The organism is Streptomyces sp. P9-A4, assembly GCF_036634195.1.
Classification (GTDB): domain Bacteria; phylum Actinomycetota; class Actinomycetes; order Streptomycetales; family Streptomycetaceae; genus Streptomyces.
In genome coordinates this window covers 1,738,250-1,852,906 of record NZ_JAZIFY010000001.1, presented here as the reverse complement: position 1 = coordinate 1,852,906, position 114,657 = coordinate 1,738,250, and the positions used below count along the sequence as shown (strand labels likewise).

Sequence of the window (114,657 nt, the reverse complement as noted above, 5' to 3'; positions counted from 1 at the left end):
GTCGTCGTCGTGCGTCAGCTCGTCGAGCAGCGGCAGCAGCAGCTCCCTGACCTGCGCGAGCGCCACCGCGCGCGTGCGGCCCCCGGTCGCCGAGCCGGTGTGCACCACCACGCCCTTCGCGCCGATCTCCCGGCCGCGCCGCAGCGAGTGCCGCATCGACTCCACCGACTTCTCGGCGGTGGCCTCGGTGTGGGAGCCGAAGTTGATCAGATACGGGGCGTGCACCCAGGCCGAGATCGACTCGGCCTCGCACTCGGCCCGGAACCGCTCGTCCTGGGCCGCACTGCCGGCCGGGGTCGCCCAGCCGCGCGGATTGGCGACGAAGACCTGCACGGTCTCCGCGCCCAGCTCACGGGCGTAACCGAGGCCGACGGTGGCGAGGCCACCCGCCACCGGGACGTGGCCGCCGACGGGATTGCGCATCAGTTCCTAAAGCCCCTTGATCGTGATCGTGACGGTGGAGCCCTCGGGCGCGGTGGAGCCGCCCTCCACGGACTGGCCCGAGACCGTGTCGCCGAGGTAGGGGAAGGACTTCTTGACCTCCACCTCGAAGCCCGCGTCCTCCAGCGCCGTACGCGCCTCGTCGGTCGAACTGTCGGTGACGTCCGGGACCGGGACCAGCTTCGGGCCCTTGGAGACGGTCAGGGTGATCGTGTCGCCCTCGGCGGCCCGGCTGCCCTCGGCGAGGGACTGGGCCGCGACGGCACCGGCGTCCTCGGGCGAGTTGACCCGCTCCGGGGCGACCCGGACGGTGAGCCCGGCCTCCTGGAGCGTCGCGGTGGCGGCCTCGACCGTCTCACCCGTCACGTCCGGCACATCGATCGGCGAGCCCTTGCTGACCACCAGGGCCACGGCCGAGTCGGGCGCGCGCTCGGTGCCGGGCTCCGGGTCGGAGCCGATCACGGAGCCCTGGTCGACGGTCTCGCTGAAGGAGCTGGTGATCACCCCGACGGCCAGGCCCTGCTGCTCAAGGGTGCGCCGGGCCTCGGCGAGCGGCTTGTTCCTGAGGTTGGGCACCTTCACGGTCTCCGGGCCCCGGGAGAGGGTCAGGGTGACCCTGCCGCTGCCCCGGAGGCGCTCGCCGGGGGCCGGGTCGACGGCCATGACGGTGCCGCGCTCGTACACCTCGCTGAACGCGCGCTTCGTCGTGCCGACCTCGAGGCCGGCATCGGTGATCCGCTTCGTCGCGACGGCCTCGGTCTGGCCGAGCACGGCGGGGACACGGGTGAACTGGCCGGAATTGATGTACCAGACACCGGTGCCCAGGCCGAGGGCGAGCAGTACGCCGACGACGAGGAGGAGTGGGCCGCGCGGCGGCCGGCGGCGACGGGCGGTCGCCGGGGGCGGCTCCGGCACCGGCATCCGGTTGGTGTGCAGCACTTCCTGGGCGTCCGCCTCGGCCGGTACGGCCCGGGCGATCACACTGGTCCGGTCCTCGGTGGTGCTCCGGTCCTCGGACCGCGCCTGCGGGGGTACGGCGTCCAGCTGGGCGTCGCCGAGCCGGGAGCGGGCCTCGCGGACCAGGCCGAGCAGGGCCACGGCGTCGTACGGGCGGACGTCGGGGTTGCGGGCGGTGGCCGCCGCGACCAGCTCGTCCAGCTCCAGGGCGAGCCCGGGGACGGTGGCGGAGGGGGCGGGCACATCCATGTGGAGGTGCTGGTAGAGCACCTGCGCGGGGGTGTCGCCGGAGTGCGGCTTGCCGCCGGTCAGCATCTCGTACAGGACGACGCCGCAGGCGTACACATCGGCGCGGGTGTCGGCGGTGCCGTGCTCGATCTGCTCCGGCGCCAGGTAGGAGACGGTCCCGAGGACCGAGCCGGTGGTGGCGGTCGCCGAGCCCACCGCCCGTACGAGACCGAAGTCGGCGACCTTCACCCGGCCGTCGTCCCCTATCAGGACGTTCTCCGGCTTCATGTCCCGGTGGACGAACCCGGCCCGGTGCGCGGCGCCGAGCGCGGCGAGCACCGGCTCCAGGATGTCCAGCGCGGCCCGGGGCGCGAGGGCCCCGCGCTCGCGCAGCACGTCCCGCAGCGTGCAGCCGGCGACGTACTCCATGGCCAGGTACACGTACGCGCCCTCGGCGCCCTGGTCGAAGACCCCGACCACATTGGGGTGGGAGAGCCGGGCGACGGACTTCGCCTCGCGGATGAACCGCTCGACGAAGGCGGCGTCGGTCGCGAGCGCCGGGTGCATCACCTTGAGCGCGAGGACGCGGTCGAGGCGGGTGTCGACGGCCCGGTAGACCGTGGCCATCCCGCCGACGGCGATGCGCGCGTCGACGCGGTAGCGGCCGTCGAGCAGCCGCCCGACGAGGGGGTCCTGAAGGGTCGTGTCCACGGCGTCGAGTCTACGAGCCGTGGACCCGGCCCCCGCGCGGATGCCCCGGTACTGCAGCGCAGCTGTGACGAGCGCCGCACCGGCACCGTACGGGCGCCGCAGCGGGGGCCGTACGGGCCCGGCGGGCCGGCGGCCCTCCGGATCAGAACGCCGGGCGTTCCGGGTCCAGGGCGGCGCGGCCCGCCACCGGCGAGGACGCCTCGGCGAAGTGGCGGCGGGGGATGCGGCCCGCCCGGTGGGCCAGCCGGCCCGCCTCGACCGCGTGCCGCATCGCCGCGGCCATCAGGACCGGCTCCTGTGCCCGGGTCACCGCCGAGGCCAGCATCACCGCCGCGCACCCCAGCTCCATCGCGAGCGCCGCGTCCGAGGCCGTGCCCGCGCCCGCGTCGAGGATCACCGGCACCCCGGCCCGCTCCGCGATCAGCTGGAAGTTGTGCGGGTTGCGGATGCCGAGGCCGGAGCCGATGGGGGAGCCGAGCGGCATGATCGCCGCGCACCCCGCGTCCTCCAGCTTGCGCGCGAGGACCGGGTCGTCATTGGTGTAGGGGAGCACGGTGAAACCGTCGTCGACCAGGGTCTCGGCGGCGGCGAGGAGTTCCTCCCCGTCGGGGAGGAGGGTCCGCTCGTCGGCGACGACCTCCAGCTTGATCCAGTCGGTGCCGAGCGCCTCCCGGGCCAGCCGGGCCGTGAGGACGGCCTCGCCCGCCGTGTAGCAGCCCGCCGTGTTCGGCAGGACCCGGATGCCGAGCCGGTCCAGGACGGAGAGGACCGAGCCCTGGACGGTCGGGTCCAGGCGCCGCATCGCGACCGTGGTCAGCTCCGTGCCGCTGGCGATCAGCGAGCGTTCGAGCACGTCGAGGCTGGGCGCCCCGCCGGTGCCCATGATCAGGCGGGACGAGAACTCCGTCCCCCCGAGGGCGAACACGTCGTCGGACATCACGCTCAGCCCCCCTGCACCGCGGTGAGGACCTCGACCCGGTCGCCCTCGCCGAGCGGCGTCGCCGCCCACTCGCCGCGCGGCACCACCGTCTCGTTGAGGGCGGCGGCGACCCCGGAGCGGGCCGTGGTCAGGGTGGCGACGAGGTCGTCGAGGGAGAGGGGGCCGGAGAGCACGCGGGCTTCCCCGTTCACGGACACGTTCATGCGGGCTGCTCCTGACGTACGGGAGGAGTGGAGGAGAAACGGCGGGGGGTGAAGGGGCGCGCCTCGTCGGGGAGGGCGCCCGTGGTGAGCACCTCGGCCATGACGTCGCCGGTGACGGGGGTGAGCAGCACCCCGTTGCGGTAGTGGCCGGTGGCCAGGTGCAGGCCGGGCAGGGCGGTGGGGCCGAGCAGCGGCGCGTTGTCGGGGGAGCCGGGGCGCAGGCCCGCCAGGGTCTCGGTGAGCGGCAGCTCGGTGATGCCGGGGACCAGCTCGTGGGCGTCGCGGAGCAGCTCGTACACCCCGCCGGCGGTGACCGTGGTGTCCCAGCCGAGTTCCTCGCTGGTGGCGCCGACGACCAGTTCGCCGTTCTCGCGGGGCACCAGATAGACGTGGCTGCCGCGGACGACGGCCCGGACGGTACGGGAGAGGAAGGGGGCGTACGGGGCGGGCACCCGCAGCCGCAGCACCTGGCCCTTCACCGGGCGGACCGGCGGAAGCACCTCGGGCGGCACGCCCGCGAGGCGCCCGCTCAGGCTGCCCGCGGCGAGCACGACCTGGTCGGCGGTCAGCTCCCGGCCGCCGTCGAGCACGACACCGCGCGCCCGGTCCCGTACCACCGTCAGGCTCCGCGCGAGGGCGCGGTGGAAGACCACCCCGGCGCGTTCGCAGGCGACGAGGAGTGCGGCGGCGAGCCGGCGCGGGTCGACCTGGTGGTCGCCGTCCACCCGCAGTCCGCCGCGCACCCCCGGGGCGAGCATCGGTTCGAGGCGGCGGCAGTCGCGGCCGCTGAGCCACTCCGAGGTGAGCCCGCAGCGGGTCTGGAGGGCGTGGAGTTCGCGCAGGTGGGCCCGGTCGTCGGCGTCGAGGGCGACGGCGAGGGTGCCGCAGGCGCGGTAGCCGACGTCGTGGCCGGTCGCCTCCCGGAGCTCGGCGACGAACGCCGGATACCGGGCGGCGGAGGCGAGGTTGAGCCCGAGCAGGGTCTCCTCGCCGTAGTGGAGTTCGGTGACGGCGGCGAGCATCCCGGCCGCGACCCGTGCGGCGCCGCCGCCGGGGCCGGGGTCGACGACGGCGGTGCGCAGCCCGCGCCGCGCGGCCCGCCAGGCCGTGACGAGGCCGATGACGCCGCCGCCGACGACGAGGACGTCGGACGGCCGGTCATCCGGCGCGCGGGCATCGGTCGCACGGGCATCGGACACATGGACATCTGGCGTGTGCGGTGCGTGGACCTCGGAAGAACGCATGGGCGTCCAGCCCCTCCCTTCGCCGGCATGACCCGGATCAGGTTCGTACGGTCGGAGGCCGTCCCAGCCTCCCTCTCAGCCCGGTGCGTCCGGGCTCCCGCGAGTGCTTTACGCCCGCCAGACTAACCGCAGGCCCGGTGCGGTCCCAGGCCCCACCCTTCCTGACGGTCCGTCAGATGCGTAAGGTGGTCGGGTGAGCGAGCAGAAGCAGCCCCAGCAGCATGTCGTGATCGTCGGCGCCGGGATGGCGGGCGTCCAGACCGCCGTCGCCCTGCGCGAACAGGGCTTCACCGGCCCCGTGACCCTCATCGGGGCCGAACCCCACCAGCCCTACGACCGGCCCCCGCTCTCCAAGGCCGTCCTCCTCGGCAAGGCCGAGGACTCCGCCTTCGACATCGACTTCGATGACCTCCGCGTCGACCTCCGCCTCGGCCTCGACGTCACCGGACTGCGCGCCGCCGACCACGAGATCGACACCGAGGCCGGGCCCGTCGGCTACGACACCCTGGTCGTCGCCACCGGCGCCCACCCCGTCACGCTGCCCGGCAGCGAGGGCGTCCCCGGGGTCCATCTGCTGCGCACCCTCGACGACGCCGTGCGCCTCGGACCCGTCCTGGAGCGCCGCCACGACGTCGTGGTGGTCGGCGCCGGATGGATCGGCGCCGAGTTCGCCACCGCCGCGCGCGCCGCCGGCTGCGCCGTCACCGTCGTCGAGGCCGCAGGCCGCCCCCTCGCGGGCGCCCTGCCCGCCGAGGTCACCGCCCCGATGGCCGAGTGGTACGGGGCGAACGGCGCCGAACTCCTCACCCACGCGCGCGTGGCCGCCGTCGAACCCGGCCGGGTCGTCCTCGACGACGGCCGCGAGCTGCCCGCCGACGCCGTCGTCGTCGGCATCGGCGCCCGCCCCGCCACCGGCTGGCTGGCCGGCTCCGGCATCGCCCTCGACCCGAGCGGCGCGGTCACCGCCGACGCGCGGCTGCGCACTTCCCTGCCCGATGTGTACGCCGTCGGCGACTGCGCCTCCTTCCCCTCCGCCCGCTACGGGGAACGGCTCCTGGTCCACCACTGGGACAACGCCCTCCAGGGCCCCCGCACGGTCGCCGAGGCGATCACCGGCGCCGGCGACGCCCCCTACGACCCCGTCCCGTACTTCTGGTCCGAGCAGTTCGGCCGCTTCGTCCAGTACGCCGGACACCACGCCCACGCGGACGAGCTGCTCTGGCGCGGGGACCCGGCGGACGAGGCCTGGTCCGTGCTCTGGCTGCGGGCCGGGGTGCCGGTCGCCCTGCTCGCCGTCGGCCGCCCGCGCGATCTGGCCCAGGGCCGCAAGCTCATCGAGACGGCCACCGCCGTCGATCCCGCCCGCGCGGCGGACCCCTCCGTACCCCTGAAGGCGGCCGTCCGGTAGGGCCCGACTACCGGCTGTCGGTCCGGGATGGCAGGCTTGTCCCGTGACCGAGATTGACGTAAAGATCGATGCGCTCGTCCCCGCCTGGCTCTACGTGCCCGACATCGCGGAGATGCTCGATGTCGAGGTGACGCGCGTGCGGCAGCTGATCAAGGAAGGTCAGCTCATCGCCGTGCGCCGCGGCGAGAACAACGCCCTGCAGATCCCCGCCGCCTTCATCCAGGGCGACAAGATCGTCAAGGGGCTCGTCGGGCTCCTGACCGTGCTGCGGGACGACGGCTTCACCGACGAGGAGATGCTGGAGTGGCTCTTCACTCCGGACGAGAGCCTGCCGGGCACGCCCGCGCAGGCGCTCAACGAGAACCGTGGCACGGAGGTGAAGCGCCGCGCCCAGGCGCTCGCCCTCTGACGCCCGCACGCACCGAAGACACCAGCAGCGGGTGTCGCGGCGACCGGCCCCGGACGGGCCGGCCGCCGCGGCACCGGCGACACCGACGGGGGGAACCCACCCATGCCCACGCCTCGTGAGCAGCTCGCCGACGCCCGGCTCTACCTCTGCACCGACGCCCGGAAGCGCCAGGGCGACCTGCCCGCCTTCCTCGACGCCGTGCTCTCCTCCGGCGTCGACATCGTGCAGCTCCGCGACAAGGGCATGGAGGCCGGCGAGGAGCTGGAGCACCTGGCCGTCCTCGCCGACGCCGCCCGCCGCCACGGCAAGCTCCTCGCGGTGAACGACCGGGCCGACGTCGCCCACGCCATCGGCTCCGACGTGCTCCACCTCGGGCAGGGCGACCTGCCCGTGCCCGCCGCCCGCGCGATCCTCGGCGAGGAGGTCCTGATCGGCCGCTCCTGCCACGCCGAGAGCGAGGCCGCCGCGGCCGCCGTCGAACCGGGCGTCGACTACTTCTGCACCGGGCCCTGCTGGCCCACCCCCACCAAGCCGGGGCGGTACGCGCCGGGGCTCGACCTCGTGCGGTACGCGGCCGGCCTGGCCCAGGACCGGCCCTGGTTCGCCATCGGCGGCATCGACGAGACCAACCTCGATCAGGTCCTGGACGCCGGAGCGCGCCGGATCGTGGTCGTCCGGGCGATCACCGAGGCCGACGACCCGGCCGCGGCGACGGCCGCGCTCGCCAAGCGGGTGCGGGAGCGCGCCGGAGCGTAGCGCCCGCGCGCGCGAAGGCGCACGGGCGGGAGCGGGTCCGTTCGGGAGGCCCTCGCCGAACGGCGATGTGTCCGAAAAGGTGTCCATCACTCGGACACCGATGACGCCGCTCGCCGGAGCCCGTCTAACCTGCCCGTATGGCCCTTGGTACCGCTTCCGTCCGCTCGGACCGCGCCCGCACGGTCCGCGAGATCCTCGCTTCCGGCGGCACGTCGTACTCCTTCGAGTTCTACGCGCCCCGGACCGAGAAGGGCGAGCAGGTCCTCTGGAACGCGATGCGCCGGGTCGAGGCCGTCGGGCCGAGCTTCGTCTCCGTGACCTACGGGGCGGGCGGCACCACCCGCCGCGGCACCGTGAAGGCGACCCAGAAGATCGCCTCCGACACCACGCTCACCCCGGTCGCCCACCTCACCGCCGTCGACCACTCGGTCGCCGAGCTGCGCAACGTCCTCGGCCAGTACGCCGACGCCGGCATCCGCAACATGCTCGCGCTCCGCGGCGACCCGGCGGGCGACCCGCTGGGCGAGTGGGTCGAGCACCCCGAGGGCGTGAAGTACGCCGCCGACCTGGTCCGGCTGATCAAGGAGTCCGGCGACTTCTGCGTGGGCGTCGCCGCCTTCCCCGAGATGCACCCCCGGTCCGCCGACTGGGACTCGGACATCCGGCACTTCGTGGACAAGTGCCGTGCGGGCGCCGACTACGCGATCACCCAGATGTTCTTCGACCCGGAGGCCTATCTGCGGCTCCGCGACAGCGTCGCCAAGGCGGGCTGCGAGACCCCGATCATCCCCGAGGTCATGCCCGTCGTGAACGTGAAGACCCTCGACCGGCTGCCCCAGTTGAGCAACGCCGCGTTCCCCCCGGACGTGAAAGACCGCATCCTCGCCGTCAAGGACGATCCCGCCGCTGTACGCTCCATCGGTATCGAGTTCGCGACGGAGTTCTGCGCGCGGCTGCTCTCCGAGGGTGTCCCCGGACTGCACTTCATCACGCTGAACAGCTCCACCGCGACGCTCGAGATCTACGAGAATCTCGGACTGCACCAGCAGTCGTGACCGGTCGTACCCGCCCCGACCCGCGGCGGTGACCGTGGAGAGGGGCGGCGGGGCATGGGGTGGACGGTCCTCTACATCGCGTTCGGCGTGGTTGCGCTGTGGTTGCTGGGGGAGGTGCTCCTCCAGTACAAGGCACGGCTGCGTTGGCGACTACTCGCCTTCACCGGTTTCCTCGGCGTGGTCCTCGGCGTGCTGCTGCCCTCGGTGGCGGTGATCGTCGCCGGGGCGGTCGCCTTCGCCGTCGGCCAGACCTATGTGACGCTCTCCTTCCGCCGCGGCTTCTCCACCGGCTGGGCGATCGGCGGCAGCCCGGGCGCCAGCCGCCGGCGGCGCTCGGGCGCTCCGGCGCAGGCCGGGCCCACCCTTGAGGTCACCGAGCTGTCCTACGAGGGCGAGGAGTCCCCGTTCCCCGGTCCGGGCGAACCGGTCGCCGCCGAGACCACCGCGGTCTACGAGCCCCTGCCGCTGCCCGAGGACACCGGCCAGTACGGGGTCTACGGCGGCGGGCACGACACGGGCCACGACGCCGGTCACGGTGCCGCCGCCCACAGCACCGGCTACACGACGGGGTACGCGACCCCGGGCCACGACCCGTACGCGCCGGCGTACGACCAGCAGCAGCCGGCCTACGGCTACGACACCGCGGGGCAGCAGCAGTACGCCGCCTACTCCGACCCGTACATCGGTCCGGGGACCGACGCCCAGCAGTACGGCACGTACTACGGCGACTCCTACGCCCCCTCGTACACCTACGACACGCCGCCCGGCGGGGTCTGGGTGCCGCAGCAGCGCGACACCGACCAGCCCGTCCAGCCGCAGCAGCCGCAGCAGCCCCAGCAGCAGGGTCCCGAGCAGTACGGCTGGGAGCCGCACCCGGACGACCAGCAGCAGTACCGGTACTGAGCGACCGTCGGGGGCCCACCGGCCCCCGACCCCACCCCGACGTCCGCCCCCCCGGCAGCCCCTACTGGGAGCCGCGGAAGTCCGTTCCCTCCACGATCAGTCCGGCCACCAGCGCGCCCGACATGCCCGCGTGGGCGAGACCGCCGCCCGGGTGCGACCAGCCGCCCGCGAACCAGAGCCCCGGCAGCGGCGAGCGGTTGTCGGCGGGCAGCAGCAGTCCCCGGGCCCCGGCCAGCGCCGGACCGGGCACCTCGGCCGCGCCGGTGTCCCGCCGTACGTCCTCAGGGGTGCGGACGTGCCGCCACAGCAGACGCTCCGCGAGACCCGGGACCGCGAGCCCGGCGGCCTCGACCATCCGGTCGGCGAAGGACTCCCAGTCCTGCCCGGGGGAGGTCCGCACGGTCGCCGTGACCGTCACCGACTCGTACGCACCGTCCGGGTGCAGCGCCGGGTCGTCCGGCCGAAGGACGGTCACCGTCGGCCGCCCGCCGTCCGCGTGCACGACCGCGCGGTGGACCGCGTCCGCCTCCCTGGGCCCGCGCAGGGCCAGACAGACCGTCACCCGGCCCGTCCGGACGGCCTGGTAGCGCGGCCGGTCGTCGCCGTGGCCCCACTCGACGACATGGTCCTGGTAGAGGGCGGGCACCGGGGCGCCCGAGACGACATGGTCGGCCTCGACCGTCTCCCCTCCGGCGAGCCGGACGCCCACGGCGCGGCCGTCCTTCTCCAGGACGTCCTCCACGGGCGAGTCGAAGACGAACTCGACCCGGCGCTTCCGGCACCGCTCGTACACCGCGTCGGCCAGCGCCCGCAGCCCCCCGCCCACGTACCAGCTGCCGAAGGTCTGCTCCATGTACGGCAGGACGGCGGCCGAGGCCGGGGCGGTGGCCGGGTCGAAGCCGTACGACCAGGCGTACGCGTCGAGCAGGGCGATGAGCCGCGGGTCGCGCAGCTCCCGCGCGCCGATCTGCGCGAGCGTGGTCGTCGGGCGGCGCAGCAGACCGGTCTTCAGAGCCGGGTAGGGGTCGGCGACCGGTGGCGCGGGGTCCTTCGGCTGCGGCTCCTCCAGGAGTGGGCGCCGGGTGCGGTCCCAGGCCTCGCGGGCCCGTGTCAGGAAGGCACCCCAGCGCTCGCCCGCGCCCGCGCCGAGCGCCGCGTCCAGGGCGGCGACCGTGCCGGCCCGGGAGGCGTTCGGCAGGTCCACGCGGGTGCCGTCGGCGAAGACGTGACGGGCCGCCGGGTCGACCTGCGTCAGTGTGACGCGGTCCTCCAGGGGCTCCTTGCCGGTCTTCACGAACAGATCCCGGTAGACGGCGGGCAGGTGCAGCAGCCCCGGGCCCGTGTCGAAGGCGAACCCGTCCCGCTCGAACCGGCCGACCGCGCCGCCGTACGTCGCGGTCCGCTCGTACACCGTCACCCGGTGGCCCGCGACGGCCAGCCGGGCCGCCGCCGACATGGCGCCGAGTCCCGCGCCGATCACCACAATCCGTGCCATGCCAGCGACCCTATCCGGCGTCTCCGACAGCCCCGGACGGGCCCGGGGCGCACGGCGGGATCAGAAGTGCTCCGAGCCGTCCCCGTCCCGGCTCCCGGCCGGCGGCCGGTCCCGGACGCGGGCCCCCACGTCCACGACCCGCCGCTCCTCGCGGCGCTGGGACCTGCGGCGCAGGAAGCGCCGGATCCGCTGGGCGAGGAAGACCAGTATCGCCAGACCGAGGGCGAGCAGGACGGCCGCGACGACCGCCGCCGCCACCGGGTGGAAGACCGCGAAGGTGACGATCGCCGCCACCCCGAGGTCCTCCGCCAGGCTCAGCGCGACATTGGAGAACGGTTCCGGCGAGGTGTTGACCGCCATCCTCGTCCCGGCCTTCACGAAGTGGCTGAGCAAGGCCGTCGAACCGCCGACCGCGCCCGCCGCCAGCTCCGGCAGCGAACCGTTCTGCCCGGCGAGCAGGGCCCCGACCACGGCGCCCGCGATCGGCCGGATCACGGTGTGGACGGAGTCCCATATCGAGTCGACGTACGGGATCTTGTCCGCCACCGCCTCGCAGAGGAACAGCACGCCGGCGACGACGAGGACATCGGTGCGCTGCAAGGACTCGGGCACCTCGTCGGTGAGCCCGGTCGCGCCGAAGACGCCGAACAGCAGGACCACCGCGTACGCGTTGATCCCGCTCGCCCAGCCGCTGGTGAACACCAGGGGGAGTACGGACACGTCGGCGATCGTAACCAGCACTGAGTATCCGTACCTAGGGGGCGAGATGAGTAGGTGCGCGGATGGGCGCGGCACCGCCCAGGCGGAAGAGTGGAGTCCACGGAAGGGGCGCGGCTCCGGGCACCGCGGACACGGGGCCGCGGAACCGGGGACCGCGCGCCTGCCGCTACGGGCACGGGGGTGCCACGGGGGAGTACGGAGACGTACGGCGCTGTACGGAGAAGGCCGGTGCGGCGGGGCTCGGGGGGATCGAGCCTCGTCGCACCGGCCTTCTCCGTGCGTGTCCCTCGTCGGCCCTGTCGGCCGGTACCGCTCGCTACCGGCCGCCCACCCGGCCGTGCAGCAGCCGGGAGAGCGCCGCGTGCACGTCGTCGAGCGAACGCTCGCTCTGGAAGGCCTGCCAGTCGAGCGCCGCCACGAGCACCATGCCGACCAGTGCCGCCGCCGTCAGCTGGACGTCGATCTCGTCGCTCAGCTCACCGGCCTCGACCCCGTCGCGCAGCACCCCCTCGACCACCGCGACGGCCTCCTCGCGGACCACCAGGAGCGTCGAGTTCCAGGCCCGGTTGGTGCGCCACAGCTCGGCCACGTACAGCTGGGTGAAGGCCGGGTAGCGGTCGATGAAGACGAGACCCGCCCGGATCATCGCGTCCAGCGCGTCGACCCGGCTCCCGCCGCGCTCGGCGGTCTCCTCGGCCGCCGAGCGCAGCGAGGCCGCGAGCAGCGACACCCCGTGGCGCAGCAACTCCTCGAACAGCTCGGTCTTGCTCTTGAAGTTGTAGTAGACCGTGCCCTTGGCCACGCCGGCCCGCTCGGCGATCTCGTCGACGGTCGTCGCGGAGAAGCCCTGCTCCGCGATGAGGGTGACCGCCGCTTCGTAGAGCTTCGCGCGCGTGGCCTGGCGTCGGGTGCTGCTGCTGTCCATGGGCTCGATTCTCACAGGTGCGGAGGGCGTCACCGGCCGCGTCTCACAGGGTCAGTTCGGGGTGGAGCCGGTCCAGCGTCCACACCTGCCGCCTGCGGGCGGAGACGGCGGTCAGGGCCAGGGCGCCCACCGTGAACGCGGTCAGGACCGCGCAGGCCTGCCAGACGGGCCCGATCCCGCCGCCCGTGATCAGCCGGCGCAGTGCCTCGACCACGTAGCTCATCGGCAGGAAGGGGTGGATCGCGTTGAAGAAGGCCGGGCTGGTCTGGACGGGGTACGTGCCGCCCGCCGAGGTCAGCTGGAGCATCAGCACGGCGAGCACCAGGATGCGGCCGGCCGCGCCGAAGCGGGCGTTGAGCCACTGGATGATCGCGGCGAAGCAGCAGGTGACCAGGGCGAGGAAGCCGACGGTCCCGGCGGCCCGGTCCATCTGGAGGCCGAGGCCCCAGTGCAGGACCGACATGAGCGCGCCGACCTGGAGGATGCCGAGCGCGGCCACCGGGAGCCAGCCCGCGAGGGCGATCCGCCAGGCGGAGCCGCCGGCGGCGAGGGCCCGCCGGTTCAGCGGCTGGATGATCATGTACGCGACCATCGCGCCGACCCAGAGGGAGAGCGGGATGAAGTACGGGGCGAAGCCGGTGCCGTAGTTCGGCGCCTTGTGCAGCGACTGGGAGGCCAGCTGTACCGGGTCGGCCATGACCTCCGTACGCCGGTCGCGGTCCTGCTGGTCGTAGTCGGGGATCTGGGCGACGCCGTCCTTCAGGCCGGCGGCGAGGCTTCCGGAGCCGTCGGCCAGCTTGAACAGGCCGCCGTCCAGGTCGCCCGCGCCCTTCTTCAGCTTGCCGACGCCGGTGTCGAGGTTCACGGAACCGGCCTTGGCGTCGGTGATGCCGGTGTGCAGCCGGTCCGCGCCCGCCGCGACCTTCTTCGCGCCCGTGTTGAGCTCGTTGATCTTCTTGACGGCTCCCTCCAGGTCCTCGTCGAGGTGCGGGGCGCGGGCGGCCAGGTCGTCGGCCTGCTTCTTGAGTGTGACGAGCCGGGCGTCCAGGGTCTTGAGGTCGGCGCTGTTGTCCTTGGCCAGCTGCTGGATGTCGTCGGCGATGACGGCCACGTCCCCGGCGCTGACCGTCGCCTCCTTGAGGACCCCGCACACCCTGGCGTCGGGCTCGGGATTGTCCACGCACTCCTCGCGGTGGAGCGTGGCCAGACCGGTGTCGGCCTTGTGCGCGGCGGTGCGGATCAGCGGGGCGCGCTTCACCAGGTCGGCCAGGTCGTGCCGGGCGGCCGTGGCGGAGTCGGAGACCAGTCGGGCGGTGTCGCGGATCGACCGGCCGTTGTCCGCGAGGTAGGGGCGGACCTTGTCGGCGGTGCCGTTCACCTTGTCGGCGAGGGCCTGGGTGCCGTCGGCGACCTTGCGGGAGCCGCTCTCCAGGTCCTTCGCGCCCTTGTCGAGCTTCTTCAGGCCAGCGGCGAGGTCGCCGCTGCCGGTCTTGGCGGTCGTGAGGCCGTCCGCCAGGTCCTTGGAGCCCTTCTTCGCCTGGTCCACGCCCTGCTTGAGGTCGCCCGCGCCCTTGGCCGCCTTGGCGGTCGCGTCGTGGATGCCGGAGAAGGAGATGAAGATCTTGTCGAGGAAGGTGCGGGAGGACTTCGTGGAGGCGGCGGTGCGCACCTCGGAGAAGACCGTCCGGGAGATCTGGCCGACGATGTAGTTGTTGGAGTCGTTGGTCCGCACCCGCAGGGCGCCGGTCTCGGGCGCGTCGCCGGAGCTGGAGGCGATGCGGGAGCTGAAGTCGCCGGGCATGGTCAGGGACAGGTAGTACGTGCCGTCCTCGACGCCCTTGCGCGCCTCGGCGTCGCTCACCCGGTGCCAGTCGAAGGTCCTGCTCTCCAGGAGCCCTTCGGTGATGTCGTCGCCGACGTTGATCGCCTTGCCGTCCGCGGTGGCGCCGCGGTCCTCGTTGACGAGGGCGACGGGGATCTTGTCGAGCCTGCCGTACGGGTCCCAGAACGAGTACAGGTACAGGGCGCCGTACAGCAGCGGCAGCAGCAGGATCGCGACGAGCGCGGCGCGCGGCAGCTTTCCCCTGCCGAAGCGCCTCAGCTCAAGCGCGGCCAGTTTCGGCGAGCGCATCGGCCGCCCCCTCCTCGGTCGTGTCTTCGGTGTCGTGCTCGGGGGCGCTCCCGGTCCTGGCGGCGGGCTCGGCCTCGGCCGTCTCGGGCGCGGGCTCGGTCGGCTCCGGCTCCGCCGCTCCGTCGAGGGTGGTGATCCGCAGGGCGTCCTCGGGGGCCTCGCTGCACACGGCGAGTACGGTCGTCCCGGCGGCGGCCAGGGAACGCAGCAGCTCCCACGCCGCTGCCCGGTCGGCGTCCGAGAGCTTCAGGTCCGTGTCGTCCACGGCGAGCAGCCGGGGCCGGCCGATCAGAGCCAGGGCGATCGAGAGCCGGAGCGCTTCGAGCCGCTCCAGGTCCCGTACGGAGGTCCGCTCGCCCTTCGGCAGGGCGGCCAGGTCGAGACCGGCGGCCGTCACGGCCTCCTCGATCCGGGACCGGGCCGTCGCCGCCCGCTCGGCCGGGCGCCGCAGCAGGGCCCGGAAGGAGCCGTCGAAACGGCGCTGGAGCAGGGCCCGCTCGCGCAGGTGCTCGGCGACCGTGAAGGCGGGGTCGAGCTCGCTGACGCCGGGGACCTGCCCGAGGGCGCTGATCCGGCGCACGGCCGCCATCTTCCGCGGCAGCGGCAGACCGCCGACCTCGGCGGTGCCCTCCTTGGCCTTCATCCGGCCGGTGAGCGCGAGCAGCAGACAGGTGCGGCCCGATCCCGACGGTCCCTCGATCGCCACCAGCGCACCCGGCTCGGCCCGGAAGGAGACCTTCCGGAAGGCCCAGCCGCGCGGCCCCTTCAGCCCGAACCCGTCCGCGACGACGGCGGCGCCGTGCGGCCGCTCCTCGGCTTCCGCTCCCACGGGTCCCACCCCCCGATTCCCCTTTTTGAACTGACTGGTCAGTGCAAAAGTTACCGCGTGCCGGGATTTCAGGCAAAACACCAGGTCAGCGCGATTGTCAGTGGGGCGGTGCACGATGAACACATACGGCCACAAGGCCGTCACGCGACGACAGGAGGACTCGTCATGGCAAGCCCTTCCGCAGCAGCCGCGCCCCGCCGCCACCCCGACGGCCGCCCCGCCCCCGCACGGTCCGGACCCGCGTCCGACATCCACCCCGTCCCGCGCCGCACCACCGCCCCGCCCGCCGCCCTCGACCTCCTCGCCAAGGCCCGCGCCGGACTGGTCGAGGCGACCGCCCTCGACCGCCCCCACGAGCGGTACGCCGCCGCGCACCTCGCCGCCCTCCGGGCCGCCGCCGCCGTCCTCGCCGCCCGCGCCAGACCCGAGACCCACCCCCGCCGCCGGCAGCGGATAAGGAGCGCCTGGGAACTCCTCGCCGAGCTGGCGCCCGAGCTGACCGAGTGGAGCGCCCTCTTCGCCGCCGGAGCCCAGCGCCGGGCCCGCGCCGAGGCCGGGATCGCGAGCGCCGCGACCCGGCGCGAGGCCGACGACCTGCTCAGGGACGCCGCGCTCTTCCTCCGCCTGGTCGAGCGGCTGCTCGCCCTCCGGCCGGTGCTGCCCCGCCAGCCCGGGACGGACGAGCCGGGAGGATGATCCGAAAGCGGGGGACCAGGCCATAGGGTGGGGAGCGTCCGTACCCGTCACCGAGGAGTCAACAGCCGTGCCGGACCCTTCCCCTGTCTTCGGTCGAGAGGCGACGTCGCGCCCGTCGCGCGCCTCCCTGCGCACCGCCGTCGTCTGGGACGTTCTCAAGGACGCCCTCGACCGCCGGGTCGAGGCCACCGGGAAGGACGGCCTCGACGTCCTCGACACGGGCGGCGGCTCCGGCAACTTCGCGGTGCCGGTCGCCCGCCTCGGCCACCGGGTCACCGTCGTCGACCCCAGCCCCAACGCGCTGTTCGCGCTGGAGCGCCGGGCCGCCGAGGCCGGGGTCGCCGACCTCGTCACCGGCGTCCAGGGGGACATCAGCGGTCTCTTCGACGTCGTCGGGCGCGAGAGCTTCGACATCGTGCTCTGCCACGGCGTCCTGGAATACGTCGACGACCCGGCCGAGGGCGTGCGGAACGCCGTGGCGGCGCTCCGGTCCGACGGCGCCCTCAGCCTGCTCGCCGCCGGCCTCGGCGGCGCCGTCCTGGCCCGCGCCCTCGCCGGCCACTTCACCGAGGCCCGGCACGCGCTCGGCGACCCGGCGGGCCGCTGGGGCGCCGGCGACCCGGTGCCCCGGCGCTTCACCGCCGAGCAGCTCACCGAGCTGGCCGACGAGGCCGGCCTGGAGGTCGGCGCGGTGCACGGCGTCCGGGTCTTCGCCGACCTGGTCCCCGGGGTCCTCGTCGACACCGAACCCGGTGCCGCCGAGGCCCTGCTCAAGCTGGAGGCGGCCGCTGCCGAGCTGCCCTCCTTCCACGCCATCGCCACCCAGTTGCACGTGCTGGGCGAGAAGCGGGCCTGACCGGGACGGTCACCCGTTCGGCGGTGCGGGCGGTGGTGCTCCATGGAGTACGCCACAGCCCGCCCGGTAAGGGGCTCCGCCCCGTATGATCGGGGGACAGCATCCGGCATGACGGACGAGGGGCTGGGGAATCAACGCCTCAGCAACCGATCCGCATGGCGGCCCGGATTGGCTATTCGGCATTGTGGGCGGGTTTCACGGGGGCGATTCCCTGCCTATCCTGAAAGGGCCGCAAACCGGTCGCCCCCGCGACCGACGACTAGGAGGACTCCGTGCCGCTCTCGGAGCACGAGCAGCGAATGCTCGAGCAGATGGAGCGAGCGCTGTACGCCGAAGATCCCAAGTTCGCGACAGCGCTCGAGGGAAGCGGACTGCGTACGTACACCCGGCGACGGGTCTACCAGGCAGTCGCCGGCTTCCTGGTGGGTATCGCGCTCCTCATGGCCGGAATGGTCGCACAGCAGATCTGGATCAGCGTGGTGGGGTTCCTCGTCATGCTGGGCTGCGCGGTCCTGGCCGTCACCGGTTGGCGCAAGTCGCCCAAGCCGGGTGAGCAGCAGGCCAGTGGTGGGGGAATGGCGGCCGGAGGCCGTCAGACCCGGCAGCGACGCTCCATGATGAACCGGATGGAAGAGCGGTGGCAGCGCCGCCGCGACGAGCAGGGCGGCGGCCACTGACGGCCCCCTGAGCGGAGGCCCCGCACCCCTCTGTACGACCGAGCCCCGTGGAGCCCGCGCCTCAGCGCGGACCCCACGGGGCTCGGTCGTTCCCGTGTCGTCGTGTCCGTGGTGCGTGGTGGGTGGTGCGTGGTGCGGGGGCTCGTGGCGACGAGCCCCCGCACCACCCCGCCGTCAGCCCGTCTCGCGTGACGCCCTGCGGAACGGGGCCGTCACCCGGGCCACCAGCTCCTGGCGGCGCAGCGCCCAGGCCGTCGTCGTCCGCGACCAGCGGTCCGCCGTCGACCAGCGCAGCCGGGCCGCCGAGCGGGGTGCGAGGAGTGCGCGGAGGCGGGCACGGCGGTCCGCCGCCGCGTGGAAGCCCGCCCGGATCCGGCCGGCCTCCTCCGCGAGGCCCGCGGCAGGTGCCGGACGCGGCGCGTACAGCACCTCCTCCACCGCCCGTGCCACCCGGTGCACCGCGGCCTCGGCCTCGCCGCCCAGCTCGCCCAGGCGGACGATCCGGGCCGCCGTCGTCCTCGGCGTCCGTGCCTCGTCCGGCTCGACCCCGTAGTCCCAGGCCGTGTCGTTGATCTCCTCCCAGACCGCGAGCGTCCGTGCCGCCGCCTCCTCGGGGCCGCGGGTTCCGGCCGGACCGAGCCGGCGGGCCCGCACCCGGGTCCGCCAGAGCAGCGGGAGGAAGGGGAGCGTGAGGACGACGAGGATCCCGAGCGTCACCAGGAACACCGTCAGCGGGTCCGGGCCCGAGCCGTCCGAGGCCGCACCACCCGCCGCCGCGTCCGGGCCGCAGTCGCCGAGGCGGCGCATCTGCGGCGTGCAGCTCTCCGAGGCGCTCGGCGCGGCGGACGGCTGCGCGGAGGCGCTCTGCTGGGGCTGCGAGGGACCGGTGGCCGTGCCCGAGGGCGTGTCGGCCCTGGTGTAGCCGGGGGTGGAACCCCGCGAGGGCGTCGGCTCGAACCGGGTCCACCCGGCGCCCTCGAAGTACAGCTCGGGCCAGGCGTGCGCGTCCCGGATGCCGACCGAGACCGATCCGTCGGTCTGCGTGGTGCCGGGCATGAAGCCCACCGCGACCCGCGCCGGGATACCGAGCGAGCGGGCCATCGCCGCCATCGAGAAGGAGAAGTGGACGCAGAAGCCCTCCTTGTCCTTCAGGAACCGGGAGATCGCCTGCACCCCGCTGCCCGACACCACGTCGACGTCGTAGCGGAAGCCGCCGTCCCTGGCGAACCAGTCCTGGAGCTTCACCGCCCGTTCGTAGTCGTTGCGGGCGCCCTTGGTGACGTTCAGGGCCGTGCTCTTCACGTCCTCCGGCAGCGAAGCGGGCACCTTGGTGTACTCGCGGCGCAGCTTGTCAGGGGCCGGCGGGGCCGCGGCCAGCTGCTCGGCGGTCGGCTGCACGTCGAGGCTGGTGACCTGGTAGCGGGCGCCGCGGGTGGTCTGCTTGTCGTCGCCGACGAGCATCCGCCCGGTCGGCTCGTACCGCCAGCGTCCCCCGATGTCGACCCGGGCGGCCGGGTACGGCATCGGCAGCCACTTCTGCTCGTACCCGTCGGAGGCGACGAAGTTGCTGGTCACCTCGGTGGCCCGGACGTCCTGGGCGAGTCCCTGCGGCCAGGGCAGCTGCTCGGGCACGTCCTCGATCGGGCGGACCGAGGACTTCCACGAGGTGCCGTCGAACTGGTCGAGGGCGACGAGCCGCAGATACATCCCGGAGTTCTCGCGGGCGTTGGTCCGGTAGCGCAGGACCTCCCGGTCCTCCGGCTGGCGCAGGTTGTCCTGGAGGGAGACCAGCGGGTTCACGGCCGAGATCGTGCCGCCCTTGCCGGTCCCGCCCGTCCCCTCGCCACCGCCGCCGCCGAGCAGACCGCCGGTGAAGCCGGGCAGCGCGAACGGCACGACCATCGCGACGCCCATGGCCACGGCGCCGATCCGGCGGCCGGTGCGGGCCGGCGCGAAGGCGCTGCCGCCGGTCGCGACGGCGGACCCGGAACGGCCGGAGCGCTGGGCCCCGCCGAAGACCCGCCCCCACGCCGAGAGCCGGTCGCGGCCCTCGGCGAGGAGCAGCAGCAGATAGCCGGAGGCCGCGAGGAGGAACCAGAGCCAGCCCGCGCCGCCGCCCGAGAGCCCGGCCGCGACCGAGTACAGGGCGAGCAGCGGAAGACCGGCCGGGGCCGCCCTGCGGAAGGTGACCGCGAGGGTGTCCACGAGGAGGCCGATCCCGACGACTCCGCCCACCAGCATCAGCCGGATGCCCTCGGTGTCCGGTGCGGGGATCGCGTACCGCCCGACGTCCTCGGCGCCCGCCCGGAACAGGTCGGCGGCGTGCGTGAAGACCTGCGGGCCGGGCAGGAACCAGAGGACCGCCTGCTCCCTGGCGAAGATCGCGGTCAGTACGAGCACCGTGACGAGGAGCTGGGCGAGCACCGTCAGCGGCCGGGCCAGCGGCGCCCGTCGGGCCAGCGTGCCCACCCCGCTCACCAGCGCGAGCACGAAGGCCGCCGTGAAGATCCAGGTGGCCGGCTTCACCAGTGGGAGCAGCGCTCCCGCGCCCATCAGGGTGGCGGCCCAGGCGGCCAGGGTCAGCCGTGCGCGCCCGCTCATGACCATCCTCCGTAGGTGTCGGCGGCGGACTCGGCCCGCATTCCGGCCGCCTGCTGCCACAGGTCGGCGAGCCGGGCGCCGGGCGGTACGGGCAGCGCCGTCCAGCCCGCCTCCCGCAGCTGCCGCACCCGGTCCTCGACGGCCCCGGCGACGGCGCCGCCGGTCAGCCAGGTACCGGAGTCCAGGACGAAGGCGACGGCCGCACCGGCGCGTCCGCGCATCCGGGCGGTCAGTGCCGCCTGTTCCTCGTCGAGGTCCCCGACGAAGGCGACGAGCAGCCCCTCGTCGCCGCCGCGCAGCGCGTCGGAGGCGCGGGAGAGACCGCCGCCCTCGGAGTGGTCGACCACCGCGAGGGTGTCCATCATCAGACCGGCCGACTCGGCCGAGTCCTGTGCCGGGGCGGCGAAGCCCTCGGACCCCTCGCCGGGAACCGTGCTGCCGGTGTCGGTGACCAGCCGCACGGCGTAGCCGCGCTCCAGCATGTGGACGAGGGCGGAGGCGGCGCCGGAGACCGCCCATTCGAAGGCGGAGTCGGGGCCGGAGCCCTGGTAGGCGACCCGGCGGGTGTCGAGGAGGACCGTGCAGCGGGCCCGCTGCGGCTGCTCCTCGCGGCGGACCATCAGCTCGCCGTAGCGGGCGGTGGAGCGCCAGTGCACCCGGCGCAGGTCGTCGCCGTGGCGGTAGGCGCGCGGGATGATGTCGTCGTCGCCCGCGAGGGCGAGCGAGCGCTGCTGTCCGTCGCCGTGCCCCAGGGACTCGCCGACGAGCTTCACCGGCGGCAGGGCCTCCGTCCTGGGCACGACGGTGAGGGTGTCGTACGCGCTGAAGGACCGGGTCAGCTCGCACATCCCGAAGGGGTCGTTCAGCCGCAGCTGGAGCGGTCCGAGCGGGAAGCGTCCGCGCAGGTCGGAGCGGACCCGGTAGGACACCTCGCGCCGCCCGCCCGCCTCGACCCGGTCGAGGACGAAGCGGGGGCGGGGCCCCAGCATGTACGGCACGTGGTCCTGGAGCATCAGGAGCCCGGTGGGCAGCTTGGAGACGTTCTCCATCCGCAGCTGCACCCGGGCCTCGGAGCCGGCCTCCACCCGCTGCGGGGTGAGCCGGCGGGAGGCCGCGACCCGGTAGCGGGTGCGGTGCAGCACGAGGACGCAGATCAGCGGCAGCGTGGCGAGCAGCAGCCCGACCCGCAGCAGATCGGCCTGGCCGAGGACGTACGCGCAGACGGCGGCGGCCACCCCGGCGGCGAGGAAGGAACGGCCGCGGGTGGTGAGACCGCCGAGGGCGGTCCGCAGACCGCCCCGGTCGTCCTCGTCGCCCCGCTGCCCGTCGGGCACGGCGGTGCCACCCATCACAGCCGCCGGGCGCCGGGCTGCTGGCCGTAGAGCGGTCCGGCGGGCGGGGTGGCGGCCGGGACGGGGATGCGCTGCAGGATGTCCTGGACGACCTGCTCGGCGGTGCGCCGGTTCAGCTGGGCCTGCGCCGTCGGCAGCAGCCGGTGGGCGAGGACGGGCGCGGCGAGGGCCTGGAGGTCGTCGGGCAGCACGTACTCGCGGCCGCTCAGCGCGGCGGAGGCCTTCGCGGCCCGCAGCAGGTGCAGCGTGGCCCGGGGGGAGGCGCCGAGCCGCAGGTCGGCGTGGGTGCGGGTGGCGGCGACGATGTCGACCGCGTACCGGCGTACGGAGTCGGCGACGTGCACCGCGCGCACCGCCTCGACCAGCTTCAGGATGTCGTGGGCGTGGGCGACCGGCTGGAGGTCGTCCAGCGGGGAGACCGAGCCGTGCACGTCGAGCATCCGGAGCTCGGCCTCGGCGCTCGGGTAGCCGATGGAGACCCGGGCCATGAAGCGGTCGCGCTGGGCCTCGGGCAGCGGGTAGGTGCCCTCCATCTCGACCGGGTTCTGCGTGGCGACCACCATGAACGGGCTGGGCAGCTCGTAGGTCTGGCCGTCGACGGTGACCTGGCGCTCCTCCATGGACTCCAGGAGCGCGGACTGCGTCTTCGGCGAGGCGCGGTTGATCTCGTCGCCGATCACGATCTGCGCGAAGATCGCGCCCGGCTTGAACTCGAAGTCCCTTCGCTGCTGGTCGAAGATCGACACGCCCGTGACGTCCGAGGGCAGCAGGTCGGGGGTGAACTGGATGCGGCGCACCGAGCAGTCGATGGACCGGGCCAGGGTCTTGGCGAGCATGGTCTTGCCGACGCCGGGGACATCCTCGATGAGGAGGTGTCCCTCGGCGAGCAGCACGGTCAGCGAAAGCCGTACGACCTCGGGCTTGCCCTCGATCACGCTCTCCACCGACCTGCGGACACGCTCCACGGTGGTGGTCAGATCAGTGAGGCTCGCTCGATCGTCATAGGTCGTCACCCGGCCCTCCTCGGCCTTCCGGAACAGGGACACCTGCCCCCGTGGGATCTCCGGGGGGTGTCACCCGAGCATTCTTGTTCGCGGGGCCGGGTCGTGTCACTCGCCCGCGGACAAGTGCGGAGGGAATGCCGGGGTTTGGGTGCTTACGCCGGGTCGGAAGACGGTTCGGCGGTCGACCCGGCGGACGGTGCGGCCACCGGCTCGGCCGACGGATCGATCTCGCGCAGGAGACCCGTCGTCACATCGAAGACGAAGCCCCGGACGTCGTCGGCGTGCAGCAGGAAGGGGGAGGTCCGCACCCGCTGCATCGACTGCCGGACGTCCTGGTCCACGTCACGGAAGGCCTCGACGGCCCAGGCCGGACGCTGCCCGACCTCGTCCTCCAGCTCGTGCCGGAAGTCCTCGGTCAGCGATTCCAGACCGCAGTTCGTGTGGTGCACCAGCATCACGCTGCGGGTGCCGAGGGCGCGCTGGCTGATGGTGAGCGAGCGGATGACGTCGTCGGTGACGACCCCGCCGGCGTTGCGGATGGTGTGGCAGTCGCCGAGCTCGAGGCCGAGGGCCGCGTGCAGGTCGAGACGGGCGTCCATGCAGGCGACGACGGCGACGCGCAGCACGGGCCGCGCGTCCATTCCGGGGTCGGTGAAATCGGCGGCGTAGTGCGCGTTCGCCCCGACGAGACGGTCGGTGACCGTGCCGCCGGTGCGTATGGCGTCGGCAGAGGAGTGCGCGGAGGTCGACATGGTTCCGACGTTAATGGTCACAGGCCTCGCAGGCCCGCTGTGAGAGCGGACAAAGAACCGCAATGAGCCTTGTTGTGAGCTAACCCACAGGCGCCGACGGTGTGGCCCCGAACGAGTGAGCAGTCCGGAATGTCCGGCCGGCCGGCCGGCGCCGTGCGACGCGCCAGCCGGTTGATTGACCGGCGCGTCCGGTGGACTAAAGTGACGCGAAGTTCACGGAGACAACGAGCGATTTCCGCGGTTTCTCCCCCGTGTGTGCGGCGGTACCTACGGCTCGGCCTCCTCCCGCTCGCCGGTCACCTCCGCGCCGGATCTGAGAGGGCGCATTGAGCAACGACCGACACGTCCCGGTCATGCTCCAGCGGTGCCTGGACATGCTGGCCCCCGCCCTGGAGCGCCCCGGCGCGGTCGTCGTCGACTGCACCCTGGGCCTCGGCGGCCACAGCGAGGCACTCCTGAAGCGGTTCCCCGAGGTGCGGCTCGTCGCCCTCGACCGCGACAAGGAGGCCCTGCGGCTCTCCGGCGAGCGGCTCGCCCCTTACGGAGAGCGCGCCACGCTCGTGCACGCCGTCTACGACGAGCTGCCCGAGGTCCTCGACCGGCTCGGCCTCCCCACCGTCGACGGCGTCCTCTTCGACCTCGGCGTCTCCTCGATGCAGCTGGACGAGGCCGACCGCGGCTTCGCCTACGCCCAGGACGCCCCGCTCGACATGCGCATGGACCAGACGACCGGCATCAGCGCCGCCGAGGTCCTCAACACCTACCCGCCCGGCGAGCTGGTCCGCATCCTCCGCGCGTACGGCGAGGAGAAGCAGGCCAAGCGGATCGTCTCCGCGGTCGTGCGCGAGCGCGACAAGGAGCCGTTCACCAACAGCGCCCGGCTCGTCGAGCTGATCCGTGACTCGCTGCCGCAGGCCGCCAAGCGCACCGGCGGCAACCCGGCCAAGCGCACCTTCCAGGCCCTGCGCATCGAGGTCAACCGCGAGCTCGACAGCGTCGAGAAGGCGATCCCGGCGGCGGTGGCGGCCATCGGCGTCGGCGGCCGGGTCGTCGTCCTCTCGTACCAGTCGCTGGAGGACCGCATCGTCAAGCAGGTCTTCGCGGCCGGCGCGGCCACCACCGCCCCGCCCGGACTGCCGGTCGTCCCCGAGAAGTACCAGCCCCGGCTGAAACTGCTCACCCGGGGCGCCGAGCTGCCCACCGAGGAGGAGGTCGCCGAGAACCGGCGCGCCGCCCCGGCCCGGCTCCGGGGCGCCGAACGCATCCGGGAGGACGTCCGGTGAGCACGGCGAAGGGGCCCCTCAAAGGGCGGGCCGCGCGGCTCGGACGGCTCATGCCCTCCGGGCCCAGCACGGCGGCCCGCACCCCCTTCGTCCTGCTCGTCGTGGTGCTGCTCGGTGGCGGCCTGATCACCCTGCTCCTGCTGAACTCGGCCCTCAACCAGGGCTCCTTCCAGCTGAACGAGCTCAAGAACAGGACCACCGAGCTGACCGACGAGGAGCAGGCGCTCCAGCGGGACGTCGACGACTACGCGGCGCCCGACGCCCTGGAGCGCCGGGCCCGCGAGCTGGGCATGGTGCCCGGCGGCAGCCCCGCCTTCCTCGGCCCCGACGGCAAGGTGCTCGGCAGGCCCTCGGAGGCGGTCGCCCCGGAGCCGAGCCCGACACCGAAGCCGATCACGAAGCCGGCCCCGACCGAGCCCCCGAAGCCACCGGCGAACACCGGCACCTCGGCGAACACCGGGACCTCCGCCGCCACCGGTCCGGGCCCCGGCGGCACCGGCCGACGGACAGAGCCCACAGCCGCCCGCCCCCGACCCTCCGGCAGGTGACCGAGCAGTGCCCACCAAGGAGCCCCCGCGCCGCCGCGTCCCCGGACCCGCCCGGCCCGCGCGCCCCCGGCCCGCGTCCGCCGGAGCCCGCCCGTCCCGCCCGGCACCCCGCCCGGCGGCCGCGAAGCGGACCCCGTCCAGGCCCCCGGCCCGGCAGCCCCGCACCATCCGCCTCGGCAGCCCCCGCCCCCGGCTGCGGCTGATCTCCTTCGGCCTGACCCTCGTCATGCTGGTCTTCGTGGTGCGGCTGCTCCAGGTCCAGGCCGTCGACGCCAGCGCGTACGCGGCCAAGGCCGACCGGTACCGCTTCCAGGAGTACACGCTCTCCGCCGAGCGCGGCGAGATCACCGACCGCAACGGCATCGCGCTCGCCGCCAGCGTCGACGCGTACGACATCACCGCCGACCCCAAGCTCTTCACGCCCGAGGAGTCCAAGCTCCCCGACGCGCCCGAACAGGCCGCCGCCCTCCTCGCCCCCCTGCTCGGCAAGGAGCCCGCGGAGCTGGCCAAGAAGCTCCGTACCCCCAAGTCCCGCTACACCCTGCTGGCCCGCAAGCAGACCCCCCAGGTCTGGAACCAGATCAGGGACCTCAAGCGGGTCTACGGGCAGAAGGCCCAGCGCTCCGACGGCGGCAACGGCGTCAACCTCCTCGGCGGGGTCCTCAGCGAGCCCAGCACCAAGCGCGTCTACCCGAACGGCGAGCTGGCCGCCGGGATACTGGGCTACGTCAACGCCGAGGGCAAGGGCGCAGGCGGCGTCGAGTCCATGCTCGACCCGGAGCTGGCCGGCCAGGACGGCAAGATCCGCTTCACCGAGTCCCGCGGCCGGCAGGTGCCCACAGCGGGCTCCCAGGGCACCCCCGCCGTCCCCGGCTCCGACATCGAGCTGACCATCGACCGGGACATCCAGTGGGCCGCCCAGCAGGCCATCACCGAGCAGGTGCAGAAGTCCAAGGCCGACCGCGGCTACGTCGTCGTGCAGAACACCCGGACCGGCGAGGTCCTCGCCATGGCCAACGCCCCCGGCTTCGACCCCAACGACCTCTCCGCCGCCAACGCCGCCGCCATGGGCAACGCCGCCCTCCAGGACGCCTACGAGCCCGGCTCCACCAGCAAGGTCATGTCCATGGCCGCCGTCCTGGAGGAGGGCAAGGCGGCCCCCGACACCCATGTCACCGTCCCCAACCGGCTCCACCGCGGCGACCGGCTCTTCAAGGACGACGTCGACCACAAGACCTGGTACCTGACCCTCAACGGCGTCCTCGCCAAGTCCAGCAACATCGGCACCATCCTCGCCACCGGCCAGCTCGGCGCCACCCAGGCCGAGTCCAACCGCGTCCTCCACAGCTATCTGCGCAAGTTCGGCATCGGCAGCCCCACCGGCCTGAACTACCCGGGCGAGACCCCCGGCATCCTGGCCAAGCCCCAGGACTGGTCCACCTCGCAGCAGTACACGATCCCCTTCGGCCAGGGCCTCTCCGTGAACGCCATGCAGGCCGCCTCCGTGTACTCGACCATCGCCAACGGAGGCGTACGCGTCGAGCCGACCCTCGTCCGCGGCACCAAGGGACCCGACGGGCGCTTCACCCCGGCGCCCAAGCCCGAGGAGTCACGCGTCGTCAGCGAGAAGACCGCCAAGACTCTCGCCCAGATGCTGGAGTCCGTCGTCGACGACCGGGAGGGCACCGGCAAGAAGGCCGCCATCCCCGGCTACCGCGTCGCCGGCAAGACCGGCACCGCCAACCGCGTCGACCCCGAACTCGGCCGCTACAAGGGCTACACCGCCTCCTTCGCCGGATTCGCCCCCGCCGACGACCCGGAGATCACCGTCTACTGCGCCATCCAGAACCCCACCAAGGGCAACTACTTCGGCGGACAGATCTGCGGCCCCATCTACAAGAAGGTCATGGAGTTCGCCCTCAAGACCCTCCACGTCGCCCCCACGGGCAGCACGCCCGCCCGACTGCCGGTCGAATTCGACCCCACCCCGTGACCCTCCGGGAGCACCAGTGACAACGATCACCCCCCATTCCGGGAACCGGAAATCGAACTCCGGCGAGGCCCCGGGCTCTTTTGGCCCCCCACAGGGTGCGCCCGGTACGCTCACCGCCGTGCCACACGCTGATCAGTACCGAACCGCCCCGCCCCGGCCGGAGCAGGCCCGCCCGACACCCCTGGGCGACCTGGCCGCACAGCTGGGGGTCGACGTCCCCGGCATCGCCCGGACCGCCGAGATCTCGGGGATCACCCACGACTCCCGGGCCGTGCGCCCCGGCGACGTCTACGCGGCCCTGCCCGGAGCCCGCCTGCACGGCGCCGACTTCGTGACCCAGGCCGCCGGACTCGGCGCCGCCGCGATCCTCACCGACCCGACGGGCGCCGAGCGTGCCGCCGCGACCGGCCTGCCGGTCCTGGCCGTCGAGGACCCGCGCGGCCGGATGGGCGAACTCGCCGCCGAGATCTACGGACGGCCCGGCGACGGCCTCCTCCAGATCGGCATCACCGGCACCTCCGGCAAGACCACCACCGCCTACCTCGTCGAGGGCGGACTGCGCGGCACCGGGCACAGCACCGGTCTCGTCGGCACCGTCGAGATGCGGATCGGCGACGAACGCATCAAGTCGGAGCGGACCACCCCCGAGGCCACCGACCTCCAGGCGCTCTTCGCCGTCATGCGCGAGCGGGGCGTCGACGCCGTCGCCATGGAGGTCTCCAGCCACGCCCTGGTCCTCGGCCGGGTCGACGGCTGCGTCTTCGACGTCGCCGTCTTCAACAACCTCAGCCCGGAGCACATGGAGTTCCACTCCGACATGGACGACTACTACCGGGCGAAGGCCGGGCTCTTCACGCCCGGGCGCAGCCGCCTGGGCGTGGTCAACCTCGACGACGCGTACGGCCGCAGGCTCGCCGGGGAGGCGACCGTCCCGGTCCTCACCTTCTCCGCCGAGGGCCGCGCCGACGCCGACTGGCGCGCCGAGGACCTCGTCCTCGGCTCCCACGACTCGACGTTCACCGCCGTCGGCCCCGGAGGCGAGCGGTTCCCCGCCACCGCCCCGCTGCCCGGCCCGTTCAACGTCGCCAACACCCTCGCCGCGATCGCCACCCTCGCCGCCGCGGGCCTCGACCCGAAGGCCGCCGCCGAGGGCGTAGCCGCGGTCCCCGGCGTCCCCGGCCGCCTGGAGCGGGTCGAGGCGGGCCAGCCGTACCTCGCCGTCGTCGACTACGCGCACAAGACGGACGCCGTCGAATCGGTGCTGCGCTCCCTGCGCGAGGTCACCGAGGGCAGGCTGCACGTGGTCATCGGCTGCGGCGGCGACCGGGACACCACCAAGCGCGGCCCGATGGGCGCCGCCGCCGCCCGGCTCGCCGACACCACCGTCCTGACCTCCGACAACCCCCGCTCCGAGGACCCGCTCAAGATCCTCAGCGCCATGCTCGCGGGCGCCGCCGAGGTACCGGCGGAGGAGCGCGGCGACGTCCTGGTCGAAGCCGACCGGGCCGCCGCCATCGCCGCCGCCGTCCGCCGCGCGCGGCCCGGCGACACCCTCCTGGTCGCCGGCAAGGGCCACGAGCAGGGCCAGGAGATCGCCGGGGTCGTACGGCCCTTCGACGACCGCGAGGTCCTGCGCGCGGTGATCCTCGAACAGAACGCCCCGGCCGCCCCGGCGGACGAAGGCGCCGAAGCCAGCCACCAGAACAGTCAGGGATGAAGCAGTGATCGCCCTCTCCCTCGCCGAGATCGCCGAAATCGTCGGCGGGCAGGCGCACGACATACCGGATCCGGCCGCCCGGATCACCGGGCCCGTCGTCATCGACTCCCGCGAGGTGCGGGCAGGCAGCCTCTTCGCGGCCTTCGCCGGTGAGCACGTCGACGGCCACGACTACGCGGAACGCGCGGTCGCCGCCGGTGCGACGGCCGTGCTCGCCGCCCGGCCCGTCGGCGTCCCCGCCCTCGTCGTCGACGACGTCCAGACCGCGCTGGGAGCCCTCGCCCGCGCGGTCGTCGAACGCCTCGGCACCGATGTCGTCGCCCTCACCGGTTCGGCCGGCAAGACCTCCACCAAGGACCTGATCGCCCAGGTCCTCGACCGCCACGCGCCCACCGTGTGGACGCCCGGTTCGCTCAACAACGAGATCGGCCTGCCGCTCACCGCGCTCCGCGCGAGCGACGAGACGCGGCACCTGGTCCTGGAGATGGGCGCCCGCGGCATCGGCCACATCCGCTACCTCACGGGGCTCACCCCGCCCCGTATCGGCCTCGTCCTCAACGTGGGCACCGCCCACATCGGCGAGTTCGGCGGCCGGGAGCAGATCGCCAAGGCCAAGGGCGAACTCGTCGAGTCGCTGCCCTCGGCCGAGGAGGGCGGTATCGCGGTCCTCAACATCGACGACCCGCTCGTCCGCGCGATGGCGAGCCGCACCAAGGCCCGCGTGACCTTCTTCGGCGAAGCGGACGAAGCGGCCGTACGGGCCGAGAACGTCCGCCTCACAGACGCCGGACAGCCTTCTTTCAGGCTTCACACACCCACCGGGTGCAGCGACGTGACCTTGCGCCTGTACGGTGAGCACCACGTGTCGAACGCGCTCGCAGCGGCCGCCGTCGCGCACGAGTTGGGCATGCCTGTCGAGGAGATCGCCACCGCGCTCTCCGAGGCCGGCACCCTGTCGCGCTGGCGCATGGAGGTCACCGAGCGTCCGGACGGCGTGACGATCGTCAACGACGCCTACAACGCGAACCCCGAGTCCATGCGAGCCGCCCTGCGCGCGCTCGCGGCCATGGGCAGGGCCGGACAGGCCCGCGGGGCCCGTACGTGGGCGGTGCTCGGGAAGATGGCCGAGCTCGGTGACGCATCGCTCGTCGAGCACGACGCGGTCGGACGGCTCGCCGTCCGGCTCAACGTCAGCAAGCTCGTCGCGGTCGGGGACAGGGAAGCGTCCTGGCTGCAACTGGGCGCATATAACGAGGGTTCGTGGGGTGAGGAGTCGGTGCACGTGTCCGACGCGCAGGCGGCTGTCGACCTGTTGCGCAGTGAGCTGCGCCCGGGGGACGTCGTCCTTGTGAAGGCTTCCAGGTCGGTCGGTCTCGAAAAGGTCGCCCTGGCTCTCCTCGACACCGAGGGCGAGGTCACCGGCCGATGAGGCAGATCCTCTTCGCGGGGGCCATAGGGCTCTTCCTGACCCTGATCGGCACCCCGCTGCTGATCAAGCTGCTCGCTCGCAAGGGATACGGGCAGTTCATCCGCGACGACGGCCCGCGCGGCCACGCCGGGAAGAAGGGCACGCCCACCATGGGCGGCATCTCCTTCATCCTGGCCACGCTCATCGCGTACGCCCTGGCCAAGGTCATCACCGGCGAGGACCCGACGTACTCGGGCGTCCTGGTGCTGTTCCTGATGGCCGGCATGGGCCTGGTCGGCTTCCTCGACGACTACATCAAGATCGTCAAGCAGCGTTCGCTCGGTCTGCGGGCCAAGGCGAAGATGGCCGGCCAGCTGATCGTCGGCATCGCCTTCGCCGTGCTCTCGCTGCAGTTCGCGGACCTCCGCGGGCTCACCCCGGCCTCCACGCGGCTCTCCTTCATCATGGACTTCGGCTGGTCCATCGGACCGGTGCTGTTCGTGGTCTGGGCGCTGTTCATGATCCTGGCCATGTCCAACGGCGTGAACCTGACGGACGGTCTGGACGGCCTGGCCACCGGCGCGTCGGTGATGGTCTTCGGCGCGTACACCTTCATCGGGCTCTGGCAGTTCCAGGAGTCGTGCGCGAACGCCATGACCCTGACCAACCCCAACGCCTGCTTCGAGGTACGCGATCCGCTCGACCTCGCGGTCGTCGCCTCCGCGCTGATGGGCTCCTGCTTCGGCTTCCTCTGGTGGAACACCTCGCCGGCCAAGATCTTCATGGGTGACACCGGCTCGCTCGCCCTCGGCGGCGCCCTCGCCGGCCTCGCCATCTGCTCCCGTACGGAGTTCCTGATGGCGCTGCTCGGCGGCCTGTTCGTGCTGATCACGATGTCCGTGGTCATCCAGGTCGGTTCGTTCAAGATGACCGGCAAGCGCGTCTTCCGGATGGCGCCACTCCAGCACCACTTCGAACTCAAGGGGTGGTCCGAGGTCCTGGTCGTCGTCCGGTTCTGGATCATCCAGGGCATGTGCGTGATCGTGGGCCTGGGCCTCTTCTACGCGGGATGGGCAGCAGAGAAGTGACAGAACAGCTCGACTGGAACGGCAAGAAGGTCACCGTCGCGGGGCTCGGGGTGTCCGGCATCCCGGCCGCCCGCGCCCTGCACGGGCTCGGCGCCCTCGTGACCGTCGTCAACGACGGCGACGACGAGCGCTCCCGGGCCCAGGCGGCGGAGCTGGAGGCGGAGGGCATCACCGTCCGCCTCGGCGACGGGGCGACCCTGCCGTCCGGCACCGAGCTGATCGTCACCACCCCCGGCTGGCGCCCCGACAAGCCGCTCTTCACGGCCGCCGCCGAGGCGGGCGTGGAGATCTGGGGCGACGTCGAGCTGGCCTGGCGCCTGAGGGGCCCGGACGCGGCCCCCTGGCTCGCGGTCACCGGCACCAACGGCAAGACCACGACCGTCCGGATGCTCGCCTCGATCCTGGAGGCCGCCGGGCTGCGCACCGCAGCCGTCGGCAACATCGGGGTCTCCCTCCTCGACGCCGTCCTCGGCGAGGCCGAGTACGACGTGCTCGCCGTGGAACTCTCCAGCTACCAGCTGCACTGGGCGCCCTCGGTCCGGGTCCACTCGGCCGCCGTGCTCAACCTGGCGCCCGACCACCTCGACTGGCACGGCTCCATGGAGGCGTACGCCGCCGACAAGGGCCGCGTCTACGAGGGCAACCGGGTCGCCTGCGTCTACAACGTCGCGGACAAGGTGACCGAGGACCTGGTGCGCGAGGCCGACGTCGAGGAGGGCTGCCGTGCCATCGGCTTCACCCTCGGCACCCCCGGCCCCTCCCAGCTCGGCGTCGTCGAGGGCATCCTCGTCGACCGCGCCTTCGTCGAGAACCGGCAGAAGAACGCCCAGGAGCTGGCCGAGGTCACGGACGTCCAGCCGCCGGCCCCGCACAACATCGCCAACGCGCTCGCCGCCGCCGCCCTCGCCCGCGCCTTCGGCGTCGACGCCAAGGCCGTACGCGACGGGCTGAAGGCCTTCCGGCCCGACCCGCACCGCATCGAACTGGTCGAGGAGACCGGGGGAGTCGCGTACGTCGACGACTCCAAGGCCACCAACACCCACGCCGCCGAAGCCTCGTTGGCCGCCTACGACCCGATCGTCTGGATCGCCGGCGGCCTCGCCAAGGGCGCCACCTTCGACGAACTCGTCCAGAAGTCGGCGAAGCGCCTGCGCGGGGCCGTCCTGATCGGCGCCGACCGCGCGCTGATCCGCGAAGCCCTCGCGCGACACGCCCCGGAAGTCCCGGTGGTGGACCTCGACCGGACCGACACTGGGGCGATGTCCGAGGCGGTCCGCGAGGCGGCCCGGCTCGCCCGCCCGGGGGACACGGTCCTCCTCGCCCCGGCCTGCGCCTCGATGGACATGTTCACCAACTACAACAAGCGGGGCGAGGCCTTCGCGGACGCGGTCCGCGCCCTCGCCGCCACCGGGGACGCCTGACCCGACCAGCGGGAGGGTCCGGCCGGACCGGGCACGACCAGAGGGGGCAGCGACCAATGCCGAGCAAGATCGCCGGGACACGCCGGCCTTCCGCCGTACGCGGCGGAGGGCGGGCCCCCGCGACCCCGCGGCGGGTACGCGGCGGAGGCGTACGACGCCTCTACGAGCGCGGCCGGAAGGCCTGGGACCGTCCCCTCACGGCGTATTACGTGATCATCGGCGCGGGCATGCTCATCACCACGCTCGGCCTCGTGATGGTCTACTCCGCCTCGATGATCACGGCGCTCACCTACGACCTGGTGCCCTCCTACTTCTTCCGGAAGCAGTTCTTCGCCGCCCTGCTCGGCACCGGACTCCTCCTGGTCGCCTCCCGGATGCCGGTCAAGCTGCACCGGGCGCTCGCCTACCCGATCCTGGTCGGCGCCGTCTTCCTGATGGTGCTCGTGCAGATCCCCGGGATAGGGCACGCGGTCAACGGCAACCAGAACTGGATCTCCCTCGGCGGCCCCTTCCAGCTCCAGCCCAGCGAGTTCGGCAAGCTGGCGCTGATCCTGTGGGGGGCCGACCTGCTCGCCCGCAAGCACGACATGCGGCTGCTGACCCAGTGGAAGCACATGCTGGTGCCGCTGGTCCCCGGCGCCTTCATGCTGCTCGGACTGATCATGCTCGGCGGCGACATGGGCACCTCGATCATCCTCGCCGCCATCCTCTTCGGCCTCCTGTGGACCGCGGGAGCGCCCACCCGGCTCTTCGTCGGGGTGCTCACGGTGGCCGGCGCGATCGGCTTCCTGCTGATCAGGACGAGCGCGAACCGGATGAAGCGCTTCGACTGCATCGGCGCGACCGATCCCGGCGGCGAGGGGGCCCCCTGCCTCCAGGCCGCGCACGGAATCTATGCTCTGGCCTCGGGTGGATGGTTCGGTTCCGGACTCGGTGCGAGTGTCGAGAAATGGGGCCAACTGCCCGAAGCGCACACCGACTTCATCTTCGCGGTCACCGGTGAGGAACTGGGTCTCGCGGGGACGCTGTCGGTACTCGCCCTGTTCGCGGCTCTAGGCTATGCGGGTATCCGCGTGGCCGGAGGCACGGAGGACCCCTTCGTGAGGTTCGCCGCGGGAGGTGTGACCACGTGGATCACGGCCCAGGCCGTGATCAACATCGGTGCGGTGCTCGGTCTGCTGCCGATCGCCGGGGTCCCGCTCCCGCTGTTCTCCTACGGAGGGTCGGCCCTGCTGCCGACCATGTTCGCCGTCGGGCTCCTCATCGCCTTCGCGCGACAGGAACCCGCCGCGAAAGCGGCGCTGGCCATGCGCCGCCCCGGCTGGGGCAAGCGGGCCGGGACGAGATGGAAGTCGATGCGACGGCGCGTCAAGAAGCGCCCGTCCGGAGAGCGGTGAATTTCGGTGCATGTCGTACTCGCCGGCGGGGGGACCGCCGGCCACATCGAGCCCGCGCTGGCCCTCGCGGACGCCCTGCGCAGGCAGGACCCCAGCGTGGGGATCACGGCGCTCGGCACGGAGAAGGGTCTGGAGACCCGGCTCGTGCCCGAGCGGGGCTACGAGCTGGCCCTCATCCCCGCCGTACCGCTGCCCCGCAAGCCCACCCCCGAGCTGATCACCGTCCCCGGGCGGCTGCGCGGCACGATCAAGGCCGCAGAGCAGGTCCTGGAGCGCACCAAGGCCGACTGCGTGGTGGGCTTCGGCGGTTATGTGGCGCTGCCCGGCTATCTCGCGGCCAAGCGCCTCGGGGTGCCGATCGTGGTCCACGAGGCCAACGCCCGGCCGGGCCTGGCCAACAAGATCGGTTCGCGGTACGCGGCCGGGGTCGCCGTCGCCACCCCGGACAGCAAGCTCCGCAACTCCCGCTACATCGGCATCCCGCTGCGGCACACCATCGCGACCCTCGACCGGGCGCGGGTGCGGCCCGAGGCGCGCGCCGCCTTCGGCCTCGACCCCAACCTGCCGACGCTGCTGGTCTCCGGCGGCTCGCAGGGCGCCCGGCGGCTCAACGAGGTCGTCCAGCAGATCGCCCCGGTGCTTCAGCGCTCCGGCATCCAGATCCTGCACGCGGTCGGCCCGAAGAACGAAATGCCGCGCGTCGACAACATGCCCGGAATGCCGCCCTACGTGCCGGTACCGTACGTGGACCGGATGGATCTCGCGTACGCCGCGGCCGACATGATGCTCTGCCGCGCGGGCGCGATGACCGTCGCCGAGCTCTCCGCCGTCGGGCTGCCCGCCGCCTACGTCCCGCTGCCCATCGGCAACGGCGAACAGCGGCTCAACGCCCAGCCGGTGGTCAAGGCCGGCGGCGGACTCCTCGTCGACGACGCGGAGCTGACGCCGCAGTGGGTGCAGGGCAACGTCCTGCCCGTACTGGCCGATCCGCACCGGTTGTACGAGATGTCCCGCGCCGCCGCCGAGTTCGGCCGCAGGGACGCCGACGACCTGCTCGTCGGCATGGTGTACGAGGCGATCGCCGCCCGCCGACAGGCGTAGCGCGGCGGCTGAGGGCAGGAGGCGCCACGTGGCAGCCGGACCGACGACCGCCGAGAAGAGCGGCACGAGCAGGTCGAAGGGGTCGTCGGACGGTCCGTCGCGCACGGGCACCCGGAATCGCAGGTTCCGGGTGCCCGGCACCCGAACGCTCCTCATCGCCTTCGGCGTTCTCGTACTCGCGGCCGGCGGGATCTGGGCGCTCTACGGTTCGTCCTGGTTCCGTGTGGAAAATGTGAAGACTTACGGCGCGGAGGTGCTGACCCCGGCCGAGGTCGAGGCGGTCGCCGCCGTGCCCGTGGGCGCCCCGCTCGTCACCGTCGACACCGAGGCCATCGAGGCCCGGCTCCGGGAGGGGTTCCCGCGCGTCGAGTCGGTGGACGTGGTGCGGTCGTGGCCGCACGGAATCGGGCTGAAAGTGACGGAACGACAGCCCGTGCTCGTCATTGAAAAGGGCGGAAAGTTCACCGAAGTGGACGTGACGGGCATGCGGTTCGCCACCGTCGCCGCCGCGCCCAAGGGTGTGCCCCGGCTCGTCCTCGACACCGCCGCCTCGCCGAGCCTGCGCCGCTTCGGCGCGGACCGGCTGCTCCGGGAGGCGGTGCGCGTCAGGGGTGAACTCCCGGCGGAAATCGCCCGGGACACTCGTGTCGTGCGCGTCACCTCGTACGACTCCGTCACTCTGGAGCTGAGCAGGGAGCGCACCGTCTACTGGGGCAGCGGCGAACACGGTCCGGTCAAGGCCCGGGTTCTCACCGCTCTCCTGAAGGCCACTCCCAAAGCGGGACACTTCGACGTAAGTGCCCCCACGGCGCCTGCCTCGTCCGGGAGTTGACGGACATCGGCGCCGGTCAGCACCCTGGTTGGCCAGCGCTACGGGTGATCACATAGGGTGAAAAGAAAAACGGGAGGTTCGGCGTGTTCGTTGAACGTGCGCCACTTGTCGACTTAGTGTCCTGTTCGGAAGAGTCCAGCGAACAGAGACACTGGTAACCCTAAACTTCAACGTTAGGGTTTGGGTCGGCGTTTCGGACCGTCCCAATCGGCATCCGTCGGAGCGGTGCGACCAACCGCGCAGCGACGACAAGTAACTCGAGGCGAGAGGCCTTCGACGTGGCAGCACCGCAGAACTACCTCGCAGTCATCAAGGTCATCGGTGTCGGCGGCGGTGGTGTCAATGCCATCAACCGAATGATCGAGGTCGGTCTCAAGGGCGTCGAGTTCATCGCGATCAACACCGACGCGCAAGCGCTGTTGATGAGCGACGCCGACGTCAAGCTCGACGTCGGCCGTGAACTCACCCGCGGCCTCGGGGCCGGGGCCAACCCGGCCGTCGGTCGCAAGGCGGCAGAGGACCACCGTGAGGAGATCGAGGAGGTCCTCAAGGGGGCCGACATGGTCTTCGTCACCGCAGGCGAAGGCGGCGGCACCGGCACCGGCGGCGCACCCGTCGTCGCCAACATCGCGCGCTCGCTCGGCGCCCTGACGATCGGTGTGGTCACCCGGCCGTTCACCTTCGAAGGACGTCGTCGCGCCAACCAGGCGGAGGACGGCATCGCCGAACTCCGCGAAGAGGTCGACACCCTCATCGTCATCCCCAACGACCGGCTGCTGTCGATCTCGGACCGTCAGGTCTCCGTGCTCGACGCCTTCAAGTCGGCCGACCAGGTGCTGCTGAGCGGCGTCCAGGGCATCACCGACCTCATCACCACCCCGGGTCTGATCAACCTCGACTTCGCCGACGTCAAGTCGGTCATGTCCGAGGCCGGTTCGGCCCTCATGGGCATCGGCTCCGCCCGCGGCGACGACCGCGCCGTGGCCGCCGCGGAGATGGCGATCTCCTCGCCGCTCCTGGAGGCGTCCATCGACGGCGCCCGCGGTGTGCTGCTCTCCATCTCCGGCGGCAGCGACCTCGGTCTCTTCGAGATCAACGAGGCCGCGCAGCTCGTCAGCGAGGCGGCCCACCCCGAGGCCAACATCATCTTCGGCGCCGTCATCGACGACGCCCTCGGCGACGAGGTCCGGGTCACCGTCATCGCGGCGGGCTTCGACGGCGGCCAGCCGCCGGCCCGCCGGGACAACATCATCGGCTCGGTCTCCGCCAAGCGCGAGGAGCCTGCCCCGGCGCCCCGCCACGTCGAGACCTCCCGCCCGCTGGGCGGCCTCGGCACCGTCGCCCCGCGCGACGAGCCGGTCAAGGTCCCGGTCGAGCCGTCCCCGGCCGTCAACGAGACCCCGCTGTCGCCCGCGCCCCCGGTCGTCCCGCCGGCCCGTCCGTACGCGGACTCCCAGGCCGAGGAGCTGGACGTCCCGGACTTCCTGAAGTGATAGGACAGCGCTTCGACGCGAACGGCGCGCACTTCGCCTTCACCGACCGGTGGGGCGGGGTGAGCGCCGTTCCGTACGAGGAGCTCAACCTCGGCGGCGCGGTGGGCGACGCCCCCGAGGCCGTCCGCGCCAACCGGTCGCTCGCCGCCGGAGCCCTCGGGCTCGATCAGGCGCGGGTGGTCTGGATGAACCAGGTGCACGGCGCGGACGTCGTGGAGGTCGAAGGCCCCTGGGAGGGTACGGAGATCCCCGCGGTGGACGCGCTCGTCACCACCCGGCGCGGCCTCGGCCTCGCCGTCCTCACCGCGGACTGCGTCCCGGTCCTCCTCGCGGACCCCGTCGCCGGGGTCGCCGCCGCCGCCCACGCAGGGCGGCCCGGGATGGTGGCGGGAGTCGTTCCCGCCGCCGTCGAGGCCATGATCGGGCTCGGCGCCGACCCCGCCCGTATCGTCGCCCGCACCGGCCCCGCCGTCTGCGGGCGCTGCTACGAGGTGCCGGAGGCGATGCGGGCCGAGGTCGCGGAGACCGAGCCCGCCGCCCGGGCCGAGACGAGTTGGGGCACCCCCGCCGTCGATGTCGTCGCCGGAGTGCACGCCCAGCTCGAACGGCTCGGCGTCACCGACCGGCAGGCCAGTACGGTCTGCACCCGGGAATCCGGCGACCACTTCTCGTACCGCCGCGATCGCACCACGGGGCGACTCGCGGGATATGTCTGGTTGGACGCCGTGTCCACCCCGGGGGCACTCCCCGGAACCCCGGCAGGAAAGAACAGATGACGGACCGCACGTCGGAACTCGCCGAGAACCTGGCCCTGGTGGAGGCGCGCATCGCCGCGGCCTGCACCGCCGCCGGGCGCCCGCGGGAAGAGGTGACGCTCGTCGTGGTCACCAAGACCTACCCCGCGAGCGACGTCAGAATCCTCCACGGGCTCGGCGTTCGGCATGTCGCCGAGAACCGGGACCAGGACGCCGCCCCCAAGGCCGCGGCCTGTGCCGACCTCGATCTGACCTGGCACTTCGTCGGCCAGTTGCAGACCAACAAGGTCAGATCCGTGGTGGGTTATGCCGGTGTGGTGCAGTCCGTCGACCGTTTGAAGCTCGTTTCCTCGCTCTCCGCCGCCGCGGAGAAGGAGGGCCGCGAGCTCGGCTGTCTCCTCCAGGTCGCGCTCGACGCCGAGTCCGGTGAGCGGGGCGCCCGCGGCGGTGTCGCGCCGGACGGGATCGAGGAGTTGGCGGCGGCGGTGGACGCCGCCCCCGGGCTGCGGCTCGGCGGTCTGATGACCGTCGCCCCGCTGGCCGGCCCGTACGCCGGACGGCAACGGGCGGCCTTCGACCGGCTGATGGATTTGTCGACTGCCCTGCGCGCGAACCGCCCGGCTGCCACCATGGTGTCGGCAGGGATGAGTGCGGACCTCGAAGAGGCCGTGGCGGCCGGGGCGACACACGTACGCGTCGGTACGGCGGTACTCGGTGTCCGCCCGAAGCTCGGGTAACGTCGCGAAGCAAGTCGGACCACAGCAGAAAATATGGTCATTCCGCAGAACGGCGGGACGACCCGTGGATCGCGGGCACTCGGTGACGCTGCAAGGCCACTAGGGCGATCCACCACAGAGCGGAGGAATCGGAGAATGGCCGGCGCGATGCGCAAGATGGCGGTCTACCTCGGCCTCGTGGAGGACGATGGGTACGACGGCCGGGGCTTCGACCCCGACGACGACTTCGAACCCGAGCTGGAGCCGGAGCCCGAGCGCGACCGGCGCCACACCCCTCCGCGGCAGATGGAGCGCGAGGAGCCGGTACGAGTGGTGCAGCCCCCTGCCCCCCGGGAGCCGATCGCCCATTCCGTCCCGGTACTCGCCGAAAGCGGACGTCCGGCCCGAATTGCCCCCGTGGCATCCATCACACCCGAACGCCCGAGCCTGGAGAAGAACGCACCGGTGATCATGCCCAAGGTCGTGTCCGAGCGGGAGCCCTACCGCATCACCACGCTGCACCCGCGGACCTACAACGAGGCCCGTACCATCGGGGAACACTTCCGTGAGGGCACTCCGGTGATCATGAATCTCACGGAGATGGACGACACGGACGCGAAGCGACTTGTCGACTTTGCCGCCGGACTCGTCTTCGGGCTCCATGGCAGCATTGAGCGCGTGACGCAGAAGGTGTTCCTGTTGTCGCCTGCTAACGTCGATGTCACGGCGGAGGACAAGGCCCGGATCGCAGAGGGCGGATTCTTCAACCAGAGCTGAGAACACGAGAACCGGACGGACCGGTCGCGAGGCGGCCGGGCAAGTGAGAGCACGAAGGCCAGGGGAGAGGGAAACGCGGGATGGGCGTCGCACTACAGGTGGTCTACATCGTGCTGATGTGCTTCCTCGTCCTCCTGATCGTCCGGCTTGTCATGGACTACGTCTTCCAGTTCGCCCGTTCATGGCAACCCGGTAAGGCGATGGTGGTCGTCCTTGAGGCCACTTACACTGTCACCGATCCACCGCTCAAGCTTCTGCGGCGACTCATCCCGCCGCTGCGTCTCGGGGGCGTGGCACTCGACCTGTCCTTCTTCGTTCTGATGATCATCGTCTACATCCTGATCTCCATCGTGAGCAGCTTCGCGAGGTGAATGTGGACGATACGGTCTTGCCGACTGCCGACGACTACGTAGAGGTGAAGAAGAGATGCCGCTGACCCCCGAGGACGTGCGGAACAAGCAGTTCACGACCGTCCGCCTTCGAGAAGGTTATGACGAGGACGAGGTCGATGCCTTCCTCGACGAGGTCGAGGCCGAGCTGACCCGCCTGCTCCGCGAGAACGAGGACCTGCGCGCCAAGCTGGCCGCCGCGACGCGTGCCGCCGCGCAGAACCAGCAGCAGCAGCAACAGCAGGGCATGCGCAAGCCCCCGGAGCAGCAGGACCGTCCCGTCGGACCCGGCGCCCCCGTGCCCGCCGCCATATCCGGACCGCCGGTCCAGCAGCAGCCGCCGCAGATGGGCCCGCCGCAGCTGCCGTCCGGTGCCCCCGCGCTTCCCCCCGGTCCGATGCAGGGCGGTCCGATGCAGGGCGGCCCCATGCAGGGCGGCCCCATGGGTCCCGGTCCGATGCAGGGCGGCCCCATGCAGGGCGGCCCCATGGGTCCCGGTCCGATGCAGGGCGGCCCCATGGGGCACCCGCAGCAGCAGCAGCAGATGCAGCCGCAGATGCAGCAGCAGCAGCCGCAGCAGGGCCCCGGTGGCGACAGCGCCGCCCGTGTCCTCTCGCTGGCCCAGCAGACCGCCGACCAGGCGATCGCCGAGGCCCGCTCCGAGGCCAACAAGATCGTCGGCGAGGCGCGCTCCCGCGCCGAGGGCCTGGAGCGGGACGCCCGCGCCAAGGCGGACGCTCTTGAGCGGGACGCGCAGGAGAAGCACCGCGTCGCCATGGGCTCCCTGGAGTCCGCGCGCGCCACGCTGGAGCGCAAGGTCGAGGACCTGCGCGGCTTCGAGCGCGAGTACCGTACGCGCCTGAAGTCGTACCTCGAGTCGCAGCTGCGTCAGCTGGAGACCCAGGCCGACGACTCGCTGGCGCCGCCGCGCACCCCGGCGGCGGCCTCCCTGCCGCCGGCCCCGTCGATGGCCTCGGCGGGCGCGGGCGCGCCGTCCTACGGCAACAACGGCTCGATGGGCGGTGGGCCGTCCATGGGCGGCGCACCCTCCTACGGCGGTCAGCAGCAGATGTCTCCGGCGATGACCCAGCCGATGGCTCCGGTCCGTCCGCAGGCACCGCAGCCGATGCAGCAGGCGCCCGCGCCGATGCGCGGCTTCCTCATCGACGAGGACGACAACTGACGGCGCGTGGTCGCGCGATGAGCGCGTAGCCGTCGGCAGGCTGCAAGGGCCGGGCCCCGGGAGACCGGGGCCCGGCCCTTTGCCGTACCCGGGCGCGGGGACCGGGCTGGGTGGGGTGCGGGGAAGCCTGCGGCGGGCCTTCCCCCACCCCGCCCCTTCCCGAAACCGGGGCTCCGCCCCGGGCCCCCGTGGTGCGGCGGCTTCGCGCCGCAGCGTGGCCCGCCCCGCCGCCCCCGTCAGGGTTTCGGGAAGGGGTGGCGGTGGGGGAACAGAAAGGCCCGGCCCCAACAGGGGCCGGGCCTTGTGCTGTTGGTCAGGCCTTGCGGAGGCGGAACGTCAGGTTCAGGGACTCGTCCGTGAACGGCGTGCCGTACGTCGTGTCCGCCTCGCCCTCGGCGTGGTCCGTGGCCAGGACCTCGTCCGCGATCAGAGCCGCGTGGGCCGTCAGGGCCTCCGTCGTCTCCGGGGACGTGGAGGACCAGCGCAGCGCGATCCGGTCCGCCACGTCCAGGCCGCTGTTCTTGCGGGCCTCCTGGATGAGCCGGATCGCGTCACGGGCCAGGCCCGCCTTCCGCAGCTCCGGAGTGATCTCCAGGTCCAGCGCGACCGTCGCACCCGCGTCGGAGGCCACCGACCAGCCCTCACGGGGGGTTTCCGTGATGATGATCTCCTCGGGGGTGACGGTGATCGTCTCGCCGTTCACCTCGAGGGCCGCCTCGCCGGAGCGCAGCGCCAGCGACAGCGCCGCCGCGTCCGCCACCGCCACCGCCTTCGCCACGTCCTGCACGCCCTTGCCGAAACGCTTGCCCAGCGCGCGGAAGTTCGCCTTCGCCGTGGTGTCGACGAGCGAGCCGCCGACCTCCGAGAGGGACGCGAGGGAGCTGACGTTCAGCTCCTCCGTGATCTGGGCCCGGAGCTCCGGCGACAGGGCCGCGAAGCCCGCCGCCGCGACCAGCGCCCGCGAGAGCGGCTGACGGGTCTTCACACCCGACTCCGCCCGCGTCGCCCGGCCCAGCTCCACCAGGCGGCGGACCAGGAGCATCTGCTCGGAGAGGGTGCCGTCGATCAGGGTGGCGTCCGCCTCCGGCCAGGTGGCCAGGTGCACCGACTCCGGGGCGTCCGGCGTCACCGGCACCACCAGGTCCTGCCAGACCCGCTCCGTGATGAAGGGGGTCAGCGGCGCCATCAGGCGGGTGACCGTCTCGATCACGTCGTGGAGGGTGCGGAGCGCGGCCGCGTCGCCCTGCCAGAAGCGGCGGCGCGAGCGGCGCACGTACCAGTTGGAGAGGTCGTCGACGAAGGCCGAGATCAGCTTGCCGGCGCGCTGGGTGTCGTACGAGTCCATCGCCTCGGTCGTCTCGACGACCAGCGCGTTCAGCTCGGACAGCAGCCACTGGTCGAGCACCGTGCGGTCGGCCGGCGCCGGGTCCGCGGCCGAGGGCGCCCAGCCGGACGTACGGGCGTACAGCGCCTGGAAGGCCACCGTGTTCCAGTACGTCAGGAGCGTCTTGCGGACGACCTCCTGGATCGTGCCGTGGCCCACCCGGCGCGCCGCCCACGGCGAGCCGCCGGCCGCCATGAACCAGCGGACCGCGTCGGCGCCGTGCTGGTCCATCAGCGGGACCGGCGCGAGGGTGTTCCCCAGGTGCTTGGACATCTTGCGGCCGTCCTCGGCGAGGATGTGGCCCAGGCAGACCACGTTCTCGTAGGAGGACTTGTCGAAGACGAGGGTGCCGATGGCCATCAGCGTGTAGAACCAGCCGCGCGTCTGGTCGATGGCCTCGGAGATGAACTGCGCCGGGTACCGCGACTCGAACAGTTCCTTGTTCTCGTGCGGGTAGCCGTACTGCGCGAACGGCATCGAACCCGAGTCGTACCAGGCGTCGATGACCTCGGGCACGCGCGTCGCGGTCTTCCCGCAGCCCTCGGCCGGGCACCCGAACGTCACCGCGTCGATGAACGGACGGTGCGGGTCCAGGTCCGACTGGTCCGTGCCGGTCAGCTCGGTCAGCTCCGCGCGCGAGCCCACGCACGTCAGGTGGTCGTCCTCGCAGCGCCAGATCGGCAGCGGGGTGCCCCAGTAGCGGTTGCGGGAGAGCGCCCAGTCGACGTTGTTCGTCAGCCAGTCACCGAAGCGGCCGTGCTTGACCGAGTCCGGGAACCAGTTCGTCTTCTCGTTCTCTTCGAGCATGCGGTCCTTGACCGCGGTCGTACGGATGTACCAGGACGGCTGCGCGTAGTACAGCAGCGCCGTGTGGCAGCGCCAGCAGTGCGGGTAGCTGTGCTCGTACGCGATGTGCCGGAAGAGCAGCCCACGCGCGTCCAGGTCCGCGGTGAGCGCCTCGTCGGCCTTCTTGAAGAAGACGCCGCCGACCAGCGGCACGTCCTCCTCGAAGGTGCCGTCGGGGCGGACCGGGTTCACGACCGGCAGGCCGTACGCCTTGCAGACCTTGAGGTCGTCCTCACCGAAGGCGGGGGACTGGTGGACCAGACCCGTGCCGTCCTCGGTCGTCACGTACTCGGCGTTGACCACGTAGTGGGCCTCGTCCGGGAACTCGATCAGCTCGAAGGGGCGCTGATAGGTCCAGCGCTCCATCTCCGCGCCGGTGAAGGACTCGCCCGTGGTGACCCAGCCCTCGCCGAGCGCCTTCTCGAGCAGCGGCTGGGCGACGACGACGCGCTCGTCGCCGTCGGTGGCGACCACGTAGGTGACCTCGGGGTGGGCGGCGACGGCCGTGTTGGACACCAGGGTCCACGGGGTCGTCGTCCAGACCAGGAGCGCCGCCTTGCCGGCCAGCGGGCCGGAGGTCAGCGGGAAGCGGACGTACACCGAGGGGTCGACGACCGTCTCGTAGCCCTGGGCCAGCTCGTGGTCGGAGAGGCCGGTGCCGCAGCGCGGGCACCAGGGGGCGACGCGGTGGTCCTGGACGAGCAGGTCCTTGTCGAAGATCTGCTTCAGCGACCACCAGACCGACTCGATGTACGAGGGGTCCATCGTCCGGTACGCGTCGTCCAGGTCGACCCAGTAGCCCATGCGGGTCGTCAGCTCGGTGAACGCGTCGGTGTGCCGGGTCACCGACTCACGGCACTTGTCGTTGAACTCGGCGATGCCGTACGCCTCGATGTCCTTCTTGCCGGAGAAGCCCAGCTCCTTCTCGACGGCGAGCTCGACCGGCAGGCCGTGGCAGTCCCAGCCGGCCTTGCGGGCCACGTGGTAGCCGCGCATGGTCCGGAAGCGGGGGAAGACGTCCTTGAAGACGCGGGCCTCGATGTGGTGCGCGCCCGGCATGCCGTTGGCGGTGGGCGGGCCCTCGTAGAACACCCACTCGGGGCGTCCCTCGGACTGCTCGAGGCTCTTGGCGAAGATCTTGTTCTCCTGCCAGAGATCGAGCACGGCGTGCTCCATCGCGGGCAGGTCGACCTGGGCGGGCACCTGGCGGTACTGCGGCGGTGTCATCGAGTTCCTCCGGCGGACTGTCGTCGTTCCGTCGGAGGGACGAGAGCGCTGCTCCCGCGGTACCACCCTCCTTGGCCCGGGGCGCATCCGCCCTGAGCCCCCTCATTGGGGTCGCGACGCCGGGTCTAGTCACCGCGCTGTCCTGCGGCTTTCTTCCGACGGCTCCGGGGTGATGCTTCACATCGGGCTCGCCCCCGGGCTCTCACCGTCCCCGGGTCGCTCATGGCTGCGTACGACGCTACTCGTCCCCATCCAAGCCTTTCGCTCAGCCCAGTGTACGGGCCCGGGGGCGGGGCGGCCGACCGGTTTTCCCGTGACCCGAATGGCCATACGGGGCGGGCCGGACTTGGGGTGCGGCCATGTGGGGGAGGGCGGGGACGGATTACCCGGCGGGGAGCTGGGAACAACGGAGGCAGGCCTGCCCCGAGGGGTGCGGGGGGCGGGTGGGAACGGCGGCGAGCCCCGTTGCCGCGGGCCTTGGGCCGATTTATCGTCCCAGCACGATTCGCGAGCAAGATCACAAAATGTGAAGGGGCCGCGACATGGTGGCGAAGAAGACCGCCGCGAGGAAGACGACCGCCGCGAAGGAGACCGCCGGCAAGGAGCCGGCCGCGAAGAAGACCGCGGCGAAGAAGGCCGTCGCCAGGAAGACCGCCGCGAAGAAGGCGGTCGCCGGGGAACCGGTCGTCGACGGGGCGGTCACCGAGGGGACGGCTGCCCCCGGGGCCGCCGGCGCCGGGGCGCCCGCCGGGAAGACCGTGGCCAGGAAGGCGGCCGCCAGGAAGGCGCCCGCCAAGAAGCAGACAGGAGCCAGGACGGTGGCAGCGAAGAAGACCGCGGGTGGCGTCACGACCGCCGGGGACGGGGCCGCCGTGCCCACGGCCCGTACCGGCGAGCTCGCGGTGCGGCCCGGCGAGGACCCGTGGACCCCCGCGGAGGTCACCGAGGCCCGCAACGAGCTCCAGTCCGAGGTGCTGCGGCTGCGCAGCGAGCTGGCGCACTCCCAGGAGGAGCTGACCGGCCTCATGCGGGACTCGGGCGACGGCGCCGGCGACGACCAGGCCGACACCGGCACCAAGAACATCACCCGGGAACACGAGCTGGCCCTCGCCGCCAACGCCCGGGAGATGCTGGAGCAGTCCGAGCATGCCCTCGAACGGCTCGACGCGGGCACCTACGGCCTCTGCGAGGTGTGCGGGAAGCCGATCGGCAAGGCGCGGATGCAGGCCTTCCCCCGGGCCACGCTCTGCGTCGAGGACAAGCAGCGCCAGGAGCGGCGCGGCTGACGGTCTCGGCTGCCGGTCCCGTACGCCTGTGCCGTACCCTCGGTGCACGGTCAGGCATCGAGGTCGAGGGACTCACTCACGTGGCAGAGGCGGAGCGCATCATCGGTACGCCGGATTCAGCAGGGGCCGACGAGCCGGCCGCCTCCGACGAGACGGTGGCCGCCGAGGGAACGGGCGCGCCGGACGCGAAGGCGACGCCCGGCGGGCCGACCGCGTCCGAGGCGACGGCCACGTCCGAGGGGACGCCCGCCTCCGGCGAGCCGGCCTCTGCCGACGGGACGGCCGCCTCCGAGGAGAGGCCGAAGGGCCGGCGCCGGATCGTCGCGCTCTTCGTCGTGGCCGTCCTTGCCTACCTGCTCGACCTGGGCAGCAAGATGCTGGTCGTCGCCAAGCTGGAGGGCCGCGAGCCGATCCGGGTCGTCGGCGACCTGCTGCGCTTCGACGCCATCCGGAACCCCGGTGCCGCGTTCGGCATGGGCGAGGCCTTCACGATCATCTTCACCTGCATCGCCACCGCCGTGATCGTCGTGATCATCCGGCTGGCCAGGAAGCTCTACAGCCTGCCCTGGGCCATCGCCCTCGGCCTGCTGCTCGGCGGCGCGCTCGGCAACCTCACGGACCGGATCTTCCGCTCGCCGGGCGTCTTCGAGGGCGCGGTGGTCGACTTCATCGCCCCCGCGCACTTCGCCGTCTTCAACCTCGCCGACTCGGCGATCGTGTGCGGCGGCATCCTCATCGTGATCCTGTCGTTCCGGGGTCTGGACCCCGACGGCACGATCCACAAGGACTGATCGCGAACCGTGCGGAAGACAGAGAGTCTTCCGCACAAGGCATACTCGACGGGTGAGTACGAGTCCCGAGATCCGCACGCTGCCCGTTCCCGATGGCCTGGAGGGCGAGCGCGTCGACGCCGCCATCGCCCGTATGTTCGGGTTCTCCCGTACGAAGGCGGCCGAACTGGCCGCCGCAGGGAAGGTCCAGGTCGACGGCTCCGTCGTCGGCAAGTCCGAGCGGGTCAGCGGCGGCGCGTGGCTCGAGGTCGAGATGCCGGGCGCCGCGGCGCCCGTCCAGATCGTCGCCGAGCCCGTCGAGGGCATGGAGATCGTCCATGACGACGACGACATCGTCGTGATCATGAAGCCGGTCGGCGTCGCCGCGCACCCCAGCCCCGGCTGGACCGGCACCACGGTCATCGGCGGCCTCGCCGCCGCCGGGTACCGCATCTCCACCTCCGGCGCCGCCGAGCGCCAGGGCATCGTGCACCGCCTCGACGTCGGCACCTCCGGTCTGATGGTGGTCGCCAAGTCCGAGTACGCGTACACCTCGCTCAAGCGCCAGTTCAAGGAGCGCGTGGTCGACAAGCGCTACCACGCGCTGGTCCAGGGCCACCCGGACCCGATGAGCGGCACCATCGACGCCCCCATCGGCCGGCACCCGAACCACGACTACAAGTGGGCGGTCACCGCCGACGGCAAGGCCTCCGTCACGCACTACGACCTCATCGAGGCGTACCGCTCGGCCTCGCTGCTCGACATCAAGCTGGAGACGGGCCGCACCCACCAGATCCGGGTGCACATGTCCGCCCACCGCCATCCCTGCGTCGGCGACCTCACCTACGGCGCCGACCCGACGCTCGCCAAGCGCCTCGGCCTGACCCGGCAGTGGCTGCACGCGGTCCGGCTCGGCTTCGAGCACCCCGGTGACGGCTCCTGGGTCGAGTTCGCCAGCACCTACCCCGAGGACCTGCAGAAGGCCCTGGACCGGATCGCGTCGGAGAGCCGGTGAGCAGCGCGTACGGCGTCCGCGAGGCCGCCGGCGCCGAGGACCGGGAGGCGTGCTTCGCGGTGCGCCACGAGGTCTTCGTCGAGGAGCAGGGCGTGCCGCGGGAGCTGGAGTACGACCCGTACGACGAGACCGCGGTGCATGTCCTCGCGGTCCGCGAGGACGGGCTGCCGCTGGGCACCGGCCGGCTCCTGTTCGGGGCGGACGCGGTCGGGAAGACCGGCGCCGACGCCTCCGTCGGCTCGCTCGGGCGGCTCGCCGTCTCCAAGGCCGCCCGTGGTCTCGGTGTCGGCGCGGCGCTGGTGCGGGGCATCGAGGACGTGGCGCGCGAGCGTGGTCTGACCGCCGTCGACCTGCACGCGCAGACCCACGCGCTGGGCTTCTACGAGCGGCTGGGCTACGAGGCGTACGGCCCCGAGTTCCCGGACGCCGGCATGCCGCACCGGGCGATGCGAAGGGCTCTCTAGCCGGAGGCCCGGCCGGGCGCCGTCGCCGTCCTCCGGTACCGATCGGGGGGCAGTCGCGGTGAAAACGGACATACGTGGCAGGGTGTGGCCGTGGATCAATTGGCCCTGTTGTTCTTGCTGCTCCTCGGCGCCCTGCTCACCGTGCCCCTCGGTGACCGGCTGGGACTGCCCGCGCCCGTCCTGATGACCCTCGTCGGGATCGTGCTGGCCTTCCTGCCCTTCGTACCGAACGTCGAGGTCCCGCCGGAGTTCATCCTCCCGCTGGTACTGCCCCCGCTGCTCTACGCCTCCGTGCAACGCACCTCGTGGCGGCAGTTCGCGGCCAACAGGCGGCCCATCTTCCTGCTGGCGGTCGCCCTCGTCTTCGTCACCACGGCCGCCGTCGGCGCGGTCGCGCACGCGATGGTGCCCGGTCTCCCGCTGGCCGCCGCCGTCGCGCTGGGCGCCCTGGTCGCGCCGCCGGACCCGGTGGCGGCGACCGCCGTGGCCGGCTCGCTCGGGCTGCCCCGCCGGCTGGTGTCGATCCTGGAGGGCGAGGGCCTCTTCAACGACGTCACCGCGATCGTGCTCTACCACGTGGCGATCGCCGCCGTCGTCAGCGGCTCCTTCTCCTGGCCGGAGGCGCTCGGTGAGTTCGTGCTCTCCGCCGTGGTCGCCGTGATCGTCGGCCTGACGCTCGGCTGGCTCTCCAACAAGCTCATCGGACTCCTGGGCGACGTCACCCTCCAGACCGGCCTGACGCTGCTCGTGCCCTTCGTGAGCTACGTCCTCGCCGAGGAACTGCACGGCTCCGGAGTCCTCGCGGTCCTGGTCACCGCCCTCTTCCTGGCCGAGCACGCGGCCGACGCCGACGACGTCATGGGCCGGCTCGCCGGACAGACCTTCTGGCAGATCGTCGACACCCTCGTCACCGGGATCGCCTTCGGGCTCATCGGCCTGGAACTGATCCATGTCTTCGGGGTGGCCGAGGGACGGGGCTGGGTGATGCTCGGCTGGGGCGCCGCGGTGGTCGGGGTGGTCGTCGGCGTCCGGCTGCTGTGGCTGCTGCCCGCCACCTGGCTGGCGAAGCGGCTGCACACGCTCCGGGACATCGACGAGGAGATCCCGACCAGCTGGCGGGAGACCATCGTCATGTGGTGGGCGGGGATGCGCGGGGTGGCCTCGGTGGCGCTGGCGCTCGCCGTGCCGCTCACCACCGACGACGGCAAGCCCTTCCCCGGCCGCGACGAGATCGTCTTCATCGCCTTCTGCGTGATCATCACCACCCTGGTCTTCCAGGGGCTCACCCTGCCCTGGCTGGTCCGGCGGCTCGGGGTGCGGGCCGACGCGGACGCCGAGCGGGTCTTCGAACGGGATCTCGCGATCCGCGCCGCCAAGGCCGCGAGGCGCAGGCTCAAGGAGATCGAGGAGGTGGAGGAGCTGCCGGAGGAGGTCCAGGAGCGGCTTCTGCGCGGGGCGTACGACATCGGGGCCAGGATCAGCCCCGACATGGTCGACGAGGAGCGGAAGGCCGCGTTCGTGGAGCGGTCGAAGCGGTTCAAGTCGGTGCAGCGGATCCAGCGGGAGCTGATGTCGGCCGCCCGGCACGAGGTGCTGGCGGCGCGCAACGAGCCGGGCGCCGACCCGGAGGTGGTCGACCGGGTGCTGCGACAGCTGGACGTGCGCAGCATGCGGTGAGGTCCTGGCGGGCCGGAGGCGGGTGGCAGGATGGGACGCATGGACATCATGCTCTTCCACTCGGCCTACGGGCTGACCCCTTCCGTAGAGGCGGCCGCCGAGCGCCTCAGGGCCGCCGGGCACCAGGTCTGGACGCCGGACCTCTACGACGGGCGGACGGTCGGGACCGTCGAGGAGGGCGTGGCGCTCCGGGACGAGATCGGCAAGGACGAGCTGCTGAAGCGGGCGGTCCTGGCCGCCGCGCCCTACTCGGAGCGGGGCATGGTCTACATGGGCCTCTCCCTCGGGGCCTCGATCGCGCAGACCCTGGCGCTGGGGGACGAGAAGGCGCGCGGGCTGCTGCTGTTCCACGGCACCTCGGACCTCGCGGAGTCCGCGTCGGTGGACGAGCTGCCGGTGCAGCTGCACGTGGCCGAGCCGGACCCCTTCGAGACGGACGACTGGCTGTCCTCCTGGTACCTCCAGATGCGCAAGGCCGGGGCGGACGTGGAGATCTACCGCTACCGGGGCGCCGGGCACGTGTACACGGACCCGGAGCTGCCCGACTGGGACGAGGAGGCGGCGGAGCGGACCTGGTCGGTGGCGCTGTCCTTCCTCGACAGTCTGTAGGACGCGCGAAAAGGCCGTGGCCCCCGGGGGGACTCCCCCCGGGGGCCACGGCCGTGTTCAGGTGGTTCAGGCGCGGTACGCGGTCCAGAAGTCGTTCATCCGGGTCACCTGGCCCGAGGTGAACTGGTACATGCAGGAGTCGTACGTGTAGTCCATGAAGTTGTGGATCGGGTCCACGCCGGCCTTGTTGGTGCAGGAGTCACGGCCGGTCGGGCACTCGTACGCGGGGCTCTTCTCGGCCGGGGTGTCGGCGACCGAGTCGCCGCTGCCGCTGCAGCCGCCCTGGAAGGTGTGGTAGAGGCCCATCCAGTGGCCGACCTCGTGGGTGGCGGTGTCGCCCTCGTTGTAGTTGGCCGCGGAGCCGCCCGGGAGGGAGGCGTCGAGGATGACGACGCCGTCCATGGACGGGCTGGAGGCGTACGAGGACGGGAAGGTCGCCCAGCCGAGGAGGCCGCCGCCGAGGTTGGCGGTGTAGACGTTCAGCGCGCCCGCGCCGCCCTTGCGGAGGGTCTGCTTCATCTGCTTCTCGGCGGTGGAGCCGGAGCCGAGGTTGTACCAGGTGGCGTTGTCCGTGTAGTCCGTACCGGCCAGCGAGAACTGGAAGTTGGTGTTCACGTTGCCGGTGCCCTGGCCGCCGTAGGCGGCGTTGAGGACCGCCATCTGGTTGTTGATCGCCGTGGCGGAGAGCTTGCCCGTGGTCCCGGAGTGGACGACGTGGAAGTAGACCGGGATGGTCGCCCCGGCGGCCACCCCGGCGGTGCCGGTGGAACGGGCCGCGGAGAGCTTCTTCTTGAAGTCCTCGTCCATGGACTTGGCCTTGGCGGCCGAGAGCTCGTTCGGCTCGGCGGCGTGGCTGTCGGCGCCGCGCGCCTTGCGGGCGCCGGAGAGGGCGCCGGCGTCGTCCGCGCACTTCTCGGCGGAGGCGCCCGCAAGGGCGGTGCCGCCGATGGCCGCGGGGGCGGAGAGGGGAGCCAGGGCCAGGGTTCCGGCCATGACGGCGGTGCCGAGCATACGACGTGACATACGGGGGGATATACGGACAAGAGCACGCACGGTGACTCCTCGCGGGGGGTGGTGGGGAGGAACTTCCTCCGCCACGCCGGGGAGATTACGCGTCCATGTCAGATCCTGTTGAGGAGTGATCAGGCCCAATCATTCATGGGGCATTTCGGGGCATCGGGAAGAAAAACTGGTGTCGTTCCCGGAGTTTGAGACGCCGACGTAACAGTCGGGGCGACGGAGGCGGGTGGTGTGTCCGGATTCGATCTCCGGAACCCGCCACCCGCCGTAGCCATGTGATCTTCCGTTAACAGAAGGGATCATGGCTGAAAACCATCGCTGTCGGACCGTCAGGGGAACCTCAGCGAACGGGCTGGTACACCCGCTCGACACGCTGCGTTCCGTTGAGCGTCCGGCAGGAGCGCGCCCAGGCGGTCGGGGTCTGTCTTGTACTTCCCGTGCCGGGTGCGGTAGTCGGCGAGCGAGACGATCTCGTGGCGCGGTTCGTGCGGCCGGACGGTGTACTTCGCCGCCGGGTAGACGCCGGAGCCGTACTCGTAGAGGTAGTCGCCGAGATGGAGGATCGCGTCCAGGTCGGCGCGGGCGGCGAGACGGCGGAGCCCGAAGCGAAGCGGAACCAGTAGGCGGTGGCCGGGCGCAGGCCCCCGCACGTCCGCCTTCACGGTGTGGCCGGACGCGGCGCTCGCCGTGGTGGTGCCGGAGGCCGCGAGCCTGGTGAAGGCGCGGTCCTCGGCGAGCTCCCAGCCGGCCTGGGCGTCCGGGCGGAGGCCGGAGCCGGGCACGGCCTCGGGGGTGGGGGTGACGCGCGTCCAGAGCAGGACGCCGTCGGGGTGGGGGTCCCCCATGAAACGACTGGTCACGGCCAGTCGGATTGCTGACGAGTACGGTCGATCGGCAGGCGAACACCGGAAGTTCTCCCGATCGTCGCCCCCCGGACGCGACAACCCGCCACGGCCCTGAGCCGTCCACCGGGAAGGGGACGGCTCAGGGGCCGGCGGTGGTCGTCAGGCCTTCAGCGCGGCGGCGATCGCCGTACTGAACTCGGCCGCCGTCAGCGGCGGGTTGTCGCTGCCCGCGGCCGTCACCGGCTTGCCGTCCATCTTCAGGGTCGGCGTGCCCCGCACCCCGCTGTCGTCGAAGGCCTTCGACATCTTCATCGCCCAGGCGTCGAAGGTGCCGCCCTCGACGTTCTTCTTGAACTCGGCGTTGCCCTTCAGCGCCGGCACCGAGTCCGCCACCTTCAGGAGGTAGGAGTCCTTGGCGAACTTGTCGTCGTTCTCCTCGGGGTGGAACTCCGTCGAGTAGAGCGCCGACTTGTACTTCAGGAAGGCCTCGGGGCTCACGTTCAGGGCCGCGCCCAGCGCCGACAGGGCGTTCTTCGAGCCCTCGCCCGCGGTGGGGTCGTCGATGAACGTGGCACCCACGTACTTGATCTTGTACTTGCCGTCCGCGACGTCCTTCTCGACCGTCGCGCCCACGCCCTGCTCGAAGGTCGCGCAGACCGGGCAGCGCGAGTCCTCGTACAGCTCCAGGGTCTTCTTCGCGGACTCCTTGCCGATGACGACCGTCGTGCCGTCCGTGCCCGTGGTGTTCTTCGGGGCGGTCACCGACTTCGCGTCCGCCGCCGCCTCCCAGGCGGAGGGCTTGTTGGACTGGACGACCGCGTAGCCGATGCCGCCGGCGGCGGCCAGCACGGCCACGGCCGAGATGCCGACGACCAGCTGCCGGCGCGCCCGGTCCTTCTTCGCCTGCCGCTCGCGCTCGGCGCGCAGCCGCTCGCGGGCGGCGGCCTTGTTGTTCTGGCTGTTGCGTGCGCTCATGATCGTGATCTCCGTGAAAGGTGAGGAAAGAGAGGGGACTGTGTGCCTGGAACGGGCGTGCGCTCAGACGAGAGCGACGCCCGGGCACGGCGGTCCCCGCCGTCCCACGGAGTGGGTGAGGAGCCGGGTGAGGGAGGGCCGGGGCCGCCCCACGGGCCGTCCGGACCGGCGGGGCGCCGGACCGGCGGTACGGAAGAGGGCCGCCACCAGCAGCAGCGGCCGGAACGCGAAGGCCGCGACCGCGCCGAGCAGCCGGGCGAGCGCCCGCTCCCCGCCGCGCAGCCAGAGCGCCGCCGCGAGGCCGACACCCAGGTGGGCCGCGAGCAGCAGCCACGGCAGGGCGGGGTCGGGGGAGTCGAGCAGGGCGACGGCGCCGCCCTCGGGGGCCGCCACACCGGGCAGCGGGGTGCCGACGGCGCCGCCGCAGAACACCTCCACGCCCACCGAGCGCAGCGAACCGGCGACCGGGCCGCCGGCGGGGCCGTAACAGACCGCCTGGCCGCTGGTGAACAGCGTGTCGGCGGCCAGTTCCAGCGGGACCAGGAGCCCGGCGATCGGGCCGAAGCCGCGCTCGCGGCCGGCCAGCGCGTACGCCGCGGCGAAGACGCCGACCGCGACCGGGACGACCGTCCCGAGCGGCAGCGGCACGCGCGAGAGCAGCACGTGGGACGCCACGGACAGCGTCACGACCACTGCCGTGAAGAACGCCGCCCGCAGCGTCCTCAGCTGCGTCTCTGCCATGTCCATCGTCGTGGAGTGTCCCATGCGGGCCCGTAAGACGTCCTTAAAGGCAGTCTGTGAACGGTCCCCGCTTCCCCTACAGGCCCGGAATCCGGCCGTTGCGGAAGAGGTCCACGAAGATCTGGTGGTCGGCCCGGGCCCGCGCCCCGTAGGAGTGCGCGAAGTCCACGAGGAGGTCCGCGAAGCCCTCCTCGTCGGCGGCGATGGCCGCGTCGATGGCCCGCTCCGTCGAGAACGGCACCAGCGAGTGGCCGCTGGACTCGTCCGCCGCCGCGTGCATCGTGGCCGTCGCCCGGCCCAGGTCGGCGACCGTGGCCGCGATGTCCTGGGGGTCGTCGATGTCCGACCAGTCCAGGTCCACGGCGTACGGCGAGACCTCCGCGACCAGCTGCCCGGCGCCGTCCAGCTCCGTCCAGCCCAGCCACGGATCGGCGTGCGCCTGGAGCGCCCGCTGCGAGATCACCGTGCGGTGGCCCTCGTGCTCGAAGTACCCCCGCACCGCCGCGTCCGTCACATGGCGGGAGACGGCCGGGGTCTGCGCCTGCTTGAGGTAGATCACGACGTCGTTCTCCAGGGCGTCGCTGTTGCCCTCGAGGAGGATGTTGTACGAGGGGAGGCCGGCCGAGCCGATGCCGATGCCGCGCCGGCCGACGACGTCCTTGACCCGGTAGGAGTCGGGGCGGGTCAGGCTGGACTCCGGGAGGGTCTCCAGATAGCCGTCGAAGGCCGCGAGGACCTTGTAGCGGGTGGCCGCGTCCAGCTCGATCGCGCCGCCGCCCGCCGAGAAGCGGCGCTCGAAGTCGCGGATCTCCGTCATGGAGTCGAGCAGCCCGAAGCGGGTCATGGCGCGGGCGTCGCGCAGCGCGTCGAGCAGCGCGCCCTCGGCCGTGTCCAGGGTGAACGGCGGCAGCTCGTCGTTCTTGGCGCCGGTCGCCAGGGCGTGGATCCGCTCCCGGTAGGAGGCGGCGTAGATCCGGACCAGGTGGGTGATCTGCTCGTCGCTGAGCGCCTTGGTGTAGCCGATGAGCGCGAGGGAGGCGGACAGCCGCTTCAGGTCCCAGGTGAAGGGGCCCACGTACGCCTCGTCGAAGTCGTTGACGTTGAAGATCAGGCGTCCGTTGGCGTCCATGTACGTGCCGAAGTTCTCGGCGTGCAGATCGCCGTGGATCCAGACCCGGCCGGTGCGCTCGTCCAGGTAGGGGCCGCCGCGGGCCTCCCGCTCCAGGTCCGCGTAGAAGAGGCAGGCGGTGCCCCGGTAGAAGGCGAAGGCGGAGCCGGCCATCTTGCGGAACTTGACCCGGAAGGCCGCCGGGTCGGCGGCGAGGAGCGCGCCGAAGGCGGTGTCGAAGACGGTGAGGATGTGCTCACCGCGCTCGGCTGCGGTGGGCTGCGGGACCGACATCGAGGGTGCCTCCTGGTGCAAGACTGCTCATGACAAATGGGACAGGTGTTCCCGGTCTCCCAACGCTCGACCGTACCGGCGAGTGCCCGCGCGCTGTCAGTCGGCCGACGTAGACTTCCACGCTGTCCCCCCAGAAATTCAGCCGGAGGCCTCCCCCGTGACCAAGCCGCCCTTCACGCACCTCCACGTCCACACCCAGTACTCGCTGCTGGACGGTGCCGCGCGGCTCAAGGACATGTTCAACGCGTGCAACGAGATGGGCATGACCCATATCGCCATGTCCGACCACGGCAACCTGCACGGGGCGTACGACTTCTTCCACACCGCGAAGAAGGCCGGTGTGACGCCGATCATCGGCATCGAGGCGTACGTCGCCCCGGAGTCCCGGCGCAACAAGCGGAAGATCCAGTGGGGCCAGCCGCACCAGAAGCGGGACGACGTCTCCGGTTCCGGCGGTTACACCCACAAGACGATCTGGGCGGCCAACGCCACCGGACTCCACAACCTCTTCAAGCTGTCCTCCGACGCGTACGCCGAGGGCTGGCTGCAGAAGTGGCCCCGGATGGACAAGGAGACCATCTCGAAGTGGTCGGAGGGGCTCATCGCCTCCACCGGCTGCCCCTCCGGCGAGCTGCAGACCCGGCTCCGCCTCGGCCAGTTCGACGAGGCCCTGAAATCCGCCTCCGAGTACCAGGACATCTTCGGCAAGGACCGGTACTTCCTGGAGCTGATGGACCACGGCATCGAGATCGAGCGCCGGGTCCGCGACGGACTCCTGGAGATCGGCAAGAAGCTCGGCATCCCGCCGCTGGTCACCAACGACTCGCACTACACGTACGCGCACGAGTCGACCGCGCACGACGCCCTGCTCTGCATCCAGACCGGCAAGAACCTCTCCGACCCGGACCGCTTCCGCTTCGACGGCACCGGCTACTACCTCAAGTCCACGGACGAGATGTACGCCATCGACTCCTCGGACGCCTGGCAGGAGGGCTGCCGCAACACCCTCCTGGTCGCGGAGCAGATCAGCACGGACGGCATGTTCGTCGAGAAGAACCTCATGCCGAAGTTCGACATCCCGGAGGGGTACACCGACACGACCTGGTTCCGCGAGGAGACCATGCGGGGCATGCACCGCCGCTTCCCCGGGGGCATCCCCGAGGACCGCATGAAGCAGGTCGAGTACGAGATGGACACCATCATCTCGATGGGCTTCCCCGGCTACTTCCTCGTCGTCGCCGACTTCATCATGTGGGCGAAGAAGCAGGGCATCGCCGTGGGCCCCGGCCGAGGCTCCGCGGCCGGCTCGATCGTCGCGTACGCCATGGGCATCACCGACCTCGACCCGATCCCGCACGGACTGATCTTCGAGCGCTTCCTCAACCCCGAGCGCGTCTCGATGCCGGATGTCGACATCGACTTCGACGAGCGCCGGCGCGTCGAGGTGATCCGGTACGTGACGGAGAAGTACGGCTCCGACAAGGTCGCCATGATCGGCACCTACGGCAAGATCAAGGCGAAGAACGCCATCAAGGACTCCGCGCGCGTCCTCGGCTACCCCTACGCCATGGGCGACCGGCTCACCAAGGCCATGCCCGCCGACGTCCTCGGCAAGGGCATCGACCTCAACGGCATCACCGACCCCTCGCACCCCCGCTACGGCGAGGCCGGCGAGATCCGCGCGATGTACGAGAACGAGCCGGACGTCAAGAAGGTCATCGACACCGCCCGCGGCGTCGAGGGCCTGGTCCGCCAGATGGGCGTGCACGCGGCCGGCGTCATCATGTCCAGCGAGCCCATCGTCGACCACGCGCCGATCTGGGTGCGGCACACGGACGGTGTGACCATCACGCAGTGGGACTACCCCCAGTGCGAGTCGCTCGGCCTGATCAAGATGGACTTCCTGGGCCTCAGGAACCTCACGATCATGGACGACGCCGTCAAGATGGTGAAGGCCAACAAGGGCGTCGAGCTCGACCTGCTGGCCCTCCCGCTGGACGACCCCAAGACGTACGAACTGCTCTGCCGTGGTGACACGCTCGGTGTCTTCCAGTTCGACGGCGGCCCCATGCGCTCGCTGCTGCGGCTGATGAAGCCCGACAACTTCGAAGACATCTCCGCCGTCTCGGCCCTGTACCGGCCGGGCCCGATGGGCATGAACTCGCACACGAACTACGCCCTGCGCAAGAACAAGCAGCAGGAGATCACCCCGATCCACCCCGAGCTGGAGAAGCCGCTCGAAGAGGTGCTCGCGGTCACCTACGGCCTGATCGTGTACCAGGAGCAGGTGCAGAAGGCCGCCCAGATCATCGCCGGGTACTCGCTCGGCGAGGCCGACATCCTGCGCCGAGTGATGGGCAAGAAGAAGCCCGAGGAGCTGGCGAAGAACTTCGTCATCTTCCAGGAGGGCGCGAAGAGGAACGGCTACAGCGACGAGGCGATCCAGGCGCTCTGGGACGTCCTGGTCCCCTTCGCCGGCTACGCCTTCAACAAGGCGCACTCCGCCGCGTACGGCCTGGTCTCCTACTGGACCGCGTACCTCAAGGCGAACTACCCCGCCGAGTACATGGCCGGTCTGCTCACCTCGGTCAAGGACGACAAGGACAAGTCCGCCGTCTACCTCAACGAGTGCCGCCGCATGGGCATCAAGGTGCTCCCGCCGAACGTGAACGAGTCCGAGTCGAACTTCGCCGCCCAGGGCGACGACGTGATCCTCTTCGGCCTCTCCGCCGTGCGGAACGTCGGCACCAACGTCGTCGAGTCGATCATCAAGTCGCGCAAGGCGAAGGGGAAGTACGGCACCTTCCCCGACTTCCTCGACAAGGTCGAGGCCGTCGTCTGCAACAAGCGGACCGTCGAGTCGCTGATCAAGGCCGGCGCCTTCGACGAGATGGGCCACACCCGCAAGGGCATGGTCGCCCACCACGAACCGATGATCGACAACGTGGTGGCGGTCAAGCGCAAGGAGGCCGAGGGGCAGTTCGACCTCTTCGGCGGCATGGGCGAGGAGACGAGCGACGAGCCCGGCTTCGGCCTGGACGTCGAGTTCTCCGACGTCGAGTGGGAGAAGTCGTACCTGCTCGCCCAGGAGCGCGAGATGCTCGGCCTCTACGTCTCCGACCACCCGCTCTTCGGCATCGAGCACGTCCTCTCCGACAAGACGGACGCGGCGATCTCCCAGCTCACCGGCGGCGAGCACTCCGACGGCGCGGTCGTCACCATCGGCGGCATCATCTCCGGCCTCCAGCGCAAGATGACCAAGCAGGGCAACGCCTGGGCGATCGCCACCGTCGAGGACCTGGCCGGTTCCATCGAGTGCATGTTCTTCCCGGCCACGTACCAGCTGGTCTCCACCCAGCTCGTCGAGGACACCGTCGTCTTCGTCAAGGGACGGCTCGACAAGCGCGAGGACATCCCCCGTCTGGTCGCCATGGAGCTGATGGTCCCCGACCTGTCGAACGCCGGGACCAACGCACCCGTGATCCTCACCATCCCCACCGTGAAGGTCACCCCGCCGATGGTCACCCGGCTCGGCGAGATCCTGGGCCACCACAAGGGCAACACCGAGGTGCGGATCAAGCTCCAGGGCCCCCGGAAGACCACCGTGCTCCGGCTCGACCGGCACCGGGTGCAGGCCGACCCGGCGCTCTTCGGCGACCTGAAGGTGCTGCTCGGCCCGTCCTGCCTGGCGGGCTGACCGGCAGAGTCTCCCGTACGCGCAAGGGGCGCGCCCGTCGTCACGGGCGCGCCCCTTTGCCGTACTCGGGATCCGTCAGTTGTGGCCGAAGCGCTTCTGACGGCCCTTGCGCGCCATGTCACCAGGCGTGACCTGGCTGGCGCGCTGTTCGGCCTGGGATTCCATCGCCGACTGCTGCGCCTGCTGGGCGCCGCGCTCGGCCGGCGACTGCTGCTGCTGCTTCTGGCTGCGGTTCTGATTGCGGTTCTTGGCCATGGGGATGCCTCCTCAAAGGGACCTAGGGGCCAGGGCCGCTGTCAGACTCACATACCGTACGAACCGCCGCATGTTGGATCATTACGGAGCGTAAGGGTCCTCCGGACGTGACATCCGCCACGCCGATGATCCAGTTCCGGCCGTCGAGCCCCCGCCCTTCGGGCAGACTCGAAGGAAATCCGAAGCAACTTCCGATCCCGAGGTTCCCGAAAGAGGGTGGAACACGTGGACCGCTGCGTCGTCCTGGTGGACGCCGGCTACCTGCTGGGCGCCGCCGCCAGTCTTCTCGCCGGGGAACCGGCCCGCTCACGGATCACCGTCGATCACGCCGGGCTCATCCAGCAGCTGCGCCAGCGCGCCGAGGCGGAGACCGCGCTGCCCCTGCTGCGGATCTACTGGTTCGACGGCGCGCCCGACCGGGTGCCCCAGCCCGAGCACCGCAGACTGCGGGTGATGCCCCGGGTCACCGTGCGGCTCGGCGCCCTGACGAGGAGCGACGGACGCTGGGCCCAGAAGGGCGTCGACGCGGCCATGCACACCGAGCTGACCGAGCTGGCCAGGAACCGGGCCTGCTCCGACATCGTGCTGGTCACCGGCGACGGCGACCTGCTGCCCGGTCTGATGTCGGCCAAGGAGCACGGCGTCGCCGTCCACCTCTGGGCCGTCCAGGCCGCCGACGGCGACTACAACCAGTCCGAGGACCTGGTCGCCGAGGCCGACGAGCGGCGGGTCCTCGACCGGGCCTGGATCACCCGCGCCGTTCGCGCCAAGGACCTCAGCGGCCTCTGCTCGCCCGCGCCGGCCCCTCGCCCCGAGATCGCCGCCATCCTCTCGGCGCCGCTCCCGGAAGCCGCCCTCGCCGCCTCCGCCGAACGGGCCGCCGAGGCCGCCGCCTCGGCGGAGGGCTCCACCGCCGACGGAGACCACGTCCACGGCAACGGCCACGTCCACCCCAACGGCCACCTCCGCGCCGACGAGCACGTCCACGGCGGCCCCCACGTCCACAACGGCGCCGGCCACGTCCGGGACGACGAGCACACCCACGGCGACGGCGGCCCCGTCCCGGCCCCCGGCAAGGGCGTCCCCACCCCCAAGGACCTCGCGGGCCTGCGCGGCCCCGGAAGCCCCGGGAGCGCCTCCGTCCCGCAGGGCGCGAGCGCGCTCCGCTGGTCCTCCGACCGGGGCTGGGTCGAGCGCCCGGCCGCCCCCCTCGGCGAACCGGCCGAGACCGCCTCCCTGCCCACCCTCGCCGCCCTCACCAGCGCCGAGCAGCGCTGGGCGGACCGCGAGGAGGACATCACCACCGTCGGCGGTGACCCGTTCGAGGTCGGACAGGTGTTCGCCCGCCGGTGGATGGAGCGGCTCCCCGAGCAGACCCACGTCCAGAAGCTGTCCACCCTCTACCCCCGCATCCCGCACCGCATCGACGGCGAACTCCTCCGCTACGCGGCACGGTTCGGCCTCCTCGCCCACAAGGACGACCAGATCGACGAGCACGACCGGTACGCGATCCGGGCCGGATTCTGGCGCGAGATCGACGTCCGCGCCGCCGCCGAACGCGCCCCCGCGCCCGGAGCGGGCCCGGCGACCCCGTAGGCTCTTCCCCCGTGAGTACGGTGTGCGTGGTGCGGGATCTGGTCAAGACGTACCCCGCCACGCGCGGCGGGCGCGGTGCGCCCGCGACACCCGAGGTGCGGGCCACCGACGGGATCGACCTCGACGTGCGCGGCGGCGAGATCTTCGGTCTGCTCGGACCCAACGGAGCCGGCAAGTCCACCCTCGTCCGCCAGCTCACCGGCCTCATGCGCCCCGACTCCGGCACCGTCCGCCTCCTCGGCCACGACCTCGTCCGCCACCCCGAACGGGCCGCCCGGCTCCTCGCCTACCTCGGCCAGGAGTCCACCGCCCTCGACGAGCTGACCGTCTCCCTCGCCGCCGAGACCACCGGACGGCTGCGCGGCCTCACCGCCGCCGACGCCCGCGCCGGGCGCGACGCCGTCCTGGACGAGCTGGGCCTCGGCCCGCTCGCCTCCCGGCCCCTCAAGAAGCTCTCCGGCGGACAGCGGCGACTCGCCTGCTTCGCCGCCGCGCTCGTCGGCCACCGCCCCGTCCTCGTCCTCGACGAACCCACCACCGGTATGGACCCCGTCGCCCGCCGCGCCGTCTGGGCGGCCGTCGACCGGCGGCGCGCCGAGCACGGCGCCACCGTGCTGCTCGTCACCCACAACGTCATCGAGGCCGAGACCGTCCTCGACCGGGTCGCCGTCCTCGACCGCGGCCGGGTCATCGCCTGCGACACCCCCACCGGACTCAAGGAACGCGTCGCGGGCGAGGTCCGCGTCGAGCTGGTCTGGCGCGAGTCCGCCCCGCTCCACCTCCCCGAGGTCGCCGCCCTGCGCGGACTCGCCCAGGAGACCGGCCGGCGCTGGATCCTCCGCCTCGCCCCCGACGCGGCCCGCGCCGCCGTCGCCACCGTCACCGGCGGCGCCGCCTTCGCCGCACTCGACGACTTCACCCTGGCCACCCCCAGCCTGGAGGACGTGTACCTCGCGCTGGGCGGCGCGGCCGAGGGACTGGTGAAGGCGTGACCCGCCACGACCCGCCCGTGACCGTCAGGAGCTGTACGCAGTGAGCACCGTGCCCGCCGAGGTCCTGCCGACCGGCGCGCCCACCGTCCAGTCCCGCGCCGACGAGGACGCCGCCGCGCCCCTCGCCCCGCGCGCCCGGCTGCTGCCGGCCCTGGCCGCCGTCTACCGGGCGCAGCTCTCCCGCGCCCGGGTCGCCCGCATCCCGCTGCTCTTCGTCGCCACCTTCCAGTCCGTCGGGATCATGGTCCTGATGCGCGGGGTCGTCGACGGCGGGTCCGAGGCGCGGGCCGTCGTGGCCGGCTCCACCGTCCTCGTCGTCGCCTTCGTCGCCCTCAACCTGCTCGCGCAGTACTTCGGGCAGCTGCGGGCGACCGGCGGCCTCGACCACTACGCCACGCTGCCCGTACCGCCCGCCGCCGTCGTGCTCGGCGCGGCAGGCGCGTACGCCTCCTTCACCGTGCCCGGCACCGCCGTCACCGCCGTCATCGGCTCCGTGCTCTTCGGGCTGCCGCTCGGCAACCTGTGGATCCTCGCCGCCGTCGTCCCGCTCGCCGGAGCGGCCCTGGCCGGCCTCGGCGCGGCCCTCGGCCTCCTCGCGCCCCGCCAGGAACTCGCCACCCTCCTCGGCCAGCTCGGCATGTCGGCCGCGCTGCTCCTCGGCGTGCTCCCGGCCGAGCGGCTGCCCGAGCCCATCGGCTGGGCCCGGGACCTGCTGCCGTCGACGTACGGCGTGGAGGCCCTGGCCCGCACCTTCGCCCCCCACCCCGACTGGGCCGCCGTCGTCCTCGACCTCGGTGTGTGCGCGGCGGTCGGCGTGGTCTCCCTGGCGGTCGCCACCGGGGCCTACCGGCGGGCCGCCGTCCGCTGAGGCGGGCCACAGGGACACCTGGCACGATGGCGGGGTGACCGCACCCCTGACTCCGCCTCACCAGCCGACACCGCACGATTCCGACGGGGCCCCGCCGCCCCCGCCGCCGCACGGCCCGGCCGGCGACCCGATCACGGCGGCCGAGGTCCTGCAGGGTGTCCTGGTGACCGTCGTCTCGGCCCTCGCGGGCGCGCTGCTCGGAGTGCTCTGGCTGAACCTGGCCCCCCGCGTCCTGCTCGTCTCGGACGGCAGGGGCGTCTACCTCAGCAACTCGGAGGGAGAGGCGGCCATCGGCGCCGACGGAACGTTCGTCCTGCTCGCCCTGGCCTTCGGGGCGGTCGCCGCGATCGTCGTCTTCCTGCTGCGCCGCAAGGGCGGCGTCCCGCTGGTACTCGGGCTCGCGATCGGCGGCGTCCTCGGCTCACTCCTCGCCTGGGGCCTCGGCGTCTACTTCGGGCCGACCGGCGATGTCGTCGCCCATGCCAAGGCGGTCGGGCCCAATGTCGCCTTCGAGGCGCCTCTCGAACTGAACCTGGCGGCAGCCGCCATGCTGGCCTGGCCGCTCGCCGCGATGATCGTGCACCTGGCGCTCACGGCCGTCTTCGGCCCGCGCGACCCGGAACCGGACCCCTGGGACCAGCCGAAGCCGTACACCCAGGGCCCGAGCCCCAGCTGACGGACCCGGCCCGCACCTCGGCCGCGCCGGACGTCAGACGCGGCCGATGGGGGCCACGACCGCCGAGGTGAGGGCGGCCAGGTCGGCGGGGGAGAGCTCCACCTCCAGGCCGCGCCGCCCCGCCGATACACAGATGGACGCGTGGTCCGAGGCCGAGGCGTCCAGGACCGTACGGAGCCGCTTGCGCTGCCCGAGCGGGGAGATGCCGCCCCGGACGTACCCCGTGGTGCGCTCCGCCGCCGCCGGGTCGGCCATCGCCGCCCGCTTGCCGCCGACCGCAGAGGCCAGCGCCTTCAGGTCCAGCTGGCCCGCGACCGGGACCACCGCGACGGTCAGCTCGCCGTCGACGTCCGCGACCAGCGTCTTGAAGACGCGGTCGGGGGAGACGCCCAGGGCCTCCGCCGCCTCCTCGCCGTACGACGGGGAGGCCGGGTCGTGCTCGTACGCGTGCAGGGTGAACGGAGTGCCGGCCGCGGTCAGGGCCACCGTCGCCGGGGTGCCGCCGCTGTTCTTCTTCTGCTTCTTCGCCACGCGCGCTCTTCCTCGGGATCCCGAGGGGACCGGGCTCGGTCCCCCGGCTCAGTTCGGGTACGTCGGGGCCTGCGTCAGGTCCACCACCGGCAGCGACGGCAGATGCCGGATGACCGCCGTCTCCGCGCGCAGCAGCGCCAGCTCCTCGCGCAGCCGGGTCGCCGTGTCCGGGGCCTGGAGCAGCCGCTGCTTCGACGGGATGTCCAGCACGGCCGCCGCCGCGACCAGGTACGACACCACCGAGGGGTCGTCCGGCAGCTCGCTCGTCGTCAGCGAACGCTCCCGAGCCCCCGCCAGCCGCTTCTGGTAGCTGCGGAAGGCCCGCAGCACCCCCTCGGAGAGGGTGCCGGCCTCCTCGCCCTGCTCCTCCGGGATCTCCTCGACCTCGCCGGCCAGGAACGGCCCGCTCGCGTCGACCGACAGCAGCTTCACCCGGGTCGTGCCGGTGGCCATCACCTCGAAGCTGCCGTCCGCGCGCTCCCTGATCGACGCCGCGTCGGCGATGCAGCCGACCCGGTGGAAGGCCTGGGCGGGGTCGGGGCCGAAGCCCGCGGCCGGCCCCTTCTCCGGCAGCGCCGTCTGGTCGGGCATGCCAGGGGCGGTCGGCGCGACCTCGCGGCCGTCGCGGATGGCGACCACGGCGAAGCGGCGGGGCTCCGAGTCGTCGATCGTGAGCAGCTCGCGCATCATGGCGCGATAACGCTCCTCGAAGACGTTCAGCGGCAGCACGAGGCCGGGGAACAGCACCGTGTTGAGCGGGAACAGAGGCAGGCGAGCGGTGGTCACAGCGGTCAAGACTAATGGCCGCCGGGCGCTCCCCGTCCTGCCCGTCCACCTCCGGCGCCCCGGAACGGCCCGCGGCGGGCCGCGCCGCCCCCGGCCCGGTCCCGCGCGGCGAGGAAGCTCCGCAGCGGATCCTCCCGTACGGCCTCCGGTCCGGCGCCCGGAGCGAGGCCCCCGGAGCCCCGGGTGGCCCCTGGCCCGGCTCCCGGCCCGGCCCCCCGGCCGGCTCCCCAGGGGAACGAGGTCGCGTGGGCGCCGATCCTCCGGAACTCCTCCCGCGCCTCCTCCCAGCGCGCCCGCTCGATCAGCACGTACGCCAGCAGGTTGCGGACCTCGGCCGGCCACGGGTCGCCCGCCGGGAAGGCCGCCGACAGAGCCAGCGCGCGGTCCGCCGCCCGGTCGACCCGCGCCTCCGGCACCGCCGGGTCCCGCAGCGGCGGCACCCGGAGCCGGTCGTAGGCCGCGCGGACCGGCAGCGCCCGTACGAGCGAGTGCGGGGCGGCGTCGTCGGCCGCCTGCTCGGCGAAGTCGAAGGCGGCGCGGTGCGAGCCGTACCACTGCGCGGAGAGGTACTTCACGGCCGCGACATGACTGCCGTAGTGGTGCGGGGAGCGGCGCACGGCCTGCTCCCAGAGCGACTCGAAGACCCCGTGCCCCGCGTGCGCCCCGCGCGCGTGGTCCAGGGCGAGGCGCCACGGCACCGGGTCGTGCGGGGCGTTCTCCGCGACGGCGTGGACCAGCGGGCCCAGCTCGCGCAGCCGCTCGGCCCGCGCGGGGGAGTCCCAGGCCCTGCGCACGGCGAGCTGGGCCGTGACGAGCAGGGCGTCGGGGTCGCGGGGCGCGGCCGACAGCCAGTGGGTCAGCCAGTCGCCCCTGCTGTACGCGAACGTGGCCAGCCGGGTGACGTACCGGTCGCGGTCCTCCCACTCCCCGGCGTCCCGGGTGGTGGCGAGCAGTTTCGCGGCGGGCTCCGGGTCGGCGAGCGCGGCGGCGACCAGGGCGGGCGCGAGGCGCTCGTCCGGGGCGTCGAGGAGCACGTCGTCGTCCGGCACGAACCCGGCGGCGGGCCGCGGGGTGTACTGGGCCGAGCGGACGACCCCGATCAGGGCGCGGAGCAAGGACATGGTGCGACATATTCTCTCCCGGCCCCTCCCGGTACGGCAGCACTTCTCACCCCTGTGGCACACGTCCCTCACACCGTCGGCACCCGTCGGCACGCCGTCCACACCGGCCCGGCACCACAGGCGGCACCGGCCCGCCGCCGGGCCGGCTCACCCCCTGCTCAGCAGGCGTGTCGCGCCCGCCGCCACCGTCGTCGCCAGGATCCAGCCGAGCATGATCAGCACAGCCGCCACCCACTGCCAGACGCCTTCGAGGCGCCAGTAGCCGTCCTGTCCGAGGTTGATCACCGGGAGCAGCAGGTCCAGGGCGTACAGCGTGCCGTTCCACTCGGGTGCCTCGTCCGCCTTCAGCGGTATCGGCCGGTAGTGGGAGAAGGCCACCGTGCCCGCCGCCCACAGGACCGCCATCCACAGCGCCGCCCGGCCCGGCCGGTAGCCGTAGGCCACCGTCCAGTCCTGGAGGTACCCCCAGAGCTTCCCCGCGATCGGCAGGGTCTCCCGTCTGCGCCGCTGCTTGGCGAGCAGCACCTCGCGGGCGTCGGCGTCCTCGCCGCTGCCGCGCAGGACCGTCGCGAGCCGCTCGTACGGCTCGGGGGCGTACTCCGGGGTCGCGGCGGCCACCCACTCCAGCCGCCGGGCCAGCGGGAAGTGGCCGTACGGCACGAGGTTCTCGTAGGCGAAGCCGCCCATGGCGAGCCCGCCGGGGCCCGGCCAGCTCGTCGACAGGTCGATCAGGGTGACGACCTTGGCGCCGTTGAGCACGACCCGGCCCTCCTCCGGCCGCTCGCCGTTGAACCGCAGCTCCGGGGTGACGATCCGGCGCAGCGAGACCTCCTCCCGGCGCGCCCCGCTCAGCAGGAAGCGGGCGTGGTGGAGGTCGACCGCGTCACCGAAGCGGCCGTCGTCGAGCCGCACCCCGCCGTGGCACTCCACCGGCTTGCGCCGGGCGCCGTGGCCGGGCGACACGCCGTACGGCGGGGTGGCCGTCGAGCCGCCGCTCGGATACGCGGAGCCGTCCGGGTACCCGGAGTCCCCCTGGGGGCCCGGGTCCTCGTACACCCACGCCGCGTTCAGATAGAGCGAGCGCTCCACCGTCAGCTGCGGTGCGTTGAGCGCGCGGCGGCCCTGCGCGCCGCGCAGCACGCTGCCCCGCAGGCTGAGCGACACGCCGACCTTCGCCCCGCGCAGGCTCAGTTCCCCGTGCGTCTCGATCAGCTCGGCCTGGAGGTCCTGGGCGACCACCATCCCGTCCGCCGTGATGGCCCGGCCGCGCCGGTCCGGCCACACCTGGATCTGGTTGACGAGCAGGTCCGTGCCGATCTGGGCGTCGGTGAGCCGGATGCCGTGCCGCACCCGGCAGCGCGGCAGGTGCAGGTCGCCCTCGGTGTGCAGCCGGGCCGCCTCCAGGCGCGGCAGCGCGCACCCGACCATCCGCAGCGTGCCGAAGCGGGCCTCCGGCAGCACCACCTCGTCGTCGAACCGGCAGCCGTTCAGCTCGACGTAAGGCCCTATCGTCCCGCCCGCCAGATTCAGCACGCCGGTGATCCGGACGCCGCGCAGCTTCAGCGCGGCGACCCGCCCGGAGCGGGCCGGCGGCCCGGCGAGCAGCAGCAGCGCCACCACGTCCGCGCGGACGGTCCGCGCCTCTCCCCACTCCCGTCCCCCGAAGGGGTCGTCCCGCTCCGCGACCCCCTCCGTCAGATCGCATGTCCTGCCGATGCGGAACGCCCGCCACATGGCCCGCTCCGGACCCGTGAGACCGTCCGGCATCCCGTCCTCGTGCGGCTCGGTCAATGCCGCCCCCTCGCTTTCCACGATCCGTTCCCACGACTCCGCGATTCCGTCTTCCCGGTTCCTGTCTCCGGTTCCGGACGGCCCTCGCGGATTCGTACAGCCGTTCTTCCCGCTGAGTGACGGGCTGAACGCTAACGGTCAGGAGTGGCGACAAGACGCCAGTGGGGTGCGTATCGGTCAGTGATTGGCATGTATCAGCTGTTGATACGGGCGACCGGCGTTGTAAGCCGTCTGCGAGAATTGACCCGTGATCTCTCGAATCGATCTGCGCGGCGAGACCCTCCCCGAGGGTTCCGCCCTGCGCGACCTGCTGCCCCGTGCCGAGTTCGACGTGGAAGCCGCCCTGGAGACGGTGCGGCCCATCTGCGAGGACGTCCGGCATCATGGCGCGGCCGCGGTGATCGAGTACGGGGAGAGATTCGACGGCGTCCGCGTCCCGGGCCTGCGCGTCCCCGCCGAGGCGATCGGCCGCGCCCTCGACGAACTCGACCCGGCCGTCCGCGCCGCCCTGGAGGAGTCCATCCGGCGCACCCGGCTCGTCCACCGCGAGCAGCGCCGTACCACCCACACCACCCAGGTCGTCCCCGGCGGCACGGTCACCGAGAAGTGGATCCCGGTCGAGCGCGTCGGGCTCTACGTCCCGGGCGGACGCTCCGTCTACCCGTCCTCCGTCGTGATGAACGTCGTCCCGGCCCAGGAGGCCGGCGTCGAGGGCGTGGCCATCGCCTCGCCCCCGCAGAAGGACTTCGGCGGCCTGCCGCACCCGGCGATCCTCGCCGCCTGCGCCCTGCTCGGCGTGGACGAGGTGTACGCCGCCGGCGGCGCCCAGGCCATCGCCATGTTCGCGTACGGCACGGAGGGCGGCGAGGGCACCGACGGCGAGCCCGGCTGCGCCCCCGTCAACCTGGTCACCGGCCCCGGCAACATCTACGTGGCCGCCGCCAAGCGCCTCCTCAAGGGCCGGATCGGCATCGACGCCGAGGCCGGTCCGACGGAGATCGCGATCCTCGCGGACTCCACCGCCGACCCCGTGCACGTCGCCGCCGACCTCATCAGCCAGGCCGAGCACGACCCGATGGCCGCCTCCGTCCTCGTCACCGACTCGGACGAACTGGCCGCCGCCACCGAGGCCGAGCTGAAGACCCAGGTCGCCGCCTCCAAGCACGTCGACGACCGGATCGTCCCGGCCCTCGCCGGCCGCCAGTCCGCGATCGTCCTCGTCCGCGACCTGGCCGACGGCCTCAAGGTCGTCGACGCCTACGGCGCCGAGCACCTGGAGATCCAGACCGCCGACGCCGCCGCCGTCGCCGACCGCGTCCGCAACGCCGGCGCGATCTTCGTCGGCCCCTGGGCGCCGGTCTCGCTCGGCGACTACTGCGCCGGCTCCAACCACGTCCTGCCCACCGGCGGCTGCGCCTGTCACTCCTCGGGTCTCTCCGTGCAGTCCTTCCTGCGCGGGGTGCACATCGTGGACTACACGCGCGACGCCCTCGCCGACGTCGCCCACCACGTCGTGACCCTCGCCGAGGCCGAGGACCTGCCCGCGCACGGCGCGGCGGTCAAGGCCCGGTTCGGCTGGAAGGTGCCGTAGAGCAAGTGAGCGAGATCAGGATCGACGACCTGCCCGTCCGCGACGAGCTGCGCGGCATGTCCCCCTACGGCGCGCCCCAGCTCGATGTCCCCGTCCAGCTGAACACCAACGAGAACCCCTATCCGCTGCCCGAGCCCCTGGTGGCCCGGATCGCGGAGCGGGTCGCCGAGGCCGCCCGCCACCTCAACCGCTACCCCGACCGGGACGCGGTCGAGCTGCGCACCGAGCTGGCCGCGTACCTCACCCGCACCGCGAAGCACCCGGTCGCCGCCGAGAACGTCTGGGCGGCCAACGGCTCCAACGAGGTCCTCCAGCAGCTGCTGCAGACCTTCGGCGGCCCCGGCCGTACGGCGATCGGCTTCGAGCCCTCGTACTCGATGCACGCCCTGATCGCCCGCGGCACCGGCACGGGCTGGATCTCCGGCCCGCGCCACGAGGACTTCACGATCGACCTCGCGGCGGCGGAGCGGGCCATCGCCGAGCACCGCCCGGACGTCGTGTTCGTCACCAGCCCCAACAACCCCACCGGCACCGCCGTCGCCGCCGACACCGTCGTCGCCCTGTACGAGGCGGCCCAGGCGGCCAGGCCCTCGATGGTGGTCGTCGACGAGGCCTATGTGGAGTTCAGCCACCGGGACTCGCTGCTGCCCCTCATCGAGGGCCGCCCGAACCTGGTGGTCTCCCGGACCATGTCCAAGGCCTTCGGCGCCGCCGGACTGCGCCTCGGCTACCTCGCCGCCCACCCGGCCGTGGTCGAGGCCGTCCAGCTGGTCCGGCTGCCCTACCACCTCTCCGCCGTCACCCAGGCGACCGCGCTCGCCGCCCTGGAGCACACCGACACCCTCCTCGGGTACGTCGAGCAGCTCAAGGCCGAGCGCGACCGGCTCGTCACCGAGCTGCGCGGGATCGGCTACGAGGTCACCGAGTCGGACGCCAACTTCGTGCAGTTCGGGAAGTTCCCCGACACGCACGCGGCCTGGCAGCGGATCCTCGACCGGGGCGTCCTGGTCCGGGACAACGGCGTACCGGGATGGCTGCGGGTCACCGCGGGCACCCCCGAAGAGAACGACGCGTTCCTCGACGCGGTTCGTGAATTGATGAAGGAGCAGGAGCGATGAGCCGCGTAGGCCGCGTTGAGCGCACCACCAAGGAGACCTCCGTCGTCGTCGAGATCGACCTCGACGGCACCGGAAAGGTCGATGTGTCGACCGGGGTCGGCTTCTACGACCACATGCTCGACCAGCTCGGCCGGCACGGTCTGTTCGACCTCACCGTCAAGACCGACGGCGACCTGCACATCGACTCGCACCACACCATCGAGGACACCGCCCTCGCCCTCGGTGCCGCCTTCAAGCAGGCCCTCGGCGACAAGGTCGGCATCTACCGCTTCGGCAACTGCACGGTGCCGCTGGACGAGTCGCTCGCCCAGGTCACCGTCGACCTCTCCGGCCGCCCCTACCTCGTGCACACCGAGCCCGAGACCATGGCGCCGATGATCGGTTCGTACGACACGACGATGACCCGGCACATCCTGGAGTCCTTCGTCGCGCAGGCCCAGATCGCGCTGCACGTCCACGTCCCGTACGGGCGCAACGCCCACCACATCGTGGAGTGCCAGTTCAAGGCCCTTGCCCGCGCGCTCCGCTACGCCTCCGAGCGCGACCCGCGCGCCGCCGGAATCCTCCCCTCCACGAAGGGCGCGCTCTAACCGTGACCGGCCTCTCCTCCATCCTGATCGTCGTCGGCCTCTTCCTGCTCGGCGGCGTCTACTCCTTCGTCAAGCAGAAGCTGCCCAAGGGCCTCATCGTGCTCGTCGCCATCGGCTCCGCGATGTGCCTCTCCGCCGGCGTGCTGCGGCTGAGCGTGTGGTCATGAGCGCGGCCACCCCCAAGAAGGTCGTCGTCTTCGACTACGGCTTCGGCAATGTGCGCTCCGCCGAGCGGGCCCTCGCCCGGGTCGGCGCCGAGGTCGAGATCACCCGCGACTACGACCGTGCGATGAACGCCGACGGACTGCTCGTCCCCGGCGTCGGTGCCTTCTCCGCCTGCATGCGGGGCCTCAAGGAGGCCCGCGGCGAATGGATCATCGGCCGCCGCCTCGCCGGCGGCCGGCCCGTGATGGGCATCTGCGTCGGCATGCAGGTGCTCTTCGCCCACGGCATCGAGCACGGCGTGGACACCGAGGGCCTCGACGAGTGGCCCGGCACGGTCGAGCCGCTGAACGCCCCCGTCGTCCCCCACATGGGCTGGAACACGGTCGACGCGCCCACCGACACCCAGCTGTTCGCGGGGCTCGACGCCGACACCCGGTACTACTTCGTGCACTCCTACGCGGTGCGCGAGTGGACCCTGGAGGTCGGCAACGCCAACATCCGCGCCCCCAAGGTCACCTGGGCCACCCACGGCGAGCCCTTCGTCGCGGCCGTCGAGAACGGCGCCCTGTGGGCGACCCAGTTCCACCCCGAGAAGTCCGGCGACGCCGGAGCCCAGCTCCTCACCAACTGGATCGGAACCCTGTGACTGTGTCGTCTCGAAGCGTGCTCGAACTCCTCCCCGCCGTCGACGTCCGCGACGGCCAGGCCGTCCGCCTCGTGCACGGCGAGTCCGGCACCGAGACCTCGTACGGCTCCCCGCTCGAAGCGGCCCTCGCCTGGCAGAACTCCGGCGCCGAGTGGCTGCACCTGGTCGACCTCGACGCCGCCTTCGGTACCGGGGACAACCGGCTGCTGATCGCCGAGGTCGCCCAGGCCATGGACATCAAGGTCGAGCTCTCCGGCGGCATCCGCGACGACGCCTCGCTCGCCGCCGCCCTCGCCACCGGCTGCACCCGCGTCAACCTCGGCACCGCCGCCCTGGAGACCCCCGAGTGGGTCGCCAAGGTCATCGCCGAGTACGGCGACAAGATCGCCGTCGGCCTCGACGTCCGCGGCACCACGCTGCGCGGGCGCGGCTGGACCCGCGACGGCGGCGACCTCTACGAGACGCTGGCCCGTCTCGACTCCGAGGGCTGCTCCCGCTACGTCGTCACCGACATCGCCAAGGACGGCACCCTCCAGGGTCCCAACCTGGAGCTCCTGAAGAACGTCTGCGCGGCCACCGACAAGCCCGTCGTCGCCTCCGGCGGCGTGTCCTCCCTGGACGACCTGCGGGCCCTGTCCGGTCTGGTCCCGCTGGGCGTCGAGGGCGCGATCGTCGGCAAGGCGCTCTACGCCAAGGCGTTCACCCTGGAAGAGGCGCTCGAAGTGGTGGCCTCGGCATGACGGACGCGGTGCGCAAGGTCGTCACCGGAGCCCCCTGGGAGGAGCAGGTCGGCTACTCCCGCGCGGTCGAGCTCCCCAACGGCCTGGTCCTGGTCGCCGGCTGCACGTCGCTGGTCGACGGCCAGATCGCCGACGGCGGTCCGTACGACCAGACGGTCAACTCCTTCAACGTCGCCCTCGACGCGCTGAAGCAGCTGGGCCTGGGCCCCGAGCACGTCGTGCGGACCCGGATGTACATCACCCACGCCCGTGACGTGGACGAGGTCGGCCGCGCCCACAAGAAGCTGTTCGACGCCGTCCGCCCCGCCGCGTCGATGATCATCGTCTCCGGCTTCATCGACCCCCGGCTGGTCGTCGAGGTCGAGGTCGAGGCGTACCGGGGGAGTGCCGCATGAGCCTCGCCGTACGGGTGATCCCCTGCCTGGACGTCGACAACGGCCGGGTCGTCAAGGGCGTCAACTTCCAGAACCTCAGGGACGCGGGCGACCCCGTCGAGATGGCCAGGCTGTACGACGCCGAGGGCGCCGACGAGCTGACCTTCCTGGACATCACCGCCTCCTCCGGGAACCGGGAGACCACCTACGACGTGGTGCGCCGCACCGCCGAGCAGGTCTTCATCCCGCTCACCGTCGGCGGCGGCGTCCGCTCGGCGGACGACGTCGACAAGCTGCTGCGGGCCGGGGCCGACAAGGTGGGCGTCAACACCGCCGCCATCGTCCGCCCCGAGCTGATCCGGGAGATCGCGGAGCGCTTCGGCCGCCAGGTGCTGGTCCTGTCGGTCGACGCCCGGCGCACCGCCTCCGGCTCCTTCGAGGTGACGACGCACGGCGGCCGCGAGGGCACCGGCATCGACGCCGTCGAGTGGGCGCACCGGGCCGCCGAGCTGGGCGCGGGCGAGATCCTGCTCAACTCGATGGACGCGGACGGCACCAAGGACGGCTACGACACCGACATGATCGCGGCCGTGCGCAAGCACGTGACGGTCCCGGTGATCGCCTCCGGCGGCGCCGGCCGGCTCGCCGACTTCCCGCCGGCCGTGGCGGCGGGCGCGGACGCGGTGCTCGCGGCCTCCGTCTTCCACTTCGGCGACCTGCGGATCTCGCAGGTCAAGGACGCGCTGCGGGAGGCGGGCCACCCGGTCCGCTGAGCCGCCGTCCGCTTTTCGCGAAGGAGAAGGGCCCCGCCCCCGGGGCCCTTCCCCTTCGTCCATACGCGCAACTTCTCTTGCGCAAATTATGTTGCGCAAGTTCTCCTTCCTGCCTACGGTCAGGGGCATGACCTCGCCCGACTCGCGCCGGATCACCGAACTCGGCACCCTCAAGGCGCTCTCGCACCCGCTGCGGATGCGTCTCTACCGCGCCCTCTTCGTGGCCCGTACCGCCACCGCCTCCCAGCTCGCCGACCAGGTCGACGAGGCCGTCTCGCTCATCAGCTACCACCTGCGCAAGCTCGCCGAGCACGGCCTCATCGAGGAGGCCGAGGGCCACTCCACGGACGGCCGCGAACGCTGGTGGCAGCCCTCCTCGTACGGGATCGCCATCCGCGACGAGGACGTGCGCGGCACCCCCGAACTGGCCGCCGCGAGCGACGCGCTCAGCCGCACCGTCAACGAGCAGCGCACCGACCTGCACCGCCGCTTCCTCGACGAGCGCCTCAGCTGGCCCGACGCCTGGCGCTCCGCCGCGATCAGCTCCGAGTGGCTGCCCCGCCTCACCGCCGCCGAACTCGCCGCGCTCGGCGAGGAACTCGACGGCGTCCTCAGGAAGTACGACCAGCGGGCCCGCGCCGCCGAAGCCGCCGGCGACACCGAGGGCCGCGAGAAGGTCGCCGTCCACCTCCACGGCTTCCCCTACCGCTCATGACGGCCACCGCCGCCGCCCCGGCCGCCCCCACGGCCCGCCCCGCCCACCGCGACCCCCAGGTCCTGACCTGGCTCGGCGCCCACACCGCCTCCACCCTCGGCAACAGCGTCTACTACCTCGCCCTCTCCTGGACCGCCGTCAGCAACGGCACCCCCGCCCAGGCCGGGCTCGTCATGGCCGTCTCCGCCGTACCCCGGGCGCTGCTCATGCTCGGCGGGGGAGTCGTCGCCGACCGGCTCGGCCCCCGCCGGGTCGTCATCGCCTCCGACACCGTCCGCTGCCTGGTCGTCCTCGGCCTGGCCGGGACCCTGGTCCTCGCCTCGCCCGGCCTGTGGGCGCTCGCCGCCGTCGCCCTCGTCTTCGGCGTCGTCGACGCCCTGTTCCTGCCGGCCGTCGGCGCCCTGCCGCCCCGCATCACCGAGCGCGACCAGCTCGCCCGGGTGCAGGGCATGCGCGGCCTCTCCTCCCGCCTCGGCCCCGTGCTCGGCGGCCCGCTCGGCGGTCTCGCCGTCGCCCTCGGCGGCCCGGCCGCGGCCTTCGGAGCCGCCGGGCTGCTCTTCGCCCTCTCGCTGCCCCTGCTGTACGCGCTCCGCCTCCGCCCGCTGCCCGAGAAGCACGAGGCCCGCACCGGCACCGCCCTGCGCGACCTCGCCGACGGACTGCGCTATCTGCGCGGACACCGCGTCCTGGGCCCGCTGATGATCGTCGTACTGCTCAGCGACCTCGGCTTCGCCGGCCCCTTCAACGTCGGGCTCGCCGTCCTGGCCGAGCAGCGCGGCTGGGGCGCCTCCGGCATCGGCTGGATCCTCGCCGGCTTCGGCACCGGCGCGGGCGCCGCCTCGCTGCTCCTGACCGTCCGGGGACGCGTCCCGCACGCGGGAGCCGTCAGCGGCTGGACCATGACGGCGGGCGCCGTCGCCATCGCCGCCCTCGCCGCCACCTCACGGCTGCCCGTCGCGGTCGCCGTCGCCCTGGCCGTCGGCCTGCTCGCCGGACTCTCCGGGGCGCTGTGCAACGCCCTCGTCCAGACCGAGTGCGACCCCGCCTACCTCGGCCGGGTCTCCGCCGTCGCCGCCCTCTGCTCGCTCGGCATCGCGCCGCTCGGTTTCCCGCTCACGGGCGCGGCGATCGAGCTGTGGGGCGTCGGACCGGTGTACGCCGTGAGCGCGGCGGTCTGCGCCCTCGCGGGCGTCCACAGCCTGGTGGTCCCCGCCGTCCGGCGGGCCGAGCTGCCCCGTTGAGGGCTCAGATCCCCAGCTGCCTGGTCTCCCGCAGCCGCTCGATGGCCTCCGGCTCCCCGTCCAGCTCCACCTTGGCCGAATCCTGGCGCCCGTACAGGTACATCGTCAGCTCGCCCGGCTCCCCGGAGACCGTCACCACCGGGGTGCCGCGGTGGGCGACCGCCGTCTGGCCGTTCGGCCGGCGCAGCACCAGGCCCACCGGCACCTTGCGGCCGAGGAGCCGGGCGGTGCGCTCCAGCCGGGACCAGAGGGCGTCCGCGAAGACGGGGTCGAGCTCGCGCGCCGACCAGTCGGGCTGGGCCCGGCGTACGTCCTCGGCGTGTACGTAGAACTCGACGACGTTCGCCCCCTCGTCCACCTGCTTGATGGCGAACGGCGAGAACCGCGGCGGCCCCGTCCGGACGAGCTGGACCAGCTCCTCGTACGGCTTCTCGGCGAACTCCGCCTGCACCCGGTCCTGCCGGTCCTTCAGCGCCGGTACGAGCGAACCGGCCGCCGCGTCCGGGCGCCGCTCGCGCACCACCACATGGGCCGCGAGGTCCCGGGCCCGCCAGCCCTCGCAGAGCGTAGGTGCGTCCGGGCCCGCGGCCTCCAACAGGTCGGCGAGCAGAAGCCGTTCACGTTTGGCATGGGTCGACATGACCGCCAGCGTACGGCCGCCGCCGCCCGTCCGCCCAGTGGACGCCCCGCCGGACCACCGTCCGGGGCGCGGCACAATGGCGCCATGAGCAGCAATCTCGACCCGGCCCTCTCCGCCCGGCTCAAGCGCGGCCCCGACGGGCTCGTCCCCGCCATCGCCCAGCAGTACGACACCGGCGAGGTGCTGATGCTCGGCTGGATGGACGACGAGGCCCTGCACCGCACCCTCACCACAGGCCGCTGCACCTACTGGTCCCGCAGCCGCCAGGAGTACTGGGTCAAGGGTGACACCTCCGGTCACGTCCAGCACGTCAAGTCCGTCGCCCTCGACTGCGACGCCGACACCCTCCTCGTCAAGGTCGACCAGGTCGGGGCCGCCTGCCACACCGGCGACCGGACCTGCTTCGACGCCGATGTGCTCCCCGTATCCACGTCCGAAGTGAACCCCGTCTCCGAGTAGGGTCTGGCGCCATGGATCTCGACACCTTCCGCAAGCTGGCGGCCGACCGCCGCGTCATCCCCGTCAGCCGCCGGCTGCTCGCGGACGGCGACACCCCGGTCGGGCTCTACCGCAAGCTCGCCGCCGAACGGCCCGGCACCTTCCTCCTCGAATCCGCGGAGAACGGCCGCAGCTGGTCCCGGTACTCCTTCATCGGCGTCCGCAGCGACGCCACCCTGACGGTGAAGGACGGCGAGGCCCACTGGCTGGGCACCCCGCCCGTCGGCGTCCCCACCGACGGCGACCCGCTCCAGGCCCTGCGCGCCACCGTCGAGACCCTCCACACCCCGCGCGACCTCGACCGAGTGCTCGGTGGCGGTCTGCCGCCGTTCACCGGCGGCATGGTCGGCTACCTCGGCTACGACATCGTCCGCCGCCTGGAGAAGATCGGTGACTCCACCCGGGACGACCTGGAGCTCCCCGAGCTGACCATGCTCCTCACCAGCGACCTCGCCGTCCTCGACCACTGGGACGGCTCGGTCCTGCTGATCGCCAACGCGATCAACCACAACGACCTGGAGACCGGCGTCGAGGAGGCGTACGCGCACGCCGTCGCCCGCCTCGACGCCATGGAGGCCGACCTGGCCCGCCCGGTCGCCACCGTCCCCGCCGCCCTCCCGGCCCCGGAACTGCCGCCGTTCGAAAACGGCACCGTCTCGGCACTCTGGGGCGGCCCGGCCTACCAGGACGCCGTCGAGGACATCAAGGAGCGCATCCGGGCCGGCGAGGCCTTCCAGGTCGTGCCCTCCCAGCGCTTCGAGACCGCCTGCACCGCCTCCGCGCTCGACGTCTACCGGGTCCTGCGGGCCACCAACCCGTCCCCGTACATGTACCTCTTCCGCTTCGAGAACGGCTTCGACGTCGTCGGCTCCAGCCCCGAGGCCCTCGTCAAGGTCGAGGACGGGCGGGCGATGCTCCACCCCATCGCCGGCACCCGGCACCGGGGCGCCACCCCGCAGGAGGACCACGACCTCGCGGAGGAACTGCTCGCCGACCCCAAGGAGCGCGCCGAGCACCTGATGCTCGTCGACCTCGGCCGCAACGACCTCGGCCGGGTCTGCGCGCCCGGCTCCGTCGAGGTCGTCGACTTCATGTCCGTCGAGCGCTACTCGCACGTCATGCACATCGTCTCCACCGTGACCGGCGAGGTCGCCGAGGGCCGGACCGCCTTCGACGTCCTCACCGCCTGCTTCCCCGCCGGCACCCTCTCCGGAGCCCCCAAGCCGCGCGCGATGCAGATCATCGAGGAGCTCGAACCCTCCCGGCGCGGCCTCTACGGCGGATGTGTCGGTTATCTCGATTTCGCCGGCGACGCCGACACCGCCATCGCCATCCGCACCGCCCTGCTCCGCGACGGAACCGCGTACGTGCAGGCCGGAGCGGGTGTCGTCGCCGACTCCGACCCCGTCGCCGAGGACAACGAGTGCCGCAACAAGGCCGCGGCCGTCCTCCGCGCCGTCCACACCGCCAACCGGATGAACGACAACTGAGCACGTAGGGGATAGTGGGGTACGTGAGTGCCGTACCCGTACCCCAGCCCCGGGCCGCCCGAGTGGCCGTCCCCGGCAACAGCCGCCGCAGCCTGGCCGCGGCCCTCCTGCTCGGCGCCCTCGGCGCCACCGTCGTGCTGCTCTCCGCCGGCCAGATCTGGGCGGAGGGCACCGCCTCCGTCGGCGGCGGCACCGTCCCCGTCGAGGCCGACGGCGGCACCGTCACCGGTGTGCCCACCGCCCTCGCGATCGTCGGCCTCGCCGCGCTCTTCGCCGTCTTCGCCGTCCGCCGCACCGGCCGCACCCTCGTCGCCGCGCTCCTCGCGCTGAGCGGCGCGGGCGCCGCGCTCGCCGCCGTCCTCGGTGCCTCCGACCGCACCGCGCTGGACGCCGAGGCCGCCCGCATCAGCGGCGACACCGCCGCCGCCGTCGCGGACCTGACCCACACCGTCTGGCCGTACGTGACCGCCGCGGGCGCCGTCCTGATCCTGTTCGCCGGCCTGTTCGCGCTGCGCTTCGGCAAGACCTGGCCCTCGATGGGAGGCCGCTACGAGCGCTCCGGCGCCCCGCGCGCCACCCGCAAGGCCCCCACGACCGACCCCGACCGGCCCGAGGACCTGTGGAAGGCCCTGGACCGCGGCGAGGACCCCACCCACGGCGCCTGACCACGCGGCGCGGGCCGTGGACCGACGCCCGCACCAGTGGGCCGGCGGGGGGTCCGGACGCGACGCGTGATCGTCCCGGTACCCCCGATTCATCCTCGCGCGCCCGCGTGCGGGACAATGAGCGCAGAGTGTCCGCGCACGCGAGACCTCACCATCGAGCAACTGCAACGAGGAGCAACTCATGGCGGGCAGCGCCCACGGACACACCCCGGCCGCCTGGACCGGTGTCATCATCTCCTTCATCGGCTTCTGCGTCGCCGGCGTCTTCATGGTGGCCGCCAACCTGCCCGGCTTCTGGGCCGGCGTGGGTGTCATCGTGCTCGGCGGCATCGTCGGCGGCGTGATGAAGGTGGCGGGGCTCGGCATGCCGAAGGAGTCGGCGGCCGTCACCGCCGCCCGCGAGGCCGCGACCGCGCTGGCCCGTTCCTGACACGACACGACGCATCCGAGAGCGCAGTCCGGCCGTGCCGGGCTGCGCTCCCGCGCGTCCGGGGCGAGAATCACCGGGTGGACACGCAGCCGACGGCCGGAGCCGCGACCGAGGATTCCCACACCCGACCGGGTGAACCTGGGAACGGACCAGCAGCGCCGCAGGGGTGGCCGCCGGCCGGACCCGTACCGCCGTACGGGGAGGGGTGGCCGCCGGCCGGACCCGTACCGCCGTACCCGGACGTACGGTCGCCGGGTGGGCCCGGCACGCCGCCCCACGCGCACGCGTGGCCCGGTGGGCCTTTCGTGCCGCCGCCCGCGCCCCGTTCTGCCGCCCGGCGGCTGCTCGTGCCCGTCGGCGTTCTCGCCGGGGCCGCCGCCGCCTTCGCCTACGTCGGGACCGTCGACCCCAACGAACCCGGCCACTACCCCGTCTGCCCGCTGCTCCGCTTCACCGGGATCTACTGCCCCGGCTGCGGCGGACTCCGCAGCGCCCACGCCTTCGTCCACGGCGACCTTCCCGCCGCCCTCGGCGCCAACGCCCTCGCCGTCATCGGCTACGGCGTCTTCGCCGTCGTCATGGCCCTCTGGCTGATTCGCGCCGCCCGCGGGGTGCCCATGCGCCTCGCGCTCTCCCCGGTCTGGTCGTGGGGCATCGGGGTCGTCCTCGCCCTCTTCGCTCTGGTCCGGAACCTTCCCTTCGGCTCCGCACTGGCCCCCTGAGGGTCCGTACGGCACCGCGGGGACCCCGACGGGAGTCCCAGCAGATGGGACGCCACTCCGGCCGATGCGAGTCCGGAGCCGTCCTGCGGATAGGATCGATGTGGCTGAACCTGGTTCCTCATCACCATCACCGTCCCGGAAGGGGGCCCCTCGCGTGAGTGTGCTCGACGAGATCATCGAAGGCGTACGCGCCGACCTCGCAGAGCGGCAGGCGCGGGTCACCCTCGACGAGCTCAAGGAGCGCGCCGCCAAGGCCCCGCAGGCCAAGGACGGGGTCGCCGCACTGCGCGGCGACAGCGTCAAGGTGATCTGCGAGGTCAAGCGTTCCAGCCCGTCCAAGGGCGCGCTCGCCGCGATCGCCGACCCGGCCGGACTCGCCGCGGACTACGAGGCAGGCGGCGCCGCCGTCATCTCCGTCCTCACCGAGCAGCGCCGCTTCGGCGGCTCCCTCGCGGACCTGGAGGCCGTCCGGGCCAAGGTCGACATCCCCGTCCTGCGCAAGGACTTCATCGTCACCGCGTACCAGCTCTGGGAAGCGCGCGCGTACGGAGCGGATCTCGCCCTCCTCATCGTCGCCGCCCTGGAGCAGGAGGCGCTGGTCTCCCTCATCGAGCGCGCCGAGTCCATCGGGCTCACCCCGCTCGTCGAGGTGCACGACGAGGAAGAGGTCGAGCGGGCCGTCGACGCGGGCGCCCGGATCATCGGCGTCAACGCGCGGAACCTCAAGACCCTCAAGGTCGACCGCTCCACCTTCGAGCGCGTCGCCCCGGAGATCCCGGCGCACATCGTCAAGATCGCCGAGTCCGGCGTGCGCGGCCCGCACGACCTGATCGCCTACGCCAACGCGGGCGCCGACGCGGTCCTGGTCGGCGAGTCCCTCGTCACCGGCCGCGACCCGCAGGCCGCCGTCGCCGACCTCGTCGCGGCCGGTGCCCACCCCGCCCTGAGGCACGGCCGGAGCTGACCGCGCCATGACCCCGCGCCACGACACGCCGACACCTCCGGGCAGTGCCCGGGGGGCCGTCGCCGTGCCGTCGGCGCCCGGTCGCCGCGGTCGGCTCCGTACCGCGGCCGCCCCCGTCTCCAAGCACGCCCCGCTGGCCCGCGGCTGCCGGCCGCGGGGCTGCCGTGCGCCGGCCCGCCGGGTCCACGGCCGCCGGGTGCGGTACGTGATCGGCTCCGAGCCGGGCCAGGTCAACGGCATGCGATGGCGCCCGCGCCTCGCGCGCACCTTCACGAACAGCACAGCCGCCTAGCCCCTGCGCGGGCCGGCGCGTGCACCGACCGCCGGCTTCCCGCCGCCGCGTCCGTCCCGTGTGCCCACCCGTCCCTCCCCCAAGGACTTCGTCCAGGGGGACCCCCAAGCGGGACGATTGCCCACACGGCGGTGGCGGGGCGCGGCTCGGCGGCCGTTCGTGAGGTGTCCGGGCGCATACCGTGACCATCACCCGCACGTCACCCGGGGCCCCGCCCCGCGAGGAGCAACCGCATGTCCAGCGAGTTCTTCATTCCCGACCCGGAGGGTCAGGTCCCCACCGCCGAGGGCTACTTCGGCGCCTACGGCGGCAAGTTCATCCCGGAGGCCCTCGTCGCCGCCGTCGACGAGGTCGCCGTCGAGTACGACAAGGCCAAGTCCGACCCCGAGTTCGCCCGCGAGCTCAACGACCTGATGGTCAACTACACCGGCCGGCCGAGCGCCCTCACCGAGGTGTCCCGGTTCGCCGAGCACGCCGGCGGCGCCCGGATCTTCCTCAAGCGCGAGGACCTGAACCACACCGGCTCGCACAAGATCAACAACGTGCTCGGCCAGGCCCTCCTGACCAAGCGCATGGGCAAGACCCGGGTCATCGCGGAGACCGGCGCGGGCCAGCACGGCGTGGCCACCGCCACCGCCTGCGCCCTGTTCGGCCTCGAATGCACCATCTACATGGGTGAGATCGACACCCAGCGCCAGGCCCTCAACGTGGCCCGGATGCGGATGCTCGGCGCCGAGGTCGTGGCCGTGAAGTCCGGCAGCCGCACTCTCAAGGACGCCATCAACGAGGCCTTCCGCGACTGGGTCGCCAACGTGGACAGGACGCACTACCTGTTCGGCACGGTCGCGGGACCGCACCCCTTCCCCGCGATGGTCCGCGACTTCCACCGGGTCATCGGCGTCGAGGCCCGCCGCCAGATCCTGGAGCGCGCCGGACGCCTCCCCGACGCGGCGATCGCCTGCGTCGGTGGCGGCTCCAACGCCATCGGCCTCTTCCACGCCTTCGTCCCGGACGCCGGCGTGCGCCTGATCGGCTGCGAGCCGGCCGGCCACGGCGTCGAGACCGGCGAGCACGCGGCCACCCTCACCGCGGGCGAGCCCGGCATCCTGCACGGCTCGCGGTCGTACGTCCTCCAGGACGAGGAGGGCCAGATCACCGAGCCCTACTCGATCTCGGCGGGCCTCGACTACCCGGGCATCGGCCCGGAGCACGCGTACCTCAAGGACAGCGGCCGGGGCGAGTACCGCGCCGTCACCGACGACGCCGCCATGCAGGCGATGCGTCTGCTCTCCCGCACCGAGGGCATCATCCCGGCGATCGAGTCGGCGCACGCCCTCGCCGGGGCCCTGGAGGTCGGCAGGGAACTCGGCAAGGACGCCCTGCTCCTGGTGAACCTCTCCGGGCGCGGCGACAAGGACATGGACACGGCCGCCCGCTACTTCGGCCTGTACGACGGGGAGGGCTCCAAGTGACGACCGGGAACATCCAGCTGCTCAGTGACACCCTCGCCAAGACGAAGGCGGAGAACCGGGCCGCGCTCATCGCGTACCTCCCGGCCGGCTTCCCGACCGTCGACGGCGGCATCGCGGCGATCAAGGCCGTCTTCGACGGCGGCGCGGACGTGGTCGAGGTCGGCCTCCCGCACAGCGACCCGGTCCTCGACGGGCCGGTCATCCAGACCGCCGACGACATCGCCCTGCGCGGCGGCGTCAAGATCGCCGACGTGATGCGCACGGTCCGCGAGGCCCACGAGGCCACCGGGAAGCCGGTCCTCGTCATGACGTACTGGAACCCGATCGACCGGTACGGCATCGAGCGCTTCACCGAGGAGCTCGCCGCGGCCGGCGGCGCGGGCTGCATCCTGCCCGACCTGCCGGTCCAGGAGTCCGCGGTCTGGCGCGAGCACGCCGACAAGCACGGTCTGGCCACCGTCTTCGTCGTCGCGCCCAGCAGCAGGGACGAGCGGCTCGCCACCATCACGGCGGCCGGCTCCGGCTTCGTCTACGCGGCCTCCCTCATGGGCGTCACCGGCACCCGCGTGTCGGTCGGCGAGCAGGCCGCCGACCTGGTCCGCCGTACCCGCGCGACCTCCGAGCTGCCGGTGTGCGTCGGCCTCGGGGTCTCCGACGCCGCCCAGGCGAAGGAGGTCGCGGCCTTCGCCGACGGCGTCATCGTCGGCTCCGCCTTCGTGAAGCGGATCCTCGACGCCGACGGCGACGAGGCCGCGGGACTCGCCGCCGTAAGGGAACTGGCGGCCGAACTCGCCGAGGGCGTACGGCGCGTTTCGTAACCCATTTGGGTGGATCTCAACCGGGGAGGCACGTACGTGCCTCCCCGGTTCGTTCCTGAGGCGTGAGCGAGAACAACCGTGGTGACGGTAACCGGAGCGCGCGGGAGCGCCTCCAGCAGCAGCGTGAGCGTGACAAGGCCCGCGAGAAGCAGCGGCGCGTCCTGATCGTGTCGGCGGCGGTGGTCGGTGTCCTCGGCCTGGCCGCGATCGTCGGCGTGATCGCGGCCGGCGGCGACAAGAACGGCGGGTCCGACAAGGCGGGCCCGGTGGTCGCGCCGACCGGGGCGATCGAGGAGGACGGGAAGCCCGCCATCCCCACCGGGAAGACGGACGCGCCGTCGACGCTCGCGGTCTGGGAGGACTTCCGCTGCCCGGCGTGCGCCCAGTTCGAGAACGTCATGCGGGCCACCATCCACGAGCTGGAGGCCTCGGGCGCGCTCAAGGCCGAGTACCACCTCGCCACCCTCATCGACGGGAACATGGGCGGCAGCGGCTCGCTGCGCGCGGCGAACGCGGCGGCGTGCGCCCAGGACGCGGGGAAGTTCACCGCGTACCACGACACCCTCTACGTCAACCAGCCGCCGGAGACGGACGACGCCTTCGGCAAGAACGACAAGCTGATCGAGCTGGCCGCGAAGGTCCCGGGGCTCGACACGCCCGCCTTCCGCAGCTGTGTGAACGACGGGACGCACGACAGCTGGGTGACCAAGTCGAACGAGGCCTTCCAGAACGGCGGCTTCCGGGGCACCCCGACCGTCCTGCTCAACGGCGAGCCGATCTTCCCGACGAAGGGCAACGAGCAGATCTCCCCGGAGAACCTCAAGACGTGGGTCGCCGAGGCCAACAAGGGCAAGAAGGCGGGCACGGCCGCTCCGGTCTCCCCCTCGGCCGGCTGAGACCCGCTCCGGCGGCGTTAGTTACCCAGAAGTTGCCGGGCGGGCTGCCGTACCGCCCGCCCGGCAGGGTAGCGTCGGACCTGCCATGGACCTTGCCTATATTCCCAGCCCGTCGACCGGTGTGATCAACCTCGGACCGATCCCGCTGCGCGGCTATGCCTTCTGCATCATCATCGGTGTCTTCGTAGCCGTCTGGTACGGCAACAAGCGCTGGATCGCCCGGGGCGGCACTGCCGGCACCGTGGCCGACATCGCCGTCTGGGCGGTGCCCTTCGGCCTCGTCGGCGGACGCCTCTACCACGTGATCACCGACTACCAGCTGTACTTCAGCGAGGGTGAGAACTGGGTCGACGCCTTCAAGATCTGGGAGGGCGGCCTCGGTATCTGGGGCGCCATCGCGCTCGGCGCGGTGGGTGCCTGGATCGGCTGCCGCCGACGGGGCATCCCGCTCCCGGCGTGGGCCGACGCCCTCGCTCCCGGTATCGCCTTCGCCCAGGCCATCGGCCGCTGGGGCAACTGGTTCAACCAGGAGCTCTACGGGCGGCCGACCGATCTGCCCTGGGCCCTCAAGATCACCGAGGGTGCGAACCGCGAGGCCGGGCTCTACCACCCGACCTTCCTGTACGAGTCGCTGTGGTGCGTCGGTGTCGGCTTCCTGGTCATCTGGGCCGACCGCCGCTTCAAGCTCGGCCACGGGCGCGCCTTCGCGCTGTACGTCGCCGCGTACTGCTCCGGTCGTGCCTGGATCGAGTACATGCGGGTGGACGAGGCGCACCACATCCTCGGCCTCCGGCTGAACGTGTGGACGGCGATCATCGTCTTCCTGCTCGCGGTGCTCTACATGGTGATCTCGGCGCGGATCCGTCCGGGCCGCGAGGAGGTCGTGGAGCCCAGGCCCGTCGCCAAGGACGGCGACGACGCGAAGGGCGTCGACGCCGAGGAGGACACCGCGAAGGGTGAGGCCGGGGAGAAGGCCGGGGACGCCGATCCCGAGGCCGCCGACGCCGGACCGGACCTCGTCAAGGACAAGGGCAAGGACAAGGGCAAGGACACTGACGGCTCAGACGCCGACAGCTCCGACGCCGACGGCTTCGCCACGGACGTGGAGCACGGGGCCGACAACGGCGCCGGGTCCGCCGCCAAGAGCTGATCCTTCACAGCCGTTCGAAGGGCCGCGGGAACCCAAGGGTTCCGGCGGCCCTTCCGCATGCCGGGGTACGGGAGCGCCCGCCGGGGTCCGGGCGTCAGGCCCTACGGGCGGCGAGGGCGAGGACCCGGTGGGCCCCCGCGACCACCGCCGCGTCGACGAAACGGCCGTCCGGGAGGGCCAGCGCGCCCTGCCCGGTCCCCGCCGCCACGACCTCCCGCGCCGCGTCGATCTCCGCCGGGGTGGGCAGGTAGGCCCGCTCGATGACGGGGAGCTGGCGGGGGTGGATGGCCGCCCGGCCGAAGAAGCCCAGGGCCCGGCCCCGGGCGCAGCCGGTGGCCAGCGCGTCCAGGTCGCCGATGTCCGGATGGACCGACTGGGCCGGCGGCGGGAGGGCGGCGGCGCGGGCCGCCACCACCACGCGTCCGCGCGGCCAGTCGAGGCCGCTGTCCTCCCGTATGCCCAGGTCGGCGCGGAGGTCGGCCTCGCCGAGCGCGATGCCGCGCACGGCGGGGTGGGCGGTGGCGATGGCGTAGGCGTGCTCCACGGCGAGGGCGTTCTCCAGGAGCGGATAGAGGGGGAGGCCCGGGGCCAGCCGGGCGATCCGGTGGATGTCAGTGGCGTGTGTCACCTTGGGTACACGGAGAGCGTGGAGGCCGGGGAGGGGGGCCAGGGTGGGGATGTCGTGCGGGGTGTGGACGCGGACGTGGACCGGGACGGGGTGGGAGTCCGCGAGGAGATCCGCCGTGGCGTCCAGGGCGTACGCCCTGCGGTGCGGGGCGACGGCGTCCTCCAGATCGACGATCACCACGTCGGCGCCGGCGAGCAGGGCCTTGGCGACGACAGCGGGGCGGTCGCCGGGCGCGTACAGCCAGGTGAGGGGGGTGAAGGGCGGCGGGGCCGGGGGACGTTCCGTGCCGTTCGCGCGGGTCATGGCCTCGCTCATACCGCCCCCTGCTCGCGGAGGGCGCCGATCTCGGCGGGGGTGAGGCCGAGTTCGGAGAGGACGGCGGTGGTGTCGGCGCCGTGCGGGCGGCCGGACCAGCGGATGGCTCCGGGCGTCTCGGAGAGGCGGAAGAGGACGTTCTGCATCTTGATCGGGCCGAGTTCGGGGTCCTGCACCTCGGTGACGGTGCCGAGCGCCTGGTACTGCGGGTCGGCGACCACGTCCCGGATGTCGTAGACCGGGGCGATCGCCGCCTCCGCCTTCTCGAAGGCCGCCATGGCCTCGTCCCGGGTGTGGCGGGCGATCCACGAGCCGACCGCCTCGTCCAGTTCGTCCGCGTGCTCGGCCCGTCCGCCGCCGTCGGCGAACCACGGCTCGTCGATCAGTTCCGGGCGGCCGACGAGCCGGAGGACCCGCTCGGCGATCGACTGGGCGGAGGTGGAGACGGCGACCCAGGAGCCGTCGGCGGTCCGATAGGTGTTGCGCGGGGCGTTGTTGCGGGAGCGGTTGCCCGTCCGGGGCTGGACGTAGCCGAGCTGGTCGTACCAGAGGGAGTGGGGTCCGATGACGGAGAGCATCGGTTCGATGATCGCCATGTCGACGACCTGGCCGCGGCCGGTCGTGTTCCTCGCGGTGAGCGCGGTCATCACGGCGTACGCGGTGGCGAGGGCGGCGATCGAGTCGGCCAGGCCGAAGGGGGGAAGGGTGGGCGGGCCATCGGGTTCGCCGGTGATGGCGGCGAAACCGCTCATCGCCTCCGCGAGGGTGCCGAAGCCGGGGCGGTGGGCGTACGGGCCGAACTGGCCGAAGCCGGTGACCCGGGCGAGGACCAGCCGGGGGTTGACGGTGGACAGTTCCTCCCAGCCGAGACCCCAGCGTTCCAGGGTGCCGGGGCGGAAGTTCTCCACGATGACGTCCACGTCGGCGGCGAGCGCGAGCAGGGTGTCGCGGCCGCCCGGTGAGGACAGATCGAGGGTGATCGTCCGCTTGTTCCGGCCGAGGACCTTCCACCAGAGGCCGACGCCGTCCTTCGCGGGGCCGTGGCCACGGGACGGGTCGGGCTTGCGGGGGTGCTCGACCTTGACGACATCGGCGCCGAAGTCCCCGAGCATCATGGCGGCGAGCGGGCCGGCGAAGAGGGTCGCGAGGTCCAGGACGCGCAGACCCTGGAGGGGAGTCGTGGGAGTGTGCGGTGCGGTCGTCATGCGCGGTCGGTCTCCCTCGTGCCGAGGGAGCCGAAGGCCGCCTCGATCTCCGTGCGGAACGGCATCGACGTCGAGGCGCCCTCGCGCTGGACGGAGAGCGCGGCGGCGCTCTGCGCCCAGGCGAGCGCCTCGGGGACGGGGCGGCCCTCGCCGAGGGCGACCGCGAGCGCGCCGACGAAGGTGTCGCCCGCGCCGGTGGTGTCCACGGCCCGGACCCGGGGGGCGGGCACCGCGATCGGGTCGGCGCCCCGCGCCGCGTACAGACTGCCGGCCGCCCCCAGGGTGACGACGACCTCGGGCACGTCCCGGAGCAGGGCGAGGGCGGCCTCGCGCGGGTCGGTGAGACCGGTGAGCGCGGCGGCCTCGTGCTCATTGGGCACCAACAGGTCGGTGACGGCGAGGAGTTCGGGAGGGAGCGGTTGGGTGGGAGCGGGGGTGAGGACGGTGCGGACGCCGAGCCCGCGGGCGGTCGTGGCGCCCTCCACGACGACGGAGAGGGGCAGTTCCAGCTGGAGCAGCAGGGCGTCGGCGGTGCCGAGGAGCGCTTCGTCGCCGTGGGTGAGGGAGGTGACGGTGCCGTTCGCGCCGGGGACGACGACGATCGCGTTGCCGCCCTCGTCGTCGACGACGATGTGGGCCGTGCCGGAGGCGCCCTCGGAGGTGCGCAGGAGGTCGGTGTCCACCCCGCAGTGTTCGAGCGTGGACCGGAGCCGTGTCCCGAAGTCGTCCGCGCCGACCGCTCCGATCATCGACACCTCGGCGCCGGCGCGGGCGGCGGCGACGGCCTGGTTGGCGCCCTTGCCGCCGGGGATCGTACGGAAGGAGCGGCCGGTGACCGTCTCGCCGAGGGCCGGGGCCCTCGGTACGTAGGCGACGAGATCCATGTTCGTACTGCCGAGTACGACGATGCTGGTCATGGGCGTACGGCCTCCAGACGGGTCAGTTCGGCCAGGGTGTCGAAACCGATGCCGTCGAAGGACGGCACCGAGGTCGACAGCCGGTTCTTGAGAGGGGCGGTCCAGCGCTCGGGCAGCCGGTCGGGATGCCCGGCGAGCAGCCCGGCGACCGAACCGGCGGTGGCGCCGTTGGAATCGGTGTCCCAGCCGCCCGAGACCGCCGCGCAGACGGAGCGGGAGAAGTCGCCGTCGGCGTGGGTGAGGGCGGCGGCGAGCAGCGCGGCGTTCGGGACGGCATGGACCCAGTGGTACCCGCCGAGTTCGGCGTGCAGCCGGTCGACGACCGGGTCGAAGCCCTCGCGGTGGCCGGCCGCCTCGTGGGCGTACCCGATGCCCCGGCGGACGGCCTCCGCGAGGCGGGAGCGCGGCGGGATCACGTCGAGACCGGCGGCAAGGGCCTGGTGGACATCGGCGGTGCCGGTGGCGGCGGTGGCGAGGGTGGCGGCGACGAACATGGCGCCGTAGACGCCGTTCGCGGTGTGGGTGAGCACCGCGTCCCGGTGTGCCTGCGCGGCGGCGGCCACCGGGTCGCCGGGGTGGGTCCAGCCGTGGACGTCGGCGCGGATCTGGGCGCCGATCCACTCGCGGAAGGGATTGCGGCGGACGGCGGTCAGCGGGGGTTCCACGCCGTCGAGGAGGTTGCGGTAGGCGACGCGCTCGGCCGTGAAGGTGCGGCCGGCGGGCAGTTCGTCGAGCCAGAGGCGGGCGACGTCGGAGGTGGTGAAGCCGCGGCCGTGCCGCTGGAGGAGCAGCAGGTTCAGCAGGGCGTAGTTGAGGTCGTCGTCCTCGGGCATGCCGTCGATGTTCTCGGCGAGGGAGGTGGGGGCGGAGCGACGGTTCCAGGGGTGGGCGGCGAGCAGCTCGGGCGGGACGCCGCGGGCGGTGAACCAGGTGGAGAGGGGCCAGTTGCCGGTGGCGCGGGCGAGGGCGCGGATGGCGGGGAGGGGCAGCTTCTCGACGGGTTTGCCGAGCAGACACCCGGCGGCCCGGCCGAGCCAGGCGGCGTGGAACCGGTCGCGGAGGGCGTCCTCCTCGCCCGGCGGGAGTACGGGACGACCGCCCGCAGAGGGGGTGGTGGCGGTCGTGCCGGGGGCTGTCAGGGCCCGGATCCCGGGGAGGGGGGTCGGCTCCAGGGGTGCCGAGGGAGTGGGGAGGGACCCCAGGGCGTCGAGGAGTTCCTCCGCCAGGGGGCGGAGGTCCGGGCGGAGGGCCTCGGAGGCGCCGGCCGTCTCCGGGGCGGGCGGGCCGCCCGCCGAGGCCCAGCGGGCCGCGAGGGCGCGGGCGTCGCGGCCGTCCTCCGCCGCCTGGCGGAGCTCGTGCCCCACCAGGTCCTCCGGCTGGACCCAGGTCAGCCGGAGGCTCACCGGGCCGCGCCCGTCAGCGTGGCGAACGCGGCCTCGTGGGCCCGGCGGCGTGCGGCGTCCTCCGCGAAGACCTCGTGGGCCACCTCGGTCAGGGCCCGTGCCGGGGCGTGCAGATCGAGGCGGCTGGCCTCCGCCACCCGCTTCGCCCAGTCGGCGGGCACCGCGGACTCGCCGTGCAGCGCGCCCACGATCGCCCCCGCCATCGTCGCGATGGAGTCGCAGTCGCGGCCGTAGTTCACCGCGCCGAGCACCGTACGCCGGAAGTCGCCCTCGCCGACCAGCAGCATGCCCAGGGCGACCGGCAGTTCCTCGATCGCGTGGAGCCGGGAGGGGCGGCGGGCGCCGAGGGACGGCGCGCGGTAGTCGGGGCCGACCGAGTCGAAGGGCGCGACCGCCCTGCGCAGCGGGGTGAGGGCCGACTCGAAGTCCCGGTGTCCGGAGGCCACTTCCGCCACCGCCTCGATCGCCGACCGGGTGCCGTCCTTCGCCAGTGCCAGGGCCGTCGCCACCACCGAGGACGGAGTGGCGCCCGGTGCGCAGGCCGCCGCCACGGCCGCCGCGAACACGCCCGCCGCCTCACGGCCGTACGAGGACTGGTGCGCGCCCGCGATGTCGAGGGCCTCGGTGTACGCGGCCTCCGGGTGGGCCGCGTTGACGAGGCCGACGGGCGCCATGTACATCGCGGCGCCGCAGTTCACGATGTTGCCGTTGCCCGCCTCGCGCGGGTCCGCGTGGGCGTAGTGGAGCCGGGTGACGATCCACTTCTCGGCGAGGAAGATCCGCTGGAGCGGCAGCGCCTCCGCCTCCAGCTCCGGGATCCAGACGGGGGAGCCCATGAGTTCGGGGACCAGATGGTCCGCGACCGCGTACGCGTCGAGATGGCCGCGGACCTTCTCGTACACCCTGATCAGGGCGTGGGTCATCAAGGTGTCGTCGGTGACGTGCCCGTCGCCCTTGTGGTACGGGGCGATGGGGCGGGCCGTGCGCCAGTCGTCGCCGTTCCAGGGGCCGACGATCCCGGTGACGCGACCGCCGTGGCGCTCCGCGATCTGCTCGGGGGTGTAGCCCTCGACGGGGCCGCCGAGCGCGTCGCCGACGGCGGCCCCGAGGAGACTGCCGGTGATCCGGTCATCCAGTGTGGGTGTCATGCCGGAATTGTCCACCTGGGGTGGCCTGTTCCGTGGTTGTCAGCAGCCCGGCGAGTTCCACCAGGTCCGTCCCCGCCAGCCGGGGCAGCGCGCAGCCCGCGAGTGTCCGGCACGCGTCCCGCCAGGTCGCCGGCACCGAACGGCCGCCGCCGAGCGCGCCGGTGAGGGCGCCCACGAGGGCGGGGGCGGAGTCGGCGACCCGGGAGAGACAGGCCGCGGCCGGTACGGCGGACGTCATCTCGCCCCGGGAGGCGGTCGCCAGGGCCAGGGCCACCGGGACGGTCTCGGCGGCGGCGATGCCGTAGCTGTAGACGTGGTCGACGATCTGGTGCTCGAGGAGCGGCACCAGCTCGAAGGCCGAACCGGCGGTCCGGGCGAGCTTCACCGCGTACCGGGCGTTGCGGCCGATCTCGGTGACCGGCGCGAGTTCGGCGACGGCCGCCGCGACGGCCTCGTCGACCGTCGCCCCGCCGAGGGCCGCGGCGACGGCCGCCGCCGTCGCGCGGGCGCCGTGGACGCCGTCGCCGTCCTGGGTGTACCGGGCGTCGAACTCGGCGAGTTCGGCGGCGGCGCGCGGGTCGCCGGGGTGGACGAGGGCCAGCACGGCGGCGCGGACGCAGGCGGCGTCGTCGAAGTAGTGCGGGTTGTCGTGGCCGGTGGCCGGCGGGCGCAGACCGGTGGCGAGATTGCCGAGGCCCGCGCGGACGGAGATCCGGGCGCGGAGGGGGAGTACGGCGGACTCGACCTCCGGGGCGCGGTCGGCCGCCGCGGCGACCTGGCCGGCCAGGGCGTTCCAGGCCAGGTCCACGGCGGCGCGGAGCCGGCGCTCCGGGGGCAGCGTCGCGAACACCGGGCCGGTGGAGGCGAGTACCGCCTCGGCGGTGAACACCGCCCACTCGGCGTCGTCCGAAGGGCCGAGCCGGAGGGGCTCGGGAGGCTGGTTGAGGGCGATGGGGACGGGGAGGGTCGTCGTGGCGTTCTGCTCGGCGAAGGTGTCGAGTTCACGGGTGAGACGTCGGGTCCACTCGGGCATGCGGGCGGCGCGGTGACGGGCGGCGGGCCAGCCGGCGGCGTCGCCCGAGGCGATCCCGAGCAGCAGACCCTCGACGGCGTCGCGGGAGGGCCGTTGGGGGGCGGAGGGGCGCGGGGGTTCGTGGGTGCGGCTCCAGGAGCCGGTGGCGTGGGGCGGGGCGGGGGGCGACACCAGGTCCTGGGGGGTACCGAGGAGGGGGCCGGAGCCCGGCGCTGTGGGCACAGCGGTGGTGGTGGCGGTGGTGGTGTCCGGCGCCGGAGCTGTGCCCGCGGCCGTGCCGGTGGCGTCCCGGTCCGGGGTCTTGCCCGCAGCCGTCGTCGTCAGGTCCGCGCTCATCAGGAGTCTCCCTCCGGGGTCAGCAGGTCCGCCACGTCCAGGACGTGGTAGCCGCGCATCGACGGGAGGCAGCTGCCCGTCACCGGGGTGATGGCCGAGGCCCAGTCCGCCGGGATCGAGCCGACGCCGCCCGCCGCGCCGGCCAGCGCGCCCGCCACCGCCGCCGTCGTGTCCGCGTCGCGGCCCATGTTGACGGCCGTCAGGACCGCCGTACGGAAGTCGCCCCGCGCGGCGGCGAACGCGCCGAACGCCAGGCCCACCGCCTCCGGGGCCAGGTCCGTCCAGGGGTAGCCGCCGATGACGACCGCCGAGCGGACCTGGCGTTCGCGGGTGAGCGGGTCCGGCTGGACGCGCTGCGCCGCGACGACCGCGCGGCGCAGCGAGCGGGCCGTCCAGGAGTCCATCGGGACGACCGAGAGCGCCGCCGCGATGACCGAGGTGACGGTCGCTCCCGTCATCGCCGCCGCCACGCCCGCCGCCACCGCCTGGCCGCCGTAGATGCCCTCGCCGTCGTGGCTGACGCTGCCGTCGATGGCGACGAGCCGGGCCGCCTCCGCCGGTCGTCCCGCCGCGAACACCCCGAACGGCGCCGCCCGCATCGCGAGGCCGTCGCTCCAGGCGTGCCGGTGCTGGGCGGAGATGGGCGCGGCGAGGCCCCGGCGGAGGTTCTCCAGGGTGCCGCGCTCCGAGAAGCCCGCGCCCCGGAAGGGGCCTTCGTCGAGGTCGGCGATCCAGTGGTGCCAGGCCCGTTCGACGTGGTGGACGGTGAGGGCCGAGCCGTGCCGGGCGAGGAGGAGCGCCGAGAAGATCGCGTACTCGGTGTCGTCGGTGCCCGCCGGGCTCTCCGTCACGAATCCCTCGATCCGGCCCCAGCGGCGGCGGATCTCGGAGGGCCGCATGTTCTCGGCGGGCGCGCCGAGCGCGTCGCCGACGGCGAGGCCGAGCAGTGCCCCTCTCGCCCGTTCGCGCGTGTCGCGTGCCGTGGTGGTCACCATGTCCGTGGCCCCTTCCTCGGTGGGGGCGCGTCGATGGCGCCCCGATGCCTGGATCTGTGCCACCACAGGCGGCGAACTCGCCGCAGAAACGTCTCTGTCACCCGCCTGACACCACGCCAGGTTGCGGTGCCCTCAGTGAGGCGGGCCTTAGTAAGTACGGCCTGCCTTGCTGGCGCGCCCCTTACATCGCGCGTATTTTCGAGGATGTTGGGGGCGGCGGGTGCAACCCGGCCCGCCGGAACGAGGGGAGAGCCATGTCCATCATCGAAGCTCAGGCGCCACTGCACGAGGCCCACCGCGACAACCACACCCACCGTGACGTCAACGGCGGTTGGCTGCGTCCGGCGGTCTTCGGCGCGATGGACGGACTGGTGTCCAACCTCGCCCTGATGACCGGTGTCGCCGGTGGCGCGGTCACCTCGCAGACCGTCGTCATCACCGGCCTCGCCGGACTCGCGGCCGGCGCCTTCTCGATGGCCGCCGGCGAGTACACCTCCGTCGCCTCGCAGCGCGAACTCGTCCAGGCGGAACTTGACGTCGAGCGCCGCCAGTTGCGCAAGCACCCCGTCGACGAGATGGAGGAACTCGCCGCGCTCTACGTCTCCCGCGGCGTCGAGCCCGCGCTCGCCCGCGAGGTCGCGATGCAGCTGTCGAAGGACCCCGAGCAGGCCCTTGAGATCCACGCGCGCGAGGAGCTGGGCATCGACCCGGACGACCTGCCGTCGCCCATGGTCGCCGCGGTCTCGTCCTTCGGCTCCTTCGCGCTCGGCGCGCTGCTCCCCGTACTGCCGTACCTGCTCGGCGCGACCTCGGTCTGGCCCGCCGTGCTGCTCGCCCTCCTCGGGCTGTTCGCCTGCGGCGCGCTCGTGGCCCGGGTGACCGCGCGCGGCTGGCTCTTCAGCGGCATGCGGCAGCTCGTCCTCGGCGGCGCCGCCGCGGCCGTCACATACGGACTCGGCATGCTCTTCGGGGCGGCTCTGTAACCCGGGGGCGGCTGCGCGTTCCGTCCGCGCGAAGGACCTGGTGGCTACGGATTCCGTACCGCGCGAAGCGCCTGACGGGTGCGGATTCCGCACCGCGCGGAAGGCGCGACGGAATCCGTACCCACGCAGAAGACCGAGAGGCCCCCATGGGGGGCCTTTCCGGCGTTTCGGGGCAGTAATTCGGGACGTAAGCCCCGGATCGGCTGTGACGTATATCCCTGGTCCGATCCGCCGCAGCGGTGAGACACTATGCGGGACGCCACATAAGTAGCCGGTTACTCGGCGGTTTCGAACCTGTGACCAACGGGAATGAGGCATGAGCGTCGCTGGGCAATGAAGCCCACACAGTGACGGGTCGCCGGAGACCCGGAGATCTTCCGGATCACCCTCGATCCGCCCCCGCGGGACAGCCCTTGTCGCCGCACCCCCAGGTGAACCCCCCAGGTGAACCCACATCACCGCTCCGTGTCGGCGGTGTCCGCATGCTGGAATGAACTATCCGCTTCGTGAGAACTCAGCCATCATGTAACCTGCACGAAATTTCGCGGAGGGCCAACGTCGTCCCTCGGTATCTGCATATGCCACGACGACGACGGGAGAGCCGATGCGTTCCGACGCCTGGTCGCCCATGGACGGTCGCCCCGCTCCGCAGGGGATGTACGACCCCCGTAACGAACACGACGCCTGTGGTGTCGGGTTCGTGGCCACCCTCACCGGTGTAGCCAGCCACGCGCTGGTCGAGCAGGCGCTGACCGTACTGCGCAACCTCGAGCACCGCGGCGCCACCGGCTCCGAGCCCGACTCCGGCGACGGCGCCGGCATCCTGCTCCAGGTCCCGGACGCCTTCCTCCGCGAGGTCGCCGGATTCGAGCTTCCCGAGGCCGGCGCGTACGCCGTCGGCATCGCGTTCCTCCCCGAGGACGACACCGACGGGACCGCCGCCAAGATCGAGGCGATCGCCGCCGAAGAGGGCCTGGACGTCCTCGGCTGGCGCGAGGTCCCCGTCGCCCCCGAGCTGCTCGGCGCCTCCGCCCGCTCCACCATGCCGGTCTTCCGCCAGCTCTTCGTGGCGGACACCGAAGGCGCCACCACGGGCATCGCGCTCGACCGCAAGGCCTTCGTCCTGCGCAAGCGCGCCGAGCGCGAGGCCGCGACGTACTTCCCGTCGCTCTCCGCCCGCACCATCGTCTACAAGGGCATGCTGACCACCGGCCAGCTGGAGCCCTTCTTCCCGGACCTGTCGGACCGCCGCTGCGCCACCGCCGTGGCCCTGGTCCACTCCCGGTTCTCCACCAACACCTTCCCGAGCTGGCCGCTGGCCCACCCGTACCGCTTCGTCGCCCACAACGGTGAGATCAACACCGTCAAGGGCAACCGGAACTGGATGACCGCCCGCGAGGCGCAGCTCGGCTCCGAGGCCTTCGGTGAGGGCTCGCTGGACCGGATCTTCCCGATCTGCACCCCGGACGCCTCCGACTCGGCCTCCTTCGACGAGGTCCTGGAGCTGCTCCACCTCGGCGGCCGTTCGCTGCCGCACGCGGTCCTGATGATGGTCCCGGAGGCGTGGGAGAACCACGAGACCATGGACCCGGCCCGCCGCGCCTTCTACCAGTACCACTCCACGATGATGGAGCCCTGGGACGGCCCGGCCTGCGTCACCTTCACCGACGGCGTCCAGGTCGGCGCGGTCCTCGACCGCAACGGACTGCGCCCCGGCCGCTACTGGGTCACCGACGAGGGCCTCGTCGTCCTCTCCTCCGAGGTCGGCGTCCTCGACATCGACCCCGCCAGGGTCGTCCGCAAGGGCCGCCTCCAGCCCGGCAAGATGTTCCTCGTCGACACCGCCGAGCACCGCATCGTCGAGGACGACGAGATCAAGGCCGCCCTCGCCGCCGAGAACCCGTACGAGGAGTGGCTGGAGACCGGCGAGATCGAGCTCTCCGACCTCCCCGAGCGCGAGCACATCGTGCACACCCACGCCTCGGTCACCCGCCGCCAGCAGACCTTCGGCTACACCGAGGAAGAGCTGCGCGTCATCCTCGCCCCGATGGCCACCACCGCCGGCGAGCCCCTCGGCTCCATGGGCACGGACTCGCCGATCGCGGCCCTCTCCGCCCGCCCGCGGCTGCTCTTCGACTACTTCACCCAGCTGTTCGCGCAGGTCACGAACCCGCCGCTGGACGCCATCCGCGAAGAGCTGGTGACGAGCCTGCGCTCCTCGCTGGGCCCCCAGGGCAACCTGCTGGAGCCGACCCCCGTGTCGTGCCGCAGCGTCACCCTGCCCTTCCCGGTGATCGACAACGACGAGCTGGCCAAGCTCATCCACATCAACGCCGACGGCGACATGCCCGGCATGAAGGCCGCGACCCTCTCCGGCCTCTACCGGGTCTCCGGCGGTGGTGAGGCCCTCGCCGCCCGCATCGACGCGATCTGCGCCGAGGCCGACACCGCCATCGAGGGCGGCGCCCGCCTCATCGTGCTCTCCGACCGGCACTCCGACGCCGAGCACGCGCCGATCCCCTCGCTGCTGCTCACCGCGGCCGTCCACCACCACCTCATCCGCACCAAGCAGCGCACCAAGGTGGGTCTGCTCGTCGAGGCCGGTGACGTCCGCGAGGTCCACCACGTCGCCCTGCTCATCGGCTACGGCGCCGCCGCGGTCAACCCGTACCTCGCCATGGAGTCCGTCGAGGACCTGGTCCGCGCCGGCACCTTCATCGAGGGCCTGGAGCCCGAGCAGGCCATCCGGAACCTGATCTACGCCCTCGGCAAGGGCGTCCTCAAGGTCATGTCCAAGATGGGCATCTCCACCGTCGCCTCCTACCGCGGCGCCCAGGTCTTCGAGGCCGTCGGCCTCGACGAGACCTTCGTCGCCACGTACTTCAACGGCACGGCCACCAAGATCGGCGGCGCCGGTCTCGACGTCGTCGCCAAGGAGGTCGCCGCCCGGCACACCAAGGCGTACCCCGTCTCCGGAGTCCCCTCGGCGCACCGCGCCCTGGACATCGGCGGCGAGTACCAGTGGCGCCGCGAGGGCGAGCCGCACCTGTTCGACCCGGAGACGGTCTTCCGCCTGCAGCACGCCACGCGGACCAAGCGGTACGACATCTTCAAGAAGTACACGGACCGGGTCAACGAGCAGTCCGAGCGCCTCATGACGCTCCGCGGCCTCTTCGGCCTCACCTCCGACCGCCCGTCGATCCCCCTCGACGAGGTCGAGCCGGTCTCCGAGATCGTCAGGCGCTTCTCCACCGGCGCCATGTCGTACGGCTCCATCTCCCGCGAGGCGCACGAGAACCTCGCCGTCGCCATGAACCAGCTGGGCGCCAAGTCCAACACCGGTGAGGGCGGCGAGGACCCGGACCGCCTCTACGACCCGGCCCGCCGCTCCGCGATCAAGCAGGTCGCCTCCGGCCGTTTCGGCGTCACCAGCGAGTACCTGGTCAACGCCGACGACATCCAGATCAAGATGGCGCAGGGCGCCAAGCCCGGCGAGGGCGGCCAGCTGCCCGGCCACAAGGTCTACCCGTGGGTCGCCAAGACGCGTCACTCGACGCCCGGCGTCGGCCTCATCTCGCCGCCGCCGCACCACGACATCTACTCCATCGAGGATCTGGCCCAGCTGATCCACGACCTCAAGAACGCCAACCCGGTCGCCCGCATCCATGTGAAGCTGGTCTCCGAGGTCGGCGTCGGCACGGTCGCCGCCGGTGTCTCCAAGGCCCACGCGGACGTCGTCCTGATCTCCGGCCACGACGGCGGTACGGGCGCCAGCCCGCTCACCTCCCTCAAGCACGCGGGCGGCCCCTGGGAGCTCGGCCTCGCCGAGACCCAGCAGACCCTGCTGCTCAACGGCCTGCGCGACCGGATCGTCGTCCAGACCGACGGCCAGCTCAAGACCGGCCGTGACGTGATCATCGCCGCGCTGCTCGGCGCCGAGGAGTTCGGTTTCGCGACCGCGCCGCTCGTCGTCTCCGGCTGCGTCATGATGCGCGTCTGCCACCTGGACACCTGCCCGGTCGGCATCGCCACCCAGAACCCGGTCCTGCGCGACCGCTTCTCCGGCAAGCCCGAGTTCGTCGTCAACTTCTTCGAGTTCATCGCCGAGGAGGTCCGCGAGCTCCTCGCCGAGCTGGGCTTCCGCACCCTCGAAGAGGCCGTCGGCCACGCCGAGCTGCTGGACACCAGCCGCGCGGTCACCCACTGGAAGGCGCAGGGTCTCGACCTGGAGCCGCTCTTCTACGTGCCCGAGCTGCCCGAGGGCGCGGTCCGCCACGCCCTGATCGAGCAGGACCACGGACTGGAGAAGGCCCTCGACAACGAGCTGATCGAGCTCGCCGCCGAGGCCCTGAACGCCGCCTCCGCCGAGGAGGCCCAGCCGGTCCGCGCCCAGGTCGCCATCCGCAACATCAACCGCACGGTCGGCACCATGCTCGGCCACCGGGTGACGAAGAGGTTCGGTGGCGCGGGCCTCCCGGCCGACACCATCGACATCACCTTCACCGGCTCCGCCGGCCAGTCCTTCGGCGCCTTCCTGCCGAGCGGTGTCACCCTCCGCCTGGAGGGCGACGCCAACGACTACGTCGGCAAGGGCCTCTCCGGCGGCCGGGTCGTCGTCCGCCCCGACCGGGGCGCCGACCACCTCGCCGAGTACTCGACCATCGCGGGCAACACCATCGGATACGGCGCGACCGGCGGCGAACTGTTCCTCCGCGGCCGCACCGGCGAGCGCTTCTGCGTCCGCAACTCCGGCGCCCTGGTCGTCTCGGAGGGCGTGGGCGACCACGGCTGCGAGTACATGACCGGCGGTACGGCGGTCGTCCTCGGCGAGACCGGACGCAACTTCGCGGCCGGCATGTCGGGCGGTGTCGCCTATGTCGTCGACCTCGACCGGGACAACGTCAACTCCGGCAACCTGGGCGCGATCGAGGCCCTGTCGGACGCCGACAAGGCGTGGCTGCACGATGTCGTGCGCCGCCACCACGAGGAGACCGGCTCCACCGTCGCCGAGAAGCTGCTCGCCGACTGGACCGCGAACGCGGACCGGTTCAGCAAGATCATCCCCACCACGTACAAGGCAGTGCTCGCCGCCAAGGATGCCGCTGAGCTCGCCGGTCTCTCCGAGTCCGAGACCACCGAGAAGATGATGGAGGCTGCGTCCCATGGCTGACCCCAAGGGCTTCCTGACCACCGGGCGCGAAGTCGCCCAGACCCGTCCGGTGGGCGAGCGCGTCAGGGACTGGAACGAGGTCTACGTCCCCGGCTCCCTGCTGCCGATCATCAGCAAGCAGGCCGGCCGCTGCATGGACTGCGGCATCCCGTTCTGCCACAACGGCTGTCCTCTCGGGAACCTGATCCCCGAGTGGAACGACTACGCCTACCGCGAGGACTGGTCGGCGGCGCAGGAGCGTCTGCACGCCACCAACAACTTCCCGGAGTTCACCGGCCGCCTCTGCCCGGCTCCCTGCGAGTCCGCGTGTGTGCTCGGCATCAACCAGCCGGCCGTCACCATCAAGAACGTCGAAGTCTCCATCATCGACAAGGCCTGGGACGCCAACGACGTCAAGCCGCAGGTGCCCGAGCGCCTGTCCGGCAAGACCGCCGCCGTCATCGGCTCGGGCCCGGCGGGTCTCGCCGCCGCCCAGCAGCTGACCCGGGCCGGCCACACCGTGGTCGTGTACGAGCGCGCCGACCGCATCGGCGGCCTGCTGCGCTACGGCATCCCCGAGTTCAAGATGGAGAAGCGGCACATCAACCGCCGCATCGAGCAGATGCGCGCGGAGGGCACCAAGTTCCGCACCGGCATCGAGATCGGCCGTGACATGACGGCGACGGACCTGCGCAAGCGGTTCGACGCCGTGGTCATCGCCGCCGGTGCCACCACCGCCCGCGACCTGCCGGTCCCCGGCCGGGAGCTGGCCGGCATCCACCAGGCGATGGAGTACCTGCCGCTGGCCAACAAGGTCGTCGAGGGCGACTTCGTGGCCCCGCCGATCACCGCCGAGGGCAAGCACGTCGTGGTCATCGGCGGCGGCGACACCGGCGCGGACTGCGTCGGCACCGCCCACCGCCAGGGCGCGGCCTCGGTCACGCAGCTGGAGATCATGCCGAAGCCGGGCGAGGACCGGAACGCCGGCCAGCCCTGGCCGACCTTCCCCATGCTCTACAAGGTCACCTCCGCGCACGAGGAGGGCGGCGAGCGGGTCTACTCCGTCTCCACCACCCACTTCGAGGGCGACGAGGACGGCAACGTCCAGTTCCTCCACCTGGTCGAGGTCGAGTTCGTCGAGGGCAGGCTGACCCAGAAGCCGGGCACGGAGCGGAAGATCCCCGCCCAGCTGGTCACGCTCGCGATGGGCTTCACCGGCACGGACGTGGAGAACGGCCTGGTCGCGCAGTTCGGTCTGGACCTGGACGAGCGGGGCAACATCGCCCGTGACGCGGACTTCGCCACCAACGTCGACGGCGTGTACGTCGCCGGTGACGCCGGCCGAGGCCAGTCCCTCATCGTCTGGGCCATCGCCGAGGGCCGCTCCGCCGCCCGTGGCGTGGACCGCTTCCTGACCGGTGCCAGCTCCCTGCCGGCCCCGATCCGTCCGACGGACCGTTCACTGATGGTCTGATCCGACCGGATCACCCCGGAGACGTCCCGTACAACGACGTGCGGAACTGAGCGCAGCACCCCCCGAAGGTCCCCGACCGGACGACTGGGGGGTGCTGCGGCGCGTTTCCGGGCCTCTCGGCCCAGACCGTTCGGCCACGCGGCGGCCCCGTCCCGGGCCCTGCGGGCCTCCGGGAGGAGGCCCGCGCCGCCCAGGAAGCCGTGGAACATGCCCGTGTGCAGCCTCCGCCGCCACCAGCAGCCGGGCCTCGGCCGCGCCCAGGGCATCGTCCGGTCGTCCTGAACCCGCCGGGCGGACGCGCGTGAACGGGCCCTCCGAGCGCCGGAAAACGAGTGGCCCCCGGCCGGGCCCCCGGGCAATCATGCGGCCATGAGTTCTCTCGTACGACACGTGACCATCGACTGCGCCGACGCCTACGCGCTCGCCACCTTCTGGGCCGGGGCCCTGGAGGCCAAGCTCTCCGACGACGACCAGCCCGGTGACCCGGAGGCGCTGGTGGAGTCGCCCGGCGCGAACCTCCTCTTCATCCGGGTCCCCGAGCCGAAGGCGGTCAAGAACCGCGTCCACCTCGACCTCCAGCCGCAGGACCGCAGCCGTGACGAGGAGGTCGAGCGGCTGCTCGGCCTCGGCGCCACTCTGTTCGAGGACCACCGCAACCCGGACGGCACCGGCTGGGCGACCCTCACGGACCCCGAGGGCAACGAGTTCTGCGTGGAGCGCAGCCAGGCGGAGCGGGACGCGACCGCCACGGTCTGACGCGGTCCGGCGGGGCGCCGTGGTCCGGCGACATCCGGAGTAATCCGGACAGTGGATGTCGGGTATCCGGTGTTTCCTGGGAGGTATGGGAGACACCGATGACCCGACGACCGGCTGGTCGGCCTTCGAGGCCGCCGAACCCGGACTCGCCGCGACCGTCCGCGAACGGTTCGGGCAGTACACCCACCACGCCCTCGCCACCGTGCGCAAGGACGGCTCGCCCCGGCTCAGCGGCATCGAGGCGGACTTCCGCTTCGGTGAGCTGTGGCTCGGCATGATGCCGAACTCCCGCAAGGCCCTCGACCTGCGCCGCGACCCCCGCTTCGCGCTGCTCGCCAACCCCGGCGCGGGCACCGACATGGGCGGTGGGGACGTCCGGGTCTCCGGGCGGGCGGTGGAGGTCACCGACCCGGCGACCGTGGACCGGTACGCGGCCGAGGCGGGCGCGCCCCGGCCGTTCCACCTCTTCCGGGTGGAGCCGACCGAGGTCGTACGGACCTGGGTGGACGGCGACGAGATCGTCCTCCACACCTGGACCGCCACCGGTCCGACGCGCGTCCTCCGGCGCGGCAACGACGAGAGCCCACCGCGCGAGGACGCGTAGCCCCGCCGCGCCCGGCCTCAGGAGTACGCGTCGAGGACGGCCGCCCGGCACGCCGCCGGGCTTCCCCACGCGTCCCTCAGCGGCCGGGCCTTGCGCAGCCAGAGGGACAGGTCCAGTTCCTCCGTGTAGCCGACGGCGCCGTGGATCTGGAGGGCCGCGCGGGCCGCCGTGTAGCCGGCCTCGCCTGTCGTGACCTTCGCGGCGGCCAGGGCGCCGTCGGCCCTCCGTACGTCCGCGTCCTCCCCGGCCGTCAGCGCCACCGCCGCCCCGAACAGCAGCGGCCGGGCGAACTCCAGGACCAGCAGCGTGTCGGCCAGCCGGTGCTTGACCGCCTGGAAGGCGCCGATCGGGGTGCCGAACTGGGTGCGCTGCCGGGCGTACGCCACCGTCCGGTCGAGCAGCGCCAGGCCCACGCCCAGCGACTGCGCCGCCGTCGCCAGCATCGCCCAGCGCCGGGCCCGCGCCGCCGCGACGGCCACCGCCGGTCCCTCGGCGAGCAGTTCCCCGCCGGGCGCCGGGCGCGCCAGGCGCCGGGCGGGGTCGGCGGAGACCCGGACCGGCCCGTGGCCGGGCGCCAGCCACAGTTCCTCGCCCCGTACGACGAGCACCGCGTCCGCCCGGTCGGCGTCGAGGGCGTACGGCACACAGCCTCGTACCGACTCCGTCCCGTGCCCGGTCATCGCCAGTGTCGCCGTCCGTTCGCCGCTCGCCAGGCCGGGCAGCAGCCGTTTCGCCGGGCCCGGCTCGCCGAGCCCGGCCAGTTCGCCGAGGAGGACCGCCGACGCGACCGTCTCGACCACCGGACCCGGCACCGCGTGGCGGCCCCACTCGACCAGGGCGTGGGCGAGTTCGACCGGGAGCGGCCCCACTCCCTCGTACGCCTCCGGCACCGCGAGGGCGAACACCCCCGCCTCCGCGAGCCGCCCCCACAGCGCCCGCCCCGGCCCCGGGTCGCCGCCCGCCCAGGCCCGTGCCACCGCCGGGGTGCCGGCGGCCGTCAGCATCGCGTCCAGGGAGCGGGCGAAGGCCCGCTGCTCCTCGGTCGGCAGGAAGGCCATCAGCGGCGCCCCTTCGGGAGGCCGAGCAGCCGCTCGGCGATGATGTCGCGCTGGATCTCGTTGGTGCCCGCGTAGAGAGGGCCCGCGAGGGAGAAGACGTACCCCTCGGCCCACGCGGTGTCCGTCAGCTCGCCGTCCGCGCCCAGGAGATCGAGTGCGGTCTCGTGCAGGGCGAGGTCGTACTCCGACCAGAAGACCTTGTTGAGACTCGACTCGGCCCCCGCGGAGGCCCCCGGGCCGCCCGCCGCCAGCCGGGCCGCCGCCCCCGCCGTGAACAGCCGGTACGCCCGCGCCCCGATCACCGCGTCCGCGACCCGGTCCCGCAGTGCGGTGTCCTCCGGGTCGGCCTCCGCCCGCCAGAGCCCCACGAGCCGGTCGGCGGCGGCGAGGAAGCGGCCAGGGGAGCGGAGCATCAGGCCCCGCTCGTTGCCGGTGGTGGACATCGCGATGCGCCAGCCCTGGCCGGGCTCGCCGATCACGTCCTCGTCGGGGACGAAGACCTCGTCGAGGAACAGCTCGGCGAAGGCCGGCTTCCCGTCGAGCCGTCCGATGGGCCGTACGGTCACCCCCGGCGCCCGCAGGTCGAACATCAGGTAGGTGAGACCCCGGTGGGGCCGGTCCGCCGTCGGGTCGCTGCGGAAGATGCCGAAGGCCCGGTCGGCGAAGGCGGCCCGGGACGACCAGGTCTTCTGCCCGGAGAGCAGCCAGCCGCCGTCGGTGCGGACCGCGCGGGAGGTGAGCGACGCCAGGTCGGAGCCGGCCTCGGGCTCCGACCAGGCCTGCGCCCAGATCGTCTCCCCGGTCGCCATGGACGGCAGGATCCGGGCCCGCTGCTCATCGGTGCCGTGGTCGAAGAGGGTGGGAGCGAGGAGCTGGACGCCGTTCTGCGAGACCCGGCCGGGCGCCCCCGCGGCCCAGTACTCCTCCTCGAAGACCAGCCACCGGGCCAGGTCGACGCCCCGGCCCCCGTACTCCTCGGGCCAGGAGACCACCGACCAGCGGGCGGCGGCCAGTTCGGCCTCCCAGGCGCGGTGGGCGGCGAAGCCTTCGGCCGTTTCGAGGGAGGGCGGCGGCGTCGCGGGGACGTGCTCCCGCAGCCACTCCCGGGCCTCCGCCCGGAAGGCCTCCTCGGTCCGTGTGTACGAGAGATCCATCGGTCACCCCGCCCTCACCCGTTCCCTAACAAGTGTTTGGTAGGTTAACGTACGGCCATGAGCAGCGTCGAGGAGTTCCGGGCGGAGATACGGAGCTGGCTGAAGACCCACCTCAGCGGCTCCTTCGCCGCCCTCAAGGGCCGGGGAGGACCCGGCCGCGAGCACGAGGCCTTCACCGCACGGCTCGCCTGGGAAAGGCACTTGGCCGCCCATGGCTGGACCTGCGTCGGCTGGCCGAAGGAGTACGGCGGACGCGGCGCGAGCATCGAGGAACAGATCGCCTTCCACGAGGAGTACGCGCTCGCCGACGCCCCCGCCCGCGTCAACCACATCGGCGAACAACTCCTCGGCCCCACCCTCATCGACCACGGCACCGAGGAGCAGAAGGCCCGCTTCCTGCCCCCGATCCGCGCCGCCCGGGAACTCTGGTGCCAGGGCTACAGCGAACCCGGCGCCGGATCCGACCTCGCCGCCGTCCGCACCCGCGCGACCCTGGAGGACGGGCGGTGGGTGGTGAACGGCCAGAAGATCTGGACCTCCCTCGCCCACGAGTCCCAGTGGTGCTTCGTCCTCGCCCGCACCGAACCCCTCGCCGGGCCCGGCGCTCGCCGCCACGCCGGACTCTCCTACCTCCTCGTCCCCCTCGACCAGCCCGGCGTCGACATCCGGCCCATCGTCCAGCTCACCGGCACCAGCGAGTTCAACGAGGTCTTCTTCGACGGCGCCACCACCGACGCCGCCCACGTCGTCGGCGCCCCCGGCGACGGCTGGCGCATCGCCATGGCCACCCTCGGCTACGAGCGCGGCGTCTCCACCCTCGGCCAGCAGGTCGGCTTCCGCCGCGAACTCGACGCCCTCGTCGCCCTCGCCCGGCGCAACGGCGCCGCCGCCGACCCCGACATCCGCGACCGGCTCGTCCGTGCCTGGGCCGAACTGGAAGCCCTGCGCGCCGGCGCCCTGCGCGGCACCGACCCCTCCGCCGCCAAGCTCTACTGGTCCCACTGGCACCGCGGACTCGGCGAACTCGCCATGGAGGTGTGCGGGCCCGCCGCCACCCTCGCCGCGGGAGCCCCGTACGAACTCGACGACTGGCAGCGGCTGTTCCTCTTCTCCCGCGCCGACACCGTCTACGCCGGATCCAGCGAGATCCAGCGCAACATCATCGCCGAGCGGGTGCTCGGCCTCCCGAAGGAGCCGCGACCGTGACCGGGAAGCAGCCACCGCCCCCCTACGTGCCGGGCCACGGCCTGCTGGCCGGCCGGACCGCCGTCGTCACCGCCGCCGCCGGGGCCGGCATCGGCGGCGCCACCGCCCGCCGCTTCCTGGAGGAGGGCGCCCGCGTCCTCGTCAGCGACGCCCACGCCCGGCGCCTCAAGGAGACCGAGGCCGCGCTCGCCGCCGAGTTCGGCGCCGGCGCCGTCGCCTCCCAGCCCTGCGACGTCACCGACGAGAACCAGGTCCAGGCGCTCTACGACACCGCCGAACGGCTCCACGGACGCCTGGACGTCATCGTCAACAACGCCGGCCTCGGCGGCACCGCCGAGCTGGCCGACATGACCGACGACCAGTGGAACCGCGTCCTCGACGTCACCCTCGGCGGCACCTTCCGCTCCACCCGCGCCGCGCTCCGCCGCTTCCGCGACGCCGGCACCGGCGGGGTGATCGTCAACAACGCCTCCGTCGTCGGCTGGCGCGCCCAGACCGGACAGGCCCACTACGCCGCCGCCAAGGCCGGGGTCATGGCCCTCACCCGCTGCGCGGCCGTCGAGGCCGCCGCGTACGGCGTCCGCGTCAACGCCGTCGCCCCGTCCCTCGCCATGCACCCCCACCTCGCCAAGGTCACCACCACCGAACTCCTCGACGAACTCACCGCCCGCGAGGCCTTCGGCCGCCACGCCGAACCCTGGGAGATCGCCAACGTCATCGTCTTCCTCGCCGGCGACTACTCCTCCTACATGACCGGGGAGACCGTCTCCGTCAGCAGCCAGCGCGCCTAGGACCAGAATGGAAGCGTGCCGACGACCAAGAAGAAGAACCAGGTGAACGCCGCCGCGCCCGAGCGGCGCCGCGAACTGCTCGACACGGCGGCCGAGGTGTTCGCCGCCCAGGGGTACAACGCCACCACCGTCCGCAAGATCGCGGACGCCGCCGGCATGCTCGCCGGCAGCCTCTACTACCACTTCGACTCCAAGGAGTCGATGCTCGACGAGATCCTCTCCACCTTCCTGCACGAGCTGTGGGAGGGATACGACGCCGTCCTCGCCGCCGGGCTCGACCCCCGCGAGACCATCGAGGCCCTCGTCACCGAGTCCTTCCGCGAGATCGACCGGCACCGCGCCGCCGTCGCGATCTACCAGAAGGAGTCCCGGCACCTCACCGACCAGCCCCGCTTCCACTACCTCACCGACTCGCAGCTCAAGTTCGAGAAGGCCTGGCTCGGCACCCTGGAACGCGGCGTCGCCGCCGGGGTCTTCCGCGCCGACCTCGACGTCCGCCTCACCTACCGGTTCGTCCGCGACACCGTCTGGGTCGCCGCGTCCTGGTACCGGCCCGGCGGACTGCACAGCCCCGAGGAGATCGCCCGCCAGTACCTGTCGATGGTCCTGGACGGCATCGCCGTACGTACATAGACGTCTGGAGGATCTGTCATGGCCGAGGCCTACATCGTCGAAGCGGTCCGCACCCCGGTGGGCCGGCGCAAGGGAGGACTGGCCTCCGTCCATCCGGCGGACCTCGGCGCGCACGTCCTCAAGGCCCTCGTCGCACGGTCGGGCATCGACCCCGCCGCCGTCGAGGACGTCGTCTTCGGCTGCCTCGACACCGTGGGCCCGCAGGCCGGCGACATCGCCCGGACGGCCTGGCTCGCGGCCGGCCTCCCCGAGGAGGTCCCCGGCGTCACCATCGACCGCCAGTGCGGCTCCTCCCAGCAGGCCGTGCACTTCGCGGCCCAGGGCGTCCTGTCCGGCACCCAGGACCTGGTCGTGGCCGGCGGCACCCAGAACATGTCGATGATCCCGATCGCCTTCGCCTCCCGGCAGGCCGGCGAACCCCTCGGCCTGACCGAGGGCCCCTACGCGGGCTCGGAGGGCTGGCGCGCCCGGTACGGCGACGCGCCCGTCAACCAGTTCCACGGCGCCGAACTGATCGCGAAGAAATGGGGCATCACCCGCCGCGACCAGGAGGAATTCGCCCTCCGCTCGCACGAGCGGGCACTGCGCGCGATCGACGAGGGCCGCTTCGAGCGGGAGACCGTGGCCTACGGCGAGGTGACCGCCGACGAGGGCCCGCGCCGGGACACCACCCTGGAGAAGATGGCCGGCCTGAAGACCGTCGTCGAGGGCGGCACGATCACCGCGGCCTGCTCCTCCCAGGTCTCCGACGGCGCCGCGGCGATGCTGCTCGCGAGCGAGCGGGCCGTACGCGAGCACGGGCTGACCCCCAGGGCCCGGATCCACCACCTCTCCGTACGGGGCGAGGACCCGATCCGGATGCTCTCCGCCCCCATACCGGCCACCGCGTACGCCCTGAAGAAGACCGGTCTGACCATCGACGACATGGACCTCGTCGAGATCAACGAGGCCTTCGCGCCCGTCGTCCTCGCCTGGCTCAAGGAGACCGGCGCGGACCCGGCCCGGGTCAACGTCAACGGCGGCGCCATCGCCCTCGGCCACCCCCTCGGCGCGACCGGGGTGAAGCTGATGACGACCCTTCTCCACGAGCTGGAACGGACCGGGGGCCGCTACGGCCTCCAGACGATGTGCGAGGGCGGCGGACAGGCGAACGTGACGATCATCGAACGGCTGTGACGGCCGTCGCGGGCGCCTCCCGCGGCCGCCGGGAGCTGTGAGGTCGCCCACGTCGCACGTCGCTGGTCAGGCCGGATCCGTCCTGGCATCGGTCGGGCGGGGCGGGAAGGTCCCGAGGCGCACTATTGTTCCTTGGATACAGCGAGAAGACAGCCGGGGCCCGTATCGCGTGTTCCGGGTAGAGCAGCCGGGGCCCGCACCGTGCAGGTGCGGGCCCCCGCTGTGCCGCGAGCACCGGCCAGAAAGGCACGCATGACCCGCTCCGAGCGCCCCCACAAGCGCAGCCCCCGCACCTCCCAGGCGAAGTCCTCGTCACAGCCGAAGGCCTCCCGCGGTGGCCGTCGTCCCACCGCACCCCCGCCCCCGAGCGAGTTCACGCCGCCGGAGACGGTGACCCCCGCGCTCCCCGCGGTGGAGTCCTTCGCCGACCTCGACATGCCCGAGGGCCTGCTGCGGATCCTGGGCGAGCAGGGCGTCACGGAGCCGTTCCCGATCCAGGCCGCGACCCTGCCGAACTCCCTCGCGGGCCGCGACGTGCTCGGCCGGGGGCGTACCGGCTCCGGCAAGACCCTCGCCTTCGGGCTCGCGATCCTGGCCCGCTCGGCCGGCCGCCGCGCCGAGCCCGGCGCGCCGCTCGCGCTGGTCCTGGTGCCCACCCGCGAGCTCGCCCAGCAGGTGACCGACGCGCTCACCCCGTACGCCTCCGCGCTGCGGCTCCGCATCACCACGGTCGTCGGCGGCATGTCGATCAGCCGGCAGACCTCCGCCCTGCGGCGCGGCGCCGAGATCCTCATCGCCACCCCGGGCCGGCTCCACGACCTCATCGACCGGGGCGACTGCCGCCTCGACCAGGTCGCCGTCACCGTCCTCGACGAGGCCGACCAGATGGCCGACATGGGCTTCCTGCCGCAGGTCACCAAGCTGCTGAAGCAGGTCGAGCCGGGCGGGCAGCGGCTGCTGTTCTCGGCCACCCTGGACCGGAACATCGACCGGCTGGTCAAGATGTTCCTGGACGACCCGGTCGTGCACTCCGTCGACCCCTCGGCCGGCGCCGTCACCACGATGGAGCACCACGTCCTGTACGTGGCCGACGAGACCGACAAGAAGGCCGTCACGCTGCGGATCGCGGCCCGCGACGGCCGGACGATCCTCTTCCTGGACACCAAGCGGTCCGTGGACCGGCTGGTCAAGCGGCTCCTCGCCAACGGCGTACGGGCCTCCGGACTGCACGGCGGCCGCTCGCAGCCGCAGCGCAACCGGACCCTGGACCAGTTCAAGAGCGGCCAGGTCACCACGCTCGTCGCGACGAACGTCGCGGCGCGCGGCATCCACGTCGACGACCTCGACATGGTCGTGAACGTCGACCCGCCGATCGACCACAAGGACTACCTGCACCGCGGTGGCCGCACCGCCCGCGCCGGTGAGTCCGGCAGCGTCTTCACGCTGGTCCTGCCCGAGCAGAAGCGCGACATGGGCCGGCTGATGACGAACGCGGGCATCAGCCCCCGTATGGCGCAGATCAAGTCCAGCGACGAGCAGCTCGTCGAGCTGACCGGCGCGCGGGAGCCCTCGGGCGTCCCGGTCGTCGTCGAGACGCCGCAGCCGACCCCGCCGCGCAAGGCGGCGGGCGGCGGCGCCGGCTCGGGCAGCGGCAACCGCCGTCGCCGCCGTCCGGCTCCGGCCGGCGGGACGACGGGTACGGGCTCCGGCTCCGGGCGCTCCGGCGCCTCGGGCTCGGGCACGGGCGGTCGCTCCGCCGGTGCCGGTGCGGGTCGCGCCGCCGGTTCCGCCGGGGGTACGGGGCGTGGCTCCGGCTCCGGCCGGGGCTCCGGCACGGGCGGCGGGCGTGGTGCCGCCGCGGGTGCCGGTGCGGGTCGCGCCGGGCGTCAGGCCCCGGGCACCAGCCGTTCGCGCAGCGCCAGCAGCTCGCGGAACTCCAGGCCGAGGCCGACCGACACGTAACGGAGCACGCTCCCGTAGGAGCTGCGCAGCTGCTCCAGGGCGGTGTCGAGGTACTCCGCCCGCACCTCCTGGAGCGGCACGATCAGCTCGGGGTTCCGCATCAGCCCGCCCTGCTTCAGCCCCTCCCGCAGCCGCGCGTCGTACGCGGCGCGGAAGGTGTTGGAGGCCAGGTAGTCCGCGCGGGCGAGCTTCTCGGGGACTCCGAGCAGGGTGAGCAGCAGCCAGCCGGTCCAGCCGGTGCGGTCCTTGCCCGAGGTGCAGTGCACGAGCAGCGGCCCCCGGCGGGGGTCGGCGAGGTCCCGCAGGGTCGCCGCGAAGGCGGCCCGGTTCGCGGGGTCGGTGACGAAGGTGCGGTACACCTCGCACATGAAGGCGGCGGCGCGTCCGCCGCCGAGCATCTCCTCCTGGCGCACCGGGTCCCGGGAGCCGATCGCGGCGAGCAGCTGTCCGAACAAGCCCTTGTCGGTGATCGGCCGGGAGACCGGGACCGGTCCCGAGGGCAGCCGGTCGGCGCCGTCGTAGCCGACCTCCGTGGGGATCCGCAGATCGACCACGGTGCCGAGGCCGAGCCCGGCGAGGGTGGTCAGGTCGGCGTCGGTGAGCTTCGCGAGATGGTCGCCCCGGTAGGCGAGCCCGTAGCGGACACGGCTTCCGTCGTACGTGGGGTAGCCGCCCAGGTCACGGACGTTGACGGCGCCCTGGAGCGGGATCTGCCGGATGGCGGGCACGGACCGGGGACGGCCCTCGGGTGCGGGCCGGGGACGGGCGAGCGCCTCCGTCGGCAGGGCGGTCAGCAGGGCGGTGGCCCCGGTGGCGGTGAGCAGAGCGCGTCGAGACGGGTGCACGGCCGGACTCCTTTGCGGCTCAGGGGTGTGGGAGAGCGTCGAGCGGGGTTACGACTCGGGGCGGGGGAGCGTGCGGAGCACCTGCGCGGCCTCCGCCATGATCCGGCCGACCAGCTCCTCGCAGCTGGGCAGGTCCTCGATGACCCCCGCCACCTGGCCCGCGGCCATCACGCCGAGGTCGGTGCGGCCCTCGACCATGGACGCCCGCAGGAGCATCGGGGTGTTCGCGGCGAGCAGCACCTGACTCCAGGACAGGTCCTTGCCGTGCCGCATGGCGAGGCCGTCGCGGACCATCGCCGGCCAGGAGAGCCCGGACAGCCGCCGGAAGCCGGCGGCCCTGCGGACGGCCTGGGCCAGGGCCCGGACCCGGCCGGCGTCCTCCAGGGACGCGACGAGTTCGGTGCGGAGCATCCGGTGCGGCAGCCCGTCGACGGCGGTGGTGACGGTGACGTCCTTGACCGTGGCGGCCAGATAGCGGGCCTTGACCGCGTCCGGCACGGTCGAGTCGGAGGTCAGCAGGAAGCGGGTGCCCATGGCGATGCCGGCGGCCCCGTGGGCGAGGGCGGCGACCAGGCCCCGTCCGTCGTGGAAGCCGCCGGCCGCGATCACCGGGATGCCGACGGCGTCCACCACCTGCGGCAGCAGCACGCTCGTGGCGACCTCCCCGGTGTGCCCGCCGCCCTCGCCGCCCTGCACGAGGACGGCGTCCGCGCCCCAGCCCGCGACCTTCTCGGCGTGCCGCCGGGCGCCCACGGACGGGATCACGACGACCCCGGCGTCCTTCAGCTCGGCGATCAGGTCGCGGGACGGGGCGAGGGCGAAGGAGGCCACCCGTACGCCCTCGTCGACGATGATCCGTACCCGTTCCCGGGCGTCCCCCGCGTCGGCGCGCAGGTTCACCCCGAAGGGCCGGTCGGTGCGGGACCTCACCTCGCGGACGGCGGCGCGCAGTTCGTCCACGGTCATGGTGGCGGAGGCGAGGATCCCGAGCGCGCCCGCGTTCGCGGTGGCGGAGACGAGCCGGGGACCGGCGACCCAGCCCATCCCGGTCTGCACGATCGGGTGGCGGACACCGGTCAGCTCGGTGAGGGCGGTCCTCATCGGGGCGCGACCTCGCGGTCCCGCAGCCCGCGCGGGTCGATGACCTCGCGGATCAGCCGCAGCTCCTCGGCCGTGGGGTCCCGGGTGTACGGCACCTCGTCGCCGGTCACCAGGTCGAAGCCGGTGGCCGCGCGGACCTCCTCGACGGTGACGCCCGGGTGGACGGAGGCGAGCCGCATCGCGTGGCCGGGTGTCTCGAAGTCGAGGACGGCGAGGTCGGTGACGACCCGGGGGAGGCGGTGGTAGGGCCCGACGGCATGGTCGTAGCCGACGCCGCTGATCATGTCGACGCGCTCGACGAAGACCCGGGGCGAGTGCTTGGGGATCCAGTAGCTCACCGGGTTGTTCAGGGTGTTGACCGGCGCCCCGCGCACTCCGAGGAGCTGGCGGGTGGGGCGCTCCCAGTCGCCGATGCAGGAGATGTTCTGGTTGCCGTACCGGTCGATCTGGCTGGCGCCCATCATCACGTGCCGCTTGCCGCCGGTGACCATGGTGAGGTGCCTGCGGTACGGCAGCCAGCCCTCGGGCTGCCCGTCGAGGCCGACGAGCAGGGCCTCGCCGTCGGTGAGGAGGAGGTCGGGGGAGAAGGTGCGCTTGGCGAGGCGGGCACCGAAGGAGGGGATCAGGCCCATCGGGCTGGCGAGCACCTCGCCGTTGTCGCGCCAGGCCTCGGCGCAGGCGATCAGGCAGTGTTCGGCCCGGCTGATCACCGTCGTCGTTTCCGTCGTCACGTCCGCTGCTCCTCGCGCTCGTCGTGCCAGGCCCGTACGGCCGCCTGGTAGTCGTTCTCGCTCTTGCCCGAGAGGAAGCGCTCGGCGAACTCGGGCCAGGGAGTGGTCGCGTAGAGCTTCTGGAAGGGCTCGTCGCGGTCGTGGTCGGGGGCGCAGGAGGTGAAGTGCGCCCCGTTCGGGGTCTCGACGACGCCGGTGACGCTGTGGCGGCCGATCAGGAGGGTCTGGGGCACGGTGTCGGGCCCGAAGCCGTCGACGATCGCCTCGCACGAGACGTACGCGGTGTCGGCGGCCTCGCAGAAGAGGTCGTCGAAGTAGGGGTCGGGGCCGAGGTACTGGCCGTTGCCGAGCCGGTCGGCGCGGTTGACGTGGACGAGGGCCGCGTCGAGCCGCAGGCCGGGGACGGCGACGAACTCCTCGCCGTCCTCGTAGGGCGAGGTGACGGTCCGCAGGCCCGGGTTGACCCGCATCACGTCGGAGCCGAGCCCGGCGCGCACCGGCAGGAACGGCAGCCGGTTGGCGGCGGCGTGCAGGCCCCACATGAACATTGCCTCGTCGTACTCGGTGAGTTCGAGGGAGCCGTTCTCGCGGGCCGCCCGGAAGTGGGGTTCGAGGGGGATGGAGTCCAGGGTCACGAAGGGGGCGACGAGCCGTCGGATCCGGCCGGCGGCGGCCAGCAGGCCGATGTCGGGGCCGCCGTACGAGACCACCGTGAGATCGGTGATCTCGGACCGGAGCAGCGCTCTGACCAGGGCCATCGGCTTGCGCCGGGAGCCCCAGCCGCCGATCCCGATCGTCATGCCGGAGCGGAGCCGGCCCACCACGTCCTCGGGGGTCATGGTCTTGTCCGTCACGGGGAGTTCTCCTTTCCGAAGGTGTCGCGGACCCGGTCGGCGACCCCGCTCAGATTGGCCTCGAAGGTGAAGCCCTGCTCGAAGCGGTAGCTGCGCCGTACGTCCACGGGGTCGATGCCGTTGAGCGCGGCCTTGGCGAGCCGCAGCAGGCTGCCGTCCTTCGCCGCGATCTCCCCGGCGAGCCCGAGGGCGGCGTCCAGGAGACCGGCGCGGGGGACCACCTGCCACACCGAGCCGTGGGC

At 72.7% G+C, this 114,657-nt stretch carries 104 protein-coding genes, 2 pseudogenes and 1 riboswitch (2 of these 107 only partly in view); of the genes and pseudogenes, 66 read left to right on the top strand and 40 right to left on the bottom strand.

Annotation, left to right across the window (positions count from 1 at the left end; translation table 11 throughout):
- The 5 genes from V4Y03_RS08320 to thiO form a co-directional block, all read right to left on the bottom strand.
- Nucleotides 1-423 carry the 5' portion of a deoxyribonuclease IV gene (locus V4Y03_RS08320; RefSeq protein WP_332434500.1) on the bottom strand. It extends 429 nt beyond the left edge of the window, so only the first 423 of its 852 coding nucleotides appear in the window; it begins with the start codon at nt 421-423; its stop codon lies off the left edge, out of view.
- Between the two features lie 6 nt (nt 424-429).
- The gene (pknB, locus tag V4Y03_RS08315; protein WP_332434499.1) at nt 430-2,337 is read right to left on the bottom strand and encodes a Stk1 family PASTA domain-containing Ser/Thr kinase; all 1,908 of its coding nucleotides are present in this window, start codon (nt 2,335-2,337) and stop codon (nt 430-432) included.
- A 142-nt stretch (nt 2,338-2,479) separates the two neighbouring features.
- Nucleotides 2,480-3,274: a thiazole synthase gene (locus V4Y03_RS08310; protein WP_332434498.1), complete on the bottom strand. Its 795-nt coding sequence runs from the start codon at nt 3,272-3,274 to the stop codon at nt 2,480-2,482.
- A gap of 5 nt (nt 3,275-3,279) precedes the next feature.
- Nucleotides 3,280-3,480, bottom strand: coding sequence for a sulfur carrier protein ThiS (thiS, locus tag V4Y03_RS08305; RefSeq protein WP_317879006.1), 201 nt, complete (start codon nt 3,478-3,480; stop codon nt 3,280-3,282).
- The gene (thiO, locus tag V4Y03_RS08300) at nt 3,477-4,724 is read right to left on the bottom strand and encodes a glycine oxidase ThiO (protein ID WP_443079760.1); all 1,248 of its coding nucleotides are present in this window, start codon (nt 4,722-4,724) and stop codon (nt 3,477-3,479) included. The genes thiS and thiO overlap by 4 nt, the downstream gene beginning before the upstream one ends.
- Nucleotides 4,722-4,835, bottom strand: a riboswitch (TPP riboswitch). (Overlaps the previous gene by 3 nt.)
- 82 nt (nt 4,836-4,917) lie before the next feature.
- On the opposite strand from thiO, the gene V4Y03_RS08295 reads away from it, so the two are divergent.
- From V4Y03_RS08295 to V4Y03_RS08275, 5 genes are all read left to right on the top strand, one after another.
- Nucleotides 4,918-6,132 (top strand): NAD(P)/FAD-dependent oxidoreductase, encoded by a 1,215-nt coding sequence (locus tag V4Y03_RS08295; protein ID WP_332434496.1) that lies wholly within the window; start codon nt 4,918-4,920, stop codon nt 6,130-6,132.
- 43 nt (nt 6,133-6,175) lie between these two features.
- On the top strand, nt 6,176-6,541 hold the full coding sequence (locus V4Y03_RS08290; RefSeq protein ID WP_030219572.1) for an Rv2175c family DNA-binding protein: 366 nt from the start codon (nt 6,176-6,178) through the stop codon (nt 6,539-6,541).
- A gap of 102 nt (nt 6,542-6,643) precedes the next feature.
- Complete coding sequence (gene thiE / locus V4Y03_RS08285; protein ID WP_317877063.1) at nt 6,644-7,297, top strand: thiamine phosphate synthase; 654 nt, start codon at nt 6,644-6,646, stop codon at nt 7,295-7,297.
- 137 nt (nt 7,298-7,434) lie between these two features.
- A complete protein-coding gene (gene metF, locus V4Y03_RS08280; protein ID WP_317877064.1) occupies nt 7,435-8,352 on the top strand; it encodes a methylenetetrahydrofolate reductase [NAD(P)H] in 918 nt (305 codons plus the stop codon).
- Nucleotides 8,353-8,406: 54 nt separating this feature from the next.
- A complete protein-coding gene (locus V4Y03_RS08275) occupies nt 8,407-9,255 on the top strand; it encodes a hypothetical protein (RefSeq protein ID WP_332434495.1) in 849 nt (282 codons plus the stop codon).
- A 61-nt stretch (nt 9,256-9,316) separates the two neighbouring features.
- Here the strand turns inward: V4Y03_RS08275 and V4Y03_RS08270 are convergent, their stop codons facing one another.
- The 5 genes from V4Y03_RS08270 to V4Y03_RS08250 form a co-directional block, all read right to left on the bottom strand.
- Nucleotides 9,317-10,750, bottom strand: coding sequence for a phytoene desaturase family protein (locus V4Y03_RS08270; RefSeq protein WP_332434494.1), 1,434 nt, complete (start codon nt 10,748-10,750; stop codon nt 9,317-9,319).
- 60 nt (nt 10,751-10,810) lie between these two features.
- Nucleotides 10,811-11,470, bottom strand: a complete 660-nt coding sequence (locus tag V4Y03_RS08265; protein WP_317878203.1) for a DUF4126 domain-containing protein — start codon at nt 11,468-11,470, stop codon at nt 10,811-10,813.
- Between the two features lie 316 nt (nt 11,471-11,786).
- Nucleotides 11,787-12,395: a TetR/AcrR family transcriptional regulator gene (locus tag V4Y03_RS08260; RefSeq protein ID WP_317878202.1), complete on the bottom strand. Its 609-nt coding sequence runs from the start codon at nt 12,393-12,395 to the stop codon at nt 11,787-11,789.
- 43 nt (nt 12,396-12,438) lie between these two features.
- Complete coding sequence (locus V4Y03_RS08255; protein ID WP_332434493.1) at nt 12,439-14,526, bottom strand: YhgE/Pip domain-containing protein; 2,088 nt, start codon at nt 14,524-14,526, stop codon at nt 12,439-12,441.
- Nucleotides 14,498-15,355 (bottom strand): ATP-binding cassette domain-containing protein, encoded by an 858-nt coding sequence (locus V4Y03_RS08250; protein WP_332434492.1) that lies wholly within the window; start codon nt 15,353-15,355, stop codon nt 14,498-14,500. The genes V4Y03_RS08255 and V4Y03_RS08250 overlap by 29 nt, the downstream gene beginning before the upstream one ends.
- Before the next feature lie 165 nt (nt 15,356-15,520).
- Here V4Y03_RS08250 and V4Y03_RS08245 point away from each other — a divergent pair, with 165 nt between their 5' ends.
- The 3 genes from V4Y03_RS08245 to V4Y03_RS08235 all read left to right on the top strand — a co-directional run bounded on the left by V4Y03_RS08245 (nt 15,521) and on the right by V4Y03_RS08235 (nt 17,584).
- Entirely contained in the window at nt 15,521-16,051 is a 531-nt protein-coding gene (locus tag V4Y03_RS08245) for an SAV_6107 family HEPN domain-containing protein (protein ID WP_332434491.1), read from the top strand.
- A gap of 67 nt (nt 16,052-16,118) precedes the next feature.
- Nucleotides 16,119-16,907, top strand: coding sequence for a class I SAM-dependent methyltransferase (locus tag V4Y03_RS08240; RefSeq protein WP_332434490.1), 789 nt, complete (start codon nt 16,119-16,121; stop codon nt 16,905-16,907).
- Nucleotides 16,908-17,179: 272 nt separating this feature from the next.
- Nucleotides 17,180-17,584 carry a DUF3040 domain-containing protein gene (locus V4Y03_RS08235; protein ID WP_332434489.1) on the top strand — a complete coding sequence of 135 codons (405 nt, stop codon included), beginning with the start codon at nt 17,180-17,182 and terminating at the stop codon, nt 17,582-17,584.
- 174 nt (nt 17,585-17,758) lie between these two features.
- Here the strand turns inward: V4Y03_RS08235 and V4Y03_RS08230 are convergent, their stop codons facing one another.
- The 4 genes from V4Y03_RS08230 to V4Y03_RS08215 all read right to left on the bottom strand — a co-directional run bounded on the left by V4Y03_RS08230 (nt 17,759) and on the right by V4Y03_RS08215 (nt 23,293).
- The gene (locus V4Y03_RS08230; protein ID WP_332434488.1) at nt 17,759-20,185 is read right to left on the bottom strand and encodes a transglutaminase TgpA family protein; all 2,427 of its coding nucleotides are present in this window, start codon (nt 20,183-20,185) and stop codon (nt 17,759-17,761) included.
- Complete coding sequence (locus tag V4Y03_RS08225) at nt 20,182-21,534, bottom strand: DUF58 domain-containing protein (RefSeq protein WP_332434487.1); 1,353 nt, start codon at nt 21,532-21,534, stop codon at nt 20,182-20,184. The genes V4Y03_RS08230 and V4Y03_RS08225 overlap by 4 nt, the downstream gene beginning before the upstream one ends.
- The gene (locus V4Y03_RS08220; RefSeq protein ID WP_332434486.1) at nt 21,534-22,550 is read right to left on the bottom strand and encodes an AAA family ATPase; all 1,017 of its coding nucleotides are present in this window, start codon (nt 22,548-22,550) and stop codon (nt 21,534-21,536) included. The genes V4Y03_RS08225 and V4Y03_RS08220 overlap by 1 nt, the downstream gene beginning before the upstream one ends.
- A gap of 143 nt (nt 22,551-22,693) precedes the next feature.
- Nucleotides 22,694-23,293, bottom strand: a complete 600-nt coding sequence (locus tag V4Y03_RS08215; RefSeq protein ID WP_317878058.1) for a beta-class carbonic anhydrase — start codon at nt 23,291-23,293, stop codon at nt 22,694-22,696.
- 326 nt (nt 23,294-23,619) lie between these two features.
- Here V4Y03_RS08215 and rsmH point away from each other — a divergent pair, with 326 nt between their 5' ends.
- The 16 genes from rsmH (at nt 23,620) to V4Y03_RS08135 (ending at nt 41,394) form a co-directional block, all read left to right on the top strand.
- Nucleotides 23,620-24,576: a 16S rRNA (cytosine(1402)-N(4))-methyltransferase RsmH gene (gene rsmH, locus V4Y03_RS08210; protein WP_317878059.1), complete on the top strand. Its 957-nt coding sequence runs from the start codon at nt 23,620-23,622 to the stop codon at nt 24,574-24,576.
- Nucleotides 24,573-25,124, top strand: coding sequence for an FtsB family cell division protein (locus V4Y03_RS08205; protein ID WP_443079759.1), 552 nt, complete (start codon nt 24,573-24,575; stop codon nt 25,122-25,124). The genes rsmH and V4Y03_RS08205 overlap by 4 nt, the downstream gene beginning before the upstream one ends.
- A 7-nt stretch (nt 25,125-25,131) precedes the next feature.
- Nucleotides 25,132-27,117, top strand: coding sequence for a peptidoglycan D,D-transpeptidase FtsI family protein (locus V4Y03_RS08200; protein WP_332434485.1), 1,986 nt, complete (start codon nt 25,132-25,134; stop codon nt 27,115-27,117).
- Between the two features lie 16 nt (nt 27,118-27,133).
- Entirely contained in the window at nt 27,134-28,834 is a 1,701-nt protein-coding gene (locus V4Y03_RS08195; protein WP_443079758.1) for a UDP-N-acetylmuramoyl-L-alanyl-D-glutamate--2,6-diaminopimelate ligase, read from the top strand.
- Nucleotides 28,835-28,838: 4 nt separating this feature from the next.
- Nucleotides 28,839-30,263: a UDP-N-acetylmuramoyl-tripeptide--D-alanyl-D-alanine ligase gene (locus V4Y03_RS08190; protein ID WP_317874291.1), complete on the top strand. Its 1,425-nt coding sequence runs from the start codon at nt 28,839-28,841 to the stop codon at nt 30,261-30,263.
- A complete protein-coding gene (mraY, locus tag V4Y03_RS08185) occupies nt 30,260-31,330 on the top strand; it encodes a phospho-N-acetylmuramoyl-pentapeptide-transferase (RefSeq protein ID WP_317874290.1) in 1,071 nt (356 codons plus the stop codon). Before V4Y03_RS08190 ends, mraY begins: the two co-directional genes overlap by 4 nt.
- Entirely contained in the window at nt 31,312-32,751 is a 1,440-nt protein-coding gene (murD, locus tag V4Y03_RS08180; protein ID WP_332434483.1) for a UDP-N-acetylmuramoyl-L-alanine--D-glutamate ligase, read from the top strand. Before mraY ends, murD begins: the two co-directional genes overlap by 19 nt.
- Nucleotides 32,752-32,807: 56 nt before the next feature.
- Nucleotides 32,808-34,148 (top strand): putative lipid II flippase FtsW, encoded by a 1,341-nt coding sequence (gene ftsW / locus V4Y03_RS08175; RefSeq protein WP_332434482.1) that lies wholly within the window; start codon nt 32,808-32,810, stop codon nt 34,146-34,148.
- 6 nt (nt 34,149-34,154) lie between these two features.
- Nucleotides 34,155-35,249, top strand: a complete 1,095-nt coding sequence (murG, locus tag V4Y03_RS08170) for an undecaprenyldiphospho-muramoylpentapeptide beta-N-acetylglucosaminyltransferase (RefSeq protein WP_317874287.1) — start codon at nt 34,155-34,157, stop codon at nt 35,247-35,249.
- Between the two features lie 28 nt (nt 35,250-35,277).
- Entirely contained in the window at nt 35,278-36,081 is an 804-nt protein-coding gene (locus V4Y03_RS08165; protein WP_332434481.1) for a cell division protein FtsQ/DivIB, read from the top strand.
- Between the two features lie 206 nt (nt 36,082-36,287).
- The gene (gene ftsZ, locus V4Y03_RS08160) at nt 36,288-37,574 is read left to right on the top strand and encodes a cell division protein FtsZ (protein ID WP_332437131.1); all 1,287 of its coding nucleotides are present in this window, start codon (nt 36,288-36,290) and stop codon (nt 37,572-37,574) included.
- The gene (gene pgeF, locus V4Y03_RS08155; RefSeq protein ID WP_332434480.1) at nt 37,571-38,350 is read left to right on the top strand and encodes a peptidoglycan editing factor PgeF; all 780 of its coding nucleotides are present in this window, start codon (nt 37,571-37,573) and stop codon (nt 38,348-38,350) included. Before ftsZ ends, pgeF begins: the two co-directional genes overlap by 4 nt.
- Complete coding sequence (locus V4Y03_RS08150) at nt 38,347-39,066, top strand: YggS family pyridoxal phosphate-dependent enzyme (protein ID WP_317874284.1); 720 nt, start codon at nt 38,347-38,349, stop codon at nt 39,064-39,066. The genes pgeF and V4Y03_RS08150 overlap by 4 nt, the downstream gene beginning before the upstream one ends.
- A gap of 135 nt (nt 39,067-39,201) precedes the next feature.
- A complete protein-coding gene (locus V4Y03_RS08145) occupies nt 39,202-39,822 on the top strand; it encodes a cell division protein SepF (protein WP_317874283.1) in 621 nt (206 codons plus the stop codon).
- An 80-nt stretch (nt 39,823-39,902) separates the two neighbouring features.
- Nucleotides 39,903-40,193 (top strand): YggT family protein, encoded by a 291-nt coding sequence (locus tag V4Y03_RS08140; RefSeq protein ID WP_017238790.1) that lies wholly within the window; start codon nt 39,903-39,905, stop codon nt 40,191-40,193.
- Between the two features lie 55 nt (nt 40,194-40,248).
- On the top strand, nt 40,249-41,394 hold the full coding sequence (locus tag V4Y03_RS08135) for a DivIVA domain-containing protein (RefSeq protein WP_332434479.1): 1,146 nt from the start codon (nt 40,249-40,251) through the stop codon (nt 41,392-41,394).
- Between the two features lie 313 nt (nt 41,395-41,707).
- Here V4Y03_RS08135 and ileS read toward each other — a convergent pair whose 3' ends face one another.
- Nucleotides 41,708-44,851, bottom strand: coding sequence for an isoleucine--tRNA ligase (ileS, locus tag V4Y03_RS08130; protein ID WP_332434478.1), 3,144 nt, complete (start codon nt 44,849-44,851; stop codon nt 41,708-41,710).
- Between the two features lie 542 nt (nt 44,852-45,393).
- On the opposite strand from ileS, the gene V4Y03_RS08125 reads away from it, so the two are divergent.
- From V4Y03_RS08125 to V4Y03_RS08100, 6 genes are all read left to right on the top strand, one after another.
- A complete protein-coding gene (locus V4Y03_RS08125) occupies nt 45,394-46,137 on the top strand; it encodes a TraR/DksA family transcriptional regulator (protein ID WP_332434477.1) in 744 nt (247 codons plus the stop codon).
- 80 nt (nt 46,138-46,217) lie between these two features.
- Entirely contained in the window at nt 46,218-46,928 is a 711-nt protein-coding gene (gene lspA / locus V4Y03_RS08120; protein ID WP_332434476.1) for a signal peptidase II, read from the top strand.
- A gap of 52 nt (nt 46,929-46,980) precedes the next feature.
- Nucleotides 46,981-47,922, top strand: coding sequence for an RluA family pseudouridine synthase (locus tag V4Y03_RS08115; RefSeq protein WP_317874278.1), 942 nt, complete (start codon nt 46,981-46,983; stop codon nt 47,920-47,922).
- Nucleotides 47,919-48,386: a GNAT family N-acetyltransferase gene (locus tag V4Y03_RS08110; RefSeq protein ID WP_332434475.1), complete on the top strand. Its 468-nt coding sequence runs from the start codon at nt 47,919-47,921 to the stop codon at nt 48,384-48,386. Before V4Y03_RS08115 ends, V4Y03_RS08110 begins: the two co-directional genes overlap by 4 nt.
- Nucleotides 48,387-48,476: 90 nt before the next feature.
- Entirely contained in the window at nt 48,477-50,063 is a 1,587-nt protein-coding gene (locus V4Y03_RS08105) for a Na+/H+ antiporter (protein WP_332434474.1), read from the top strand.
- Nucleotides 50,064-50,102: 39 nt separating this feature from the next.
- Nucleotides 50,103-50,672: a dienelactone hydrolase family protein gene (locus V4Y03_RS08100; protein WP_317878312.1), complete on the top strand. Its 570-nt coding sequence runs from the start codon at nt 50,103-50,105 to the stop codon at nt 50,670-50,672.
- Between the two features lie 66 nt (nt 50,673-50,738).
- Here the strand turns inward: V4Y03_RS08100 and V4Y03_RS08095 are convergent, their stop codons facing one another.
- The 5 genes and pseudogenes from V4Y03_RS08095 to V4Y03_RS08075 form a co-directional block, all read right to left on the bottom strand.
- Nucleotides 50,739-51,695 (bottom strand): zinc metalloprotease, encoded by a 957-nt coding sequence (locus V4Y03_RS08095; protein WP_317878313.1) that lies wholly within the window; start codon nt 51,693-51,695, stop codon nt 50,739-50,741.
- Nucleotides 51,696-52,105: 410 nt separating this feature from the next.
- Nucleotides 52,106-52,534 (bottom strand): annotated as a pseudogene (locus tag V4Y03_RS08090) (PhoD-like phosphatase N-terminal domain-containing protein); the annotation flags it as partial.
- A gap of 162 nt (nt 52,535-52,696) precedes the next feature.
- Nucleotides 52,697-53,512, bottom strand: coding sequence for a thioredoxin domain-containing protein (locus V4Y03_RS08085; RefSeq protein WP_332434473.1), 816 nt, complete (start codon nt 53,510-53,512; stop codon nt 52,697-52,699).
- A gap of 63 nt (nt 53,513-53,575) precedes the next feature.
- Complete coding sequence (locus V4Y03_RS08080; RefSeq protein ID WP_332434472.1) at nt 53,576-54,259, bottom strand: hypothetical protein; 684 nt, start codon at nt 54,257-54,259, stop codon at nt 53,576-53,578.
- A gap of 70 nt (nt 54,260-54,329) precedes the next feature.
- Entirely contained in the window at nt 54,330-55,655 is a 1,326-nt protein-coding gene (locus V4Y03_RS08075; protein WP_332434471.1) for a DUF2252 domain-containing protein, read from the bottom strand.
- Between the two features lie 157 nt (nt 55,656-55,812).
- Here V4Y03_RS08075 and dnaE point away from each other — a divergent pair, with 157 nt between their 5' ends.
- Nucleotides 55,813-59,352, top strand: a complete 3,540-nt coding sequence (gene dnaE, locus V4Y03_RS08070; RefSeq protein WP_332434470.1) for a DNA polymerase III subunit alpha — start codon at nt 55,813-55,815, stop codon at nt 59,350-59,352.
- A 75-nt stretch (nt 59,353-59,427) separates the two neighbouring features.
- Here dnaE and V4Y03_RS08065 read toward each other — a convergent pair whose 3' ends face one another.
- Entirely contained in the window at nt 59,428-59,607 is a 180-nt protein-coding gene (locus V4Y03_RS08065; protein WP_317877810.1) for a hypothetical protein, read from the bottom strand.
- Between the two features lie 216 nt (nt 59,608-59,823).
- Here V4Y03_RS08065 and V4Y03_RS08060 point away from each other — a divergent pair, with 216 nt between their 5' ends.
- Genes V4Y03_RS08060 through V4Y03_RS08045 form a run of 4 tightly spaced genes read left to right on the top strand, consistent with a single transcriptional unit; the run spans nt 59,824 to nt 63,739 of the window.
- Nucleotides 59,824-61,203, top strand: a complete 1,380-nt coding sequence (locus V4Y03_RS08060) for an NYN domain-containing protein (RefSeq protein ID WP_332434469.1) — start codon at nt 59,824-59,826, stop codon at nt 61,201-61,203.
- 11 nt (nt 61,204-61,214) lie between these two features.
- Nucleotides 61,215-62,195: an ABC transporter ATP-binding protein gene (locus V4Y03_RS08055; RefSeq protein WP_317879060.1), complete on the top strand. Its 981-nt coding sequence runs from the start codon at nt 61,215-61,217 to the stop codon at nt 62,193-62,195.
- 40 nt (nt 62,196-62,235) lie between these two features.
- On the top strand, nt 62,236-63,063 hold the full coding sequence (locus V4Y03_RS08050) for an ABC transporter permease (RefSeq protein ID WP_443079757.1): 828 nt from the start codon (nt 62,236-62,238) through the stop codon (nt 63,061-63,063).
- A 34-nt stretch (nt 63,064-63,097) separates the two neighbouring features.
- Nucleotides 63,098-63,739: a DUF2567 domain-containing protein gene (locus V4Y03_RS08045; protein WP_332434468.1), complete on the top strand. Its 642-nt coding sequence runs from the start codon at nt 63,098-63,100 to the stop codon at nt 63,737-63,739.
- A gap of 33 nt (nt 63,740-63,772) precedes the next feature.
- On the opposite strand, the gene ybaK is transcribed toward V4Y03_RS08045, so the two are convergent.
- From ybaK to V4Y03_RS08025, 4 genes are all read right to left on the bottom strand, one after another.
- Entirely contained in the window at nt 63,773-64,270 is a 498-nt protein-coding gene (gene ybaK / locus V4Y03_RS08040; RefSeq protein WP_317878816.1) for a Cys-tRNA(Pro) deacylase, read from the bottom strand.
- Nucleotides 64,271-64,318: 48 nt separating this feature from the next.
- Nucleotides 64,319-65,056, bottom strand: coding sequence for an LON peptidase substrate-binding domain-containing protein (locus V4Y03_RS08035; RefSeq protein WP_317878817.1), 738 nt, complete (start codon nt 65,054-65,056; stop codon nt 64,319-64,321).
- An 11-nt stretch (nt 65,057-65,067) separates the two neighbouring features.
- Nucleotides 65,068-66,177 carry a hypothetical protein gene (locus V4Y03_RS08030; protein WP_332434467.1) on the bottom strand — a complete coding sequence of 370 codons (1,110 nt, stop codon included), beginning with the start codon at nt 66,175-66,177 and terminating at the stop codon, nt 65,068-65,070.
- A gap of 147 nt (nt 66,178-66,324) precedes the next feature.
- On the bottom strand, nt 66,325-67,968 hold the full coding sequence (locus V4Y03_RS08025; protein WP_317876276.1) for an oxidoreductase: 1,644 nt from the start codon (nt 67,966-67,968) through the stop codon (nt 66,325-66,327).
- Nucleotides 67,969-68,215: 247 nt separating this feature from the next.
- Here V4Y03_RS08025 and hisD point away from each other — a divergent pair, with 247 nt between their 5' ends.
- The 10 genes from hisD (at nt 68,216) to V4Y03_RS07975 (ending at nt 75,921) form a co-directional block, all read left to right on the top strand.
- Nucleotides 68,216-69,559 (top strand): histidinol dehydrogenase, encoded by a 1,344-nt coding sequence (hisD, locus tag V4Y03_RS08020; RefSeq protein ID WP_332434466.1) that lies wholly within the window; start codon nt 68,216-68,218, stop codon nt 69,557-69,559.
- Nucleotides 69,560-69,564: 5 nt separating this feature from the next.
- Entirely contained in the window at nt 69,565-70,677 is a 1,113-nt protein-coding gene (locus tag V4Y03_RS08015) for a histidinol-phosphate transaminase (protein ID WP_317876274.1), read from the top strand.
- Entirely contained in the window at nt 70,674-71,267 is a 594-nt protein-coding gene (gene hisB / locus V4Y03_RS08010) for an imidazoleglycerol-phosphate dehydratase HisB (RefSeq protein WP_056560681.1), read from the top strand. Before V4Y03_RS08015 ends, hisB begins: the two co-directional genes overlap by 4 nt.
- A 2-nt stretch (nt 71,268-71,269) precedes the next feature.
- Nucleotides 71,270-71,434, top strand: coding sequence for a hypothetical protein (locus V4Y03_RS08005; protein WP_317876273.1), 165 nt, complete (start codon nt 71,270-71,272; stop codon nt 71,432-71,434).
- Entirely contained in the window at nt 71,431-72,078 is a 648-nt protein-coding gene (gene hisH / locus V4Y03_RS08000) for an imidazole glycerol phosphate synthase subunit HisH (RefSeq protein WP_317876272.1), read from the top strand. Before V4Y03_RS08005 ends, hisH begins: the two co-directional genes overlap by 4 nt.
- Before the next feature lie 2 nt (nt 72,079-72,080).
- On the top strand, nt 72,081-72,818 hold the full coding sequence (priA, locus tag V4Y03_RS07995; protein ID WP_317876271.1) for a bifunctional 1-(5-phosphoribosyl)-5-((5-phosphoribosylamino)methylideneamino)imidazole-4-carboxamide isomerase/phosphoribosylanthranilate isomerase PriA: 738 nt from the start codon (nt 72,081-72,083) through the stop codon (nt 72,816-72,818).
- Nucleotides 72,815-73,213 carry a RidA family protein gene (locus V4Y03_RS07990; RefSeq protein ID WP_317876270.1) on the top strand — a complete coding sequence of 133 codons (399 nt, stop codon included), beginning with the start codon at nt 72,815-72,817 and terminating at the stop codon, nt 73,211-73,213. Before priA ends, V4Y03_RS07990 begins: the two co-directional genes overlap by 4 nt.
- On the top strand, nt 73,210-73,965 hold the full coding sequence (hisF, locus tag V4Y03_RS07985; RefSeq protein ID WP_317876269.1) for an imidazole glycerol phosphate synthase subunit HisF: 756 nt from the start codon (nt 73,210-73,212) through the stop codon (nt 73,963-73,965). The genes V4Y03_RS07990 and hisF overlap by 4 nt, the downstream gene beginning before the upstream one ends.
- Nucleotides 73,966-74,092: 127 nt before the next feature.
- Complete coding sequence (locus V4Y03_RS07980) at nt 74,093-74,680, top strand: ArsR/SmtB family transcription factor (RefSeq protein WP_332434465.1); 588 nt, start codon at nt 74,093-74,095, stop codon at nt 74,678-74,680.
- Nucleotides 74,677-75,921, top strand: coding sequence for an MFS transporter (locus tag V4Y03_RS07975; RefSeq protein WP_332434464.1), 1,245 nt, complete (start codon nt 74,677-74,679; stop codon nt 75,919-75,921). Before V4Y03_RS07980 ends, V4Y03_RS07975 begins: the two co-directional genes overlap by 4 nt.
- Nucleotides 75,922-75,925: 4 nt before the next feature.
- Here V4Y03_RS07975 and V4Y03_RS07970 read toward each other — a convergent pair whose 3' ends face one another.
- Nucleotides 75,926-76,561 (bottom strand): TIGR03085 family metal-binding protein, encoded by a 636-nt coding sequence (locus V4Y03_RS07970; protein ID WP_332434463.1) that lies wholly within the window; start codon nt 76,559-76,561, stop codon nt 75,926-75,928.
- Nucleotides 76,562-76,645: 84 nt separating this feature from the next.
- On the opposite strand from V4Y03_RS07970, the gene hisI reads away from it, so the two are divergent.
- The 11 genes from hisI (at nt 76,646) to lgt (ending at nt 85,958) form a co-directional block, all read left to right on the top strand.
- Nucleotides 76,646-77,020, top strand: coding sequence for a phosphoribosyl-AMP cyclohydrolase (gene hisI, locus V4Y03_RS07965; RefSeq protein WP_332434462.1), 375 nt, complete (start codon nt 76,646-76,648; stop codon nt 77,018-77,020).
- Between the two features lie 11 nt (nt 77,021-77,031).
- The gene (locus V4Y03_RS07960) at nt 77,032-78,549 is read left to right on the top strand and encodes an anthranilate synthase component I (protein WP_317876264.1); all 1,518 of its coding nucleotides are present in this window, start codon (nt 77,032-77,034) and stop codon (nt 78,547-78,549) included.
- Nucleotides 78,550-78,563: 14 nt separating this feature from the next.
- Entirely contained in the window at nt 78,564-79,214 is a 651-nt protein-coding gene (locus tag V4Y03_RS07955) for a TIGR02234 family membrane protein (protein WP_332434461.1), read from the top strand.
- Nucleotides 79,215-79,395: 181 nt separating this feature from the next.
- Nucleotides 79,396-79,644 (top strand): HGxxPAAW family protein, encoded by a 249-nt coding sequence (locus tag V4Y03_RS07950; RefSeq protein WP_317878893.1) that lies wholly within the window; start codon nt 79,396-79,398, stop codon nt 79,642-79,644.
- Between the two features lie 77 nt (nt 79,645-79,721).
- The gene (locus V4Y03_RS33870) at nt 79,722-80,366 is read left to right on the top strand and encodes a DUF2752 domain-containing protein (RefSeq protein ID WP_443079756.1); all 645 of its coding nucleotides are present in this window, start codon (nt 79,722-79,724) and stop codon (nt 80,364-80,366) included.
- 154 nt (nt 80,367-80,520) lie between these two features.
- Complete coding sequence (trpC, locus tag V4Y03_RS07940; protein WP_317878895.1) at nt 80,521-81,330, top strand: indole-3-glycerol phosphate synthase TrpC; 810 nt, start codon at nt 80,521-80,523, stop codon at nt 81,328-81,330.
- A 7-nt stretch (nt 81,331-81,337) separates the two neighbouring features.
- Entirely contained in the window at nt 81,338-81,622 is a 285-nt protein-coding gene (gene trpM / locus V4Y03_RS07935) for a tryptophan biosynthesis modulator TrpM (RefSeq protein ID WP_443079755.1), read from the top strand.
- Nucleotides 81,623-81,855: 233 nt separating this feature from the next.
- Nucleotides 81,856-83,094 carry a tryptophan synthase subunit beta gene (gene trpB / locus V4Y03_RS07930; protein ID WP_317877297.1) on the top strand — a complete coding sequence of 413 codons (1,239 nt, stop codon included), beginning with the start codon at nt 81,856-81,858 and terminating at the stop codon, nt 83,092-83,094.
- Nucleotides 83,091-83,912 (top strand): tryptophan synthase subunit alpha, encoded by an 822-nt coding sequence (trpA, locus tag V4Y03_RS07925; protein ID WP_332434460.1) that lies wholly within the window; start codon nt 83,091-83,093, stop codon nt 83,910-83,912. Before trpB ends, trpA begins: the two co-directional genes overlap by 4 nt.
- Nucleotides 83,913-83,974: 62 nt before the next feature.
- A complete protein-coding gene (locus V4Y03_RS07920) occupies nt 83,975-84,808 on the top strand; it encodes a DsbA family protein (RefSeq protein ID WP_332434459.1) in 834 nt (277 codons plus the stop codon).
- An 85-nt stretch (nt 84,809-84,893) separates the two neighbouring features.
- Entirely contained in the window at nt 84,894-85,958 is a 1,065-nt protein-coding gene (gene lgt, locus V4Y03_RS07915; RefSeq protein WP_332434458.1) for a prolipoprotein diacylglyceryl transferase, read from the top strand.
- A gap of 94 nt (nt 85,959-86,052) precedes the next feature.
- On the opposite strand, the gene V4Y03_RS07910 is transcribed toward lgt, so the two are convergent.
- Genes V4Y03_RS07910 through V4Y03_RS07880 form a run of 7 tightly spaced genes read right to left on the bottom strand, consistent with a single transcriptional unit; the run spans nt 86,053 to nt 93,938 of the window.
- On the bottom strand, nt 86,053-86,889 hold the full coding sequence (locus tag V4Y03_RS07910; RefSeq protein WP_332437127.1) for an HpcH/HpaI aldolase/citrate lyase family protein: 837 nt from the start codon (nt 86,887-86,889) through the stop codon (nt 86,053-86,055).
- A gap of 8 nt (nt 86,890-86,897) precedes the next feature.
- Nucleotides 86,898-88,106 (bottom strand): CaiB/BaiF CoA transferase family protein, encoded by a 1,209-nt coding sequence (locus V4Y03_RS07905; RefSeq protein WP_332434457.1) that lies wholly within the window; start codon nt 88,104-88,106, stop codon nt 86,898-86,900.
- On the bottom strand, nt 88,103-89,023 hold the full coding sequence (gene rbsK, locus V4Y03_RS07900) for a ribokinase (protein WP_332434456.1): 921 nt from the start codon (nt 89,021-89,023) through the stop codon (nt 88,103-88,105). The genes V4Y03_RS07905 and rbsK overlap by 4 nt, the downstream gene beginning before the upstream one ends.
- Nucleotides 89,020-90,426 (bottom strand): ADP-ribosylglycohydrolase family protein, encoded by a 1,407-nt coding sequence (locus V4Y03_RS07895; protein WP_332434455.1) that lies wholly within the window; start codon nt 90,424-90,426, stop codon nt 89,020-89,022. Before V4Y03_RS07895 ends, rbsK begins: the two co-directional genes overlap by 4 nt.
- Nucleotides 90,423-91,574: an ADP-ribosylglycohydrolase family protein gene (locus tag V4Y03_RS07890; protein ID WP_317879028.1), complete on the bottom strand. Its 1,152-nt coding sequence runs from the start codon at nt 91,572-91,574 to the stop codon at nt 90,423-90,425. The genes V4Y03_RS07895 and V4Y03_RS07890 overlap by 4 nt, the downstream gene beginning before the upstream one ends.
- Nucleotides 91,555-92,943, bottom strand: a complete 1,389-nt coding sequence (locus V4Y03_RS07885; protein WP_332434454.1) for an ADP-ribosylglycohydrolase family protein — start codon at nt 92,941-92,943, stop codon at nt 91,555-91,557. Before V4Y03_RS07885 ends, V4Y03_RS07890 begins: the two co-directional genes overlap by 20 nt.
- Nucleotides 92,943-93,938: an ADP-ribosylglycohydrolase family protein gene (locus V4Y03_RS07880; RefSeq protein ID WP_332434453.1), complete on the bottom strand. Its 996-nt coding sequence runs from the start codon at nt 93,936-93,938 to the stop codon at nt 92,943-92,945. The genes V4Y03_RS07885 and V4Y03_RS07880 overlap by 1 nt, the downstream gene beginning before the upstream one ends.
- A 254-nt stretch (nt 93,939-94,192) precedes the next feature.
- Between V4Y03_RS07880 and V4Y03_RS07875 the strand changes: the two genes are divergently transcribed.
- The 5 genes and pseudogenes from V4Y03_RS07875 to V4Y03_RS07855 all read left to right on the top strand — a co-directional run bounded on the left by V4Y03_RS07875 (nt 94,193) and on the right by V4Y03_RS07855 (nt 102,904).
- Nucleotides 94,193-94,921: a VIT1/CCC1 transporter family protein gene (locus V4Y03_RS07875; RefSeq protein WP_332434452.1), complete on the top strand. Its 729-nt coding sequence runs from the start codon at nt 94,193-94,195 to the stop codon at nt 94,919-94,921.
- Nucleotides 94,922-95,525: 604 nt separating this feature from the next.
- A complete protein-coding gene (gltB, locus tag V4Y03_RS07870; RefSeq protein ID WP_332434451.1) occupies nt 95,526-100,091 on the top strand; it encodes a glutamate synthase large subunit in 4,566 nt (1,521 codons plus the stop codon).
- Nucleotides 100,084-101,544 (top strand): glutamate synthase subunit beta, encoded by a 1,461-nt coding sequence (locus tag V4Y03_RS07865; protein ID WP_317876685.1) that lies wholly within the window; start codon nt 100,084-100,086, stop codon nt 101,542-101,544. Before gltB ends, V4Y03_RS07865 begins: the two co-directional genes overlap by 8 nt.
- Before the next feature lie 369 nt (nt 101,545-101,913).
- A pseudogene (locus V4Y03_RS07860) lies at nt 101,914-102,285 on the top strand (VOC family protein); the annotation flags it as partial.
- Nucleotides 102,286-102,385: 100 nt separating this feature from the next.
- The gene (locus V4Y03_RS07855) at nt 102,386-102,904 is read left to right on the top strand and encodes a pyridoxamine 5'-phosphate oxidase family protein (protein ID WP_317876684.1); all 519 of its coding nucleotides are present in this window, start codon (nt 102,386-102,388) and stop codon (nt 102,902-102,904) included.
- Between the two features lie 17 nt (nt 102,905-102,921).
- On the opposite strand, the gene V4Y03_RS07850 is transcribed toward V4Y03_RS07855, so the two are convergent.
- Together V4Y03_RS07850 and V4Y03_RS07845 are read right to left on the bottom strand one after the other, a co-directional pair.
- Complete coding sequence (locus tag V4Y03_RS07850) at nt 102,922-103,962, bottom strand: acyl-CoA dehydrogenase family protein (protein ID WP_332434450.1); 1,041 nt, start codon at nt 103,960-103,962, stop codon at nt 102,922-102,924.
- Nucleotides 103,962-105,116: an acyl-CoA dehydrogenase family protein gene (locus tag V4Y03_RS07845; RefSeq protein ID WP_317877773.1), complete on the bottom strand. Its 1,155-nt coding sequence runs from the start codon at nt 105,114-105,116 to the stop codon at nt 103,962-103,964. Before V4Y03_RS07845 ends, V4Y03_RS07850 begins: the two co-directional genes overlap by 1 nt.
- Before the next feature lie 57 nt (nt 105,117-105,173).
- Between V4Y03_RS07845 and V4Y03_RS07840 the strand changes: the two genes are divergently transcribed.
- The 5 genes from V4Y03_RS07840 (at nt 105,174) to V4Y03_RS07820 (ending at nt 110,884) form a co-directional block, all read left to right on the top strand.
- Nucleotides 105,174-106,322: an acyl-CoA dehydrogenase family protein gene (locus V4Y03_RS07840; protein WP_332434449.1), complete on the top strand. Its 1,149-nt coding sequence runs from the start codon at nt 105,174-105,176 to the stop codon at nt 106,320-106,322.
- Complete coding sequence (locus V4Y03_RS07835) at nt 106,319-107,113, top strand: SDR family oxidoreductase (protein ID WP_317877771.1); 795 nt, start codon at nt 106,319-106,321, stop codon at nt 107,111-107,113. Before V4Y03_RS07840 ends, V4Y03_RS07835 begins: the two co-directional genes overlap by 4 nt.
- A 15-nt stretch (nt 107,114-107,128) precedes the next feature.
- Nucleotides 107,129-107,746, top strand: coding sequence for a TetR/AcrR family transcriptional regulator (locus V4Y03_RS07830; protein ID WP_317877770.1), 618 nt, complete (start codon nt 107,129-107,131; stop codon nt 107,744-107,746).
- A gap of 18 nt (nt 107,747-107,764) precedes the next feature.
- Nucleotides 107,765-108,922, top strand: coding sequence for an acetyl-CoA C-acetyltransferase (locus V4Y03_RS07825; RefSeq protein ID WP_317877769.1), 1,158 nt, complete (start codon nt 107,765-107,767; stop codon nt 108,920-108,922).
- A 252-nt stretch (nt 108,923-109,174) separates the two neighbouring features.
- Nucleotides 109,175-110,884 carry a DEAD/DEAH box helicase gene (locus tag V4Y03_RS07820; protein WP_332434448.1) on the top strand — a complete coding sequence of 570 codons (1,710 nt, stop codon included), beginning with the start codon at nt 109,175-109,177 and terminating at the stop codon, nt 110,882-110,884.
- Here V4Y03_RS07820 and V4Y03_RS07815 read toward each other — a convergent pair.
- The 5 genes in view from V4Y03_RS07815 to V4Y03_RS07795 are tightly spaced (at most 48 nt apart) and all read right to left on the bottom strand, a layout consistent with a single transcriptional unit that may run on beyond the window.
- Nucleotides 110,809-111,729: a tyrosine-protein phosphatase gene (locus V4Y03_RS07815; RefSeq protein ID WP_332434447.1), complete on the bottom strand. Its 921-nt coding sequence runs from the start codon at nt 111,727-111,729 to the stop codon at nt 110,809-110,811. The genes V4Y03_RS07820 and V4Y03_RS07815 overlap by 76 nt on opposite strands.
- Nucleotides 111,730-111,777: 48 nt before the next feature.
- Entirely contained in the window at nt 111,778-112,830 is a 1,053-nt protein-coding gene (locus V4Y03_RS07810; RefSeq protein ID WP_332434446.1) for an NAD(P)H-dependent flavin oxidoreductase, read from the bottom strand.
- The gene (locus tag V4Y03_RS07805) at nt 112,827-113,561 is read right to left on the bottom strand and encodes a CoA-transferase subunit beta (protein ID WP_332434445.1); all 735 of its coding nucleotides are present in this window, start codon (nt 113,559-113,561) and stop codon (nt 112,827-112,829) included. The genes V4Y03_RS07810 and V4Y03_RS07805 overlap by 4 nt, the downstream gene beginning before the upstream one ends.
- Complete coding sequence (locus V4Y03_RS07800; RefSeq protein ID WP_317877633.1) at nt 113,558-114,415, bottom strand: CoA transferase subunit A; 858 nt, start codon at nt 114,413-114,415, stop codon at nt 113,558-113,560. The genes V4Y03_RS07805 and V4Y03_RS07800 overlap by 4 nt, the downstream gene beginning before the upstream one ends.
- On the bottom strand, nt 114,412-114,657 hold the end of the coding sequence (locus V4Y03_RS07795; RefSeq protein ID WP_317877632.1) for an enoyl-CoA hydratase family protein. It continues 504 nt past the right edge of the window; only the last 246 of its 750 coding nucleotides appear in the window; its start codon lies beyond the right edge, outside the window; it ends in the stop codon at nt 114,412-114,414. Before V4Y03_RS07795 ends, V4Y03_RS07800 begins: the two co-directional genes overlap by 4 nt.

Coding starts and splice junctions, on each gene's coding strand:
- V4Y03_RS08310 (WP_332434498.1), bottom strand. CDS start 3,274: ATGTCCGACGACGTGTTCGCCCTCGGGGGGACGGAGTTCTCGTCCCGC.
- thiS (WP_317879006.1), bottom strand. CDS start 3,480: ATGAACGTGTCCGTGAACGGGGAAGCCCGCGTGCTCTCCGGCCCCCTC.
- thiO (WP_443079760.1), bottom strand. CDS start 4,724: ATGCGTTCTTCCGAGGTCCACGCACCGCACACGCCAGATGTCCATGTG.
- thiE (WP_317877063.1), top strand. CDS start 6,644: ATGCCCACGCCTCGTGAGCAGCTCGCCGACGCCCGGCTCTACCTCTGC.
- metF (WP_317877064.1), top strand. CDS start 7,435: ATGGCCCTTGGTACCGCTTCCGTCCGCTCGGACCGCGCCCGCACGGTC.
- V4Y03_RS08275 (WP_332434495.1), top strand. CDS start 8,407: ATGGGGTGGACGGTCCTCTACATCGCGTTCGGCGTGGTTGCGCTGTGG.
- V4Y03_RS08270 (WP_332434494.1), bottom strand. CDS start 10,750: ATGGCACGGATTGTGGTGATCGGCGCGGGACTCGGCGCCATGTCGGCG.
- V4Y03_RS08260 (WP_317878202.1), bottom strand. CDS start 12,395: ATGGACAGCAGCAGCACCCGACGCCAGGCCACGCGCGCGAAGCTCTAC.
- V4Y03_RS08255 (WP_332434493.1), bottom strand. CDS start 14,526: ATGCGCTCGCCGAAACTGGCCGCGCTTGAGCTGAGGCGCTTCGGCAGG.
- V4Y03_RS08245 (WP_332434491.1), top strand. CDS start 15,521: ATGGCAAGCCCTTCCGCAGCAGCCGCGCCCCGCCGCCACCCCGACGGC.
- V4Y03_RS08230 (WP_332434488.1), bottom strand. CDS start 20,185: ATGAGCGGGCGCGCACGGCTGACCCTGGCCGCCTGGGCCGCCACCCTG.
- V4Y03_RS08225 (WP_332434487.1), bottom strand. CDS start 21,534: ATGGGTGGCACCGCCGTGCCCGACGGGCAGCGGGGCGACGAGGACGAC.
- V4Y03_RS08215 (WP_317878058.1), bottom strand. CDS start 23,293: ATGTCGACCTCCGCGCACTCCTCTGCCGACGCCATACGCACCGGCGGC.
- mraY (WP_317874290.1), top strand. CDS start 30,260: ATGAGGCAGATCCTCTTCGCGGGGGCCATAGGGCTCTTCCTGACCCTG.
- murD (WP_332434483.1), top strand. CDS start 31,312: ATGGGCAGCAGAGAAGTGACAGAACAGCTCGACTGGAACGGCAAGAAG.
- ftsW (WP_332434482.1), top strand. CDS start 32,808: ATGCCGAGCAAGATCGCCGGGACACGCCGGCCTTCCGCCGTACGCGGC.
- V4Y03_RS08150 (WP_317874284.1), top strand. CDS start 38,347: ATGACGGACCGCACGTCGGAACTCGCCGAGAACCTGGCCCTGGTGGAG.
- V4Y03_RS08145 (WP_317874283.1), top strand. CDS start 39,202: ATGGCCGGCGCGATGCGCAAGATGGCGGTCTACCTCGGCCTCGTGGAG.
- V4Y03_RS08140 (WP_017238790.1), top strand. CDS start 39,903: ATGGGCGTCGCACTACAGGTGGTCTACATCGTGCTGATGTGCTTCCTC.
- V4Y03_RS08135 (WP_332434479.1), top strand. CDS start 40,249: ATGCCGCTGACCCCCGAGGACGTGCGGAACAAGCAGTTCACGACCGTC.
- ileS (WP_332434478.1), bottom strand. CDS start 44,851: ATGACACCGCCGCAGTACCGCCAGGTGCCCGCCCAGGTCGACCTGCCC.
- V4Y03_RS08125 (WP_332434477.1), top strand. CDS start 45,394: ATGGTGGCGAAGAAGACCGCCGCGAGGAAGACGACCGCCGCGAAGGAG.
- V4Y03_RS08100 (WP_317878312.1), top strand. CDS start 50,103: ATGGACATCATGCTCTTCCACTCGGCCTACGGGCTGACCCCTTCCGTA.
- V4Y03_RS08095 (WP_317878313.1), bottom strand. CDS start 51,695: ATGTCACGTCGTATGCTCGGCACCGCCGTCATGGCCGGAACCCTGGCC.
- V4Y03_RS08085 (WP_332434473.1), bottom strand. CDS start 53,512: ATGAGCGCACGCAACAGCCAGAACAACAAGGCCGCCGCCCGCGAGCGG.
- V4Y03_RS08080 (WP_332434472.1), bottom strand. CDS start 54,259: ATGGACATGGCAGAGACGCAGCTGAGGACGCTGCGGGCGGCGTTCTTC.
- V4Y03_RS08075 (WP_332434471.1), bottom strand. CDS start 55,655: ATGTCGGTCCCGCAGCCCACCGCAGCCGAGCGCGGTGAGCACATCCTC.
- V4Y03_RS08065 (WP_317877810.1), bottom strand. CDS start 59,607: ATGGCCAAGAACCGCAATCAGAACCGCAGCCAGAAGCAGCAGCAGCAG.
- V4Y03_RS08030 (WP_332434467.1), bottom strand. CDS start 66,177: ATGTCCTTGCTCCGCGCCCTGATCGGGGTCGTCCGCTCGGCCCAGTAC.
- hisB (WP_056560681.1), top strand. CDS start 70,674: ATGAGCCGCGTAGGCCGCGTTGAGCGCACCACCAAGGAGACCTCCGTC.
- hisH (WP_317876272.1), top strand. CDS start 71,431: ATGAGCGCGGCCACCCCCAAGAAGGTCGTCGTCTTCGACTACGGCTTC.
- V4Y03_RS07990 (WP_317876270.1), top strand. CDS start 72,815: ATGACGGACGCGGTGCGCAAGGTCGTCACCGGAGCCCCCTGGGAGGAG.
- hisF (WP_317876269.1), top strand. CDS start 73,210: ATGAGCCTCGCCGTACGGGTGATCCCCTGCCTGGACGTCGACAACGGC.
- V4Y03_RS07980 (WP_332434465.1), top strand. CDS start 74,093: ATGACCTCGCCCGACTCGCGCCGGATCACCGAACTCGGCACCCTCAAG.
- V4Y03_RS07975 (WP_332434464.1), top strand. CDS start 74,677: ATGACGGCCACCGCCGCCGCCCCGGCCGCCCCCACGGCCCGCCCCGCC.
- V4Y03_RS07970 (WP_332434463.1), bottom strand. CDS start 76,561: ATGTCGACCCATGCCAAACGTGAACGGCTTCTGCTCGCCGACCTGTTG.
- hisI (WP_332434462.1), top strand. CDS start 76,646: ATGAGCAGCAATCTCGACCCGGCCCTCTCCGCCCGGCTCAAGCGCGGC.
- V4Y03_RS07960 (WP_317876264.1), top strand. CDS start 77,032: ATGGATCTCGACACCTTCCGCAAGCTGGCGGCCGACCGCCGCGTCATC.
- V4Y03_RS07950 (WP_317878893.1), top strand. CDS start 79,396: ATGGCGGGCAGCGCCCACGGACACACCCCGGCCGCCTGGACCGGTGTC.
- trpM (WP_443079755.1), top strand. CDS start 81,338: ATGACCCCGCGCCACGACACGCCGACACCTCCGGGCAGTGCCCGGGGG.
- trpB (WP_317877297.1), top strand. CDS start 81,856: ATGTCCAGCGAGTTCTTCATTCCCGACCCGGAGGGTCAGGTCCCCACC.
- lgt (WP_332434458.1), top strand. CDS start 84,894: ATGGACCTTGCCTATATTCCCAGCCCGTCGACCGGTGTGATCAACCTC.
- V4Y03_RS07910 (WP_332437127.1), bottom strand. CDS start 86,889: ATGACCCGCGCGAACGGCACGGAACGTCCCCCGGCCCCGCCGCCCTTC.
- V4Y03_RS07905 (WP_332434457.1), bottom strand. CDS start 88,106: ATGACGACCGCACCGCACACTCCCACGACTCCCCTCCAGGGTCTGCGC.
- rbsK (WP_332434456.1), bottom strand. CDS start 89,023: ATGACCAGCATCGTCGTACTCGGCAGTACGAACATGGATCTCGTCGCC.
- V4Y03_RS07890 (WP_317879028.1), bottom strand. CDS start 91,574: ATGACACCCACACTGGATGACCGGATCACCGGCAGTCTCCTCGGGGCC.
- V4Y03_RS07885 (WP_332434454.1), bottom strand. CDS start 92,943: ATGAGCGCGGACCTGACGACGACGGCTGCGGGCAAGACCCCGGACCGG.
- V4Y03_RS07880 (WP_332434453.1), bottom strand. CDS start 93,938: ATGGTGACCACCACGGCACGCGACACGCGCGAACGGGCGAGAGGGGCA.
- V4Y03_RS07875 (WP_332434452.1), top strand. CDS start 94,193: ATGTCCATCATCGAAGCTCAGGCGCCACTGCACGAGGCCCACCGCGAC.
- gltB (WP_332434451.1), top strand. CDS start 95,526: ATGCGTTCCGACGCCTGGTCGCCCATGGACGGTCGCCCCGCTCCGCAG.
- V4Y03_RS07865 (WP_317876685.1), top strand. CDS start 100,084: ATGGCTGACCCCAAGGGCTTCCTGACCACCGGGCGCGAAGTCGCCCAG.
- V4Y03_RS07855 (WP_317876684.1), top strand. CDS start 102,386: ATGGGAGACACCGATGACCCGACGACCGGCTGGTCGGCCTTCGAGGCC.
- V4Y03_RS07850 (WP_332434450.1), bottom strand. CDS start 103,962: ATGGCCTTCCTGCCGACCGAGGAGCAGCGGGCCTTCGCCCGCTCCCTG.
- V4Y03_RS07845 (WP_317877773.1), bottom strand. CDS start 105,116: ATGGATCTCTCGTACACACGGACCGAGGAGGCCTTCCGGGCGGAGGCC.
- V4Y03_RS07840 (WP_332434449.1), top strand. CDS start 105,174: ATGAGCAGCGTCGAGGAGTTCCGGGCGGAGATACGGAGCTGGCTGAAG.
- V4Y03_RS07825 (WP_317877769.1), top strand. CDS start 107,765: ATGGCCGAGGCCTACATCGTCGAAGCGGTCCGCACCCCGGTGGGCCGG.
- V4Y03_RS07820 (WP_332434448.1), top strand. CDS start 109,175: ATGACCCGCTCCGAGCGCCCCCACAAGCGCAGCCCCCGCACCTCCCAG.
- V4Y03_RS07810 (WP_332434446.1), bottom strand. CDS start 112,830: ATGAGGACCGCCCTCACCGAGCTGACCGGTGTCCGCCACCCGATCGTG.